Origin of the sequence: Thioalkalivibrio sp. ALgr1 (assembly GCF_000378285.1) — a bacterium.
In the GTDB taxonomy this organism is placed as follows: Bacteria; Pseudomonadota; Gammaproteobacteria; order Ectothiorhodospirales; family Ectothiorhodospiraceae; genus Thioalkalivibrio.
This window is the reverse complement of sequence record NZ_KB905133.1, coordinates 1-115343: the sequence shown is the minus strand read 5'-3', so window position 1 is coordinate 115343 and position 115343 is coordinate 1. Positions and strand designations below refer to the sequence as shown.

Below are 115343 nucleotides of genomic sequence, written 5' to 3'. Positions count from 1 at the left end.
CGAGGATGCCCCGGGAATCCGGCATCTGGCGCGCTGGCTGGGCCGAGCACGCCCGCTGGTAGCTGCGCCGGCGGATGCCCGGGAGGGCTGGGAGGTCCAGCTCGCGCGGCGGCTGGGCTTCGAGCAGCCGGTCTCGGGATCGCGCCTGTGGCTGGCCTGGCCCGTGCGGCTGACGCCCGGGATGAAGGACCTGGTCGCGGATCCGGTCTTCGAGGTCCACCGGGAAGAGCGCGAGGCGCTGTGGGAGGCCGCGCGTCCGGATCTGGAAGCGGCGGGGGCCACGCTGCGGCTGTCGTCGGCTGGGCTGTGGCTCCTGGAAATGGAGGGCGAGGGGGATGGAGCGGGCGAGCCGCCCTCAGCGGGCTGGGGTCGCTCGATGAGCCGGGGTGCGATGGACAGTGACGTCGCGCGCCGTCTGCAGGTCCTAAACAACGCCCTGCAGATGACCTGGTTCCAGCATCCGGTGAACCAGGCGCGCGAGCAATCCGGGCGCGAGCCCGTTCACGGGCTGTGGTTCTGGTCACCGGGGCGTCCAGAGGGCGCCACGGCCGTGCGCGCGGTCTGTGGCGGTGGGCCTGTCGCGCACTTTCTGGCGGACTGGACGGCGCTTGACTGGAATCCGGATCCGGCCGCCGCGGCGGAGGCGGTGCGCGATACCGTCGTGGTACTGGATGCCCTGGCAGGCGCGCGCGATCTCGAACGCCATGCGGAGGTGATGCAGTCCCTGGCCGATGACGTCGTACGGCCTCTGCTGCCTCTGCTTCGGAAGGGACACCTGGAGGCGCTGGAGTTTCACGATCCGCTTGCGCGCTCGGAGCCGCCCAGGGTGCTGGAACGCCGGGACAGCCTGGCCTTCTGGCGGCGCGCGCGAGTCCTCTGACGCACCCCGTCCGGTTGGACCCGAGTGCGCCAGACGCCGGGTCAGGGGTGTTATACTGCGCGGCTTTTCTGCCCACCCGCACACCGGAAATCGACGCATCATGGAACTGAATCCGCTGTATACCCAGATTGATGACCTGAAAGGCCGCCTGGAAGGCCTTAGGGGGTATCTTTGACTACCCGGTCAAGGAAGAACGCCTAGAAGAGGTCCAGCGCGAACTGGAAAACCCGGACATCTGGAACGACCCGGATCGTGCGCAGGCGCTGGGCAAGGAACGCGCCCAGCTCGAGAACATCGTCGTCAACATCCGCGAGATCGGCACGCAGCTGGCCGACAGCCGCGACTTGCTGGAGATGGCCGAGGCCGATGACGATGCCGAGACGGCAGCGGCGGTGGAGGCCGACGTCGCGGCCCTGACCGCGCGGGTCGAGGCACTGGAGTTCCGGCGCATGTTCTCCGGCGAGATGGACGAGGCCAACGCCTATCTCGACATCCAGGCCGGCTCCGGCGGCACCGAGGCCCAGGACTGGGCCAACATCCTGTTGCGCATGTACCTGCGCTGGGCCGAGAACCACGGCTTCAAGACCGAGATCATCGAGCTCTCCGAGGGCGATGTCGCCGGTATCAAGAGTGCGACTGTGCGTATCGAGGGCGAATACGCCTTTGGCTGGCTGCGCACCGAGACCGGCGTGCACCGCCTGGTGCGCAAGTCGCCGTTCGACTCGGGCAATCGCCGGCACACCTCGTTCGCGTCGGTGTTCGCCTCGCCGGAGGTGGACGACAGCTTCGAGATCGAGATCAACCCGGCCGATCTGCGCGTGGATACCTACCGCGCCTCCGGGGCCGGTGGGCAGCACGTCAACCGGACTGAGTCGGCCATCCGCATTACCCACGAGCCCTCCGGCATCGTGGTGGCCTGCCAGAACGACCGCTCGCAGCACAAGAACCGCGACACGGCGATGAAGCAGCTGAAGGCCAAGCTCTACGAGATGGAGATCCAGAAGCGCAACGCCGAGAAGCAGGCGGCCGAGGACGCCAAGTCCGATATCGGCTGGGGCAGCCAGATCCGTTCGTATGTGCTCGACCAGTCGCGGATCAAGGACCTGCGCACCAGCGTGGAGGTCGGCAACACCCAGGCCGTGCTCGACGGCGACCTGGACCAGTTCATCGAAGCCAGCCTTAAGAGTGGGCTGTAACGCTTTCTTTTACCGGGATTCCCGATGACCGAGATTACCGACGAGAACAAGCTGATCGCCCAGCGTCGCGCCAAGCTGAACGAGCTGCGCGAGGCCGGCCCGGCCTTCCCCAACGACTTCCGCCGCGATGCCCTGGCGGCCGATCTGCACGCCGCGCATGACGACACCGAAGGCGAGGCGCTGGAGGGGCAGGGGATCCGCGTGACCGTGGCCGGGCGCATGATCGGCAAGCGCGTGATGGGCAAGGCGAGTTTTGTCCGCCTGCGCGACCAGTCCGGGGATATCCAGCTGTTCGCCCAGCGTGACAGCCTGCCGGAGGGTGCCTACGCGGCCTTCAAGCACTGGGACCTGGGCGATATCGTCGGCGGGCAGGGCACGCTGTTCAAGACCAAGACCGGCGAGCTGACGGTCCAGCTGGACGAGCTGCGCCTGCTGACCAAGAGCCTGCGCCCGCTACCGGAGAAGTTCCACGGCCTGACCGACCAGGAACAGCGCTACCGCCAGCGCTACGTGGACCTGATCACCAGCCCGGACAGCCGCGAGCTGTTCCGCACCCGCACCCGGATCGTGCGCTACATCCGCGAGTACTTCGAACGCGAGGACTTCATCGAGGTGGAGACCCCGATGATGCAGGTGATCCCGGGCGGCGCGACCGCGCGGCCGTTCGCCACGCACCACAATGCGCTGGACATGCCGCTGTATCTGCGTATCGCGCCGGAGCTGTATCTGAAGCGCCTGGTCGTCGGCGGCTTCGAGAAGGTCTTCGAGATCAACCGCAATTTCCGCAACGAGGGGCTGTCCACCCGGCACAACCCCGAGTTCACCATGCTCGAGTTCTACGAGGCCTTCGTCGACTACCACGCGCTGATGGACCGCACCGAGACGCTGCTGCGCGGGCTGTGCGAGAACGTGCTGGGCACGACCACCATCGAGTACCAGGGCGAGACCTACGATTTCGGTCAGCCGTTCACGCGCATGACGGTGCGCGAGGCGATCCTCGAGCACAACTCGGAGATCACCAGCGAGGACCTGGCCGATATCGACAAGGTACGCGCCCACTGCGAGCGCCTGGAGATCCCGATCAAGGCGAGCTTCGGCCTCGGCAAGCTGTGGACCGAGATCTTCGAGTACACCGCCGAGAACAAACTGCGTCACCCGACCTTCATCACCGCCTATCCGACCGAGGTCTCGCCGCTGGCGCGGCGTAACGACGAAGACCCGTTCGTGACCGACCGCTTCGAGCTGTTTGTCGGCGGGCGCGAGATCGCCAACGGCTTCTCCGAGCTCAACGACCCCGAGGACCAGGCCGAGCGCTTCCAGGCCCAGGTCGCGGAGAAGGACGCCGGCGACGACGAGGCGATGCACTATGACGCCGACTACATCCGCGCCCTGGAATACGGCCTGCCACCCACGGCCGGCGAGGGCATCGGCATCGACCGCCTGGTGATGCTGCTGACCAACAGCGCCTCCATCCGCGATGTGCTGCTGTTCCCGCACCTGCGCCCGGAGGCCTGAAGCCGCCCTTTCTCCGCTGAGACCGTGCCGACGGGCAAGCCGATTGCGGGAACACCGGGAAACCCTGTCGGTCGCATGGTTGTGGTTTCACGGAAAGAACGGGAGGTTGTCATGGCGAATTACGGCCCTGTCTGGCGCAGTCTGGTTGGTACTGCGGCCGCCACGGCGCTGCTGGCCGGTGGTGCCCAGGCCGGCGAGACGGTCGAGTCCGGCATCAGCACCGAATACGAGCAGTTCGACCTGGTGCGGGTTGCGGGCGATCTGGAACACCCGTGGTCGGTGGCGTTCCTGCCCGGTGGAGGCTATCTGGTCACCGAGCGTACCGGCGCGCTGAAGCACATCCGCAGGAACGGCGAGGTCCGCGAGGTGGCGGGTGTGCCGGATGTGGTGGCCCGCGACCAGGGCGGGCTGCTGGATGTGTCCCTTCACCCGGACTTCCGTGACAACGGCTGGGTATACCTGACCTATTCCTCTGGTGACGAAGATCAGTCCTACACTGCGATGGGCCGTGGCCTGTTGGAGGATGGCGAGCTGCACGACTTCGAGAAGCTCTTCGAGCAGGATCGCGGGGGCAGCAATCATGGCCACTTCGGTTCTCGCCTCGCCTGGCTCGCCGACGGCACCCTGCTGATGACTATCGGCGACCGCCGCCAGGAGGAGCCGGCCCAGGAGCTGTCCAGCCACACCGGCAAGCTGCTGCGCCTGACCGAGGATGGCGAGGCCCCGGCCGACAACCCGTTTGCCGACCGTGACGACGCCCAGCCGCACATCTATTCTTACGGCCTGCGCAACTCGCAGGGGCTGGTGGTCGATCCCGCCGATGACACGATCTGGCTGACCGATCATGGTCCGCGCGGCGGGGACGAGCTCAATCGGATGGAGGCTGGCGGTAACTACGGCTGGCCGGGTGTCACACGTGGACGTGAATATCCGACGGAGCGCCCGTTTGGAGATGCCCGTGAATCGGACGATGTGATTCCCCCGATTTACGAGTTCCTGCCTACGCTGGCGCCCTCCGGGCTGGCGCTGATCACCTCGGATCGCTTCGAGGCCTGGGAGGGTAATCTGCTGGCCGGCGGCCTGCGCGCCGAGCGTATCCTGCGCATCGTGATCGAGGACGACGAAGTTGTGCACATGGAGGAGCTGCTGCATGGCAAGATCGGGCGCATCCGTGATGTGCGCGAGGGCCCGAACGGGCATATCTACGTGCTGACAGACGAGTCCGACGGCGGGCTGTACCGGATGGAGGCCCGCTAGCACCACCGGTCCTGGCTGCTACCAAGGTCCGGACAGTAGAAGGCCCTTCCCGAGCGGGAAGGGCCTTGTTCGTTGCAGGGCTAGAACAGGTCGTCGGCAATGGCCTCGATGCCCGCCTCGGCACACTCGTGGTCGACTTCACCACTGGGGGCGCCGGAGACGCCGATGCCGCCGATGATGCTCCCGTTATCGGTGATCTGCACACCGCCGCCCAGGATGGTGACATTGGGGAGGTGCTGAATGCCGTAACCGGCTTCGCCCGGCATCGTCATTTCGCGCAGTTCCAGGGTATCGGTACGGAAGCTGACCGCCGTCCAGGCCTTGGATACGGCGGTATCGACGGTATGAGCCCCGGCGAAGCGGTCGCGTTTGACGGCCTGGGTTACGCCGTGACGATCCACGACGGCCACCGCGACCTGGGTATCGCGATCACGACAGGCCTCCATGGCCGCCTCGACCGCCTTGACGGCGAGTTCGGGGAGGAGCGTCGGAGTGTTGAAGGTGCCCTCGCTGCTTTGCGCCGGGCTTGCGGCGAATACGAGGGCGCCGGCGAGGAACAGGGGGGTGAGCTTGGTCATGCGCATGGGAGCGACTCCTTTGTTTGGATCCCATCTGTTATCTAGTCATTGCTCGGGCGTTTCGCAATCCGGTGGAATACGAACGTGATCGGCGAAACGCTCGTCTGACGGGTGACCTCTCGGCGCGTATCGGGCACGGTCGGGTGGTGAGAACGAGGAGCCACAAGTGTTTGGGAGATTGGGTGGGCTTGAGTAACGCCACGGAAGCCCGGCGACGGATGGAAGGGGTCGATGCGGCCCGTGCGCTGGCCATGATCGGCATGCTGATGGTGCATGTGGGGCCCACTCGTCTCGATTCGGTTGCAGGCCAGTGGTACGCGCTACCGCATGGGCGGGCCTCGGTGTTGTTCATGCTGGTGGCCGGGGTCGGAATCTCGTTCCTGGCGGCCTCGCGGCGTGTCGCGGCCGAGGGCCTGGCCGGGCAACTCCTCTGGCGTGCCTTGCTGCTGTTTCCATTGGGTCTGGCCCTGCAGGCGATGCAGAGCGAATTGAACGTGATCCTGCAGACCTATGCCCTGTTTTTCGTACTCTCCATCGGGCTGGTGCGGTTACGCACCACGGTGCTCTTCCTGGTGGGCCTGTTCGCCCTGGTGCTGGGGCCACCGCTGTACCTATATGGCCAGATGCTGGACCCCGATACCTTCCAGCGGGTCGGTATCGGGCCGGACAACCCGCCCGGTGTAATGCTGCACGCCCTCCTGTTCTCGGGCCCGTACCCGCTGATCACCTGGATCGTGCCGTTTGTGGTGGGGCTGTGGCTGGGCCGCTGCGATCTGCGCAGCGATGCGCTGCGTTTGCGGATGCTGCTGGTGGGTGCCGCCGTTGCAGGGGTGGCCTGGGCGCTGCATGTCGCCCTCTTTGCGTGGTTGGGCGAGCCAGGCGGAGGTCTGCGCTGGGCCGATCTCGCCGACATGAAGGCCCACAGCCAACGTCCGCTATGGCTGTTGAATGCGACCGGGGTGGCGGTAGCCGTGCTTGCCGTGTGCCTGGTGGCGGCGGATCGCCTCGGGCGTGCGCTGTGGCCGCTGGTCGCGACCGGCCAGTTGGCGTTGACCTTCTACGTGCTGCACCTGGTTGTGATCGCCCTGTGGCGCGACGACGTGGTCTTCAAGCAGGACGTTGGCCCCGCATTGGTGGTGGTCGCGGTATTCACCGGGCTGTTCATGCTGTTTGCGGTGGGCTGGCGCCGACTGTTCCGCAAGGGGCCCCTGGAAAGCCTGCTGGTCGTGCCGTGGGCATGGAGGCGCCCGACGAAGAGCTGATCAGGCCGATTGGCGAGCTTGCTGCGCGAGGCTGCGTGTGGCCTGGCGGAACACCGGGCGCAACGGCTTGTTGAGGAAGGTTCGCGCCCGGCTCGGGGCAATGCCCTGATGGTGACAGAACAGGGCCAGCGCGTAGACGAGATCGTCGCGCCCAAGCGATGCCTGGCGTTCCGCACTCGGGGCACTGCAGGAGCCACAACCACCGACCCGCACGTGAAAGGCCGTATTGGCGAGCATCACACCGAATCCCATCTGTGTGGCCAGCAGTTCGGCTACATGCCCCTCGTTGCCCTCCTGCGAGGGGGCGGGTTCTTCCGAGGTGGGGAGGAGCCTCAGCGCGATCTCGCGGGCAAAGTGCCCGATCAGGGCCTCGTTCTCGCCGACCAGCCGGGGATCGTAGGGAATCGGTATGGATTCGGGGCGGGGCGCATGGCCCCAGGAGCCCATCGGCACCGGGTTATCCAGGAGGTCATCCGGTTGCGCGAGCCGAAACGGGCCGTCGGCAAAGCCGGCATGGCTGCATACGGCGTCGAACACGATCTGCGCCATCCCGTGGCGGGTATCGGCCTGCCCGGGGAAATGCTCGCGAATCGGCAGAACGAGGTGGGCCTGACCGAGCGGCTGCGCCCAGACGGCCTGGCGCCGTGCCCAGAGCGTAACGGCGCGGACCCACTGGCGGGCCTCGGTGTCGGGTTCGGGGGCGCGCTGGAACAGACGCGGGATCAGCGAGAGCATCGTGGGAGGCTGGTTTGGGTGCCCCTCCATTGTGCGCCAGGGCGGGGCGTTTTGCAGGCCCTTAAGGAAACACTGTTCAGTGTTCCCTTAAAGCAAAAAGGCCCGGACCGAGCGGCCCGGGCCTTGCCATATTGCGGACCTAGTTGAAGGCCTCGCCGGGCTTGACGCCCATGGCCTTCAGGATCATGGCCAGCGGGCAGAAGCCGGTGAATGCCGACTGCAGCAGGTTGAAGCCGACGAACAGGGTCAGCAGCAGCCACCAGGGGCTGAACACCCAGGCCAGGATGGCACTGATGATGACGACGGTGCCGGCAAAGGCGAGGACAATGCGATCGATGCTCATGGGGGATTCTCCCGGGTTATCTATTAGACAACTCTAATATGTGCCCGCAGACACAGAAATACAAGGGCCCACTGGTCGGTGGGTCCGCACACGTGCCGGAACAGGTCGGTTCAGTGGAAGATCTCGCCGGGCTTCATGCCCAGGCTCTTCAGCACCATGGCCAGCGGGCAGAATCCGGTAAAGGCGGACTGGATCAGGTGGACGCCGATAAAGATCGTCAGCAGCAGCCACCATCCACTGGCGGCCCAGGTCAGCAGGGCACTGATCAGTACAACGATCCCGGCAAACACCAGGAAAAAGCGATCAAGCGTCATGGACGGTCCCTCCCTTGCGTCCGTTGTTTACCCAGTGATAGCACTGGCGCAGTCGCACGGCAAGGGAGGGGGAGCGCCAAGGGAAACACTGATCAATGTACACGCTCGCGTTGGTACCCCAGGTTTTCCGAGACAAGGCGCGTCGTGCAACGGGTAGTGGTTCTACCCGCAAGCGGCGCAACGCGGGATCGGGGAACCTGGGGTACCAACCCCACAATCCATTTAAAGCAGGGGCTCGGCCGCCCGTTGTTGATCAAAAACGGGCGCGCGCACGGCGTTGCGGCTCCCTTGTGCAGAATGACTGCACGGCAGTCACCGCGCCTTGTTCACACGTAAAAGCGACTCGAGCGCGAGCGTGTACATTGATCAGTGTTTCCGAAGAACGTTCCTAGCGTTCCTCGATCGCGATGTACTCGCGTGAGGGGTGCCCGGTGTAGAGCTGGCGCGGACGGCCAATGCGTGATTCCGGATCCTGCATCATCTCGTTCCAGTGCGAGATCCAGCCCACCGTGCGGGCCAGCGCAAAGATCACGGTGAACATGTTCAGCGGGATGCCCATCGCGCGCAGGATGATGCCGGAGTAGAAGTCCACGTTCGGATAGAGCTTGCGCTCGATGAAGTAGTCGTCCTCCATCGCGATGCGCTCGAGCTCCATGGCGACGTCGAACAGCGGTTGATTCTCGGCGCCCATGTCGCCCATCTCGGCCAGCAGTTCGTGGCACATCTTGCGGATGATCTTCGCCCGCGGATCGTAGTTCTTGTACACGCGGTGGCCGAATCCCATCAGGCGGAACGGGTCGTTCTTGTCCTTCGCGCGGGCGACGAAGTCCTGCACGCTCTTGTCGGAGTTCACGATCTCCTCGAGCATGCGCACGACCTTCTCATTCGCGCCCCCGTGCAGCGGACCCCACAGCGAGGCGATGCCGGCCGAGATCGCGGCAAACGGGTTCGCCTCGGAAGAGCCGGACAGGCGCACGGTGGAGGTTGAGGCGTTTTGTTCGTGATCCGCATGCAGGATGAGGATCAGGTCCAGTGCGCGTACGAAGACCGGGTTCGGCTGGTAGGGCTCGCTGGGCACCCCGAACATCATCGACAGGAAGTTGGCCGTGTAGGACAGGTTGTTGTCCGGATACATGAACGGCTGGCCGTGGGCGTACTTGTACGACCAGGCGGCGATCGTTGGCATCTTGGAGATCAGCCGGTGCGCGGCGATGCGGCGGTGTTCCGGGTTATGCACGTCGACGTTGTCGTGATAGAAGGCCGACAAGGCCCCCACCACGCCGACCATAATCGCCATCGGATGCGCATCGTGACGGAAGCCGTCGAAGAAGCGGCGGACCGCCTCGTGCAGCATCGAGTGGTCCTTGATGATGCGCGAGAAGTCGTGCAGGTCGTCGGAGGAGGGCAACTCGCCGTTCAGCAGCAGGTAGCAGACCTCGAGATAGGTGCTCCCTTCCGCCAGCTGTTCGATCGGATAACCACGGTAGAGCAGGGTGCCCTCGTCCCCGTCGATGAAGGTCACATCCGAGCGGCAACTGGCCGTGGACATGAACCCCGGGTCGTAGGTGAAGTAACCGAGTTCCTTGTACAGCGCACGGATGTCGATGCAATTGGGGCCGTGGGCACCCTCCTGGATCGGCAGCTCGATGCTCTTGCCGGTAGTGTTGTCGGTCAGCGTGACGGTCTTGCTCATGAAACGGCCTCGAAGATTCGCTGGGGCGCCCGAACGCGCGGGGTCGAAAAGGGGCATGGTAAACCATCGACACCCGGTGGGCAGCGTTGTTCTAGGGCCGGTTCGGGATTCCGCGATCCGATTCCTCGGTAGCGGGGGCCCGGGAGACGCTGATCGAATCGTGCGCCTCCCTATGAGGCATTGCGTTGTGCGCGCTTCTCGGCGTACATCGCCTGGTCAGCGCGGGCCTGCGCGTCGGGCAGGTCGCCCTGGACCTCGCGCGCCGATGCGCCCAGGGCGGCCGACACGCCTGCCTGTTCCAGTGCCGTGCGCAGGCGCTCGGTCAGGTCGGGCAGATAGTCGATCGGTGTTTCGGGGAACAGGACTGCGAATTCGTCGCCGCCCAGGCGGGCCACGGTGTCGATGTCACGCACGGTCTCGAGCAGGGCGCGTCCCGCCGCGGCGATCAGGCGGTCACCGGCCTCGTGGCCTTGCGTGTCGTTGACGGCCTTCAGACCGTTCAGGTCGATCATGACGACGCCGGCCGGGAGGCCATGGCGGGCGCAGCGGTCTTCCTCGGCCGCGAGTGCGAGACCCCAGCCGCGGCGGTTGTACGTGCCGGTCAGGGTATCGGTGTGGGCCTCGAGAAGAAGGGCCTCGCGTTCGCGCTCGAGCGAGTCAACCTGGTGGCGCATCCGTATCAGGGCCTCGAGCGTACTCACCGCCGCGCGAATCGGTTCGTCGTGTTCGACCAGCGAGTCCGCCAGCGTCTCCGGGTGAATGGCGCAGAGCACGCCATACAGCTGGTGGTCGACATCCTGCACCGGGTAGCCAATGTAGCTGCCGATCGGGCTCTGGTCGCCCGCCGCTGCAAGGGCGCTCAGCGCCTCGGCGTAGGCAGGCTCGCGTGCAGCATCCGGTGCGATCTGGGGCGCACGGCCTTCCAGCATGCGGATACAGAACGAGTTGCTCCAGTCGAAGGCCGTGCCGGCCTCGATTCCGTAGCCATGATCGTCGGCGCGCACCACGATCTGCTCGTCCCCCTCCACCCGGGTCAGCATCCAGGTGTCGAGCGGGGCGAGTTGGTGCAGAAGGCGCAGGGTATTGTCCACGCCCTGGTTGAACGGGTCCTCGGTGTCCTCGCGCTGGTCCTGGGATCGCTTCATGGATATAGCACGGGCGTTGGGGACCCGTGGCCTTTGTGCTCGCGTTCACCTTACAAGAGTGTTGCGGGGACTTCACTCGGCGACGCCCCGTGTCCCGGGTTCTGGCGCTAAAGGCGCGGCAGGTCGGGGTGCGGGAGCTGGCCGCCATGCACGTGCTGGCGCCCGAACTCGGCGCAGCGTGCCAGTGTAGGCACGGCCTTGCCGGGGTTCAGCAGGCCGAGCGGATCGAAGGCCTGCCGCAGCCGGTGGAACTGCTCGAGTTCGAGGGGTGCGAACTGCACGCACATGCCGTCGAGCTTCTCGACGCCCACGCCGTGTTCGCCGGTCACGGTCCCGCCAACTTCCACGCACAGCTCCAGGATCTGCTGCCCGAAGGCCTCGGCCGTTTCCAGCTGGCCGGGCTGGTTGGCGTCGTAGAGGATCAGGGGGTGCAGGTTGCCGTCGCCGGCATGGAAGACGTTGCACACGCCCAGGCCATGTTCGCGCGACAGTGCATTGATGCGCTCGAGCACGGTACCGAGCTGGTGACGGGGGATAGTTCCGTCCATGCAGTAGTAGTCCGGCGAGATTCGGCCCGCGGCCGGAAAGGCGGCCTTGCGCCCGGCCCAGAACAGGGCCTGCTCCTGGGCGTCGCGTGCGGTGCGAACCTCGGTGGCGCCAAGCTCGAGCAGCTTGCGGCGCACCACCATGATGTCCTCGGAGACCTCGGCGTTGGTGCCGTCGAGCTCGCACAGCAGGATCGCGGCGGCGTCCACCGGATAGCCTGCGTGCACGAAGTCCTCGGCCGCGCGGATCGCGGCGTTGTCCATCATCTCCAGGCCGGCCGGGATCAACCCGGCCGCGATGATCCCGGCCACCGCGCGCCCGGCGGCCTCTACCTCGTCGAAGCTCGCCAGCAGGACCTGGGTGCGTTCCGCCCGGGGCAGCAGGCGCACCGTGACCTCGGTGACGATGCCGAGCATCCCCTCGGAGCCGATCATCAGCGCCAGCAGGTCGGGGCCCGCGGTGTCCAGGGTCTTGCCGCCCAGGCGGATGATCTCGCCATCCAGCGTGACCATCTCCAGCCCCAGCACGTTGTGCACGGTGAGGCCGTATTTCAGACAGTGCACGCCGCCGGCATTCTCGGCGACATTGCCGCCAATCGAGCAGGCGATCTGGGAGGAGGGGTCCGGGGCATAGTAGAGGCCTTGGGGGGCAGCCGCCTCGGAAATGGCGAGGTTGCGTACGCCGGGTTGCACGACCGCACAGCGATTGTCGGCGTCGATCTCCAGTATGCGGTTGAGGCGGGCCAGGGACAGTAGCAACCCGGTGGCACTGGGCAGGGCCCCGCCCGAGAGTCCGGTGCCCGCCCCGCGGGGTACGATCGGGACCTGGTGCTCGCGGCATACCCGCAGGCAGGTGAGCAGTTCCTCCCGCGTGTGGGGCAGCGCGACGGCGCCGGGGGTCTGGCGATAGGCGGACAGCCCGTCACATTCGTAGGTGCGGCGCTCGTGGGCCTCCAGGATCAGCCGATCCGCGGGCAGCTCTTGCTGCAGGACCATGATCGCAGCCGCCAGCGCATCCAGCGCAGTGGAATCCGGGGGCAGGGGCTGTGCGGCAGTCATGGTGTGGTCAGGGGCGTCCGGGAGGGCGAAAGGCCCCTCAGGTTACAGGCCGTGGGCGGCGCAGGAAATGTCCGTGTCACTTCGTGGTGTCTCTAGGAAACGCTGATTTGGCAAGACGCAGCAACGGCGGATGCAATAAACAGAGTAAGGTTCGGGAATTTTTATTGTTTCGTGACAGTCTAGTCATTCGCGGGATTACTAGAATGATTCCAACCCCGACCCAAGGAGATTGAGATGCGGCATTCATGGATCACGACGGCCTGTGCGGCCGCTTGCCTGGCTTCAGCCCCGGCGTTTGCGGCCGACAAGGTCACGCTGGAGCATGACGACCTGACCCTGATCGGTCATTTCCAGGAAGGGGCCGGTGCCTCGCCTGAAGACGGTGTGGTGCTGATGCTGCATGGCACGCTCGCCCACGGCCGCATGGAGGTCATGCAGGCGGTCCAGGATCAGCTGGCCGACCGAGGCCACAATACGCTGTCGATCAACCTGAGCTACGGGATCGACGAACGTGAGGGGATGTTCGAGTGCGACGCGCCGATTCATCATGGCGTGGACGAGCACATGAAAGAGGTCGCGCTCTGGCAGGAGTGGCTGCAGGGCGAAGGCTATGGCCCGGTCACGCTGTTCGGGCATTCGCGTGGAGGCAACCAGGTGGCCCGCTATCTGACCGAGCACGATCCGGACGACATCCGCGCGATGGTTCTGGTCGCTCCGTCCACCTTTGATGCGGACAAGGTCGCGGCGGATTACGAAGATCAGGCCGGGGAACCACTGGGTGAAGTACTGGCCCGCGCCCAGGAGAAACACGACCGTGGCGACGGCTCCATGCTGGAAGGCGTGCGTTTTCTGCAATGTGGCGAACTGGATGTCGCACCCCATGCGTTCCTGAGCTACTACGATCCGGCCCCGGTCCACAACACGCCAAGCGTGATCGACGGCATCCAGACCCCGACGCTGGTGGTGATCGGGTCCGAGGATGACGTGGTGGCGGATCTGCCGGAGCGGATGGATGCGGTCGAGGACAAGGAGCACATCACGGTGAACACCGTCGATGGTGCGGATCATTTCTTCCGCGACTTCTTCGCCGACGACGTGGTGGACTTCACCGTCGACTTTCTCGGTGAGCACTGATCGGCTGATCTGAGCCCATCAGGCCGGCCCTTTCGGGTCGGCCTTTTTTGTGTGTGTCTCAACCGGCCCAGAGGGTCAGGTACAGACCCAGCATCGCGGCGGCGAACAGCAGGCCGATGGTCTCCCAGCGGGTGAGTACACGCTCGGCCAGTTCCAGCCGTTCACGAAGCCGGTAGCGTACCCAGCGCAGGCGCGCCGGGTGGCGCCCGACGCCGATCAATGCAGGGCGGCGGTGCCACAGGCGCTGGCTGGTGTGCGCGAGCCACTCCAGGGGCACGACGAGATCGCCCTCCTGGAGCCACGGCCGATCGCGATCCCGAGCCCATCGCCAGGCCAGCAGCCCCAGGACCAGGCCGACACCAATTGGCCAGACAAGGCTCAGACTCGTCAGCACGACCCAGGCGGAAACCTGCTCCGGTGGGGCGACTGCCACCCCCAGCAGGGGGAAGACCAGCGACATCGCCGCCAGGCCACCCCAGGCCCACCAGCGGCGCGAGTCCGCGCGCGGGGGCGTCTGGGTGTCTTGCTGTGTCTGATACCAGCGCCAGAGAAAGCGCAGCATCAGGAGCGTTGTGCCGGCGGCCGCCAGGGTCAGGGCGAACTCCGTATGAGCCATCCAGCCGGCCAGATCGGCGTCGTACAGCGGTTCCTTCAGGGTGTTCTTGGCCAGCGCGCCGCTGGTCATCGGCATCCCGGCCAGGGCGAGTGCTGGCAGCACCGCGAACAGGAAAAAGGCCAGGCGGCCTGTGCCACCCGCGGGGCGCTGCGCGGTCATCCCGGCGGCCAGGAACAGCGCACCCTTGGCAAAGCCGTGGTGCACGGCGTAGAGCGTAACGGCCATCAGCAGCCAGGCCCGCAGGTCAGGCAGGGCGAGTGCCAGCCCGACCCCGGCCGTCATCAGCCCCATCTGGCTGATGCTGGAGTACGCGAGGATGGTCTTGGGACGCGACTGCAGAACCCCGGCGAGTGCGGCGAGGAAGGCTGCCGACAGACCCAGGAGCACGAGGGTCTCGCCGAGCAGCACATGGCCGGTCTCATCCAGTGGCAATACCCGCAGCCAGCCCAGCAGGCCGGCCTTGATCATCGCCCCCGACAGCACGGCGCTGGCCGCGACTGGTGCGGCCGGGTGGGCCAGCGGCAGCCAGAAATGCAGGGGAAGCATCCCGGCCTTGATGCCAAACCCGAGCACCAGCAACGCAAGGCCCCAGCCTTCGGGGCGCGCCTCGGCGATCGCGGTCAGCCGCGTATCGCCACCCGCCTGGTGAATCGCCATGACGAAGCCGGAAAACAGCAGGATTTCGCCGACGACCGCCAGGATCAGATAGATGCGTCCGGCGCGCCAGGCCTCCGCTGTATTGGAGTGCACCACCAGGCCATAGGCCGCCAGGCTCATCAGGGAGAAGAACAGATAAAAGCTCAGGGCGTCCTGGGCGAGGATCAGGCCCAGGTTCCCGGAGAGCGCCAGCAGCCAGAACGCGTAGAAGCGGTGACGCAGCGGGTCATCCTGGCGATCGCTCAGCGCAAACAGGCCGGCCGCCAGCCACAGCCCAGAGGTCAACGCCAGAAAGGCCTGTCCCAGAGGGTCGAGCCCCAGCAGTGTGTTGAGCATCAGCCAGTCCAGGGCGGCGGGCTCGATATCGCCCCCGAAGGCCGCACCTCCAAGGCCCGGCAATGCCGCCCACGGGACCCAACGGTTGAAGCGGGTCCTGTGCGGCCGCAGGCCGATCAGTACCGCGAGCAGCAGCGGGACCAGGGGGATCGCGATCCAGATCAGGGCGTTCATGGCGCGAACCCCGGGATCGAATAGTCGCGTTCCACGATCAGGGTCACCCAGTCGAGCGGGCTCAGGCTCATTCCCGCCAGCAGCCCGCCGAGCAGGCTCAGGGCCGCGACGAACATCGTGGGGACGAGCAGCATCCAGTGGGTCTCGAAGCGTGTGGGGCCGCTATGTTCGACCATACGCTCGTGCCAGGACGTGCGACGCTCGCCCAGCCAGCCGCGGATCACCGGCGGCAGGAAATACGCTGCATTGAGCAGGCTGCTGACGATCAGCACGGCCAGTACCCAGTGGAACTGGGCCTCCAGCGCCCCCAGGCCCAGATGCCACTTGGTGACGAAGCCCGCGAGCGGCGGCAGCCCGATCATGCCCAGGGCGCCCAGGGTAAAGGCCAGCATGGTCAACGGCATGCGCCGGCCCACGCCGTCCAGCTCGCTGATCTTGTGGATGCCGAGTGTCTCGGCAAAGTTGCCGGCACAAAAGAACAGCGTGATCTTGGTGATCCCCTGATGCACCAGATGCACAAGCCCGCCGATGACCCCCAGCGGCCCGGCCAGCGCGACACCCAGCACGATGTACGAGACCTGGCTGACGGTAGAAAAGGCCAGCCGCTGCTTCAGGTCGTCCGTGCGCAGGGCCTGGATCGAGCCGTACAGGATGGTGATCGCGGCGACCACTACCAGCCCTGCGGCGAGCCCGAGTTCCATCGTGACCTCGGCGCCATAGACGTCGTTCACCACCCGCACAATCCCGAAGGCCCCGGCCTTGACCACGGCGACCGCGTGCAGCAGGGCACTAACAGGGGCGGGCGCGACCATCGCGATCGGCAGCCAGGAGTGCAGCGGCACCAAAGCCGCCTTGACCCCGAACCCGATCATCAACATCACGAACAGGACCTTGAGCGTGGTCTCGTGCGTGGTCGCGAGTTCGCCGAGGTAGCCGCCCGGCACGAAGGATTCGGCACCGGCCAGAAGCGTCAGCCAGACGATCGCGGTGAACAGCACCAGCCCGCTGGTCAGGGTGTAGGCCAGATACAGGCGTCCGGCGCGCAGGGCGGCGGGTGTGCCGCGGTGCACCACCAGCGGCCAGGTGGCCAGCGTCAGCAGCTCGTAGAAGATCAGCAGCGTGATCAGGTTGCCCGACAGCGCGATCCCGACCGTGGCGCTGACACAAAGGGAAAAGAAGCCAAAAAAACGGCTCCGACGTGGCGAACCTTCCAGATAGCCGATGGCGTACACGGTGGTGACGAACCACAGCACTGCTGAGAGGGTGGCGAACAGCAGGGACAGGGCGTCCGCCGCGAGTACGAAGTCGATCCCCGGCAGCAGCGGGATGCTGAGCTGATATTCATCGCCGCGCAGGACGCCCAGCAGCAGCCAGCCGACCAGTACCAGCTTGGTCCCGGCCCCGCCGAGATTCAGCAGGGTCCGCAGGCCATAGCGCCGTTCGGGCAGGAAGAAGATCGCCAGGCCCGGGCCCAGCGAACTCATCAGGATGGCGAGGAGCAGCCAGCCGCCGTCGGTCATGGTGCCCCCGGGGTCAGTGTCAGGGTGTGCAGCGTCAGGGTGCCGGCGAATCCGGCGGCGGCCGCAACCACGGCCAGCCCCAGCGGCACCCAGTCCATCCACGGCGAGACGGCCTCACCGGCGTCCCGGGGCCCGCGGTGAAAGGCCGGGGCCACCATGCGCAGTACGTAGCCGGCGGCGAGCAGCCCGCCACCGGCAATCGCGATTACCCACAGCACGCCGATCAGGCTGCCCGCCAGGATCGTGGACAGCCCTGCCTCCAGCAGCAGGTATTTGGCGATGAAGCCGCCGGTGAAGGGCAGGCCCATGAGGCTGACCCCGGCCAGCCCGAGCGCAAACACGGTGCGTCCACGGGCGCGCAGGATCGCGCCCATGTCGGCCAGACGGTCATGTCCGGCCGCGTGTTGCAGCGTACCGGCGGCGAGAAAGACGGAGGCCTTGGCCAGCGCGTGGACGACGGCAAAGAACACCACGACCCTCCATGCCCCGGAGTCCACCAGCATCAGCGGGAAGGCGATCAGCAGATAGCCGAACTGGGCCACCGTGGAATAGGCAACGATGGATTTCAGACGCCCGGACCGCAGGGCCTGGGCCGAGCCCCAGACCAGCGCGGCCACGCCGAGCAGCCCCACCAGGATGCCGAACGCCGGTGTGGCCAGCGGGGCAAAGGGCCCCATCCACAGGCGCAGGATCAGGTAGAACGAGCCGGTGACTACCAGGCCCGAGAGTACGGCACTGACCGGGGCCGGGGCGGAGCCGTGTGCCGGGGCGAGCCAGACATGCAGTGGGAACAGCGCCGCCTTCAGCATCAGCCCGGCGGTCATCAGTACCGCGGCCATGCGCTCGGTGGGGCCGATCTCGGTGCGCGCCTCCAGCAGCACCAGGTCCAGTACTCCGTGCTCCCCGAACAGGAGTACAACCCCCATCAGGAAACTGAGCGAGCCGAGGATGTTGATCAGCATATAGCGCATTGCCCCGGAGACCGCGGCGGCGGTGCCGGTGAACGCCACCAGCGCCACCGCCGACAGCGACACCACCTCCAGCGAGATGTACAGGTTGAAGGCATCGCCGGACAGCAACAGCATGTTCAACCCGGCCCACAGCCATAGCCACAGGGGCCAGAACTGGCGACGTTCGATCGGGTCGTGCACGTAGCCGAGGCTGTACAGGCTGGTTGCCAGCCCCACCACGCCGGTCAGTACCAGCAAGGTCATCGACAGGCCATCCAGGTGCAGCATCACGCCCAGTGGTGCCTCCCAGCCGCCCAGCGCCACGCGCGTGGCCGCGGACTCCGGGTCGGGTCCCGCGGCCAGGAACAGGGCGCTCAGCACCACGACGGCTGCGGTCATCAGCACCGCGCCATAACCCCCAATCCGGTGCGCCTGACGGGGCCAGATCGTGGCCAGGATCGCGAGCGCCAGCGACAGGGCCACCAGGCCGCTGATCGCCAGCGGGAGCATTGCGGCGGGTGTCTCGCTCATTCGCGACGCTCCCGCTCGTACTCCGCGGAGGGGGCATGTTCCTCGCGCGAGATGTCGTCCACCGGCGCGTCATCGTCCGGCGGGCCGGGCAGCATCATCGCCTGGCCCGTGATGCGCGCCAGGCGCACGACCAGCGCGAGCGCGAATGCCGTGGCGCTAACCGCGACTACGATGCCGGTCAGTGTCAGCGCCTGCGCGACCGGGTCCGGTGGGCCCTCGCCACGGGCCGCAATGCCCAGCAGCACCATGAAGACCCCGGAACCCATGATGTTGAGCGCAAGAATCCGCAGGACCAGGTGATGGCGGCGGATCAGCCCGTACAGGCCGAGTGCGAACAGGACCGCGCCAGCCGTCGGATAGATCAGGCCCGGGGCCAGTTGCTGGGCGAGCCATTCCATCAGCGTGCGTCTCCGGCCATCAGTGATCGTCTCCGGCAGGCCGTCCGGCAATGAACAGCGCCACCAGGGTGAGCGCGATCGACAACGTGGCCGCGACCTCGATCACGATGATCAGCGGGTAGGCCCATTCGGGCGGATAGCCGAGCAGGCCCGGGCCGATGAAGAGCCCGACGACCCCGATCGCCAGGAACAGGCCCACCCCCGCGGCCAGGCCCAGACGCAGCGGCGTACTCGGCGCCATCGGCAGGTCGCGGGGCCGCGCCAGCACCAGCAGGATGCCGGCGGCGCCCAGGATGGCCCCGGCCTGGAATGCACCGCCCGGGGCATGGCTGCCCGCCCAGAGGATATACACGCCCGTGACGATCGCGACCGGCACCAGGAGCCGGAGGGTACCGGGGAGGATCGGGCCCGGCGCCGGGCGTGCCGGAAGGTGGTCGTAGCGTCCCAGCGACCAGGCCCCGAGCAGGGCGATCAGTACGATCGCCAGCTCCAGGAAGGTGTCGTAGGCGCGGAAGTTGAGCAGGACGGCGGTGATCGGGTGATCCACGCCCGAGATATCCATATGTTCGTCGACCACCGGTTCCAGACCCACGGCGTCCGGCTGGTGCCACAGGGCGGTGACCATGAGCCCGCCGACCACCAGGGCAAAGGTCAGCGCGGGGACAAAGGTCCGTCGCGGCGGCGGGGGGTCATGCAGGGCGTGCAGCAGGGCATCGGCACCGGCGGGGTCGGGTGGCTGGTCGGGACGCCCGCGCCGGCGTTCGACCGCGATGCTGCGCAACCGCTCCAGCGTGACCAGCAAGAGGGCACCGGTAATACCGGCACCAATCGCGGCCTCGGCCAGGGCGATGTCCGGGGCCTCCAGACGCACCCAGGCCAGCGCGAGTAGCAGCCCGAAGGTGATGAACAGCACCACCGCTCGGAACAGGTCGGTGCTCGCGAGGCAGCGCCAGGCGACCCCGAGGAGTCCGACCAGCAGGACCAGATCGAAGACGACGAGGAGCAGGTCGCTCATCGATCGGACTCGAATTCCCCGTGAGTCCAGGTGCGCTGCGCCACCATGTGCGCGGCCGTGGTGCCGGCCGCCAGGACCAGCACCCAGATCAGGAACAGCTTGAGGATGTCCGCCGGCCCGCCGGCCTGCAGCATCAGGCCGAGGATCACCAGCCCCAGCCCGACGTTGTCCGCCTTGGTCAGGGCGTGCAGGCGGGAGTACACATCCGGGAAGCGCAGCAGCCCGGCCGTCCCGGCCGCGAAGAACACGAGCCCGGAAAGGATCAGGATCACGGTCAGGGTGTTAGCGATCATCGTCCGGCTCCTTTTTCTGGCCGTGGCGCTGACGGATGGGGGTGCCCGACGGTTCCGGTAGGCCGTGCTGGCGGACGAACGCGACCGCGGCCACCACCGCCAGCAACGCGAAGACCAGCGCGACGTCGACCAGTGCCGGGGTCTCCAGCGTCAGTGACAGCAGCAGCAGGATGGTGACCCCGGTAGTTCCGAACAGCTGGGCGGCCAGCATGCGGTCGCCGGAGCCGGGGCCGCGCAACACGCGGATCAGGCCGAGCAGGATCGTCGCGAGCAGAAAGAGTGCGGCACCCAGATAGAAGACAGTCATTGTGTCTCCTCTGATTGCCGGCGGGGGTCTTCGAAGGCATCGTGGATACGCCGTTCGAGCTCGCGCAGCGCGACTTCGGGTTGGCTGTGGCGATCCAGCACATGCACGGTCAGCAGGCGCCCCTCGAGGCGAACGCTGAGGGTCCCCGGGAGCAGGCTGAGCACGGCCATGAAGAGGGTCAGCGGTGGTCCATGCGGGAGGTCGGCCCGGTACTCGATGAAGTCCGGCGCGATGGGCAGCTTGGGGTCCAGTGCGCGTCGGGCGATGTCGATACCGCCGAGGAAGGAAGCTCGCAGGAAATAGCCGATCAGGCCCGGTATGGCCCGGAATCGGACGGCGAGGGGGCGACCGGTGGGCAGTACGAGGCTGGCGGCCCCGGCCAGCAGAACCGCGAGCAGTGCCAGGGGTTCCAGCAGGGCATCCAGCCCGGCCAGGATCCACCACAGTACGGCGGCGGCCAGGACAGTCCAGGCTGCCCGCCGCCAGCGTGCCCGGGCGCGGTTGAGACCGGCCCGGCTCGTTGCGTCCCTGTGCTTCGCCACACGGGTCATTGTACCGGCCCGTGTGGCGCAGCCAAGCGAAGGCCTAGAGCCGCTCGCTGGCGTCGGTGAAGCCCATCAGCGAGACGTCGAAGGCCAGCGGCTGGTCGCCGTGCAGCGGCCAGAAGCCGACCGTCAGCGCACTACCGCCACGCATCGCGTTGAATTGGCTCTCGCTGAGCTCATGGCCCGCGACGCAGCCCTGCTCCACGCAGGCGATGTAGGGGGCCTCGATTTCCTCGCCATCGTCATCCACCTGCATCAGGATGCCGGGGCGCAGGTCCACGCCCAGTGGCAGCAGGATCTCGATGATGTAGCTGTCACCATCGCGGAACAGCGAGGCCTGCAGGTAGGCGCCCTGTGCCTGCTCGTCCTGGATCTGCAGCGTCTGCTGCATGCGGCAGCGCTCGCCGCCCTGGGTCTCGATGCAGGCGACCTCCCAGTCCTGGTAGGTCGTGGTCTCCGGCTCCTGCTGCTGCATCTGCTCTTCCATCTGCGGGTCGGTCTGGGCCTGGGCCAGGGTCAGGCCCGGGATGGCCAGCAGCAGCGCACCAGCGAATGCCAGGTAAGGCTTCATGTAGGGATCTCCGTCATTGCATTGGCAAACGCGTCAGCTTGAACGCGCGTTGCGGCAGGTTCAAGCGTATCGGCATGCCTGTGTGACCGTAATACCGCACCGATGTTCGCGGCGTTACTGGCTGTAGCGATCGGTGAAGTCGCAGCGGCCTTCGGGGAGCCAGGCGGGGATAGCGTAGTAGTCGGCCAGGACCTCGCTCAGCACCTGCTCGTGGTAGGCGTCATAGCGAAAGCCGTGCCCCTCGGCGATCTCCCAGTCGATCCCGCGGATCGCCTGGCGGCGGACCACGACCTCGTCGAAGAAGGGTTCCAGGTCGTCGGGGTCGACCTCGCCGCGGGTCGCAACGTAGAGCAGGTTGGCGCCGTCAAGGGCGCGGAAGTCGGTCAGCAGATCGTCCTGGCGGCCGTAGTGCGAGCCGGAGCCGAACACCCCGACGTCGCGTCCGGCGTAGTAGGCAAGGACCGCGGAGCGTGAATAGCTGCGCGTGAACACGTGCCAGTCCGGCTCGTATTCGTTCACGGCCGCGGCCACGGATTCCGGGGCGAGGTAGTAGACCGCATCGGCGTAACGGTCGTGGTTCTCGAGCCATTCCACGGGCATCAGCGCGATCATCAGGAGCACCACCGCATGTACGCCGGCCAGGAGGGCCGAGAGCCAGGCGCTGACGTTGAGCGCGCGGGTGCTCAGGAACAGGGCGGGCAGCAGCAGGAAGGGCACGAACACCGCCAGCCAGTGCAGGCCGATGCTCTTGAACGGCGCCAGCAGGGCGAACACCGCGAGCGGGATCAGCCCGGCGCTCAGGAAGACCCCGAAGCGATGTTCACGGATGCCGGGCCCCAGTACGCGGAACTCGCGGGCGATGAACCACAGCAGCCAGGGGGTGAACACATAGACCAGCATCGCCGCGTAGGCGAGCAGGTTGGTCAGGTCGATCCCGTCGCCGCCATGCCGGTTCACGATGTTGAACATCACGTTGTACCAGCAGTTGTCCCAGTTCCAGTACAGGTTCAGGGCCACCGCCGGCACCACGCCGAGGATGATCAACAGCAGTCCGCGCCAGTGGCGCGGCGCGAACAGCAGGATGTGCAGCCCCAGCGCGATCCCGAGCAGCACCGCGAAGTACTTCGACAGGAAGGCCAGCCCCAGCGCGATCCCGGCCAGCAGGAACCAGCCCGGACGCCCGGTGCGCAGCGCGTGCCAGGTCAGGCCGGTGGCCAGCAGGCCGAACAGGAGCAGCGGGGTGTCCGTGGCGGTCAGTACCGCGATGAACAGCAGCGGCATGAACAGGGCGATCAGCGAGACCAGCCGTACCCGAACCGGGTCCTGCCGATGCCACAGCGCAAGGATCAGCAGGGCGGGGGCCATGGATACGGCGATCCCCAGTGACCGGATCGCGAGCGGGTGGTCCGAGATCGCGAGCACCAGGCTCAGCCACCAGCCGACCATCGGGGGGTGGTCGTAGTAGCCGAGATCGGGATTCTGCCCCCAGATCAGGAAGTACGCCTCGTCGCCCGTGATCGGCAGGGTCCAGGCGATCAGGATCTTGGCGGCCAGGGCGGTCAGCAGCGCCGCACCGTAGTGGCGCGCGAGCCAGGGCGCGCCGGGAGGCAGCCGATCTGCACTCATGCCGACGACGTGCCCGTCTGGACCGGCTCGAACCGGCCGCCCCGCAGCCGATAACCCGTGGTCACCATCTGCAGCATGGGCTCGTCCCCCGCGGTGTCGCCATAGGCGGCGTAGAGATCCACAGGGGTATCCGGGTCGAAGCGGCCCAGCCAGCTGGCGATTGCGGCGGGTTTGGCCGCGCCCTGGCAGTTGGTTCCGTCCAGATGCCCGCTGACGCGGCCGTGCTCGTCGACCGCCAGTCGCGAGCAGATTACGTCGGCCAGGCCATGGCGCTCGGCCCAGGGGCGCAGCCAAAGATCCAGCGAGGCCGAGACCAGCACGCAGGTGTCGCCGGCCGCCTGGTGATGGTGGAGGCGTTCCATGCCAACGGGTCGCAGCAGGCGGTCCAGCACGCGATCGGCGAAGGCACGGCCCCGGGCCTGCAGATCGTCCAGGGATGCGCCGCCGATCATCCGCTGGAGCACGGCCTCCTTGGCGACCTGGTTGGCGATGCGCCCGCGCGCGAAGCCTGCCAGTGTCGGCAGGCACCCGGGCAGGGACGCGAGAAAGCGCGGCGTACCCACCGTGAAGCGCAGGAACGGGAACAGGGTGTCGCGTCGGGTCAGGGTCCCGTCGAAGTCGAACAGCACGATGCGTTGCGGAGCCGTCATTACAGCTTCAGGCGTTTGAACAGGTACTCGGGGATCAGGCGGATCACGGTCATGATGCCCCACCAGATCCAGGGCAGGTAGGCGACATCGCGGCCGCGGCGCAGGGCCTTGGTGATCCCGCGCGCGACCGTCTCGGGCTCTGCCCACAGCGCGCCGGCGCGATTGAAGCCCTCGGTCATCGGGGTGCGCACGAAACCCGGCTTGATCGTGACCACATCCACGCCGCTGAAGAACAGCCGGTTGCGCAGCCCCTGGAGATAGGTGGCCAGCATGCCCTTGGCGGTGCCGTAGACGTAGTTGCTCTGGCGCCCGCGGTCGCCGGCGACCGACCCGATGGCGGCGATCACGCCACGGCCGCGCTGTTCGAAGTCGGGCGCTATATGGGCCAGGAAGGCGATGGCGCTGGTGCCGTTCACGTGGATTGCCTCCAGTGTGGTCGCGACCGACGCGTTGCAGGCGCCCTGATCCGGCAGCGTGCCCCAGGCCAGCAGCACCGCATCGATGTTGTCGCCCAGCGCCTCCTGGGCCTGTGTCCACACGTCCGCGTGGGCGTCGACGTCCGCCAGGTCGGCCGTTGCGCCGAGGATGCGCGTGCCGGAGGCATCGTCGCCGCGTACGCGCAGATCCTGCAGCAGGGGCTCCAGCCGCTCGCCGTCGCGCGCGACCAGAAACAGTCGGGCGCCGTGCTCGGCGAGTTCGCGCGCGACGGCGGTGGCGATCGCCGAGGTGGCGCCGAGGATCACGACAGACTGCAAACGGTTCATTTGGTCACCCTGCGCCAGAAGCCGGAAGAGAATTCGGGGTCGACAAAGCTAGCGAACTCCTCCCAGCGAGGAAAGCCGCTGCGGAATAGCTCGGGTGACATGCGGGCATCCTTGGCCGGGTACAGCGCGCCGCCAGCCTCCTGCACGATGCGGTCCAGGCGCCGGAACAGGTGCTCGGTCTCGTTGCCGCGATCGGGAAAATCCAGCGCCAGGGTCGCGCCGGGGCGGGGGAACGACAGCATGCCCGGCCCCGGCTGATCGCCGAAGCGCTTGAGCACGGCGAGGAACGAGCCCTGGCCGCTGGCGGCCACGGCGTCGAGCAACGCCTGCATGCCGTCCTTTTGCGCATGCGGGGGCAGCACGCACTGGTACTGGTAAAAGCCCTTGTACCCGTAGATGCGGTTCCAGTGGCGGATCGCGTCCAGCGGAAAAAGCCAGGGCAGGTGATGGACGGCGCGGGCGGTCGGGTGTACGGATTGGCGGTAATAGAGCTGGTTGAACAGCCGCAGGGTCACCCGGTTCACCAGTGAAACCGGCGGGTCCAGCGGTATGGCACGGCGGGGCTCCCGGTATTGGCTGCGCGCCGGTGCGGTGGTGGCGTGGCGCGCCCCGCTGTAGATGCCGCGCCCGACCTCGCCGCGCGGGCCCGGGTTCAGGCAGTCGATCCAGGCGACGGTGTAGGGCCATTCGCGCTCGGCCCGGGCGTCCAGCTCCCAGAACTCGTCCAGGCTGTCGAAGCGCTGCGACCACGCGCGCATCCAGGGCGTGCGTACGGGCACGAGCTGCAGCGTGACCGTCTCGATCAGGCCCGTCAGCCCGAGCCCGCCGACGGTCGCGGCGAACCAGTCCGGGGTGTCGTCGGGGGTCACCTCGAGGCATTCGCCGTTCGAGCGGCGCAGGGTCATGGCGCGGACGTGCTCGCCGAAGCTGCCGGCATGGTGGTGGTTCTTGCCGTGCACGTCGTTGGCCACCGCGCCCCCGAGCGTTACAAAGCGCGTGCCGGGTACCACCGGCACGAACCAGCCGCGCGGGACCGCGAAGCGCAGCAAGTCGTCCAGGGTCAGGCCGGCCTCGGCGGTAATGCGGCCCGTGTCCGGGTCGAAGGCGATGAAGCGGTCGAGGTCGCGGGTATGCAGCAGGCTCCCGCCGGGATTCAGGCAGACGTCGCCGTAGCTGCGGCCGAGGCCGTAGGCGAGCAGTGGGTGTGAAGCCCCGGGCAGGGGCTGGCCGCGCCGGTTCAGCGTGACCTCGGCGGCGTGCGCGACACGCGGGATGCGGTTCCAGCTCGTGGTCATGCCGTGGCCTCCGGTTGTTCGCGGCCGCGAGCCTCGGGGTTGGTGCCCAGGGCCATCAGGCCCAGGATGACCGCGAACCACAGGGTGGTGAAGCGGATCAGCATGGTGGCGGCGACCGCATCGGCCGCGGGCATGTCGTGCAGCAGCAACAGGCCGACCATCACGGCCTCGGTCCCGCCGAGCCCGCCGGGCAGGAAGCTCAGCGCGCCGGCCAGCATCGCCAGCGCAAACACGAATGCGGCGAAGGCAAAGCTGGCCTCGAAGCCCATTGCGTTGAGGATCCACCAGAAGGCGAGCGCCTCCGCGCTCCAGGCGACCACGCTCAGAATGGTCGCCCCGGCCAGCAGGGTGGGGCGGTGGCAGCGCCGGGCCTGCAGCAGGATAGTCGCCAGGTGATGAACGGTCCGCCACAGGCGCTGGCCGGGCCGGTCCGTCCACGTCTGCAGTCGTGCGAGTGGTCGGCGCCACGACAGGATGACCAGCGCGAGCGCCACCGCACTGGCCCCGGCGAGGATCAGCCAGCCACCCTGGGCCACCAGGGTGAAGCCCAGCATCGACAGCAGCACGACCGCGATCAGATCGGACAGACGCTCGCTGACGAAGGCCGCGAAGCTGTCGGGATAGGGAACATGGCGTCGCTTCAGCAATACGCCGCGCAGGGCCTCGCCGGCCTTTCCGGGTGTGGTGGTCAGGGCAAAGCCCGCCAGGTAGATGTGGGCGCTCCTGCGCAGGGGCACGTGGTGACCCAGCCGGCGCAGATAGAGCTGCCAGCGTGTGAAACGCAGCGAGTAGTTCACCAATGAGAGCGACAGGGCCAGCAGCAGGCCCCCGATCCCCACCAGCGCGAGGGCATGCCAGACCTCGGCGGCCCCCGCCCACAGCGCAACCCCGAGATACAGCACAACGGCCGCGATGACGGATAGCATCACGGCCCGCATGCGCCAGCCGGACAGCAGGACCGCACTCATGCGAGTACGGCGATGGTGACGCCCAGCCAGACGGCAACCGTCGCGAGCAGGTGCGGGTCGGTGACCAGGTCGCGCGAGGTGTCGTTGCCGCCACCACGGGCGTGCAGCAGGAACAAGTAGCGGAAGATGCCGTAGATCACGAACGGCAGCGTGTAGATCAGTCCATCCGTGCCGTGCAGGTCGATCGTCTGTGCACTGACCGTGTAGAGCCCGTACGACAGGACTGTGCAGGCCGCGCTGATCGCGATGAACTGGTCCACCAGGCCCACGCTGTAGTCATTGAGTACGCGGCGCGGGCCTTCCCGTTCGGGAGAGCGCTCGATTGCGGTATCCGCCAGTTCGGCGCGGCGCTTGGCGAAGCCGAGAAACAGCGTGAGCATCAGGCCGCACAGCAGCAGCCACTGCGAGGGCTCGATCCCGAGCCCGAGCGTGCCGGCCAGGATGCGCAGCATGAAGCCCGCCGAGATGCTGAACACATCCAGGATGACGACATGCTTCAGCCACCAGGAGTAGGCGACGTTCAGCACCAGGTAGGCAAGCACTAGGGCGGTCACGCCGGTGCTGACCATGGCCGCCAGTACGAGGGCGACCACCACCAGTGTGGCGAAGATCGCCCAGGCCGTCCCGACCGGGATTGCCCCGCTGGCGATGGGCCGGTTGCACTTGACCGGGTGCTGGCGGTCGGCCTCGACATCGACGATGTCGTTCAGCACATACACCGCACTCGCAATCGCACAGAAGGCGATAAAGGCGACCCCCGCGGCCAGCAGCATCGCCGGTTCCCACTCGTGGGCGAATACGACGCCCAGCAGGACAAACCCGTTCTTGATGTACTGGTGCGGCCGCAGCAGTTTGATCAGTGGCTGAAGCATCGAGGGGTTCCGGGGCATTTGCTCTGGGAAACACGGACCAACGCGAGTGGGTACATGGGTCGGCGAGTCCGTGAAGTCTACTGGGGCCAGGGATGCGTTACCATCGGCGGCGTTTGCCGCGAACGACCGACCGTTCACGGCGCGCATTGTTTCACAGCCCTGGAGGAACCCCCATGAACCGACTGTCCGCACTCCTGCTCGCCGCGCTAGTGGCGACTTCCACCCTGTTCCTCGCGGCTTGCGATGGCGGTGCCAACGCCTCGGCCGACGAAGTGGCCGAAGGCGAGGCCTTCCCCGAGCGCACGCTGAATGACCAGCACGGCAACCCGCTGCAGATCCCGGGTGATGCGCGCGTGATCCTCAAGACGGTGGAGATGGCCCCGGCCGATATCGCCAACGCCGTGCTCGGCGAGATGACCGAGGAAGAGCGCAACGAGATCGGTGTGATCTACATCGCGGATATCCACCAGATGCCGCCGCACGTGATGGAGAACGTCGTGCTGCCGCGCATGCAGGCACGTGAATACCCGACGGTGGTGACCCAGTCCGAACAGGACGCGGGCTTCATGCCGCACACACCGGAAGAGGTCACCGTGATCCTGCTGGACGGTGATGGCACCGTTACCGGTATTCATAGCGCCGCGAACGAGGACCGGCTGAAGGAGTTGCTCGAACAGGCGGGTGAATAAGCCCCTGAAGCGGCGAGCGCCGGTTTCGCGGCGGCGTCGCTGATGGCCTTTTTCCTCGGACTCCTGACGGCGCTCGGGTTTGGCGCTGGGGATTTCTTTGGTGGCCTGGCCTCGCGCCGAATCCCCGCGCTCGTGGTGGCCTGCTATTCGCAGTTCCTGGCCACCGGCGCGCTGCTGCTGATCGCCGTTCCGCTTGCGGGGCTGCCGGGCCCGCAGGCGTTGATCTGGGGGGGTGCCTCCGGGCTGGCGCTGGCGCTGGGCCTTCTCGCCTATTATCGCGGGCTGGCCGAGGGCTCGATGGGCCTGGTGGCGGCGATTACTGGTGTGATCTCCGCTCTGGTGCCGCTGGGGGTGGGCCTGGCCCTCGGTGAGCGGCCGGGCGTGCTGGCGCTGGTCGGCATTGCCGCCATCGTGGTGGCCATCGGCATGATCTCGGGCGGGGCGCGCAAGGCCAGCCCGCGGCGTCTGGATCAACCCGTTCGTGGCCTGATTGCGCTGGCGCGGGGTGAGCATCCGGTCAAGGGGCTGCTGGACGCCGTGATCGCCGGGGTCTGCTTCGGCCTGGTCTTCGTGTTTCTCGATCAGGCCCAGGCCGGATCACCGTTGTGGCCCGTGGTGGCCACCTCGGCGGTCGGGGCCCTGACGCTTGCCCTTGTCATGCTGGTCTTGCGGCCCGAACGCGGGATGAGCCGCTCCACCTTCGTGCTGCTGGCGCTGGCGGGGCTGTTCCAGGCGGCAGCGACCCTGGCCTTTGTCGTGGCCGTACGCATGGGACTGCTGTCGATCATTGCGGTGGCCGGGGCGCTGTCGCCCGCGCCGACCGCGCTGATGGCCCGCCTGTTTCAGGCCGAGCGTATGTCGCGTGTGCAACTGGCAGGCTTCGTGTTCGCCCTGCTCGGGATCGTGCTGATCGTCTGGGCGGGTCCAGCGTAGGGGGGCTTGCGCCTGTCACTGGGTCAGTAGCAGAAGTGCTAGTCTCGGCGAACAGGCTCGCAATGAGCATGACCATGCCGACAGGAGGTGCAAGGTGAGCGAAGGAACACGACCGGAAGTCGAACCGAGCGATGTGAGCCGCCCCGTGCCGGGTCCGCGCAAGGAGCGCACGATGGTGACTGTGGTGTACGTACTGTATCTGGTCAGCTTTCTGACCGCGCTCACCGCGATCGCCGGTTTGATTATTGCTTACATCAAGCGCAACGACGGGGACGCGGTCAGCGACACGCATTTTACCTACCAGATTCGTACATTCTGGATTGGCTTGCTCGGCGTGATCGTAGGGGCTGTTTTGACCCCGATCGGTATTGGATTCCTGGTCTTGCTGTTCATGATCGTCTGGCTTTTGGTGCGTTGCATCAAGGGTCTGCTGGCGAATAACGAAGACCGGTCGATCGAGCAGCCGGAGACCTGGCTGTGGTGACATTGGTTAGTGATACTCAGGAATTGTCTCGTGTTTGAGACGTAGTGTCCCCGTATCATACGGTCGGGGATTTTGAATGCATCACAAAAAGGGCCGCTCTCGAGCGGCCCTTTTTATTTTCGTGCGAATCTGGCTTCGGGAATATTAATGCCCTTCATTAAAATAAATTGTAAGTCTTTTTGGTGGTTAATTTCGCGCTCCTTGTTTAATGTTGCGATCGTTCTTTTCCCCTATATTCCGGCAGAGACAACGCTGAACTTCCAGCGATGGGTCGGTTGCGTCGAACCGGCAAGTAAATCTGGATCTGAACAATAGGGACGGGCATGGCCGGATCGCGAAGGTTGAATGGTTCCTTTTTGCGGTCGGTGGATGGCGGGACTTTCCTGCCCCAGGGGGATTCCGACGAATCGCGTTATGCACTGCAGCGCGCCTGTGCGACTGCGATGGTGCGCGAGGTGGCATGGGTAGACGGTGGCGGCGGCGCGGGGGAATCGATGCCGAGCTTCTCCGATGCCTGGACGCTGTGGCGCGTCCCGGGGCCGGGTGGGGTAACGGAGGGGACACTCAGCAAGGTGCGTGTTGGGCTTGTCGACCTGGGCAGCCCCATCCCGAACTGGGTGACCGAGTTTGTACACACTCATCAGCATGTGAAGTGGATCGCGCTCGTTCACCCGGATCTATTACTGCGCGACGACGTTCGCGAGCTGATCCGCGAGTCCTGTTACGACTTTCATACCCTGCCATTCGACCAGGCGCGCCTTGAAATCACGCTGGGACGGGCATGCGGCATGGCGGCGCTGGAAGCGCGGCCCACTCGTCCCAATCAGGATGCCGAGTCGGACCATATTCCCATCGTTGGGCATAGCCCGGCGATGCAGGGACTGGCCCGCCAGATCGAGCGCGTCGCGGGCTCCGAGGCACCGGTGCTCTTTCAGGGCGAGAGCGGCACCGGCAAGGAACTGGCTGCGCTGGCGGTGCACCGACATTCACGAAGGGCGAACGGGCCTTTTGTGGCAGTGAACTGCGGGGCATTGCCGGCGCAGCTGATCCAGTCGGAACTGTTTGGCCACGAGGCAGGCGCCTTTACCGGGGCGGGTCGACGCAAGATCGGGCAGTTCGAGCTGGCGCATGGCGGCACGCTGCTGCTGGACGAGATTGGCGATCTCAGCCTGGAGCTACAGGTCAATCTGCTGCGTTTCCTGCAAGAGGGAACGCTGGTGCGGCTCGGCGGGTTGCAGCCCATCAAGGTGGATGTGCGCGTGCTCGCGGCGACCCATGTCGCGCTGGACGAGGCCGTCGAGCGCGGTCGTTTCCGCGAGGACCTCTACTACCGCCTGAATGTCATCCAGCTGGATGTGCCCCCGTTGCGAGAGCGGGGCACGGATCTGAAAGAACTCGCGCGCTTCTATTTCGAGCAGTTCCGCAGCCAGAACCCTCGGCTGCGCGGCTTTACCCAGGCCGCGTGGCAGGCGATGTATGCCCATGCCTGGCCCGGAAACGTACGCGAGCTGGTGAACCGGGTGCGGCGGGCGGTGACGATGGCGGAGGGACGCCTGATTCGGCCGGAGGATCTGGGACTGGCCGCTTCGGGCAATGCCGAGAAGCCGCAAACGCTGGCCCAGGCGCGCTCGACCGCCGAACGGGAATTGCTGATCAAGGTGCTGGGCCAGTGCGACAACAATGTCTCGCGGGCCGCGCGCCAGTTGGGGGTGGGCCGGATGACGCTCTACCGCCTGCTCGACAAGTACGGGCTGCGTTCCAATGCGCCCTGAATCTTGTGACGGGGAAGAGAGTGGCCCTTGCGTAACAGTTCGGCCCCTGGGGCCATGGAGAACGACGGTGGACAAGCGATGGGTCAGGAGAAGTGGGTTGGGGATCGTACCGTTTTGTATCGGGCTGGCCGGGCCGGCCGTGGGCCAGGAGGCTCGCGAGGCGGTCGGGGACGCCCCGGTGGATTCGGGCCCCGAGGTGACGGTCTTCGAGGAACGTGGTGTGCTCACACCGAAGGGGCAGTGGGTAGTGGAGCCGTCGTTGTCGTACGTGCACAGCAGTTCGCTGGATGTGTCGATCGAGGGGTTCACCATCATCCCGGCCCTGGCGATCGGGCTGATTGATGTCAGCGAGACGGAGCGCGACACGCTGACCGCGGCGGTGAGCTTTCGGTATGGCCTGACCGAGCGGCTGGAGGTCGGGATGAAGATCCCGTATGTCTACCGCGAGCAGCAGGTGCGCCGACGCGACATCCTCGAGGCGACCGCGCTGGAGCGTGTGACGGGCTCCACCGGGCAGGGACTGGGCGATATCGAGTTCGGCGTGTCTTACCAGTTCAACATGGCGGATCGAGGTCGGCCGTTCTTTATCGGCAACCTCAAGGCGAAGAGCACGACTGGTAAGGGGCCCTTCGATGTCGCCCGCCGCGAGATCCTGGACGATGAGAACAATCGCCTGGGCGAGATCTTCCTCGAGCAGCCCACCGGTTCCGGGTTCTGGAGTATCCAGCCCAGCGTGACGATGATCTATCCGACCGACCCGGCCGTGATCTTTGCGAACGTCAGCTATCTCTGGAACATCGAGCGCGATGTGGGCGATGGCTATGGCAAGGTCAATCCCGGCGACGCGGTCGGGATGAGTCTGGGGATGGCGATCAGCCTGAACGACCGCACCTCGATGAGTTTTGGCTACGACCACAGCACGGTATTCCGGACGCGGGTGGAGAACGAAAGCGGGCTGGAGCCCGTGTTCGGGCGGCGCCAGGTGGGGACCGTGCTGTGGGGGATCTCGCACCGGCTGACGGACCGCACCAGTGTGAATTTCTCGCTTGGTGTCGGGGCGACCGAGGCCGCACCGGATGTGCAGGCCACGCTGCGGGTGCCGATCCGTTTTTGAGGGGCGTTGCCGTGGCGGAGGGTTCAGAAGCCTCCGCCACGCTCGAGCATGTGCTGTTCCAGTGCCCGACCCAGGTCCCCGCGCGGCATCTGCAGATTGCCAAGCTCCAGTTGCAGGATGGTCTGGTGGCGGATGTCCTGTCCGTCGAGTTCGTTCTGGATCGCAGTGACCCAGCCCATGCCCGAGGTCCAGCTTTCCGCCGGCATCGCGCCCCCGGTCTGGATGACGACCGAACGCAGGTCGGTGCCGGGCCAGTGGGAGCCGCTGGTGATATCGCTCAGGGGGCGCAGGGTGGAGTGGTTGATCACTTCGCCATTGAGTGACGTGATCTGTTCCAGCCCGATCGAGATCTCCAGACCATCGCGCCCGAAGAAGCCGCCGCGCTGGGCCTCCAGTACCGAATCCGGTACTACGCGCTCGTCGCCGAGGGGGGGCAGGACATCCAGGGCATGAGCCGTTGTAGCCCATGTCGCGCTGGCCAGGATGACGCCCAGGATGCAGCAGGGCAGGCGTTTCATCATGGCGCTCACCAGTCGCTCGCGCGGGGCAGATGCAGGGTGAAGCTCGCCAGGTCGCTGCGCACGACACCCGACTCGATCGGCGCGCGGGTCACGGCGGCCCAGGTTTCGGAGGCATTGAAGCGATGCCGGGCGAGGTCCACGTCCTCGCGAATGATGAACAGGATGTCGTTGACCCAGATCTGCTGGAACTCGTTACGGGTGTAGCTGTTGACCCCGAGAGCCGGATCTCCCACCAGTACCCGTCCGCCTTCGAGCCCCTTGATTACCACGAAGTGGCGATAGCCCCGAGTCTCGATCATCGCGATCGCCGGCACCCCGAGATTGTCGAGGTCATCCAGCCCGATGCGAAAGCCGTCGGCGGGCATGCCCTGTTCGGCCTCCAGGTAGTGCTTCATGTCGAGCATGGAGAAGCCCTGTTCGCGGATCAGGTCTTGGTCGCCGCGTCGGAACATGCTGTCGAAGGTCTCGACCTCTGTGGTGGGGCGGTCGTAGTGGTACGTGAGCAGCGTAGCCAGGGCGGCGGAGCCGCAGCTGAAGTCGTATCGCTGCGGGACGATGGAGCGAAAGCGCAGGTCTTTCAGGCTCTCCACCGGCACGTTCATGCTGCCGATCATGCCCGGGAACTGGGCCCCGCCGGCCCATGCGGACAGGGCAGGCGAAAGCATCAGCGCGGTGGTGATGACTACGCAGAGGAACCAACGGCGGATGGGCATTGGTGATTCCTCAGGGGTTGATCGTGATGTTCACGATCATCGATTCCTGTATGGCGACGTTGTTGCCGCTGTTCTGAATGACCGTGGAGATCCCGCGGGCATTGTCGAAGGCCCCGGCCGCCACGAAGTTCTTGCCGGTGGTGGAGTTCACGGCGTGGTTGTTCGCGAGGTCAATGCGCGAGTGGATCTGACCGAGCTGAATATTGGTCACGCCCTGGCGTGCCCGTTGCGCGTCCAGTGTGGCCAGGTCGACCACCTCATAGGCGTCGGGAGCCGAGCCGAACAGCAGTTCATCGCCGGCCGGCGGGACTTCGGCATGGGCGATGGCTGTCACCAGCAGCATGCCGGCGGACAGAAAGGCAGCAGAACCGATGCCGCCCCGGTGGGCTGACGGATTACACATGACCGGACCCTCTTGCATGGCAGGGAGAATGCGGCGGGGATGGCCCCCGCCGCACACCGTTCCGACAGCGCGTGTCGGTTAGTTGCCCAGGTTCAGGTGCGCCTGCACCGAGACCTGCTGCTGGGTCAGGCTGTTTGCGCCGCTGTTCTGCGACACCTGGGTAATCCCCGCCGGGGCTACGAAGGAATCCGAGCCGATGTAGTTGTGGCTCTCCTGGTTGGCACGACCGGCGATGTCGACGTAGTTCCCGGTCACAGTACCCGACAGTTCGTTCTGGCTGACCACGGCGTTCACCTGCAGCGACGTGTTGAAGCTGTCAGTTGCGGTGTAGTTGCCGGAATCCATGATGGCCGAGCTGTTGTCGGAGTTGTCGCTCTGATCACGGGTCACCGAGGCAGTGGAACCGTTGTTGGCGGCTGCACTGTTGTCGTCCGCGTGGGCCATGCTGTTGTCGGAGTTGTCGTTGCCCGAGTCGGAGATGTTCAGGCTGTTGTCGGAGCTGTCATTCCCGGAGTCGGAGACATTCGTGCTGTTATCGGAGCTGTCATTGCCCGAATCCGAGACATTCAGGCTGTTGTCCGAATTGTCGTTCCCCGAATCCGAGACTGTGGTGTTGCCGGAGTCGGAGATCGCGGTGCTGTTGTCGGAGCTGTCGTTGCCCGAGTCGGAGATGCTCGTGCTGTTGTCGGAGTTGTCATTGCCCGAATCCGAAATGCTCGTGCTGTTGTCGGAGCTGTCATTGCCCGAGTCCGAGATCGCGGTGCTGTTGTCCGAGCTGTTCGACAGGTCGGAGTCATTGATTGCGAACGCCTGGGAATACTCGTTCGCCGAGGCGCCGCCGCCATCGGCCGAGGAGGTGGCGGTGGCGGTCTGATCACCGACTTCGCCTTCGGCGGTATTGGTCGGGTTGGCCAGGGCCAGGCCCGAGCTCAGGCCGAAGGCCAGGGCGATAGCGGAAGCAATCAGGGTCTTTTTGAAGTTCATGGCTTTGTCTCCATTGGCTAGCCAGCAATAGACGGTTGTCGTAGCCCCGGTGCACGTGGCCCGTGCTACGCAACAACCCAACTAGCAGGACTTGGGCCAGCGGACGGTTTGTCCGGGAGAACAATGACTTATAGAGTCAAGGGGTATCGCGATCGGACCCAATCTGCGCCATCCGCGATACAGTGCGTGCGCTCGGGCGCGGCCATTCGAGGTTGAACCTATTGAAATCACGAGGGAATCGGGTTTCGCGTGAGTGACTCAACGAGGAGACACCGGGTACCCCAGCTACGGTTGCCGCGGGCTGACTTGCAGGGACGAGGAGGGTGGGTGGCGGTCGGGAAGAAGGCCGTTGCAGCGCATCGGGAGATGCAGAGGGGGGTGCCTGGCCAGGCGGATGCAGCGAGATTGTGGGGCTGCCTGGCAGCCCCATTGATGCGGACTTAGCGTTCCAGATGCTTCAGCTTGCCCTCGACGCCGTCCCACTCCTCGGCGTCTTCCGGCGGATCCTTGCGCGCGGTGATCACCGGCCAGGTGCGCGAGAGCTCGGCGTTCAGCTCGATAAACTGGAGCTGGTCTTCCGGGACATCATCCTCCGGCACAATCGCCTCGGCCGGGCACTCCGGCTCGCAGAGCGTGCAGTCGATGCACTCGTCAGGGTCGATCGCGAGGAAGTTGGGGCCTTCGTGGAAGCAGTCGACCGGGCAGACCTCGACGCAATCGGTGTACTTGCACTTGATGCAGTTCTCGAGAACGATGAACGCCATTGGTTTCTCCCTGAAATTAGTTAATTGCGGTCCCGCCTTCCGGTGGTCTGGCGAGCGCCGCCGCGCGTGCCCCCGGGGCCTGCGCATGGGCTGCAGCGCGCATTGTAACGTCAGGCGAGGGGCGAGACACGTGAATCCCCGCACCCTGCGGGATTACCCTTTGCGGCTGCCATGGGTCACGACGGACTCGATGCGCTGGGCGCGTTCCAGGTCCATGCCATCGACCTCGGCCAGTTGCTCGGCATCCGTGTTCAGCACGTCGCGCACGCTGCCGAACTGGCGCAGCAGGTCGCGGGCCAGATCGGGTTCCACACCGGGCAGGCCGCTGACAATGAACTCCGCCGCTGCACGGCGCTTTTCGGGCTTGGCGGGGCGTGCGATTGGGTCGGGGTCCACCTGGGCGTTCATGCCTAGCAGGTAGATCAGCATGCCGCTGGTGTCTTCGTCATTGGAGGGCAGCACACTGATCCCGAGCGCGATCGTCAGATGCGTCAGGGCGCGGTGGATGTCCAGCGCCTGCTGGTGGAAGCGTGGTTCGTAGAGGTCCCCCTCGACTACGTAGATCACCTTGTCGTGCGTCGCCTTAAGCTTGGCGGCGTTCTCCCACAGGGTCTGGTCCACGACGCTCAGCACCATGTCGGTGGCGGACTTGCGCTCCACGACGACCCCACCGGGGAGTTCATAGTCGCCGACATCGAGATCGACGAACTCCAATTCCACGCCCTCCAGGCGCTCGAGGCGCTGGATGATCTTGCCCTGCTCGCGGCGATCCACGCGGATCGGGAGATGCAACTGACTCATGCGGTGTACTCCATTGCAGTGAATGCGCCGAGTGTAGGGGGCTCGGGGCCGGCGCCCAAAAGGCCCGATCTTCCCCATGTCTCCGCAAACATCGTTCAGGCGTGCGAAAGCGAGCATGTCCCCTATACTCGGATGGGCATGCCGAACGATGCATGCCGGATATAACGAAAACCAAGGAGGGAGTGATGGCGATTCAGATCGCGATTGTTGGGCTGGGCCGTGTGGGGGGCCGTTTTCTGGAACTGCTGCTGGACAGCGATACGCCGGGAATGGAGATTTGCGCGGTATCGGAGCAGGGCGAAACCGAGGGCTGCAAACTGGCGCAGGCGCGCGGGATTCCGCTGGAATCGGTCGAGGACATCCTGGCCCGTGGCGATCAGGTGGATGTGATCTACGACCTCACGGGGCAGGCCGAGGTTCGCCAGCGCCTGCGCGAGGGGATGCAGCACGGGGGCAATCGCCACACCGTGGTGGCGCCCGAGGTCATGGCGCATCTGACCTGGTCGCTGCTAACGCACGAGGCCCCGCCGGATGTCCACGCGAACATGGGCTACTGACCGGGGGTTAACCAGGCGGTCGGGATTCGTTCCCGGCCGCACCGGTCTTTCCCGGTATTCAGCCGGCGACCGACCCGGAACGTCGCTTTTCCGCTACCGGAACAGGGCATGGTTCCAGGGGCTTCGGCACATGGAGTCCATCAGGCTCTCGTGCGAGACGCGCTCCGCGACCGTCTTGACCCCGATCACGCGGCCAATGTGGTGGATGCTCTCGACCATCGCGCGGCTGACCCGATCCTCCGCCATGTCGCGCACAAAGCTGCCATCGATCTTCAGTGTCTTTTGAGGTAGCCGGTGGGACACGCTTGCGAGGGGCTGGTTGTAGGCGGACGCCTGGTTCCATCCCGTCAGGTGCTCGGCGACCGGGTTGAGGTAATTGAGCCGCCCCTCGAGGTCCGTGGTGATCACGCCATCGCCAATGGCATGCGCAGCCAGCAGGGCGAGCCTCAGGCATCCAGTTGAGAGTGGACGGTGGCACGGAATTCTTCCACCGACAGCGCGGGCGAGTAGAACCATCCCTGGTACAGGTCGCAGCCTTCTCGGCGCAGAAAGGCGAGTTGCTCGGCGGTCTCCACGCCTTCGGCCACCAGCTTCAGGTGCAGGCTGTGGCCGAGGCCCATCACCGAGCGCAGGATCATCTCGGCGTCGCGGTCGTGGCCGATCCCCGCGATGAACGAGCGGTCAATCTTGATCTTGTCGATCGGCAGCGACTTCAGATAGGCGAGCGAGGAATACCCAGTACCGAAATCATCCAGCGATACGCGCACACCGAGCGCCTTGAGCCCGGAGAGGTGCTCGCGCGTCAGGGCGACATCGGCCATGGCCACGGTCTCGGTCACCTCGATCTCGAGGCGTTCGGGCGAAGCACCGGCCTCCTTCAGTGCCGCTTCGAGTCGGGAGACGAGATCCGGCTGGCGGAACTGAAGCGCCGAGACGTTGATGCAAATGGACGTGTCGACACCCTGTTGTGCCCAGTCGGCCAGTTGCTGGCAGGCGCGACGGATCACCCAGTCACCGAGTGGCAGGATCAACCCGTTGGCCTCGGCGCTGGGGATAAAGCGCGATGGTGGTACGGCACCCAGTTCCCGATCGTTCCAGCGAAGCAGGGCCTCGGCGGCGGTCACGGCCCCGGTGCGGGCATCGATCAACGGCTGGAAATGAAGTGCCAGCTGGTCATGTTCCAGCGCGTGTTTCAGGCGCTCCTGGAGCTGCTGTTCCGCCCGTACCTGGGCATCCAGGTGTTCGGAATAGAACGCGTAGGTATTGCGCCCGGAGCGCTTGGCCTCGTACATCGCCATGTCGGCATAGCGCACCAGCGTGTTCGCGTCCCGCGCATCCTGCGGGAACAGCGCGATCCCGAGACTGGCACTGGAGCTGAACTGGCGCGTGGGGCCGGTCTGAAACGGCCGGTCAAACTGCGCCAGAATCTCCTGGGCCAGCTCCCCGATCTGCAGCTCATCCGTAATCTCGGGGACCAGGATCATGAACTCGTCGCCGCCAAAACGCCCGATCGTGGCGTCGTTGCCCGCTGCGTCCTTCAGGCGTTGAGCGACTTCGCGCAGCAGTTCGTCACCCTCGTGGTGGCCGAAGGTGTCGTTGATCATCTTGAAGTGGTCGAGATCGAGCAGCATCACCGCGATGCGATGGTCGTGACGGCTGGCGTGGGCAATGCTCTGGGCAAGCCGGTCGTGCAGGAGCCAGCGGTTGGGAAGGCCGGTCAGGCTGTCGTGGGTCGCCTGGTGCTGAATGCGGGCCTCGCGGCGCTGGCGGTCGGAAATGTCCCGGATGAAGGCGGTGATGCGCCGCCCGCCCTGGTCCTCGAAGGCATTCAGGCTGATGTCGACCGGAAACTCGGTGCCGTCGAGCCGGCGTCCCCGCAGGTCGGGGGCCTGGCCCATGGTCCGTTCCGAGATGTCGTCGCTCTGCTGCTCGCGGACCGATTGGTGGTGTTCGCGCAGGCGCTCGGGGATCAGGGTCTCCACGGGCTGGCCAATCAGATGCCGTCGCGGGTAACCAAACAGGCGTTCGAGGTTGCGATTGGCCATCAGAATGGTGCCGTCGCCGTCGGTCACCAGTACCCCGTCCGGCGCCGTGTCGATCAGTTGCTCGTAGCGCTGCTGGCGGAGCTCGACATCCCGGTGGGCGGCCCGGAGTTGTGCCATGGGCGCGCGTACGCTTTCGATGAAAACCGCCCAGTAAATCAGCGCATAGGCCGCCACCTTGTAGATGTGGCCGAGCACAAAGAAGCCGTCGGACAGGTTGTCGTACAGGGTGAAAAATACCTCGCTGGCCATCAGGACCATCAGCGCGGCGGCCACCAGCGGCATACCGGGGCGCTGCATGAGCTGAGGGCGCAGCAGCAGGACCAGGAGGGTGGCGGCGTGCAGCACCACCACCACGCCCTCCAGCGCGATCTTGAACGGCGTCAGTCCCTCGCCCGGGACGAACAGTGCCGGAATGCGCTGTTCGTGCCATAGCCCCACCCAGGCAAGCACTGCGACTAGCGCCAAAGCACCCACCAGCATGCCCCTGGGAACGGGTTCCTGGCTTCTTGGCATCAAGGGGAGTGCCACATACAGGAGGAGCGCCGTTGCGGCGACGAGCCGCGCGGCCAGCCAGAAGAAGATGGTCTGTTGCGAGGAATTGGGCGTGATGAAATCCGGCATCTGCGGATAGGTCATCAGGTGCAGGAAATCCAGCAGGCCTACGGCGAGAAACCCAGTGGCGAGGACCAGTGTGGCCATTACCCGACGGCGGTCGCGCACATGATAGGCGACTGCGAACACCCCGATCGCCACGACCACCGCGAACAGTTCGGTCGCGGTGTGGAATGCGGTCATATGCTCCAGCGGCACCAGCGGCGGGACCGGGATGCCGACCATCCAGACCAGTACAGGCAGCATGAACAGTGCCAGCAGTACCAGCCACATCAGGGGCACATAGCGTGAAGCCGGGGAGCGGGGAAGGGCGTTCATCGGGGCCCCTGAGCGAAATCAGTCATGTGCACGCTCGGGATCGGAAATGGCGACCCATTGCTCGGGCGGCTGCCCCGGACGTACTCATCATCGTGCTCCTCCACAGTCGGCAACGGACGATCGAACTACCAGATGTATGCCGTAACCGTGAGGCACGCGCGTCTGACCCTGGGTGCCACACGGATCCGCATCGCTGGACCTGCGTCACCCGGCCATCCCTGGCGCGTTTATTCTTATAATCCGTGCATTATACGAGCGTTTGTGGAATCGGCCCAGAGTCTTTACCGCGTGAATCAGGTATTAAGCGAAAAAACCGCGGAGAATCACTTGCTTTCACCTTCCGACCCGGTATAGTGGCCTCACCGAACGCCCCGCCCGTCAGCGTCCGTTCACTGATCCGGAACCTTCTCGGTTCCCGTCCCCCCGATTTCGTCATACCCCGATGGGTGCCCCTCGATTGCGAGCGGCGGGTAGCCGTTGGAGTATTGCATGTCTTCTGTTTCTTCCTTTGCCGACCTTGGGTTGGCCGAATCCCTTTTGCGTGCGCTGGACCAGGCCGGCTACAAAACGCCGACCCCGATCCAGACCCAGGCGATCCCCGAAGTCCTGAAAGGCGGTGACCTGCTGGCCGCCGCCCAGACTGGGACGGGCAAGACCGCCGGTTTTACCCTGCCGATCCTGCAGCGACTGACCGATGGCCCGGCGCCCGAGCGCAAGCCGGGGCGTCCGCGGGCGCTGATCCTGACGCCGACCCGCGAGCTGGCCGCTCAGGTCCATGATTCCGTCCGTACCTACGGCCGCCACCTGTCGCTGAAGTCGATGACCATCTTTGGCGGCGTGAACATGAACCCACAGATCAAGGCGCTGCGGGGCCCGATGGATATCGTCGTGGCTACGCCGGGTCGCCTGCTGGACCATGCCAACCAGAAGACGATTGACCTCTCCGGTATCGAGATCCTGGTGCTGGACGAGGCCGATCGCATGCTGGACATGGGCTTCATCCGCGATATTCGCCGCCTGATTGGCCTGATGCCGAAAAAGCGCCAGAACCTGATGTTCTCGGCGACCTTCTCCGGCGAGATCCGCACGCTGGCGTCGAGCCTGCTGAACAAGCCGGCCGAGGTCGACGTGGCCCCGCGCAATACGGCTGCCGAGACCGTGCAGCAGACGGTACACCTGGTGGAAACCAGCCGGAAGCGTGAGCTGCTCAGTCATCTGATTCGTACCAACGACTGGGGGCAGGTGCTGGTATTTACCCGCACCAAGCACGGCGCCAACCGTCTCGCGCAGAAGTTGACGCAGGACGGCGTGCCCTCCGAGGCGATTCACGGCAACAAGAGCCAGGCGGCGCGTACCAAGGCGCTCAAGCAGTTCAAGACCGGGTCCGTGCCGGTGCTCGTTGCGACCGATATTGCGGCTCGAGGCCTGGACATCGACCAGCTGCCACAGGTCGTCAACTTCGAGCTGCCGAACGTGCCGGAAGACTACGTGCACCGCATTGGTCGTACCGGTCGCGCTGGAGCTGCGGGTGCCGCGCTGTCGCTGGTCGATGGCGAAGAGTTGAAGCTCCTGAAGGGTATCGAGCGCCTGATCCAGCGCCCGATCGAGCGGATCGAGACCGAAGGGTTCGACGCGCCGAAGCCGGCGGCGAACGATGGCAACGGCCATCGCCGTGGCGCCAAGCCGGGCGGTGGTGCGCGTAATGGCAAGCCGCGCCAGGGTCGTGGCGGCAAGCCTGGCGGTAACCGCGGGGCTGGACAGGGTCGTGCGGCCCAGGGCAATCGGGCTGCGCGCAGCCGCTAGATTCCCGGCCGTCCTGACCGCATCCGCCCGCGTCCTCCATTGGGACGCGGGCTTTTTTGTGTCCGCGAACCCGCGTTCGACTTGATCCGGATCACCTGCTCTTGGTGACCCCTGCGCGAAGATGGGCCCGCTATCAAGAAGCGGCCACCCTGGCCGTTATAGCGGGGAAAGGAGGGACCCCATGAACCGGCTTCTGAAGATCGGCGGACTGCGCCTCAAGCTTGTGATCCTTGTGATTCTCGTCAGTACCATCCCCCTCTCGATCATGGGTGGGGTGACCTTCCACACGATGAAGGGTGACCTGGCGGCGAATGTCGACGCGGCGCTGGTCGATCAGTTGTGGTGGCTCCTTTGGGGGCTTTGGGTGGTGGCCTTTCTGGTCGCGCTGGCCATCGGCTGGTTTGCGGCCAACATGCTGGTGCGCCCGCTGGAGCGGCTGGCCTCGGGGCTGGAAGCGATCGCCTCCGGTCAGGCGGACCTTGGCCATCGGGTCGAGGTCACCACTGACGATGAGATTGGCCGCACCAGTAACGCATTCAACGCGGTCATGGACCGTCTCTCGGGCCTGATTGCACAGGTCGCGGACGCGGCCGACGGGATCGCCGCTTCCGCGCGCCAGCTGGAGGGCCGCAGCAACGAGTTGAGTCGCGAGACCGATGACCAGCGCTCGGATGTCGAGCAGGTGGTCACCGCCATGAACCAGATGTCCGCGACCGTGCAGGAGGTCGCCAACAACACCCAGAGCACGGCGGAGAGCGCCGGGCAGGCCACCCGCGCGGCCGAAGGTGGGCGTAATGTGGTCCAGGCGACCCAGGGGTCGATCAACGCCCTGGCCAGCGAGATTCGCAAGGCCAGCACGGTGATCGACGAGCTCAAGGGTGACTCCGACAATATCGGGTCCATCCTCGAGGTGATCGAGGAGATCGCCGAGAAGACCAACCTGCTGGCGCTTAATGCCGCGATCGAGGCCGCCCGGGCGGGCGAGGCGGGGCGCGGCTTTGCCGTGGTCGCCGACGAGGTGCGCCACCTGGCGCAGCGTACCAATGACTCGACCGGCGAGATCCGCGAGATCATCCAGCGCCTGCAGGGTGCGGCCGGCAAGGCCGTGCAGGCAATGGAGGTCAGTCAGCAGCAGGCCGAGTCCTCGGTCAGCAAGGCCGGCGAGGCCGAAGAGACGCTGGAGTACATCCACGACTCCGTGACCACCATCGACGACATGACGCGCCAGGTCGCCTCGGCGACCGAGCAGCAGAGCCAGGTCGCCGAGGAGATCAACCGCAACGTACACCACATCAACGACATCGCGGTACGCAGCGCCGACGGCGCCCGCGAGATGCAGGAGGCCGTCGAGGCCCTGGAAGGCCTGGCCAAACGCCTGCAGGCCGAGGTAGCCGGCTTCCGCCAGCAACCCGCCTGACACCCGGGGCCTGCCCTCTACTAGCGTCCTTGAGGCTGGCCCTGGTTCGGCATCCGGTGTTTACGGTGGCTTCGGCCGGCCGCCTGCCTGCGCTCACTCGCGAGCGCGCCGCGAGGTACTTTCTTGCTTGCCCAAGAAAGTACCCAAAGAAGGGCACCCGGATTCCGCCCGGGGACCTTGCTCCAGGGCCCTCGGGCCGGCGGCGCTGAAACTCGCTACGCCTTTGGCTTCGCTCAGACAGTCAGCGCCTCTCTTCCGTCCCGAGAACCCTTCCGCAAGGGGCTTCATACGGGGGGATGGAGGTTAAAACAGAAGGTATCCCCGCGCCTGTTTCCAACTCCAGCGCCGTAGGGTGCGGTTGAGCGAAGCGAAACGCACCGTTCCGACGTCGGGGCAACCCCTGATGCGATTCGCTGCGCTCATCACATCCTACGATGGGGTCTGGCGCCCGCTGGCGGGCGCGGCACGCCAGGGCCGAAGGCCGCGCGTGCCCAGGATGTCGGAATACCTAGCCTCCATCCATAAGCACAATCGCCGGGACAGCCGTTGTCTTGACCTTCCCCCCGTTGTCGTCGCGCCGAGTGGAGAGGGTTTTCGCGGGACGATTCAAAATAGAAACGGGGGCGCTGACTGTTTGAGCGAAGCCGAAGGCGCAGCGAGTTTCAGCGCCGCCCGCGAAAACCCTCGGAGCGAGGGAAACCCCGGCCCGCCCAGCGGGCCGGGGTCGCGGCAGTCGGGCGTGTTTCTTGGGTACTTCTTTGCACGAGCAAAGAAGCCAGTTGTTGATCAAAAACGGGCGCGGTGCGCTGGCGAGACAGCGCAGGCAGGCGGCCGGACGAAGCCACCGTAGACTCCAGATGCCGAACCCGGCCCAGCCAATACGAAGTGCCGGCTAGAGCCACGAGCGCCGGAGCCCGCTAGAAACGGTTAGCCAGCCCCAAGCTCACGCGCGGTCGCCGCATTCCAGCCAACGTAGACGTCGTCGCCACGCTCGACGACCGGGCGCTTGATCAGCGTCGGATGTTCGAGCATCAGTGCGATTGCACGCTCCTGGTCGATGGCCTCACGCGTATCCTCGGGGAGCTGGCGCCAGGTAGTACCGCGCCGGTTCACCAGGGTCTCCCAGCCAACGGCATCCACCCAGCGGCGCAACTGCGCCTCCTCGAGCCCGTCCTTGCGAAAGTCCACAAAGCGGAAGTCCACGCCGGTCGCATTCAGCGCCCGGCGTGCCTTGCGCACGGTGTCGCAGTTGGCGATCCCGTAGAGGACGAGATCAGACATCGCGCAGCAGGGCGTTCAGCCCGACCTTGGCCTTGGTCTTCTCGTCTACGCGCTTCACGATCACCGCGCAGTACAGCGAGTACTTGCCATCCTTCGAGGGCAGGTTGCCCGGCACCACCACCGCGCCTGCCGGCACGCGGCCGTACAGGATCTCGTCGTTTTCGCGGTCGTAGATGCGGGTCGACTGGCCGAGGTACACGCCCATCGAGATCACGGCGCCTTCCTCGACGATCACGCCCTCGACCACCTCGGAGCGCGCACCGATAAAGCAGTTGTCTTCGATGATGGTCGGGGCGGCCTGCAGTGGCTCCAGCACGCCACCGATGCCGACGCCGCCGGACAGGTGCACGTTCTTGCCGATCTGCGCGCAGGAGCCGACGGTGGCCCAGGTATCGACCATCGTGCCTTCGTCGACGTAGGCGCCGATGTTCACGTAGGAGGGCATCAGCACCACGTTGGGAGCGATGTAGCTGCCGCGACGGGCGGTGGCCGGCGGCACGACGCGCACGCCGCCCTCGCGGAAGTCGCGGCTGGAGGTGTCGGCGTACTTGGACGGTACCTTGTCGTAGTAGTTGGTGAAGCCGCCCTTGATGAACTCGTTCTCGGCAATGCGGAACGACAGCAGCACGGCCTTCTTCAGCCACTCGTTGACGACCCAGTCGCCACCCTTTTTCTCGGCAACGCGGGCCTGGCCGCTGTCCAGCATCTCCATGGCCTCGTTCACGGCGTCACGCACGTTGGTTTCCACGTTGCGCGGATTGATCTCGGCGCGGCTTTCGAAGGCGGTCTCGATGATGCTCTTGATGTCCGACATGAAACAGTCCTTTTAAGTGTTGAAAAATTCGTTATTTGTATAGTTCGGCGATGCGTTCGGCCGCCTCGATGCAGGCCGCCGGTTCGGCGACCAGCGCCATGCGCACGTGTCCGGCCCCGGGATTGTGCCCGGTCTCGGGGTCGCTGCGGGAGAGGTAACGTCCGGCCAGCACCGTGACGCCGGCTTCGGCATACAGGCGACGGGCGAAGGCCTCGTCGTCGCCATCCGGCACGCGTGGCCAGAGATAGAAGCCCGCGGCGGGCGGTTCCACGTCCAGGACCTCCTGCAGGATCGGCACGACCGCGGCGAATTTTTCGGCGTACAGCGCGCGATTATCGGCGACATGGGCCTCGTCCGCCCAGGCCGCCCGGCTGACCGCCTGCGTGGGCGGCGGCAGGGTGCAGCCGTGATAGGTGCGGTACAGCGCGAAGCGGTCGAGCAGCTCGGCATCGCCGGCGACGAACCCCGAGCGCAGGCCCGGCAGGTTGGAGCGCTTGGACAGGCTGTGGAACACGATACAGCGCTCGAAGCCGGTACGGCCCATGCGGGCCGCCGCGCCGAGCAGTCCGCCCGGGGGTTCGGCATCCGGGTGGTAGATCTCGGAGTAGCACTCGTCCGCCGCAATCACGAAGTCGTGCCGGTCGGCGAGGCCGATCAGCTCCTGCATTGCCGACTCGGACATGCAGGCCCCGGCCGGATTGCCCGGGTTGCAGATATAGACCAGTTGCACCGCATCCCAGGTCGCGGCATCGACCGCGGAGAAATCGGGCAGATAGCCGTTCTCCGGCGCCAGGTCGTAGAAGGCCGGCTCCGCCCCGGCCAGCAGGGCCGCACCTTCGTAGATCTGATAGAAGGGGTTCGGCATCAGCACGCGCGCCCTGGGCTTCTCTGCGACGACGGCCTGGGCGATCGCGAACAGGGCCTCGCGGGTACCGCTGACGGGTAGTACCTGCCGATTGGCGTCCACTCCGTCCAGCTGGAACCGCCGTTGCAGCCACGCGGCGATGGTCTCGCGCAGCGCGGGCTCGCCGCGGGTGGTGGGGTAGTGGTTGTAGCCCTGGAGGGTGTCGCGCAGCACCGGTTCGACAAACCCCGGCAGCGCATGACGCGGCTCGCCGATCGACAGGGCGATCGGCTCCCGGTCGGCGGGTTGTTGCAGATCCGCGAACAGCCGGCGCAGGCGTTCAAACGGATAGGGCTGTAGCCGGTCCAGGCGCGGGTTCATGGCGGCTCGGGCGTCGTGTTCGAGGGAAACGAAAGACCGCGCAGTATACCGGAGCCAAACACCAATGGGAGATCCACTCGCTTCCTGTGCGGCCAGTGTGGATGCACTGGTTTTGCTCTCGCGCTGGCCATGCGGCAGGCTTGGCCGTTTCCGATCGGGAGCGATGCATGGCGTGCAGCCACGACCACACGACGCAGGGGAAGCGGGGCCCAAGTGCCTACCGTAAGGGATTGCATGACTTGGGGAACGGCGCCTGGGCCTATCTGCAACCCGATGGCGGCTGGGGCTGGAGCAATGCCGGGTTGGTCCGCGATGGCGAAGAGGCGCTGCTGGTCGACACCTTGTTCGACGAGCGCCTCACGGCCGAGATGCTCGCGCAAATGGATGCCGCGACCGGGATCGCCGCGGGGGATATCAATCTCCTGGTCAATACGCATGCCAATGGTGACCACACCTTTGGCAACCGCCTGGTGCACCAGGCCGAGATCATTGCTTCACAGGCCAGTGCCGACGAGATGCCGGAGCTGCCGCCGGCGATGCTGGCCGGCCTGATGGCGCAAAGCGGCGCGATGGGCGAGGTCGGGCAGTACCTGCAGCGCTCGTTCGGTGCGTTCGATTTCGGTGGAGTGGAGTTGACACTCCCGACCCGCACCTTTTCCGGGCGGCTCGATCTGACGGTAGGCGACAAGGCCGTGGAGCTGATCGAGGTGGGTCCCGCTCACACCCAGGGGGATGTGCTGGTGCATGTGCCGGCTGACCGGGTCGTCTACACCGGCGATATCCTGTTCATCGAAGGGACACCCATCATGTGGGCTGGCCCGGTGGGCAACTGGATCGCCGCGATCGACCGGATCCTGGCGATGGATGTCGAGCTGATTGTGCCCGGCCACGGGCCCATCACCGACAAGGCCGGTGCCCGGCGCGTGCGTGACTATCTGGTGTACATCGATGCGCAGGCGCGGGCGCGTTTCGAAGCCGGAATGCCGGCGGAGGAGGCCGCGTTCGACATCGCGCTGGGCGACTACGCCAACTGGGGGGATGCCGAGCGGATCGCGGTCAACGTGGACACGCTGTACCGCGAGTATCGCGGCGATACCGCACCGCCGGACATCATGCGCCTGCTCACGTTAATGGCGCGTCTCGACGCCGCCCGTCGCCAGTAGCGCTCAACGGGCGCTCATCATCCCTTCGGGCGCGTGTACCAGAACCAGGCCAGCCGGCGCGAGCGCAGGCTCCAGGGCAGTAGCAGGGCCTGCAGCACCACCAGGATGTGCTGGGCGGGGCTGAACCAGTCCGCCTTGCGTCCCGAGGTCAACACGGGTGTCTCCAGCATCCGGAACCGCTGCCCGTGGTGGCGGCCCCAGCGCGCCATCGCGCGCGACAGGAACACCTCCTCGCCCGCATAAACCCGCTCGCTGAACCCCCCGACTGCCTCGAAGGCCTCGCGGGTGCAGAAGACGTAGCAGCCGGCGGCGAGTCCCAGCCGCGCCGACAGGGTGTTCCAGGCCGCCGCACCCCAGCGGTAGATGCGATGGGTCAGGTGATCGAACGCGACGCGTGCGCCGCCGCCGCAGACCTTGCCGCTGTCCAGGGCGTCGAGTGTCGTGCGGATCAGATCGGCGTCCGGCCAGGTATCGGCATCAACGAACAGCAGGTAATCGCCGCAGGCGGCCCGGGCACCCGCGTTGCGGGCGCGGCTTATGCGCCGCTCCGGCTCGAACACGACGCGGCAGCCGGCTTGCTGTGCGATCTGCGGGGTGGAATCCGTGGAGGCGTTGTCGACTACGATGATCTCGGTTCGTCGATCCACGTCCGCGAGGGCTTGCTGCAGGGCTGCCAGGGTGTGCGGAAGCCACTGTGCCTCGTTCCAGGCCGGGACGATGACCGACAGCGCCGGGAGCCCGCGCACGGGGTATCAGTAGGTCGCCATATGCGGGTCGACGTCACGCGCCCAGGCGTCGATGCCGCCGGACAGATTGATCACCTTGCTGAAGCCGGCCCGCTGAAGAAACCAGCACACCTGCTGGCTGCGAACTCCGTGGTGACAGATCACCACGATCTCGTCGTCCGGGTTCAGCTCCTGGTACGCCGCCGGAATCTCGCCCATCGGGAGCAGCTTCGAGCCGTCGATGCGACAGCGCTGGTATTCCCAGGGCTCGCGTACATCCAGCAGGACCGGCGGCTGGTCCGTCTCGGCAAGGTGATCCTGCAATTCCCGGGGGGACATCTGGCGCATACGATTGACCGTCTAGTGTGTTGCGTGTGACATGAAAAGCCCCGCCCCGGACGATCGGGGCGGTCGGTTCGGGACCCAGACCAGGTCCGGCGGCTCGATCAGATTGTGGCTAGGTCATATTGTAACGATGCATCTTGCGCCAGAGTGTGGTGCGGTCGATCCCCAGGGCGCGAGCGGCCCGGGTGCGGTTTCCGGAATTCGCAACCAGGGCTTCGCGCAGCCGTCGCGCTTCGGGGTGTTCCATCCGGGACGAGGGGGCAGGGGCATAGTCCTGTGCCGCTGCGTTCAGGTTGGAGGTGGCCTCCCGCATTCCGGCCAGGCCGGGGGCCAGAGGGTCGGAGAGCGGGAAGTCATGTATGACCCCATCTTTGGCGCGCAAGCACATGCACTGGAAGACATTTTCCATCTCGCGGAAGTTGCCGGGCCAGGAATAGTTCAGCAGCTTGTTGCGCAACGCGTCGGCCACAACCACCTGGTGCCTCTGCTCGAACTGGGAAATGGCTTCGGCGAGATCGAGCGGGCGTTCCCGTAGTGGCGGCAGGTACACACTGGCCACCGCCAGGCGATAGAACAGGTCGGTGCGGAACTGGTTGTTCGCGGCCATGGCCGTCAGGTCGCGATTGGATGCGGATATGACCCTGACGTTTACCGAACGCGGCTGATTCTCCCCCACACGTTCGAACGTACCGTCCTGCACCGCGCGCAGAAGCTTGGCTTGCAGCTTCGGGCTCATCTCGCCGATTTCGTCGAGAAAAAGCGTGCCCCCGTCTGCGGCTTCGAAACGCCCCACCCGGTCGCTGATGGCGCCGGAGAATGCCCCCCGAATGTGACCGAAGAGCTCGGACTCCAGGAGTTCCTCGGGGATGGCCGCACAGTTCACCTCGATGAACGGTTCGGATGCCCTCGGGCTGTGGGCATGCATCGCCCGTGCGACGTGCGTCTTGCCCGTACCCGATTCGCCCAGCAACACGACCCGCACGTCACTCGACGCCACCTTGCGGGCGAAGTGCAGGGCTTTGCGGCATTCGGGGTCCCGGGAAACCAGCGGATGCACTGGATCCACAACCGCCGACGCAGCCTCCGGGGCCTCCTCTCTGGAGGTCAGGGGTTCGCAGTTCTCGTCGGGGCGCCTGCGCAGCGGCTGAAGGGTCAACAGGCGGAGACGTTCGTCCCGTTGCATGCGGATCGACTGCGTGATCACGCGCACCGGCAGGGTTTCGCCGTGCAGTTCGAGTCGGGTGCTGAAGTCGAGGTGAGGCGGGACTTCGGTGGCGGTCATGGGCGAAGCCGCATGCAATTCGGCAAGCAGGTTGACGGGGCCCAAATGCTCCAAGGAAAGGGGTATGTCTTCGGATAGTCGGAATAGCTGGAAGAAGGCGGGATTTCCGTAAAGGACCTGATTCTGATGGTCGACGATCAGGTGGGGATCGCGGCTGTGCCGTATGCAGATCTTCGCCAACTCCGTACCGGTCATGTCTCCTCCCGCCCCGCTTTGTTTGTGCGAGGTCTTGTCTCGAGCATACGGCCAGTGAAGTAAAGGTGGCAATGGTCCCGGCAGCAAATGCAAGGCCTTTTCTGATTGCAGCAGAACGTTGCGCGTACGTTGCAGGATCGTTGCATTGCTGTTGCAACACCATGTTTAAAAAATAAGAAAATATCGATGAACTTATTGATAAATAAGTAGTTTCGTATATTGGCATAGACTCTGCTTCCTCCGCCCGGCATGAAGCGGGCCTGCTGTCGAACTGGTGCGGTGTCATCTCTCCCTGTCTCTCCAGGCGTCCAGGCCGCCAAAAGGCCCGTTTCTTCGAAATTGGGCTATTTATAAAGAACGTCGAGCTCGCCGGAGCCCCGGGGTCCGGCGTAGGAGGGAGAACGTGACAAGGTCATCGAGGGCTGCTCTTGTGGTCCTGTCCCTGCTCGCCACGATATTGGCGAGTGCCTATGGTACGGCTGCCGCCAGCAGTCAAATGGTCGAGGTCCGGGCGGCGGCTCCTGAATACCGCACGGTCAGTGGCACCGTTATTCCGTTTCGCGAGGTCACCCTGAGCGCCCAGACCGCGGGGCGGGTCGTGGAACTCACCGGTGCCGAAGGCGATCGCTTCGAGCAGGACGAGCTCCTGGCACGTATTTCCGACGACCGTCTGCTGGCCCAGCGGCGCGCGGCCATGTCCGAGATGCGGGTGGCCGAGGCCGCGATCAACGAAGCGCGCATGCAGTACGGGCGCGAGATGATCTCGCCTCAGTCGCGCAGCCTGGGGCAGATGCCCGGCATGGGTATGCCCTCGATGTTCGACCAGATGTTCACCCGGCCCATGGGGCAGTTCATGGGGTTCGGTGATCCTTCGCTGGATCGGCATACCGACCTGTACTCCCGTTACGTCGGCGTCGATCAGGCCCAGGCCCGCTGGGAGCAGGCGCGGGCGCGAGTGGAGGAACTGGATGCGGCCATTCGCGAGACGCGTTCGGAGGCCCCGTTCGACGGATTGCTGATGCGCAAGCATGTGGAACCGGGCGACACCGTTCAGCCCGGGCAGCCGCTGGTCACGTTTGGCTATGTCGATTACCTGCGGATTGAAGCGCAGGTACCGGTGCGCCTGGTTGCCGCCTTTTCCGAGGGCGATGTGGTGCCCGCCCGCCTGGATGCCGGGGGCACGGTCCAGGCACGGGTGTCCCGGATCTTCCCCATGGCTGACCCGCGTCGGCATACCGTGACCGTGCAGTTCGATCTGCCACGAGGCGTCTCCGGAGGCCCGGGTATGCACGTTTCGGTCGGTCTGCCGTCAGCCGACAGCGCACCCGGCCATGCGCTGATCCCTCAGAGCGCGCTGATTCCGGGCGGGGCGCTGCCGCGCGTCGCGGTGGTCGACGGCGAAGGCCAGTCCCGGATCCGGGCCGTCCGGCTCGGTGCGGTGCGGGATGGCGAGGTGGTCGTGACCTCGGGTCTGGAGCCTGGCGAGTACGTCCTGCTGCAGGGCGAGCGTCAGCGGCCTTCTCATGCCCCTGCGACGCCTGGCGCCTCCGGCTACCACCACCCTCCCGCTACTCCGGGCCTCGCGCCCGGGGCGCAGATGTAGGTGAGGAAGGAACCGACACCGACGCATGTCTGAACACACCAACAATCCCTCCGGATCGTCGCCGGAAGACGGTGGTGACAACCACCACCATCAGCCCGGCATCGCCGGTCGCATGGCGGCCGCGTTTATCCATTCGCCGCTGTCGCCATTGCTGCTGCTGGCCAGTATCGCGATCGGGATCCTCGGGCTCATCGTCACGCCGCGACAGGAAGACCCGCAGATCTCGGTGCCGATGGTCGACATCATGGTGACCTATCCCGGCGTGCCGTCGGAGCAGGTAGCCAGCCTGGTCGCCCGGCCGCTGGAGCGCCTGATGAGCGAGCTTTCGGGCGTGGACAACGTGTACTCCGTCTCTCACCGGGGCGAGGCGATGGTCACCGTGCAGTTCGACGTCGGCGAGGATATGGAATCGTCGATCGTCAAGGTGCATGACAAGCTGCTGGCCCATCGCGATCTGACCCCTCCCGGGGCCAGCGAGCCACTGGTTCGGGCCAAGGGTGCGGATGACGTGCCGATCGTGAACCTGACCTTCTGGTCGCACGAGGTGGACGATGCATTGCTGCGGCAGATTGCGCTGGAGGCCAAACAGCAGCTGAATGAGGTCCCCGATACCAGCCAGAGCTTTGTCGTCAGCGGTCGCAAAGAGACGCTTCGGGTAGAGGTGCAGCCCGATCGCCTGACCGGGTTCGGGGTGAGCCTGGATCAGGTCGAGCAAGCGATCCAGACGGCCAATCTGGAAGACACCGCTGGACGCATCGAGAGCGGCGGCCTCAGCACGCCGGTGTATACGGGGCGCTTTTTCACCGGGGCACAGGACCTGGAAAGACTGCTGGTGGCGGTGGACGACGGGCAGCCGGTCTACCTGCGCGACGTGGCCGAGGTGATCTACGGCCCGGGCGAGGTTGATCAGTTCGTGCGCCACTACTCCGGCGCCGCCGCCGCGGACCCGGATGCAGCGGCGAATGGTGCTGCCGCTGTGACGCTCGCGATTGCGAAGAAGCCAGGCAGTAACGGGGTAACGGTGGCGAACGGCGTACTGGAGCGCCTCGAGCAGCTCAAGGGCGACACCATCCCCGACAACGTCGAGGTCGCCGTCTCGCGCGATTACGGCAAGACCGCCAACGACAAGGTCAACGAGCTGATCTTCAAGCTCTTCATCGCGACGTTTGCGGTGACCATCCTGGTGGGGCTGTTCCTCGGGGTGCGTGCGGCCATCGTGGTGCTGGTGGTCATCCCCGTGGTCATCCTGTTCACGGTCTTCAGTGCATGGGTGCTGGGATACACCATCGACCGCGTAAGCCTGTTTGCCCTGATCTTTGCCATCGGGATCCTGGTCGACGATGCCATCGTGGTGGTGGAAAACATCTATCGCCGCTGGCTGATGAAACGCGGGATCGATGCCGAGACCTCGGTTGATGCGGTCCGCGAGGTGGGCAATCCCACGATTCTGGCCACGTTTACCGTAATCGCAGCGCTTCTGCCCATGGGCTTCGTGTCCGGAATGATGGGCCCGTACATGCAGCCGATCCCGGTGCTGGGGTCGGTGGCGATGCTGTTCTCTCTGGTGGCCGCGTTTGTCTTTACCCCCTGGCTGACTCAACGGCTGCGACCCAGCATGGGCTATCTCGCCAAGGCGACGGAGAAGGAGCACCGCCAGGCCGAACGACTGGGTGGGTTCTTTCGCTGGGCGATACCCGGGCTGGCCGATCACCGCTGGCGCGGCTACGCGTTTCTGATCGGGATTGTGTTGGTGTTTTTCCTGGTCGTCAGCCTGTTCTTCACCACTGACGTGCGCGTGAAGATGCTGCCGCTGGACAACAAGCCCGAGTTCCAGGTGATGGTCAACTTCCCGGAGGGGACGGCGCTGACCGAGACCGCCACGCTGAGCGAGGAAATGGCCGGTGTGCTGCGCGGCTTCGACGAAGTCACCGGCGTGCAAAGCTACGTCGGGACTGCTTCGCCGTTCAACTTTAACGGTCTTGTGCGGCACTACTACCTGAGGGACAAGCCCTGGCAGGGCGATCTGCAGGTGCAGCTGGTGGACAAAGGAGATCGCCGCCGCTCCAGCCACGAGATCGCCACGGAGGCGCGCGAGCGGCTCGCACCGCTCGCGGCAGCCGCGGGTGCTCGCATCCAGGTGGTCGAGATGCCGCCGGGCCCCCCGGTGCTCCAGTCGGTGGTCGCCGAGGTCTACGGGCCGGATGCCAGTACGCGGCGGACGGTTGCCCGAGATCTGGAGCAGATGTTCGCCGGTGCCGAGCACATCGACGACGTGGACACCTTCCTGCAGGCGCCGCACAACGTTTGGCACTTCGAAGTCGACCGAGACAAGGCGCTGCGTCGCGGTGTCACGGTGGAGGCGGTCAACCGCACCCTGCAGACCGCGCTCGACGGTCGGATCGTGGGCGACGTGAAAGCCCAGTCCCTGGTCGAGCCACACCTGATCCAGCTGCGGCTGCCACACGAACAGCGGGTAGACGTGCGGCAGATGGAGCTGCTCCCGGTAGCGTCGCGCAATGGTGATCTGATCCCGCTGGTCGAGCTGGGTGGCTTCGTCCAGCGCCCGCAGGACGAGCCGATCTACCACAAGAACCTGCGCCCGGTGGAGTATGTGACGGGCGAGGTCGTGGGGCGCCTGGCTGCGCCGGTGTACGGCATGCTCGAGGTCCAGCAGCAGCTCGCGGACTACACGGCACCGGACGGCAGCGAAGTGCAGCCGCACTGGATCGGGCCCCCAGCCAACGACGGATCGGTGGCATTCGAGTGGGGCGGCGAGTGGACGGTCACCTACGAGACTTTCCGCGATATGGGCATCGCCTTCGCGATCGCGCTGATCCTGATCTACATGCTGGTCGTCTGGGAGTTCGGCAACTTTGTTTTGCCGGGCATCATCATGGCGCCGATCCCGTTGACGCTGATCGGGATCATCCCCGGCCATTGGCTGCTCAACGCTGAGTTCACGGCGACCTCGATGATCGGGTTTATCGCCCTCGCGGGGATCATCGTGCGCAACTCCATACTGCTGGTGGACTTCGGCCGTCAGGCCGTCGATCAGGGCCATGACGTGCGCGAGGCCATGATCATGGCCTGCCAGGCCCGTACGCGCCCGATCATCATCACCGCCTTCGCGCTTCTGGCCGGGTCCAGCGTGATCTTGTTCGATCCCATCTTCCAGGGCATGGCGATCTCGCTGATGTTCGGCACCGTGGTGGCCACGCTGCTGACCCTGCTAGTGATCCCGCTGGGCTGTATATCCGGTCGGCGGGCTTTCTGTCCCTCAACGGTCGATGCCGACGGTGGTAACGCCGCGTATTCCGCCGGCCCTGGGCAGGCGCCCCTGGGTTCGGGTCAGCAGAAGGACCTGTTTGGTCCGCGCGATGGTGGTCCGGTTACTCAGGCGGTCCAGTTGGCCGGCCTGTATCTGAAGAGCCTCGTGCTGGCATTCCTCGAAGGGATGCGGGACCTGGCGCTGGCGATCTTCCGCCTGCTGCGTAACTGGTGGCGCGGGGGCGGTGGGCCGGGGGGCCCGAGTGGCGGCGCGGGTCCGCAACCGGGTGGTTCCGGTTCTGGCCCGCAGGGCTCGGGCCCGGCCCACACATCGGGTGGGTCGACCGTCGAAGCCCCCAATGGGGCCGATTCCTCCGTCGGTCCGGAACACCCCGAGGCCCCCGCGGAACCACCGCCGAAATCCAGTCGCACGAAGTCGAAGAACGAGGACACCTCCCCCGCTGCGAAAGCGCAGTCAGGTTCCGGGCAGGGTTCTTCCCGGCGTACGAGCGCCGCGCCGGCCACAAAGCAGAAAACAGTGCGCAAGACCAGTACGAAACCGACGCAAGCGGGGAAGAGCGGTGGCCGGTCTGCAAAGACCTCTTCCAGGTCCTCGTCCAGCCGGTCCGGTACTACGGCCTCCGGCCAGCCGGCGGGCAAGACCCCATCCAGTTCCGAGTCCAGCAAGAAGAAGGCGACCAGCCAGTCGTCCGCATCAGAAGGAGGCAAGACCTCCAGTACGGCGGGCCGTTCGAGCGGTGCGCGCAAGGGTACAGGGGGCAGCAGTGGCGGATCCGCCAAAGGCCGCGGGCGACGCGGGATCCGTCTGAAATGAACGATCTCGATTCTCTATTCAATCTGGAGGTACGCAATGAAGAAAACATTTGAAAAACCGTTGATCACGGGGCTGACCGGACTCGCCATGGCCACGGCCCTGGCGTTGGGTGCGGCCCAGGCCGACGACTATGCCAATGACCAGGACGGCGCCAGTGGCCAGATGGCCCAGCAGGGCGCACCCATGGGTCCCTATGGCCACGGGCCTCAGGGCGGACACGGCTGGGGTGGTCATCCCGGCGGCGGGATGATGCAGCAGCGGCAGTTCTCCGGCGACATGGGCTTCGGCATGTCCGGTCGCAGTCATGGTCACGGCTATGGCCGCGGCTACGGCCAGGGTCATGGACAGGGTTATGGCCACGGCTACGGCCAGGGCTATCCGGGCTACGGGCCGGGATACGGACACGGCTACGGACACGGCTACGGCCCGCAGCCGCAATACGGCATGCCGGGCCCGATGCACGGGCCGGGATATGGCTCCATGCCCGAGTTCGATCCGGATGACCTGCCCGAGGACATGCCGGAAGAAATGCGCGAGCGCATCAAGAAGCAGCACGCCGAGCGCCAGGAGTACATGGAAGAGATGCAGGCCATGCACGAAGCCCGAATGAAAGCCATGGAAAAGGGCCGCGAGGCGTACATGGAAGAGATGGAACGCCAGCGCGAAAAACGCATGGAGGCCATGCGCGAGCGCCGCGAGGCTATGGAAGAGCAGGGCGGCTACTGAGCGACCGATGGTGAACGCCGTGCACATCGGTTCATGCGCTCGCGGGCTGGCAGCCGGAAGGGGCAAGCCTGTCCTCGGGCTGCTCGTGGCCGTCGTTCTGGCCTGGGGGGTCTCCGGTGCCAGTGTCGAGGCGCGCGAGCGTGTGAACCCCTGGGCCGGCGTGGCGCCGGCGCCGGAGTTCCCAGCCGCGGAGGCGGCGCAGCCCAGGTTGCAGTTCCCGGACCCGGACTACGACCCCACCAGAACTCGGGAGCGTGCCGACGTGCTGGCACCACGGACTCACCCCGGTCAACCCCAATGGGGTTACCACGGACATGGAGGTCCGTATTCCGGGTATCCGGGCCCTTACGGGGCGTACCCCGGACCTTTCGGGCCCGGTGGATGGGGAGGCCCAGCTGGTGGGCCATTCCCCTGGATGATGCCGTGGGGTATGGGCGGGTTTCCGTTCACACCCTGAGGGCATAAGTAAAGCGCCGGTGCGGGACCGCCCTCTTCGTCCCGGCGTCACGAATATCGAGGGCAACACACTCCAAATGGAGGAAACACCATGAAGACTTTCATTAAAGCAGCCGTTCTTGCGGTTTCCATGGGCGGCCTGGCCGTTCCGATGATGGCATCTGCCCAGTGGGGCGGGCCCGGTTATGGCCCGGGTTACGGCTATGGTCCTGGTCCTGGGCATTTCGGCCCGGGGCACTACGGCCCGGGGCACTACGGCCCGGGTTACGGCACGCCGTTCTTCGGCGGCCCGGGCTACGGCCGTGGCTGGGGCATGGGCGACATGATGAGCGACATGATGGGCGACTTTGACTTCTCCGCCCGCGGTCGCGGTCACGGCCATGGCTATGGTCACGGTCACGGCCGCGGTCATGGCTATGGTCACGGGCATGGTTATGGCCCGGGTTACTACGGCCATCCTGGCTACGGCTGGGGCCCGGGCTATGGCGGCCCGATGCAGCAGCAGATGCCGCAGCAAATGCCGCAGCAGCAGATGCCGCAGGGCGAGGGTGACCGCAACTGAGGTTGCCGGTCATCCGTGGGGCCCGTCCACCAGGGGCGGGCCCATTTTTCCCAGGCAACACGCTGAACCGCGGGAGTATGCATGCGCACCGTCGTAGCCAATCTGAAAGGCGGTACGGGCAAGAGCACCGTTACCTTCAATCTCGCACTCTGGCTGCTCGAGCAGGGGCGCTCGGTATGCACGGTTGATCTGGATCCCCAGGGGACCCTTACCGATGTCCTGGAGGTTCGCGAGGAAGAGGGCTACATACCTGCGCTGGAGCATGCAACTTCGCTCAAGGCGGTTGCGGAACAGGGTCAGCAGGCTTGGCAGGAGATCCTCGTCGATGTGGGTGCATCCGACATGGGGTCCTTGTTCGAGGCTTTGGAGAGTGCGGATCGCTTGTTGATCCCCGTCCCCCCGAGTCAGGCCGATGTCTGGTCCACCCAGCGTTTCGTGCGCCGGGTACAGGAGTCACACCAGACGGACGGACGTCCGCAAATCCTGGTGTTCATTAACCGAGCGGATACGCACCAGGCGGTCCGTGAAACCGACGAGACCTTTGACGCACTGGGGCAGATCCCGGGCGTGAAACGACTCGCTCCCCGATTGAAACAACGCATGGCGTTTCGTCGTTCGTTCAGCGAAGGACTGTCCGTGCGCGAATTGGAACCCCGTGGCAAGGCTTCACGGGAACTGGAGGCCCTGGCGATCGCGTTATTCGGCAAGCCCGGGCGGCGGCGCCGGAAGTAGAGCCGGACGACCAACAGTGCAAGCGAGACCGCGAATACGAACAACAAGACGCGCCGCTCTCACAACAAGCCTGACAAGGCACCAAAGGAGGATAGAGGCATGCGAGTGATCTGGAATGTACTGGCCATTATCGGCCTGCTGGCCGTGATCGCTGTCGGCTATGCGATCTACGTTCTTCAACCCTACGCCGGGGGCGCTCGGGCCCTCGATTCACAGGCCACGACGGTCTACGCGCGCATGGCGCGCACGGTGCTGGAAACCGGCGATATGGCCGAGGCCACGGTATACAAGAGAAAGGTCGAAGAAGGCCTGGACGTTGGCGAGGTGGAAGACACGCTGAGGATGGTCGCCAACGAACTGAATATTGCCAACGTTGGCGAAATGCCGATGAGCGAGGAGGTGCGTAACGTTACTGGTGAAGACTTCCCGTTCCTGAAGATCTACATGTTCTGCGACGCGAGAATCGCCGCGCAGATGGTGCGGCACAGCCAGGCCATGGCGGCCTATCTCCCCTGCCGCATCGTGCTCCAGGAAGACGAAGAGGGCCAGCTCTGGCTGATGACGCTGAACCTCGATCCGATGATCCACGGTGGCCGGCCGTTGCCGGAAGAACTCTACGAACAGGCGCTGTTTGTCCAAGAGTCGCTCGAGACCATCATCGATCGCGCCGCACGGGGTGAGTTCTGATGGCGACTGAGGACCCCTATGCGAGAACGTCCCATGGGCCCGGCGTTGATCCGCCGGAGTACGAACGTATTGCGGAGGAGGCGGATGAGGCCTATCTGAGGGCCCGACGACTGGAGCTTGTCGTGTACTCGGCCCTGACGGCCTTCATCATCCTGGCGATTTACGGGTTCTGGCTGATCACCAGTCTCACCAACGACGTCAGCCGGCTGACCGAGGAGATTAGCAAGATGACGCGTGTGGTCGATCGCGATCTCTCCGTGATCGCGGGGCACATGTCGGATGTAGACGAACGAATGCAGCAGATCGCCGCCAGCATGGAACGGGTGGACAGCCATGTCGGGACCATCAGCGAGGACACCGCGGCGATGCAGCTCAGCATTGCCTCGATGACGCGCGATACCGAGCTGATGGCCGCCTCCACGTCCGGCATGCAGCGGGACATGTGGAACCTGAACCGAAACGTGGGCGGACCGATGGGCACGATGAACATGTTCAACCCGTTTCAGGGTGGCGGGCCCCCGGGGCCCTGGATGCCCCACTGACCGACCGGCTTCCAGGGAGCCGAGGAGAAAACAATGACCGTGATGGCCTGGGTTCTTTTTGTACTGGCGATGGTGATGGTCCCCATATCCATCTGGGGCACGCTGGCGGCCCTCGGGTTGTGCGTGGGCTGCACCATGATCCGCGACTGGAATCGAACGCGCCGCGCGAAAGCGGACGGGGGCAACCGAGGATCCATGTAGGCGAGGGTCTGCTTTTTACGAAATCAAAGGAAGTCTCTTATGAGCGAGCAGAAGAAGCTGGCGATTATCGCCACCAAGGGCAGTCTGGACTGGGGTTATCCCCCGTTCATCCTGGCCTCGACGGCGGCCGCGCTCGGCTACGAAGTGGAAGTGTTCTTCACCTTTTACGGGCTGCAGCTGCTGCGCAAGAAGATGGACCTGCAGGTCACGTCGCTGGGCAACCCGGGGATGCCGATGCCCATGCCCATGCCGGTGATGCTCCAGGGGCTGCCGGGCATGCAGCGCATGATGACGACCATGATGAAAAAGAAGATGGCCGCGAAGGGGGTCTCCGATCTCGAGGACCTGCGCGAGATGTGTCTGGAGGCCGACGTGCGCATGATCGCGTGCCAGATGACCGTGGACCTGTTCGACATGGACACAGACGAGTTCATCGATGGGCTGGATTATGCGGGTGCGGCGGCGTTTTTCGAGTTCGCCGGGGACTCCGATATCTGCCTGTTCATCTGAAGGGCCAACGGGAAAGAGTCACGTCCCGTTTTGAACAAGTAATAAATTCACAGATTCGAACGTAGGGAAGTGCTGTTGCAAAACGGTTGCAACAACGATGCAACGCGCAACACTTTTCAGCCTCGCCAAGACCTGCAACTCGCTGAATGAAAAATATTTAATTTTGATGGCGTGAAGTTTGCTAATCGGCCCTGAGCAAAGGCCGAGACCCCTTGGCCCGCGAATTCATCACCGCGAATGGACCCCTGCCATTGAAGCGTTGGTGGCACCTGCCCTCCGGGCGAGGATGGGTGCAGCGTTCGTGCGGAATCAAGGGTCAGTGGCCGGCTTGGGTTTTCCGGACAAGCCGGCCGTCGGAAGGAAACATGTTGTCCGGCCAGGATGCCAGCGGTTCCGCTGTGAACCGGCAACATGATTGTTCTCCGTCGCTTGGGTCGGGTATGTAAGCCCGACCCTTTTTTGGCGGGTTGCCAGGGGTCTTCCGGCACACAGGTGGGCATGACACGAGGCCGGATACGGAATACCAAACCATTCAACCCGGGACCAACACCGGGATCGAGGAGGAAGGCAGCTACAGAGGGCTGTCGAGATGAATGTATTCACGCAAAGTGGAGGAGTTTGTTCAATGAAGGCACATATCTATCTGGCGGGGCTTGCAGCCTCGTTGCTGATGACCGCCGCGGTGTCTGGCACCGCGCTGGCGGATAACGACGAAGTGACTCGAGGGCAGCTAATGGCGGCGTCGTGCAAGGCATGTCACAACGCCGCGGGTGCCGAAGAAGGCGTACCGGATCTCGCTCGTCTGTCACCGGAGTTGATTGCCAATCAGATGCGGGCATTCCGTGATGGCGATCGTGACGCGACGATCATGGATCGTCACGCCAAGGGTTACACCGACGAAGAAATCGACGCCATGGCGTCGTACTTCGCCCGATTCTGAACAGGGGGTCCATCATGCAACAGTTCAATCGACGCCGCTTCTTGCAGGCGTTCGGCATTACGAGTCTGGCTTCCGTCACAGGGGTCAGTGGCGCAATCGCCGGTGGTTATTCCAATGGCGCACGTATCGTCGTGGTCGGCGGCGGTTCGGGTGGGGCTACGGCCGCCAAGTACCTGAAGACGTTTTCTCCGGGGCTGGACGTGACACTGATCGAGCCCAACTCGACCTACCACACCTGTTACGGCAGCAACTGGGTGATCGGCGGCTTCGAGGACATGGATAACATTGCCCAGACCTACGACGCCATGCGTGATCGGCACGGTGTGAAGGTCGTCGCGGACTCGGTGACGGCTGTGGATGCGGACAAGCGTCGCGTCCATCTGGCCGGAGGCGACGAGGTCAAGTACGACAAGCTGGTGATGTCGCCGGGTATCGACTTTCGCTATGACGCGGTCGAAGGGATTTCCGAAGACGACGCCGAGGCGATCCCGCACGCCTGGAAGGCCGGGGAGCAGACCCGCATCTTGCGTTCGCAACTGACCGACATGCCGGATGGCGGCGTGTTCGTGATGGTCGCCCCACCAAACCCGTTCCGCTGCCCGCCGGGGCCGTACGAACGTGTCTCGCTGATCGCACATTACTTCAAACAGGAAAAGCCCAAATCCAAGATCATCGTGCTCGACGCCAAGGACAACTTCTCCAAGCAGGGCCTGTTCGAGGAAGGCTGGGAAGAGCACTACGGCGACATGATCGAGTGGCGTGGTGCGTCCGACGGTGGCAACGTCCAGGAGATCGACGTTGGCGAGAAGATGGCGATCACCGAAGAGGGCTTCGAGCGGGTGAAGGCCGACGTGATGAACTTCATACCGCATCAGCATGCGGCGAAGATTGCCCACGATGTCGGCCTGACCAATGACGAGGGCTGGGTCCCGGTGGATCAGCGCACCTTCAAGTCGGAGATGGACGGCAACATCTACGTACTGGGGGATTCGAGCGTGGCCGGTGCCATGCCGAAGTCCGGTCATTCGGCCAACAACCAGGGCAAGATCGTCGCCGCGGCGATCGTGCGCGAACTGATGGATCAGGAGCCCTTCGATCCCTCGTCCGCCAACACCTGCTACAGCCTGATCACGCCCGATCATGGGGTCAGTGTTGCGGCTGTGTATCAATACAAGGATGGAGCTCAGGCGGGTGTGGACGGTTCAGGGGGCGTGAGTCCCTCCGGCGAGAGCGCGGATTTCAGGAAGCGGGAAGCCGAATACACCCGAGGTTGGTACAAGGGCATCACCTACGACATCTGGGGCTAGCCCGCCTCGGCTGTTCGATTGCGCCGGGCATCCCCTTGACGGGGTGTCCGGCTTTTTTGTGCTTGCGGTTTCGGCTACGCGTTCGCCAGGGGATCTTCAGCTCCAGCTCCAGCTCCAGGGGCGTCCGGAGATCGACCCGCCAATTTCGGTGCTTTGAACCGTGCCAGATGGTTCCAGGGGAGCTCGTCACGTGACTGGCTGCTGGCTGGCCTGGCCTGGCGGGGCGGGGCGGGAAAGGTGCCCGTGCTGATCAGGTGCGGCGCAGGCGGTCCTCTTCGCGGCTGCGGCGCTCCAGCCAGCGGCTGCCTTCCTCGGGGCCTAACAGTGTGGCCGCCAGGGCGATCAGGGCGAACACGGTCGCCGGTGCGACGGCCCCGGCCAGACCCAGGATGTAGGCGGCATAGGCGGTGGGTACGGCGACGGCCACCGCCAGTACGACCACGCCCGGATAGGCCATGCGGTAGAGCCAGCGCGGATCGACCGAGAGGGCCAGCACCGCGACCGAGCCCAGCAGGCCGAGCAGGATCCAGCCCGCCGCCGCGGCTTCAAGCTCCGCGGCCAGCAGGGCGATCGCCAGCACCAGGCCCAGGGCGACGTGCCGCAGGCGGGTAGAGGCCTTTGGTGTGATCAGCGCATCCATCCAGCAGGGACGGAGGCCGGAGATGGAGTCGGGAGCGGGGGCAGTGGTCTGGTACATGAGGGGCTGTTTGCTTGGTCGGCCGGGCCGCCGCGTTCATCCGGCGGTTCGGTTTCTTGGGGCTTCCTGCAAATGAGAAAGGGCACCCGGATCTGGATGCCCTCTCTCTGAAGTATGGCGCGCCCGGAAGGATAGCGGCGGCGCTGCGCGCCTGGCCCTTCCGGGTGTCGGCCCGTGTCCGACACGTTCCTCGCTGCGCTCGGGATCGAACCAACGAATTTATCGGAGGTTCGAGTCCTTTGAGATCGGACAAATGAAAAAGGGCCACCCGATGTGGGGGCCCTTTCTCGGGAATATGGCGCGCCCGGAAGGATTCGAACCTCCGACCACCTGGTTCGTAGACAGAATTAGCCTACACGTCACTGGTAGGCCAAAGCCTGCATAGATCGGCATTAATGAACACGGAAAAAACATAACGCTCTGAAAACTAAACGCGAAAAGCCCGTGCGTATCTGACGGATTAACCCTATTGCGCCCGGTTAGAGATGTCACAAAAGGCCTCTAAAGCCTGCCGCCTGTCACGGCGTGTGGCACAGGCCTTACGGGCCCTTTCGACCTCCTGGCGCTTTCAATGGCTGGGTGCTGTGCCGGGCTCGCAGAAGTCATATTCCTGCTATATCGATGCCTCCCAGGTCTCCATGGCTGTAACGCAGAAGAGGAGGCCTAGCTTGCAAGAGGAAGCGCCACCCTTTCTGGGGCTATCGAAATGGCGCATGGAAGCAAGGCGGGCGTCGCACACGTTTCGAGCACGTTGCAAAGAACTTGTGGTGTTGCCGAAGTTGTGGATGACTTCGGAGCGGGAGCGGAAGTCGTTGTTGGTGTGGCATGGGCTCCTATGGTCGGATGCATTTTTGGTCGGATGCATTTTGCGTCGGGGTTTCTGCGTTAAGGTGCGAAGGATGTTCGGCACAACGCGTAGCTTTGCCCGTGAATCTTTAAAAGCCGCTGGGCGAGTCGCTGTGGGCCGGTGGACCGGCACTGGGCACGAAGTTCCTCTGAGCTGGTTGCATCCGTGCCCTTGGGGTTTTGTCGGAGCTGGGGCGCCGCAGCCCCGATCCTGGAGAGACGCAGTCCCGCAATATATGCTTATCGGCGGCCCCGTGGAGTTGACTCGGGTCCTGTTTGTTGCCATCGTACGGACTGACGCGTCCGTCAGCATCGCTTGGGATCGGTCCTCCACGGCTCGACCCCAAGCGAAGTCACAGTGATCGTATTCCGCTTACGTACAGTGGAGAAACAGGGTAGGCCGTTAGTTAATGACACAGCATGACCAGCAGGTTACGACGAAGCGCACGCGGCTCTCGGCGGAGGAGCGGCGGGAGCAGATCCTAGGCGCTGCCGGGCCGCACTTTGCCGAGCACGGGTATCGATGCTCGGATATTCAGCATATCGCGGATGCCATCGGCGTTGGCAAAGGGACCATCTACCGCTACTTCCCGACGAAGGAAGATCTTTTCGTCGCTTGCGTGGAACGCGCGGTTGAAACGATCAACACCCGTGCGTCGGTTGCGGCACAGAGGGGTCGGGATCCGGTAGAGAAGATGCGGCTTGCAGTGCGGTCTTACCTGGAGTTTTTCGATGAACACCCGGAAGTCATCGAGTTATTCATCCAGGAGCGTGCCGAGTTCAGGGATCGAGGAAAGCCGGTGTACTTCGTCCACTGGGAGCGTAACCGGCCTGACTGGAGTGTGTTGATGGATCAGCTCAGGGAGCACGGCCGCTTCCGACAAATAGACTCCGCCGAAGCTGGCCGATTCTTCTCGTACGCCATGTACGGAACGGTTATCGCCCACAGGCTCACGGGCGAAACGTCTTCCTTAGTTGGGCGGACGGACTTAATCGTCGACATCATGCTCCACGGCATGCTTATACCCGATTCTGAGCCGGACACTCTCTGACCCTGACAGGTCGGCGGTCACATCACATCTAAGACTGAACACAACTGGAGAAGCCAGCGATGGCCACCTTCCGAATAAAGAACCACGGCCGGCGTATCGTGGCCGTTGGCGTACCAATGTTTGCTGCTTTGTTGCTGGGCGGTTGTTCTGGGGACGAACTGGGTCCCGGCGAATCGGATCAGCCACGTCAGCCTGTGACCGTCGTCGCCGTGTCTCCAGTGACGGTGGATGTGCATCAGGACTACGCCGGTCGCGTCCACGGGGCACGAGAGGTGGAGGTTCGCGCCCGGGTCGAGGGCATTCTCGAACAGCGGCTGTACCAGGAGGGACAGTTGGTTGAACGGGGCGACGCTCTATTCCGCATAGACCCGGAGCCGTTCGAAGCGCGGCTAGAGGAGGCAGCAGCTCAGCGGGAATCTGCCCGGGCCGACCTGGAAGAAGCCGAGCGTGAGTGGCGCCGGATTGAGCGGCTGTATGAACGTGATGCCATCAGCGAGCGGGAGCGCGACTCAGCTCGATCCGCCGTGACACTCGCACGAGCTGGCGTATCGTTGGCGGAGGCGCATGTCACCCAAGCGCGCCTGCAACTGGATTACGCAACGGTGGAGGCACCGGTCTCCGGTGTCACAAGCCTGGAAGCGGTGCCGGAAGGCAGCTTGCTGGATCCAGGCACGCAGCTTACTACAATTGTGCAACACGACCCGGTGCATGTGCGCTTTGCCCTCCCAGAGGACGATGCCGCTATCCAGCGCACCGCGCGGCGCGCCCGCGCCGCCGACGGTGACGACCAGGACTACCGCCGTGAGGTGGCGCTGCTGCTGCCCGAGGGGGGTGAGTACGATCAGAACGGAGTAGTGGACTTCACCGCCAGCACCATCGACCACGGGACCGGTTCGGTGACCGCCCGAGCGGTGTTCGACAACCCGGACGGCGCCATAATCCCCGGCCAGTTCGTGCGGATCCGCGTGGTTCTGGAGACCCTGGACGACGTGTTCCGCGTACCGGAGACGGTCATCAGCGAAGGTTCCGACGGACCCCTGCTCTATGTGGTGGACGACGACGGCAACGCCAGTGCCCGCGCCGTGGAGCTCGGGCGAGTAGTCGACGGTGACCAGGTCGTGCTGAGCGGTCTCGACGACGGTGACCGGGTCATCATCAACGGCCACGCCTCTGTCGGCGACGGCGCACCGGTGGATATAACCGATGAGGAGGGCACCTGATGTTCCGCTTCTTCATCGACCGGCCGCTGTTCGCCTCGGTGGTCTCCATCATCATACTCATCATGGGCGGCGCGGCATTGGCCACGCTGCCCGTGGAACAGTACCCGGACGTGGTGCCGCCGGAAATCGTGGTCGAGGCCAGTTACCCGGGCGCTAGTGCCGAAGTGATCGCCGAGTCCGTGGCTGCGCCTCTGGAGCAGGAGATCAACGGCGTCGACGACATGATCTACATGGAATCGAGTAGCACCGACGCCGGCACGATCCAGCTGGTAGTGACCTTTGACATGGGTACCGACCCAGACCAGGCGGCGATCAACGTCAACAACCGGGTCCAGCGCGCGCTGGCACGTCTGCCAGAAGAAGTGCAGCAACAGGGCGTGCGAGTTGAAGCCCGCTCCACGGATATCCTGCAGGTCCTAGCACTATTCTCCAAGGACGGCAGCATGGATGACGTGGACATCAGCAACTATGCGCTGCTCAACGTTATCGACGAACTGGTCCGTCTCCCGGGTGTGGGGAACGCGTCGCTGTTCGGTGCCCAAGACTATTCCATGCGCGTGTGGCTTGATCCGGAGCGCATGGCGCAGTACCAGCTTACCTCGTCGGACATTGCCTCGGCCCTGCGGGAGCAAAACGCGCAGTTCGCTGCGGGTCGCATTGGCGCTCAGCCCGCTGAGGGCGATCAAGCCTTTACCTTCAGCGTCAGCACGCCAGGCAGGCTGACCGACCCTGAAGATTTCGAGGACGTCATCATTCGCAGCGACGCCGACGGGCAGTCTCTGCGCTTGGGGCAGGTGGCCAATGTTCAGCTTGGCGCTCAGAGCTACGATTTCTCCGCCACCTACAACAGCCAGCCCACTGTTCCCATTGGCGTGTATCTGCAACCGGGAGCCAACGCGGTGGATACGGCGGCGCGGGTCCGTGACGTGCTGGAGGAGATGGAACCGCGGTTCCCCGAGGGCCTTGAGTACGAGGTCCCTTACGACACCACCGATTTCATTGAGGCCTCCATCCAGGAGGTGTTGATAACCCTGGTCATCGCGCTGCTGCTAGTGATGGCGGTGACGTTTCTATTCCTGCAGCACCTGCGTAGCACGCTTATCCCGCTGGCGGCGATACCCGTCTCCCTAATCGGCACGTTCGCAGGCATGCAGGCACTTGGGTTTTCGGTCAACCTGCTGACGCTGTTTGGGCTCATCCTGGCCATTGGCGTGGTGGTGGATAACGCCATAATCGTCATGGAGAACGTCGAGCGGCTCATCAAGGAGAAGGCCTTGTCGGCCTACCACGCGTCCGTGGAGACCATGAAGCAGGTCTCCGGGGCAGTGGTGGCTTCCACCCTGGTGCTGGTGGCGGTGTTCGCGCCCGTGGCTTTTCTCGGTGGCTTGACCGGTGAGCTGTACCAGCAGTTCGCTATCACCATTGCGGTCTCGGTGGTGATCTCTGCCGTCGTTGCCCTTACCCTAACCCCCGCCATGTGCGCCATTTTGCTGGACAAACCGCTCAAGGAGCCGGTGGCGCCGCTGCGTTGGTTCAATACCGGGTTCGACCGTTTAACCAATGGGTTCGTCCGTGTCGTGCACTTCTTCCTGCGTCATGCCGTTGTGGGCGTACTGGCTTTCGTTGCCGTGATCGGGGTGGCTCTTTTCACCCTCTCGCGCATGGCTGATGGCCTCGTGCCACAGGAGGATCAGGGTTTCGTGCTGGTGGCTCCCATGCTGCCCGCCGGCGCGTCACTGGGGCGTACCGAGGCCTTCCGGGACGCCGTGACCGACCGGCTGGTCGGCATGGATGAGGTGGACGAGGTGGTGAGTTTTGCCGGCTTCGACATGATCGCCGGCGCTTTGCGCCCCAATGCGGGTGTCGGATTTCTCACGCTAGCGGATTGGAGCGAGCGCACCGGCGAGGGACAAGATGCTCAGGGCCTCGCAAACCGGTTCATGGGCATGGGGGCGCAGATGCAGGAGGGCAATATCCTCGCCTTTGTACCGCCTCCCATCCAGGGCCTGTCACTGACGGGTGGCGTAGAAGGATTTCTGCAAGTGCGTGGTGACGAGTCACCGGAAGAAATCCAAGCAATTGGCGAGCGCTTCGTCGCCGCCGCCAACGAACGCCCGGAGTTGGCCAACGTGAACGTTACCTTGGATACGAGTATTCCGCGGTACCACGCCGAGGTTGACCGGGAGAAGGCGCGCGCCGCGGGCGTGCCCATCGACCAGGTGTTCGGCGCCCTGCAGAGCACGTTTGGGGCCGACTACGTCAACGATTTCACCTTTGAGGGGCGTAACTGGCAGGTGAACATGCAGGCCCAGAGCGCCTACCGCAGTCACCCGGACGACCTCCGGCGGGTCTTCGTACGTAATGACGATGGTGACATGCTGCCGCTGAGCTCGCTGGTGACGCTGGAGCGCACTACCGGGCCCGACATTATTGATCGCTTCAACGTCTATCCGGCGGCGAAGATCATGGCGGATCCGGCGCCGGGTTATACGACCGGCGATGCCCTGGCCGCCATGCAGGCGGTGGAAGCGGAGGTGCTGTCGGACAATGAGTTGCTCGGTTGGACCGGAGAGGCTTACCAGCTCCAGGCGGCGGAGGCTGCCGGCGGCATTGCCTTCGCCTTGGGGCTGATCATGGTCTTCCTCATTTTGGTGGCCCAGTATGAGCGTCTGACTCTGCCAATTGCCGTCGCATCCGCAGTTCCGTTCGCTGTGTTCGGGGCGGCGCTTGCCTCGGCGCTGCGGGGTTTTCCCAACGACATCTACTTCCAGATCGGGCTGCTGGTGCTAATCGGTCTGGCGGCAAAGAACGCCATTCTCATCGTGGAGTTCGCGGCCCAGAACCGAAGCCAGGGCATGTCGTCTCTGGACGCCGCACTCGCGGCCGCCCGCCAGCGCTTCCGCGCCATCATGATGACCGCGCTGACGTTCATCATCGGCACCCTGCCGCTGGTGTTTGCCACCGGTGCCGGGGCAGTCAGCCGCCAAGAGATTGGCACCGTGGTGGTGGGCGGCATGATCGCCGCCAGCACCCTGGCGCTGCTGTTCGTGCCGCTGTTCTACAAACTGCTGGAGGACCTGGCCACATGGCAGAAGGGGCGGCGCGGGCGACGCAAGGAGGCAGCCCATGCGTAAGCTACTGAGTCTGGCTGCCACCACGATCCTGATCACGGGCTGCGCCGTGGGACCCGAGTACGAGCGGCCGGAAACCGACCTGCCCGATGAGTGGCCGGAGCACGAATTGTTCGACACCGCCGAAGATGCCGACTGGCAGGAGTGGTGGACGCACTTTGACGATCCGGAACTGGACGACCTGGTGGAGCGTGCCCTGGGAGAGAACCTGGATGTGCGGTTGCAGGCCGAGCGGGTGATGGAGGCCCACGCCCGCCTTGGCTTGGCGGATGCCGAACGCATGCCGACGGTGGATGCCCAGGCAGAAGCCGCGCGGGAACGCCAGCCCGAGGCGACCTCACCGCTCCCGGGCACTGCAGGCACCGGCAACCTGTTTTCGGTCTCGGGCATGCTCGGTTACGAGTTGGACCTCTGGGGCCGGCTCGCCAGCCAGCGGGAGGCCGCCGAGGCCATGCTGCTGGAGTCCGCTTTCAGCCGCGATGCCGTGCGTCTGAACGTCGCTACCGACGTAGTGACCACCTACATCAGCCTGCGTGCCGCGGAGGAACAGCTCGTCCTGACCGAGGAGACGGTCCGCTCACGGCAGCGGTCTCTGTACATTGAGGAGGCGCGCTACGAGGAGGGCAGTGCCGATGCGCTGGCTGTGCGCCAGGCCCGATCGGATCTGGAGGCCACCCGCGCCAGCCTGCCGCCGATGCGTGAACAGGTCATGACCCTGGAGAGCGCGCTCGCCGTGCTGGTGGGTGCGCAGCCGGGCGAGCTGCTCGGCGAGCTGGACTTCGGCGAAGGCCGTCTGCGCGAGTTGGGCCTACCGGATGCCATGCCCGAAGACACGCCCGCCGACATCCTCCGCCGTCGACCGGACATCCGCGCCGCCGAAGCGGGGTTGATGGCATCCACCGCCGAAATCGGCATCGCCGAGGCGAACCGGCTTCCGCAGGTCAGGCTCTCGGCCGTTCTCGGCACCGCCGCCACGGCCACCGGCGACCTATTCACCGGACCCTCCGAGACTTGGGGGCTGGGCGCCTCGGTCGGTGGGCCGTTGTTCGACTTTGGGCGCAGTCGAGCGCAGGTGGAGACGGCGGAATCTCTACGGGCGCAGGCGGAGACCCAGTACAACATTACCGTAACCACCGCGTTTCGCGAGGTCCGCGACGCCCTGATCGCCTACGACATGAGCAGTGACCGCATAGAAGCCGTGGGGCGCCAGCTCGAGGCCATCGAGGATACCCGTGACATGTCCCAGCTACAGTATGACGAGGGGCTGACCGGGCGGTTCGAGCTGCTCGACGCCGAACGGGCTCTGCTTGAGGCGGAGCTGACGGCAGTTGAGGCCGCTCGGGACCGCCTGACCGCAACGGCCACTCTGTTCAAGGCCATGGGAGGGGCTGGCTGGGAAGGACACACAGCGCACGTCTTTGATGCTGAGGGTGCCGATGCCCGCTGACCGCTGACCGCTGACCGCTGACCGCTGACCGCGAGATTTTGGCCTTAACTTGCGCGTGGACACGCGAATGGTGAGTTCAATCTGTCGACACAATAGACATTCGACTATTCGTCCGGGAGCTTAAGAGGCCTTCTTGCGGGTATGGGAGCCTAGGAATAGGTGAAGATTAGGTGCATCGGACGGAGGATGAGGTTTCTCATGCTTCGAGATGTCGGGTCGGCGCGAGGGCGCCGCTTCGCCAAATCGGACACCCGAGCCCCAGATTGGGGAGCTGTACGGATTATTCAGGAGTGTATGCCGCGCTTCTGCGGAGGCGCACCGTCATCGCGAGGGTTTTTTAGTTGTTCACGCTGAGACGAAAAGGAAAGCATGGGCTGCAGCTCGAGAGAGTCCTGCAGAAGGGGGGCGAACACGAGGTTACCCTTTACCTGTTTACGCCTCATGATCGCGGGACTCTCGAACGCGCTCTTGGCGGGACGAAGGCGGTACCGGACCGCTGGCGTCATGGATTTCGGATGCTAGGCCTGCCTGCTGAAGATAAGGCAAGCCTAGCGGATACATCAATTTCTCTGCTGTCGCCGCACTACGAAGTTTTATGTGGCACTTGGCTGTCCCGTTACCAAGCTTCCATAGATCACCTTCGTCAGCGATTCGAAGACAGCGATAATTCCGAGGAGATTGTGAAACGCGCACTTAAGCTGAGCGAGAACTTAGCGCGCAGATTGCGACAGTTTCCCCCTGAGAGTAAAGCGCAGCTGTCATACTTCAGACGAATGGACATATATTTCTCATGGTACTCGGAACAGTTTTTCTTGGAATGCGCGAGCAAGCCCCAGTTTTCCAATTTGGGAGAACCATACAGCGGACGCGTCCGAGCCTATCTGGCTGCGGAGCGTCAATACAGAGAGCGGCAGGGATATTTGGCGGATTTCCGGGGCTCACCGACGCAAGTGTGGCACCGGATGGCGCTGTACCACAAATTGCTGGAGCACTCTGTCGTCACGAAGACCCGAACCACCGATTTGTGGCGCGCCACATACAGGGCAGTGAAGGCGCTCTACACGATGGTGATAATGACTTTATTTACTGTGCTTATATTCCACACGATAAGGGCAGTGCACAGGCTGACAATTACGCTGCTGATCATGATTGCGCTGATTCACGCGCTTCGAGATTATCTTCATGACGAAATGGTCAACAGGATCACGGGGTGGCTTCTCAAAGGAAGACCTCTGGCGAGGACGCAAATTCTGAAGCCGCTGACCGACGAGAGGATGGGTGCACAGTTGACTTGGTTTGATTACTTGCCTCAGGCGGGCCTACCAAGCAAGGTCAGGCGCAATGCGGGCAGGGGGCAGATTGGTGAGGAGATGCAAACGGTCCTCTACAGGGCACGTCTGATGTTGGAACCGAAGGCATTGAACCAGGGCCACGTCCAGGAGGTGGTGGGGCTGGACCTAGGACCCCTGTGCGAGCTAGTCGAAGGTGGACAGAAGCGGTTGTACTCCGGAAAGATTGGTGAAGCGATGCAGGACGGAGTTCAGGCCCATGACATCGAGCGGCAGCATATCTACACCTTGCTCGTGGTGTGCGCGGGTCCGGGTGATCCTGAGACAAGGGCGCAACGGTGGCGCGTTACCCTGTCAGGGTCTGGAATCACACAGTGCGAATCTAGGGAAGCGGACTGGCCTGCGGCAGGGGGGTGAGGCCGGTATGGCCCCTTGCAGGCGGGTGATATGGCGCGTCCTTGCGCCTCACCGGTGGAGTTCATAGTGCAAGCGCGACCCGGCGCGGTTCCCATTGTCCGGGTCAGTCAGGATTTGGATGGCTCATCTTTCCGTTCCCGTTTTTCCTGCCGTCGTTCCTTGAGACTCTTTTGGGCCTTCTTCTTCGGTTTTTCTTTGCTCATGATTCTTTCCTGTAGAGTGATGTTGTCAGTGTTCGGGTGCGCCTCGGGGGCATTGCTAGGACGGCACGACGAGAGTGTTTCGGTCGCTTGATCGTGCCGGTGTGTGCCCGGAGCTAGGACCGAAAACGCGGTTAGTAAAGTAGCCTTGTACGAGGCGGACTGGATCGAGATCCGCCTCCTCGGGCGTTTGGGGCGTGCCCCAAAGACGCCGGAACTTAGAGATTTGGCTACTCGTTCGGGCGATACGCGCAGGATGCAAAGGCCCAGGGTGCGCCGTCCTTATGTCTGTGAGATTGAGCATCCTTACGCTGGCGCGATTCGCACGTTGTCCGTGCGAAGCCGTGACGAGATTGGCGTGGGATTCTCCGAGATTTCTGAGTTCCGCCCGCAGTGAACGCTGTTCCTGTGTTGCGCGACCGGATCCGAGCGGGTTGTGCGGATACCATTGGGAAGATGCTTGATACACTTCGTGCTCCATTTCCGCAGATTGTGCAGACATAACGAGCCCGGCCCGACTTTTATATGAAAAGTCAGACGACAGCTTCGGTTGGGAGATCGGATAGCCGGACGCGATGCCGCGTCCGGCTTAGACCGGAAAGGTCAGGGAAGGACGGAACTGGACGATAAGGTACGTTTCCATCGGTGCTACCAAGCCTGAATGATCGGTTAGTAGAGCGACATATTTCGCGGTAGGTGGAACCTTAAGGCCAACCATAGGCCCGGGGTTCCGAAAAAGCAAATGGCGCTTTTCTGCAGGGCCCTCTCGAGGTCGATGCTATAAGCGAGGTCCTTGCGAGAACGGCCCGAACTAAATACGTGCGGCGGATTTGGTAAGTGTCACGTTCCCCGGGTGGGTCACTTAGAATCCTTGCCGTTTATTGGCCACTCGCGGGTCGATGGTTCGCGCAGGGCCAAGGGCAGGCCTTCCCGAGTCGTATGACGAGTCCCCGGCCAATAGTGTGACTCTGAACGTTAGGGGCGCGCGCCACGGCTTTTATTCTGGGAGGGGCACTGCGCATGCTTACGCTGATGCCATCGCCCATGTGGAACCTTGTTCCTCTGTGTGGTCTCATAGAGCTCGTGAATGGTAATGGACTGGTTGCGGTGAAACAGAACTGGAGTCTCGTAGGTCTTTTGGCTGGCATCTTGCTCTTGGGTGGGTGTGCTGGGCTTGATGCACCGACAGATGGGAGCGGCGACACGGAGCGCCTGGAGAATACTTACTGGAAGCTGGTGACCCTGGGAGAGGATGAGGCGGTGGCTACAGAAGAGGCACGCGAGGCACACTTGGTGCTGCACGCTGAAGATGCTCGCCTGGCAGGCGCCACCGGTTGCAACCGCATGATGGGTGGGTATGAACTTGACCGTGACCAGCTAAGCTTTGGCCAGGTGGCCACCACCATGATGGCCTGCCCCGCCGCCATCATGGAGTTCGAGAGAAAATTTCTCGATGCTCTTGGCGACGTCGCCAGCTGGCAAATCGACGGCGAAATGTTGACGCTCATCGACGGTGATGGTGAGGCACGTGCTCGCTTCGAGGCGGTGCACCTCCAGTGAGTGGAAGGGACTTCTGACGCTTCCGGGTGTGTTGATCAACTGTCGTGGGCACCTCGAGCGGTGGAATGACGTGGAACTGATCGGGGAGACGTCAGGGGGCCCGGGGTCGGCGAAACGACGGCTCGTCGCTGGGTCGAGCAACCCAAGGTAGATCCATCCGGGGCGCCGTCGATGGTCGGCCCCTGACGCCGGATCAGCGGTGGCCCCGGGGCTGGAGTCAGAGAACCGCCGGCTAGGGGGGCAGGTAGACCCTAGAAGACGCGCAATCCCCTTCCACTCCAGGGAACTGAAGTAATGCAGCGCTGCATCAGTGCTCTGAGGGAGAAGACTTAACTGAAGTGCGTCTGCGATCTACCGGAGGTGAGCCGGTCGGGCTGCGACGTGGCACCGACGTGCGGTTGGCGGCCGCGCCGGCCTTGTGTGCTAGCACAGCGGGTCATGGTGGCGCTCGATCAGTCGGGGGTAGTCGTACGGCAGCCGCCGCGTCCAGGCGGCGCTGTTGTGGGATGGGGCTGCACAGTCAGGAACACGAGCCGGGGCTCTGGTTCAAGCCGACCGACCCGGTTAGTGTACCAGCGACGTCTGGCGGCATCTTCTGTCGCAGTATGGCGTCCGCTGCATTTCGAGCCGGCGAATTTAGTGCTGGGGCTATGCGGTGGCCGACCGCCTCTTCTTCAACGTGAGAACGGAGTTGATCGAACAGGTACCGGAGCCACAGGGGCGCAGGAGAAGATCAGGGCAATACGACACCGTTGAATTCGTGCTCTCAGTTGATTCGGGTCAGGTAGGTTTCCAGCTCATTGGCCAGCCAGGTCACCACGGGACCTCCGTGGGCCTGTTCGGATTCCAGTACGCAGAAGGTCTTCCACCACTTAGCGGCCGGATGAGGGATTGTGCGAAGTTGTTCCTGGCGCAGGGCGCTGCTGATGAGCGGAAAGGGTAAATCGGCCCAGCCGGAACCCTCGATCACTGCGTCGCGGATCAGTTCGTACTGCGTGAAGGCGAGGTAGTTGTCAGTGTCGGGAGACTCTGGGATCAGGCCGTCCCTGTCCAAATAGGCCATGACAATCTCCGTATGTCCGACGAGGTCGTCCTGCGTGACCCGGGGGAGGGCTGCCAGTGGATGGTCGGTGGCGGTGACCGTAAGCATGCGCACGTCTGCGAGCTCTCGAAACCACTGGTAGCCCACGGTGAGCAACTGGGGCATCAAGCCGTAGGCCACATCCACGGCCTGGCGTTCCACAAGCTCCGGCAGCTCCCGGGGTGGAGCCAGATAAACGGATACGCTGGTATGCGGAAATGCGTTCTTCAGGCGACGCAGCAGGTCCCGCCACGTAGCCTCAGGGATGGCGTCGTCGCGGGCGATGCGCAGCGCCGATTCGGCACCGCTCATGTGGTGCCGGCAACGGGCGTGGATCTGCCCGGCCACTTGCTGCAGGCGCTGGCAGTCGGTCACGATGCTGCCGCCCACCGGGGTGAGGTGGAGTTGATTGCCGCTGCGCTCGAACAGCACCACCCCCAGTTCGTCTTCTAACGCGCTTAAGGCGGTGCTCACCGTGGTGCGGCTGCGGCCGAGGGTGCGTGCGGCGGCCGCGACGCTGCCCTGTTCCACCACGGCGAGAAACGTTTCGATCTGGCTGTCTTTCATAGCCTCATGGTGACGGAAAACCCGTCGCTCAGCGACTCACATTATTGAATTGGGCTCCCTAGAATAGCCAGCAATTCAATGGGAGGTCATCATGAGTTCGTTCTGGGCGCGGGAAAAAACGGCGCTGTATCTGTCTGCCACCATGGCCGGCATGTTTGCCCTTGGGGGTATCGTTTGGGGCTTGTGGGTTAACTCCCTGGTGATCCTGTTCGACGGGGCGTACTCCCTTGTAAGTCTGGTGCTGTCGCTGCTCTCGGTGTACGCCGCACGGGTTGTGCGGCGGCCAGCAAACCAGCGTTTCCCCTTCGGTCGTGCCGCGATTGAACCACTGGTTATTACCGTGAAGGGGCTGACTATTGCGCTGGTTTCCCTGTTGTCGATTGCATTGGCCTTGCACGCGCTGTTGACCGGCGGTCGCGTAGTGGAGACGGGCATGGCCATGTTATTCGCGGCCATTAGCGCAGTGGCCTGTGTGGTCGTGTGGGGTTATCTGCGCTGGGTGCAGGTTCGTACCCCCGGCGGGTTGGTCTCTGCCGAGCGCCGCCAGTGGCTTATGGATACGCTTTTGAGTGCGGCCGTCCTTGCGGGCTTCGGCCTGGCGGTGTTGCTGGAGCGCACCGCATTTTCGGAGTATGCCGTCTATGCGGATCCGGTCATGGTGCTCCTGGTGGCTGGATACTTCATTGGTGTACCGCTGAAGATGACCTTGGAAGCTGTACGCGAGCTGGTTCTGGCTGCCCCGCCGGCTGAGCTGAGAGCCCGGGTGATCACGGCTCTGAATGAGGCGGCAGTGCCGGCCCGGCAGGCACGCTATACGAAGGTTGGGCCGTACCTCCTTCTGGAGATTCGGTTGCCCGCAAGGGACATGCGGAGAGCCGAGCGGTTGCGTATCCGGCTTTACCGTTTATTAGCCGACTTGCCTGTCCGTCCGGTGGTCGTCATCCACACGGAGGGTCGTAAGGCGGAACGGGTCGTTGAGGCTGGGCCCTAGGGCAGTTGAGTCCTACCATCGGACTTGGAAGGCCCGCGGAGGCCGGCGATGGCCGGCCCCTGACGCCGGTGCAGCGCCGGATCTGGGAGTTGGAGGAAGAGAACCGCCGGCTGTGAGGGCAAGGTCATTCCAAAAAAGGCCTCGGAGCAGCGGTTCTGCGGTTTGCTGGAGATGAACCGGTCGGGCTACTGGGCATTGCAGACGTGCGGCCGGCGACCGCGCCGGCCTTGCACTGGGGCAAAAAGACGTGCGAACAGTGTGGGTGGCCCGTTGGCAGAAGCCGTGTGCAGTCGGAGCTGCGGATGGACGATGTTGAGGTCGGCTGCTATCGGGTCCGCCATCTGATGGGGGAGGATGGGCTGTGCCGGGTCTGAAAGCGGGGGTTCGGGGTCACGGCGCAGCGGGACGAGCCGGAGGATGTGGTGGCGAAATACCTGGACAAGCAGTTCCAGCCGCGTGCCCGAACGCGGCCTGTGTGGCGGACATCACCTACATACGGACCCGCGCGGGCTTGAAGGAAGTATCAGGCTAACCAGGGAGAGCCTCACCGAAGCATCACGGTTTACATCGTTGGCTACTACAACGAGCGCCGAAGGCGCGCGAACCTGAGCTAACTGTCGCTCAACGCATGCGAGCGTAAGTGGGCAGCCCCAACAATTCTTGAGAGCAGGAAATCACCCGACCACTACAAGAAGTTAATCTGCTCTCAGATTCGACTCGTAGAGAGGGGTAGATGATGAGCCAGAGCCAAGCAAGCTTGACTTGGTAACTTCCCCCTCATCGCTATATCGGAGGTTTTTATGTACGATCCCCAGCTTTTCGCGTTGAGCGGTCAAGCCGCCCTTGTTACAGGGGCCGGCGCCGGAATCGGCCGAGCCATAGCCGAAAGTTTCGCCCGGGCCGGAGCTGCAGTAGTCGTCAGCGATCTGGATGCCGCTGCGGCCGCTGCGGTAGCCGAAGGTATCGAGGCCGAAGGTGGTCGTGCGACCAGCATGGCATGTGACGTTACCAGAGAAGAGGATCTTGCCGCAGCGGTGGCCAAACCGGTAGAGGCCTTCGGCAAGCTAACGCTCTTGGTCAGCAACGCCGGCGGCGGTGGACCCAAGCCCTTCGACATGCCTATGGAGGACTTTCGTCGCGCCTATGACCTGAACGTGTTTCCGCTGTTTCGCCTTGCCCAGCTGGCCGCGCCTGAGATGGAGAGGGTCGGCGGTGGCGCGATTCTCGCCATTACCTCGATGTCGGCCGAGAATAGGAACCAACACATGGCAGCGTATGGCTCCTCGAAGGCCGCCGCCAGCCACTTGGTGCGTAACATCGCCTTTGATCTTGGCCCAAAAAACATCCGCATCAACGGCATCGCGCCGGGAGCCACTCGCACCAGGGCGCTGATGTCGGTGCTCAACGACGAGATTGAGCAGCGCATGCTTGCCCGTACTCCCCTAAAACGACTCGGCGAGCCTGAGGATATTGCCAATGCGGCACTATTCCTGTGCTCTCGGGCTTCCAGCTGGATCAGCGGTCAGATCCTTACCGTTTCGGGTGGAGGGGTACAGGAACTGGATTAACCCGATGAAATTGGCGTGGTATCCGTCACAATCTGCGTTGCGAAGCCATCATACTGCACGGTGTCCCTTCCGCGCGCCTACCTGGCAACTGATCGGACGGGCGATTGCCGGTGCGCCGTGGCCATCCAACGCCAATCGGAGCACATCATGATCAGAACCACGAACGCAGCACTTATCCCGACCCTGCTCGTGATCGGGGCAGCCTTGGCGCCACCGACTTCAGCCGCCGGTGTCGAAACGGTAGCACCAATGGATTGGATGCAGGGCTTCCCGCCACCGGAGGATCGCACTATCCGTTTCACCGATGACGATTACTTCGTCGGCGATAAGCTCAAGTGGACGGTCTGCCACTTCCGTGAGTTGATGCCCACCGTCGGTGTGCGGTCTGGGCCCGAGGGTGCTCGGGCCTTGCCCTATGCATCCGACCCCGCGATTGATGACCTGACATTCCAGCCCTCCGACGGTTCAGAGTTGATGACGTGGAGTGAAGCCTTCGACGTGAATCACGCCGACGGTCTGCTAGTGCTTCACCAAGGTCGGGTGGTGTACGAGCGCTACGCCGGCTGTCTGGATGAACACACCCTGCATGGGGTGATGTCGGTTACCAAGTCGCTCACAGGGTTGATTGGCGAGACGCTAGTGGCTGAGGGCACACTGGATGAACAGGCTCGCGTTGGTGAACTGGTGCCGGAGCTCGCTGACAGCGCCTTTGGCGACGCCACTCTGCGCCAGGTGCTTGATATGACCACCGCGCTCGACTTTTCAGAGGATTACTCTGACCCCGAGGCCGACGTATGGGCTTATGCTCAAGCTGGCAGCCCGCTGCCGCCGCCAGCAGATTACGATGGGCCTCGCGGTTACTTCGCGTTCCTTGAGACTGTAGAGAAGGCTGGTGAGCACGGAGAGGCCTTCGGCTATCGCACCATCAACTCCGATGCTTTGGGATGGATCATCTCTCGGGCCACCGGAAAGAGTGTCGCCGATTGGCTGGCTGAGCGGGTTTGGTCGCGGATAGGGGCGGAGCGAGAGGCCTTTTTCACCGTAGATTCGATCGGTACGCCGTTCGCAGGCGGTGGCTTCAACGCCACCCTGCGAGACTTGGGCCGTTTGGGCCAGCTGATTCTCGATGGGGGGCGCCTCGGAGACGAGCAGGTGCTGCCCGAGGAGGCCATAAAACGCATCCGCGAGGGCGGTGACAAGGCAGCCTTCTCTAAGGCCGGCTTCGGAGGCCTTGATGGTTGGAGTTATCGTAGCATGTGGTGGATAAGTCACGACGACCATGGCGTCTTTGCCGCTCGCGGCGTACACGGCCAGACGATCTGGATCGACCCGTCCGCAGAGATGGTAATTGTGCGCTTGGCCTCCCACCCGTTGGCGACCAACGCGGCTAACGATGCAACCTCGCTGCCGGCCTACCGGGTCTTGGCCGAGTATCTGATGGGGCAGGACACGGCCCGCTGATTGTCGCCCTCCCGTAAATTTGGCCCATTGAAAACTGGGGGTCTCCGGGCACACTAGAGCCCAAGGAGGCCGAGATGCGCGAGAGTCGGTTTACGGAAAGCCATATTGTCCAGACGCTGAAGCAGGTCGAAGGCGGCCGGAAGGTGAAGGACGTCTGTCGGGAGATCGGGGTCTCGGAAGCGAGCTACTACCAGTGGAAGTCGAAATACGGGGGCATGGAAGCGGCCGACGTTCGACGGCTGAAGGAGCTGGAGGACGAGAACAACCGGCTCAAGCGGATGTACGCCGAGCTGGCCCTGGAGAACACGGCCCTGAAGGACGTGATTGCCCAAAAAAGCTCCGAGCCCGGACGAGAAGCGCTGTGTGGTCACTGCGTTGACGCGGGAGCATGGGCAGAGTCAGCGCCGGGCCTGTCAGGTGGCCGGGGTTGCGCGGTCGGTGGTGTGGTATCGCAAGCAACCGGACCGGGACGATGCGGTGGTCGCGCTACTGCAGGAGCGGGTGGAACGCGATCCGGAGCGGGGCTTTGGCAAGCTGTTCAAGCTGATCCGACGTCGGGGCATGCCCTGGAACCACAAGCGGGTCTGGCGCGTGTACTGCGCCCTGAAGCTGAACCTGCGGCGTAAGGGCAAGCGCCGCTTGCCACCACGGGAGCCACGACCTCTGGCATCGACCGAAGCTCCGAACGCGTGCTGGTCAGCGGACTTTATGTCGGATGCGCTGTGGGACGGACAGCGCTTTCGCACCTTCAACGCCGTAGATGACTTCAACCGGGAAGCGCTGGCGGTGGAGACCGATCTGAATCTGCCCGCACCCCGTGTGATCCGGGTGCTGGAGCGTATTGCGGCCTGGTGGGGCTATCCGCAGTAACTCCGGCTCGACAATGGTCCCGAGTTCGTTTCGGCCGCGATCGCCGACTGGGCCGAGCAGCGGGGCGTGGAACTGAGCTTCATCCAGCCGGGCAAGCCCATGCAGAACGGCTTCATCGAACGGTTCAACGGCGGCTACCGCCGCGGCGTGCTGGACCTCTACGTCTTCCGAACGCCGACCGGAGACCGGTACAACGAGCGCCGAAGGTACTCGACTTTGGGATACCTGTCGCCCAACGCCTACGAGCGAAAAAAGGGACAGCCGAAACACCCATCGAGGTGTCAGAAATCACTTGACCACTACACTTGGCGCGCGCGGCCTCGGCCCTGGCGTGCCGCGCCCGCCAGCGAGCGCCAGCTCCCATCGTAGGATGCGGGTGAGCGCAGCGAATCGCATCAGGGTTGCCCCGGCGTTGGCATGGGGTCTTTCGCTGCGCTCGGAAGGCGTGACCGTGGGCCGCTACCGGGTCTGGCGCCTGATGCGGGAGCAGGGGTGCGGCCACAAAGCCTACGCTTATCGAATGATGTCGGTACTCATAAGCCGGAATAAACATCCTCCAGTTCCAGTCTATTCTTCTAACGGTCCTCCAGCTAGTGAGGAGTGGCCCTTTAGTGGCGACAATGGGAACCTCCAGTTCCGTTTACACCTAAATAAGTTAGGAGACAGGCATGAGAACAATATTCTTTATTCCATTGCTGTTGATTACTACGGCGTTGATATTTTCGGGGAATGCGTCTGCCGTTACTTACGACTATGGAGAAGATAAGGCGGTCTACGACGTGAACTATGATGACAGTGATCGGCATACGATGGTCCTGCGGAACATACAGAACCACGTCAATGCATTAGGTGTCGACAATATTCAGGTAAAAGTCGTTTTGAGTGGAGACGGACTAAGCCTCCTTAACAAGGCGAAAGATGACGATGATCTTCGAGCGAACATCGACAATCTAAAGATGCAGAATGTCCGGTTCTTGGTTTGCAATAATACCTTGGAAGGTAGACAAATTAGCCTGCATGACGACCTGTACGACGCGTCGGAAGAGGACGTCGTAGTCAGCGGTAATGCTCATATTTCGTATCTGCAACGACAAGGATACACTTTCTTGAAACCATAGGCGTGTATCGGAAGAAATCATGGAAGAAGAGGCGACCTTGGGAAACAATCGGGGGGACGTAGGTAGGATCTCGATGAGCGTTGCCAGTCGCATCAGGGGCAGCCCCGGTGTTGGATTTGGTGGTTAAGTCATTCCGGATACCGCGTTAGGTGGATTGGCTGCCGTTGGATGCTCATAGTCGCTGGAAGGCAGGTAGCCAAGCGTCGAGTGGATGCGAACGGTGTTGTAGAACCGCGCGATGTAGTCCGCGAAATCCCGCCGCGCCTCGCCGTGGTTCGCGTATCGGCGCTGCCAGACGCGTTCCGTCTTGAGGCTCAGGAAGAAGCACTCGACGACGGCATTGTCCCAGCAGTTACCCCGGCGGCTCATGCTCGCCTGGATCCGGTGCCTGGCCAGTAGCCGCCGCCAGGCGGCGCTGGTGTATTGGCAGCCCTGGTCGGAGTGCAGCAGCAGTCCCGGCTCCGGTTGGCGCTGCTCCAGCGCCATGCGCAGGGCCTCGCAGGTCTGGCTCGCCGGCATCTGCCGATCGAGGGCCCAACCGATGACCTTGCGCGAGTACAGGTCGAGGATGACCGCCAGGTAGCTCCAGCCGGTGGCGGTCGGGATATAGGTAATGTCGGACGCCCACGCCTGGTTCGGTCCGGCCGGGGTGAACTTGCGGTTGAGATGGTTCTCGGCGACCGGGACCCGGTCGTCGCGTTGCGTAGTGGCCACGAAGCGCCGCCGCCAGACGGGCCGCAGGCCGCGCTCGCGCATCAGCGTCCGCACCCGGTAACGGCCCACGGCTGTGCCATCCGCCTGTAAGGCTTTTGCCAGACGCCGGCTGCCGTAGGTTCGCCCGGAAGCCGCGAACACCCGCTCGAGGTGAGCGCCAGCGGCGCAGGGCACGCTTGGGCGTTCGGCCCGCGCCCGCGCCGCGTAATAGCCGGCCCGGTTTTCCTCCAGCAGATCGCAGACCCGCTGCACCGAAGCCTTCTCCATCAAGGCCCTGATGGAGGGATGCATCACTTCAGTTCCCGGGCCAACAAGGCGGAGGTGCGCTCAGCCGGCCGACGCAACAGTGACCGTGAGTTTATCCGCCGGGGAGACCAAGGTTTTCCGCGGTCGCCGATTCAGACGGAGGGCGAGTTCATCCAGGCCGGTCTGTGAGAAGCCGGCCAGTTCCGTCTCCTTGGGGAAGTACTCGCGCTGCAGGCGGTTGGAATTCTCGTTGGTACCGCGTTGCCAAGGACTCTGCGGGTCATAGAAGTACACCTTCACATCCGTTTCGGCGATGAAGACTTTATGGCTGGCCATCTCGCTGCTGCGATCCCAGGTCAGGGTGCGTCACATGTCGCGAGGGGGGACGCCATATGTTCGACCGGATCGCACAGGTGGATGATGGCTATCTGTGTGGTGAACGCAGCGCTGGCAGGGCGGCACGCGGGTTCTGAGAAGAAGGTGCACTCGTAGCGGCGGTATTGCTAAAGGTCGCTGGGCATCCACTACGGGTCAAGCTGTTACCCCGGTAGTCACCTTCAGCGCGGAGGTCATGGGCAAGTGGGACCGCACCTAGCGGACGCCAGGCAGCACTGTGCAATTCGACGGCTTGGGTTGCTTCGGTGCCACCACGTAGCCACGGTCGTCGGTGGCCGAAAGCCCCGGCAAATGCCCGAGTTCCAGTGGACCAACACCGTGCGCGACAACCTGTTAAGAAAACACCACTAGGGAATGCACCCCGTGCGGCGCATAGTCGGGATGATCGTCGAGCGAATTTGGGATGCATTCGTGCCAGAGTGGCATAAAAAAACCGCCGGATGACCCATCCGGCGGTAATGCTTAACGGAGGTTGGAGACACCAAAGGCTGAAAGCCCACCTTTCGTCTTGGCGACACACAGCTGTCCGGGCTGTGTAGCTAAATGCGAACCATACGCAAGGGCATTTGCATGTCAAGCTTTGGCCTGTGACTTCTTCTCGGTTGCGGGGTGCTGGTCACGCATGGCGCGCGCGGCCTCAACCATTGCCTCCAGCGCTGGACGGACCTCGTCCCAGCTGCGGGTCTTGAGTCCGCAGTCGGGATTGACCCACAGCCGCTCGACCGGGATCCCGCGTGCCGCCTTTTCCAGAAGGGTCACCATCTCCTGTACCCTGGGGAGGCGTGGAGAGTGGATGTCATAGACACCCGGCCCGATCTCGTTGGGGTAGGTGGATCGCTCGAAGGCATCCAGCAGTTCCATGTCCGAGCGGGCAGTCTCGATGGTGATGACATCGGCATCCAGGGATGCGATGGCCTCGATGATGTCGTTGAACTCCGAGTAGCACATGTGGGTATGGATCTGGGTCACGTCGGCCACACCGGAGGTGGCAATGCGAAAGGCGCGCGCAGCCCAATCCAGGTAGCGATTCCATTCGCCTCGTCGAAGGGGAAGCCCTTCCCGAAGCGCCGGCTCGTCGACCTGGATCACGCCAATGCCAGCGGCCTCGAGGTCGGCGATCTCGTCGCGCAGCGCCAGGGCGATCTGCAGGGCAGTGGCCTCGCGTGACTGGTCATCGCGCTCGAAGGCCCATTGCAGCATGGTCACCGGACCCGTGAGCATGGCCTTGACCGGTTTGCTTGTGAGGGACTGGGCGTAACGTGTCCAGTCGACGGTCATCGGACTGGGACGCTGCACATCGCCGTAGATGATGGGGGGTTTCACGCAGCGCGATCCGTAGCTCTGAACCCAGCCGTGCCGGGTAAAGGCATACCCGTCGAGTTGCTCGCCGAAATACTCCACCATGTCGTTGCGTTCGGGCTCACCGTGCACCAGCACGTCCATGCCGATGTCTTCCTGGAAGCGGATTACGCGAGCGATCTCCTGGCGCATGGTGCGCAGGTAATCATCCCGGGTTAGCTCACCCCGGCGGTAGTCACGGCGCACCCGGCGAATGGTCTGCGTTTGTGGGAACGAACCGATGCTGGTGGTCGGGAATAATGGGAGGTCGAGTGAGCGTTGTTGCAACGGTGCACGCTGCTCATAGGCCAGGGCACGGCGGGCGTCATCCGGGGACAGTCCCGCCACCCGTTCCCGAACCTGCGGAATGCAAGTACGAACGGCGTTCTGGCGGCTGCTGTGCACGCGCCGACTGTGTTCCAGCTCTTTGGCGACGGCCGCGCGTCCCTCGGTCAAGCCGCGCTGGAGGATCGCCAGCTCCACCAGTTTCTGGCGCGCGAAGGCCAGCCAGCCGCGTACCTCCGTGTCCATGCCGGTTTCCTGTTCCACGTCAACGGGCACGTGCAGCAACGAGCAGGAGGGCGCGAGCCACAGGCGAGAACTACCGAGGCTGCTGACGGCGGGCTCCAGAGTGTCCAGACCTGCCTCCAGATTGGTGGCCCATATGTTGCGCCCGTCGATGATTCCCAACGACAGAATCTTGTCCTGCGGCAGCCGGGCCACGAGGGTCGAAGCCTCCATCGCGCCGCGCACGGCATCCACGTGGAGCCCCGCTACCGGTAGTTCCAGTGCCAGGTCGCGCTGGCTGCCAAGGCCACCGAAATAGGTCGTGAGCAAGAGGCGTGGCCCGCCACGGTGGAGACGTTCGTAAGCCGCCCTTAGCGCCGACTGCCACTCGACGGGCAGATCCAGTGTGAGGATGGGCTCGTCGATCTGAACCCAAGAAACCCCCTCTGCGCTGATCCACTCCAGGAGTTCCTGATAGGCCGGGAGGAGCCGGTCAAGCAGTTCCAGTGGCTCCCTGTCATCCTTCATTTTCGCCAGGTACAGAAAGCTGACCGGCCCCAGCAGGACAGGCTTGGGCTGCAGACCCATCTCGCGCGCCTCCCGGATCTCCGTTCGTAGTCTGTCCGGAATGGCCGCAAAGGTTTGTTCGAGGGTCAGCTCCGGGACCAGGTAGTGGTAGTTGGTGTCGAACCACTTGGTCATCTCCAGCGCCGGCACATCGGGCAACGCATCGTTGTGGGAACGACCGCGAGCCATGTAGAAAGCAAGGTCCAGCGGGTGCTCGGTCGCTGCGGCATGGAAGCGCTCCGGCAGAACGCCCAGCGTCAGCATCATGTCCAGCACGTGGTCGTAGAAACTGAAGTCGCCGACCGGGACCTGTTGGATGCCAGCTTCGCGTTGCCAGGCCCAATGACGCTGCCGTAACTCGCGGCCCGAGGTTTCCAGTTGATCGCGGCTGATGTTGCCGCTCCAGTAACGCTCAAGAGCCGTCTTCAGCTCGCGACGGGCGCCAATGCGGGGAAAGCCAAGATTATGGGTGGTGATCATGGATCTATAGACTCCGGGTTGAACACGGCGTCCAGTCTCGTCATGCTTGATACATGAGTAAAACGATATTTCTTCACAGACACCATGAATTCCGCTCATGATCTGTCGGGAGTACTCGAGCTCCGGCATCTGCGGGCGGTTTGCGAGATCGTGCGGTTGGGGAGTGTGACTGCCGCGGCTGATAGCCTTTGCGTAACTCAGTCGGCACTGTCGCATCAGTTGCGCCAGCTTGAAGACCGACTGGGTGTGACCCTCTTCGAACGCCGAACGCGTCCGGTGCGGTTATCGGCTGCCGGAGAACGGCTACTGCAGGCGGCTGACCGGGTGTTGCCCGAGATCACCGCCGCGCAGCGTGATGTCGTGCAGATCCGCGACGGCGGACGTGGCCGACTGTTTCTGGTGCTGGAGTGCCACAGCTGCTTTCAGTGGCTGATGCCGGCGGTAGGTGCCTTTCGACGGCACTGGCCGGAGGTGGAGCTGGATCTTACCCTTAGCCATGGATTCACGGCACTGGACGCCCTGCGCAACGGTGACGTGGATGTCGCCGTTGCGGTCGACCCTGTGGATGATCCCGAACTCGAGTCGGTACACCTGATGGAGTACGAGAACCTGCTCGTGGTGCCGGCCGGCCACCGGTTGGCCGAGCGGCCCTGCGTGTTGCCTGAGGATCTGCGCGGGGAGACGCTGATCACCTACCCGGTCAGCGAGGAGCGTCTGGATATCTATCGGCGCTTTCTGCACCCGGCCGGGGTGACGGTCCCGCGCCGGACGACCGAGGTTAGTGCGATGCTGCTGCAACTGGTAGCGAGCCGCCGTGGTGTGGCGGTTTTGCCGGATTGGGCCCTGCCCGAGCTGGAGGCGGGGCTCAACGGGGGAGAGAGTGAGCGTGTCGCGACCCGTCGTGTCCGGCTTGGTCACGACGGTCTGTGGAGCAACCTTGCCATCACGATGCGCCGTGCAGACCGGGAGCGTCCTCACAATCTCGACTTCATCGCGACTGCGCGCGACATTTTGCGTGAGGCTCGGGCGTAGAACTGTCAACTCGATTTTCGGATGTGGCGGACGTTCGTGGTGGATAAGCGGGTCTGGGAGGCCGCGAGGCACCAAAAATAAGTCCCCTGCTGGGGAGCCGACAGGGGGGGTACGAGTGCCCGCTAGCGGCTGGAACTAGATGTGATCTCCCAATAGGTGGTCTACGGGACGACTCCGAAGGATGCTGAGTTTGCCGACTGAGCGATTCCAAGGAGGACGCCCCGTGAACCTTCATCAAAATGCCTTAATGGGCCCCCGTGGTCGAGAGCGGAGGATCCGTTTGGTGGTCGACCATGGCCAGACTGTTCGGGCCACGGCGCGGGTCTGTGGCGTGGATCTAATCCGGGGATGTGTACAGTAGCCCCGCTGCCGGCGGGGGCCGCGCAGCGTGATCAGACAGGCAGCTGTTCGTTGAAATGATCGAAGGCCGCTGCAGGACGGAATACATCGACAGGGTGGGGGAGTCGGTCATTGCGTGTTCTCGGATCGAGCGCTGAGTTCCGGGATTGTATCGCCCCGCTTTTGTCGCGAATGGGAGTGTCACAGACGAGGGGGCAAGGGCTTTTACTGTCACGGAAGCTGGCACAGGCTTGGCGCGTCTGAGTGGCCTTCTAGCGCATGCCTGATGCGTGTCACGTGCGCTAGTCTTGGAGTTGTCCCCGAGGTGGTCATGAGCGCAAAAGATCCCTTCCCCGTTGCCAGTAGCACCGCTGACCTCTTCAGCGACTTCCCGGATCAGTCGCGAGAGGTGGATGTGGAGGTCCTTTGGCCACCGCCGGATCGTTTCCCGCTCAATGTCGACGGGCGGACGGTGCGCGAGCGGGTGATTGCGGACCTGGTGTCTGCGGATTCGCCATTGGTGGTGGCGGGCTACGGGGCACTGGAAGAGCTCATCCGTCTGGAGGCGGATCTGGGGGAGGTTCGGCCGCTTCGCGTTCTTTTTGGTAACGAGCCGAGTGCAGGGGAGGGTGGTCACCGCAGTCTTAAGGCGTCGAGTTTTCCCGAAGAGGTCGAGCAGTACTGGCTGGATCGAGGGATCTCCCTGCGCCTGTCAGCCCGGCTGATTCATTTTCGGGAGCGGCTCCGGGAGGGCGCCGTCGAGGCGCGGTACTGGCCCGACACGCAGCGGCCGCTGCACGCCAAGATCTATCTCGGGGCGGGGGCTGTAACGCTCGGTTCGAGCAATTTCAGCAAGAATGGGCTGGAGCGTCAGCACGAGGCGAATGCGCGGTTCACTGCAACGGGTGAACCGAGGCGTTACCGCGAGGCGGCGGCGCTTGCCGAGCAGTTCTGGTCGCTTGGGCATGACTACACCGATGCGCTTCTGGCGCTGCTCGAGCGTCTGCTGCATGTCGTCGGGTGGCGTGATGCGCTAGCCCGCGCCTGCGGGGAGCTGCTGGAGGGTGACTGGGCGAAGGGTTTTCTGCAGCAGGTCGACCGCGAGGCCTTCCGTGCGCTGTGGCCGGCCCAGCGTCAGGGGATCGCACAGGCGCTGTATCTGCTGGATCGTCAGGGTGCGGTGCTGATTGCGGATGCGACGGGTTCCGGCAAGACGCGCATGGGTGCGCATCTCCTGCGGGCGCAGCAGGCGCGGATCCAGGGGGCGGGCGGGATGCCCCGCTCGGTCATGATTGCACCATCGACGGTCGTGGAGGAGTGGGAGCGGGAGGCCTCCCGGGCCGACACCGCGCTGGATGTCTTTTCGGTTGGCCTGCTCAGTCACGGCAGCCGCAAGGCATGGCAGCTGGATGATGCCCTGAGGCGGGCGCGCCTGCTGGCCGTGGACGAGTGCCACAACTTCCACAATCGCCGCTCGCGCCGGACACGGCGGTTGTTTACCAACCATCTTGCCGATGACGTTCTGCTGTTCACCGCCACGCCGATCAACCGGAATGTCGATGACCTGGTCCGGATCGCGGATCTGCTGGGTGCCGACAACCTGCAGCCGAGCACGCTGGAGGCCCTGGAAAGGGTCAATCGCCCCGGTCGCTGGCACGGACTGGGCGAGGATGAGGCTGCCCGGCTGCGGGATGAGATCCGCACATTTACGATTCGCCGTACCAAGCGCATGTTCAATGCCCTGATTGATCGCGAGCCCGAAGCCTATCGGGACCACTCGGGACACCCCTGCCGGTATCCGGAGCACCGCTCGTACAGCTATTCCCTGGACGAGCCGTCCGCCGATCGTGAGCGCGCCAGCCGAATCCGGGAGCTCCTGGACCAACTCTACGGTGTGGTCCAGATTCCGGCGATCCTGGGGCTGAGTGCCATACAAAGGCAGCAGGGGCTCACCGAGGACCAGTATCGCGACAACCTGCTGCTCGGGGCTCACAAGCTGGTCCGCTACCGGGTCATGGCGGCCCTGCGGTCTTCGCGTGCGGCATTGGTCGAGCACCTGTGCGGAACTGCAGTGGCGCGGGCCGAGTTTGGGTTGGAGCATTACGCCAAATCCGCCGATACAGGAGATGTCCTGGGCAAGCTCAAGCAGCCCGGCCGTGTGCCCGAGAATCGGCTGGGCGTGCCCTTGCCTGCGTGGCTTACCGATGCGGACGCCTGGGCATCGGCCCACGCGCACGATCACCGGATCCTCTCGCAGGTGCTGGAGGAAGTGCGGGCCATGAGCCCGGCGCGGGAGCACGCGAAGGTGGCTCATCTGGCCAGACTGGCGGCACGTCACGAACGGGTGCTGGCCTTCGACAGCCGTCTGATCACCATCGCGGCCCTGAGCGCCCAGCTCGAAGAGCGGCTGCCGGGCGTCGAGATCTGGCAGGCCACGGGTAGCGACGAGCGAAGCCGCCAGGCGGTACTCCGTGCCTTTCGGCCGGGTGGCGACGAGCAGGCCGGCGTGGCGCTGTGTTCGGACAGCCTGTCCGAGGGGGTGAACCTGCAGGCGGCCTCGGCGCTGGTCCATCTCGACATGCCCTCGGTGATACGCGTGGCCGAACAGAGAACCGGACGCGTCGATCGCCTCGACAGTCCCCATGCCGAGGTCGAGGTCTGGTGGCCTCGGGATGCCGAGGAGTTCGCTCTCAGTGCCGATGCCCGCTTCCTGGACCGGGCCGATGCGGTGACGGAGCTTCTCGGGACCAATCTCCCGTTGCCGGAAGACCTGCAGCAACGGTCACGGGATAGCGTTGACGCGGACACCCTGATCCGCGAATACGAGCGTACCGCTCGCTCCATCGAGGAGGCTGAACCGCATGATGCCTTCGCCGCAGTGCGCGGACTGGTGGAAGGCGAGAGTGCGCTGGTCGAGTCCGAAATCTATGAGTATTACCGTCAGCGTTCCGTGCGGGTGCTTTCGAGGGTCAGCGTGGTGGCCAGCGACGCCGTCTGGGCCTTCTTCTGTCTGGCCGGCAGCGCGGACCGCGCACCGCGCTGGTTCTTCTTCTCCGGCCCGGATGCCGAAGCCACGACCTCACTGGACAAGGTGGCCGCCGCGCTTCGCGAGCGACTGGCGCCCGATCCACCCAATGGTGAAATCGACGAGCCGGCCGCGAGATGGCTTGCGCACTTTTCCGAGCGCCTCCCGGAGGCCGAGCGGGCGCAGTTGCCGCTGCGCAAGCAACGTGCCCTGCAGGAGATGGCCGAGGTGCTCAAGGGCTTTTGCGAGGAGGCCGCGCGCCATAGGGAGCAGACACGACTCGACGCCTACCTCGATCTGCGCAATCTGCTGGCGCGAAAGCCGGAGGCGTTGACGGGCGGCGAGCCGGATTGGGAGGCACTCGCCAATCGCTGGCTGGAGCTTATCCGTCCCTACTGGTATCGCCGCCTGACCCAGCAGCGCAGGGGTTTTCTGCGCCTGCGGGACCTGCGCAAGGAGCTCATTGAGGCGGAGGCCGAACTGGGACCCGAGGTGCTGGAAGCGTTTGCCACCCTCCCGCTTCACAGCTCGGCGGAGGAGCGAGTAGTCGCGGCCATTCTCGGCATGCCCGTTCGTTGATCCGGCGCCGGCCAGGTCAGCCTGCTTCGTCGGAGAGATGGCTCATCGGCTCCATGCACGATCCACAGATAACCTCGGTTTCCGGTCGGGCCCAGACCCGCGCCTCGCAGGTCGGGCAGTTCATGCGCACACGGGGATCCGGGCGTGGCGCGGGCGGCGCGAACACCGCCGGTTTTTCGGTATCGTCGGGTATCGCGATCGTCTCGGCCGGTGCGGGGGCGCTGGCGACGGCCAGACCCTGTTCGGCCAGGGCCTCCTGCACCTGGGCAACCGATTCGGGATCGGTGGGGGCATGCCGGTCGAACCAGGGCAGTTCGAACCCGGTGGCCAGCAGGTCCGAGCAGGCCCGGGCGAACGGACCGTCGGGCTGGATGTAGTGCGTGACCCGGCGTCCGGTCTGTTTGCCATCCGGCAGGCCGGTATCGCTCGGCACCAGACCGATCGCTTCCATCTTGCCGACCCACTCCCGATTGTGGTGGTTCGAGCGGCTCGGTCGGCCGAAGCACTCCTGCCAGTGATGCACCATCTCGTGTACCAGCGTGGAGAGTGCGACCTCCAGCGGATTCAGGGTGAAGTAACCCGGATGAACACCCAGCTCGTGGATGATCGTGCCGTCGCCGGAGATGAAGCGCTCGGCGTGGTGGTAGCCCCGCTGCCGACGGGAGCTGCGCAGCGTGATCAGGCAGGGCGGCAGTTCGTTGTCGAATAGCTGTTCGTTGAAATGATCGAAGGCCCGCTGCAGGGCGGAATACATCGACAGGGTGGGGGAGTCGGTCATGGTGCGTTTCCGGGATCGAGTCTCGAGTCCCGGGATTGTATCGCCCCGCCTTGGTCACAAATCCTGTCACAAATGGAGCGACCCGACGCCAGTCCCTGCTCCACGTCGTTTGGCTAGAGAAATCGTTTCAATCGACCCTTCCAAAACCTGTTCAGGTAGAAATCCATAGCGGTTTTGATGGGATGAAATCTTCTCAATAATCTTTTCAGTCCTGCGGGGTTCGATGGAAAACAAGCGAAACGCAGCGAACCAGTGCCTGGCTTGGCGACCGAGGAACCGGCCGACGTACTCGCTCGAGAAGCCTTATTGCGTCAGAAACGCTCGGCACCCATCTCACCGCGTCGATGCTTGGAAATGCGGAGAAAGATCCGGCCGTTCTCCGCATATGGTGCGGAGATTTGCATGCCATCCATTCTCAGGAGCCTGGTTGTTACCTTCAACGCATCCGAACCGCTTGCGCCGCGACCTCGCAGCCTGCGAACTGCGCCAGGGTGGAATTAGTGTGATGACGGGGTCGAGCCCTTCCCGGGTTGTATGACCAGTTCCCATTCGCCGGGGCGCAGCCCCGCTTGCAGCAGATTGTGTACATCGTCCGCATGCGCCCGGAAGTTCTCGATCAACGCGGACACGTCGAGGGTCTCGCCCGTGGTGGAGACGAGCCAAAGTCGCCAGGGATACTTCTGATCCCGGTAGGCAAGGGCGCGGCGGCGCTCGTTTTCGGAAAGGAAGAAAGCCACGTCCGCATTGAGCGTTGGCACTCGCTTCGCCTCGACCAGCAAAGCGGCCTTGGCGTCCTCATCGGGTACCAGTACGTCAAAGCCGACATCGCCGAGGTACTCACTGACGTGCAGAAAGGCGCGAAGACCCCCTTCCTCGTCGAGCCGCGCATACCGTTCGGCTCCGGGTTCACCCAGTAATGGAAGAGAGGCTTCGATCGCCCGATGGAAGCCCCCGGATCCCGCTCCTTCCACCCGTTGGCTTGTTGCAACGCCAGGTTCAGGATCGCATCTTCGGCCCGGCGCCCACCCGACATCTGGCGGTGGGCCTTTTCCATCCAGGCTTGATCTGAGATCGCGGCGCGAGGGGCGCCCATTCCGGGGGTTCCCCCGAATGGACGCAGCAGCGGCGGTGCGCCATCGGCCTTGGGCAACGAGGTGATCGGGATCTGTCCATGGGCAAAGTCCATGGCCGCTCGGGAGGGAGCGAGATCACCCTCAAGCGGCAGCCCGAACCGTAGGCGGAGTGTCTGATCGGCATCGAAACCCAGGCGCTGGAAGGCCGGTTCTTCCAGATCCGTGATGCCTTGTCCGAGGTGGTTCAACTCCTCCAGTAGTGCTTCCGTCCACGAGTTCCGGCCCCGCCGCTCGGCGGCTGCGGCGATGTACGGCGTGCGGTTAGTCGTCAGAAAGCGATCGCGATGGGTCGTATGGAAATCGACCAGTGGCACTAGGCGTTGAAACTCGGAGTCATCGTTGAGTGCATTTTCAAGGCGGCGCCGCAGCGTGTCCTCGTCGACATCACTGACACCCGGCTGGCCATCTGGTGAAGATCTCTCCCACAGGGCGGGCGTTACGGTCATGCCCGGTTGAACGACACCGTTCTTCACTTCTCCGTAGTCCCGGAGAACACCCAGAACCCGTTCCTCCCACAACGCCCTGCGTGGGCCGTCGAGGCGCGCCTCCTGCAACCGTCCTCGCCATTGCTGAATTTCCGCTTCACTGAGGTTGTAGTCGCGGCGAAAGCGTGCGAGCGAACTGCCGGGGTGCTGCTTCAGGCGGGTCTGGCTCCAGGCGTACAGGCCGTCCCGAAAGAAGGTGATGAAGGCCCGGCTCCCACACAGCAGCTCGCTGAGCGGGCCGGCGCATTCCATCAAGGGTGGTTCGTGACCGTCGAAGCAGATCGCCCTGCGTCCGTCGGGCAGGGGGAGGAGAAACACGTCGCCAAGATCATCCCGGCCACGCTCGGCCGACTTTCCTGCAAACGTCCAGCGGACCCAAACACGTTCGTAGTGCTGGACTTCAAGGGCTGCCTGGTTGCGGATCGCATCTTGTTCATCGAATTCTTCGCGGGCCGTCGAGGCGGCGGCGAGTGCATCGGGAAGCGCTTCCCAGATGTGTTCCCGAAGGCGTTCTGCCAGCGTGCTGTTGGTCTCCCCTTCCCATTTGACCTCCGGGGGTCCCGGAGCGAAGTGCACCAGACCCAGGGCCTCGGCCTTTGCCCTGGTGGCACCGCGGAACGTCCAGATCCGTACATCGCGAAACGCCGACAGCGCGGAGGAATCAGCGCCACCGGGGTCGTGCCAGATATTGTCTCCGGGTTGGCCCCATTCTAGGCTGCGGGTGGCTCCATCGCGGTCGACATAGCGGTACAGCAAGGGAATCTCTGGCGACGGCTCGACCCGGAAGGCGCCCTCCACAAGCCGTCGGTACAGGTCGCCCAGGCCGCGTTCGTCTTCCTTTGCACGTGAGGATGCCCGCAGGCGTCCCAGCGCACGGAGGATCCGTTCCTCGGATTGAGTTTGCGTCGGGTTTTCGATCCCCAGGTCGCTCAGCCAGTCCGGGATTCCATGGTCGCGCGCGACGGTCAGGCGCGGGAGGAGCTGGGTGCGAAAGCCAGACTGTGTCTGCACCCAGAGATCGAGGGGTGCATACGGCGCTCCTTCACCGACTCCGGCCTCCAGCTGGATCCGCGCCCCCTCTGTCGTACCGTCGTGGATCCAGCGTGTACCCCGGAGCTGGTCGCGTGCCGTGGACCCAAGGCCGGCCGCGAACACGGGATGCAGGTCTCGTGACCAATGCTGAATGATGGAACGCCCGAGCATTTCGGATGGCGCATCGGGCCAGTTCGGTATCCCTCCATTTCCGTCAATGGGCAGCACGCCGACACCGAATAATCGACAGGCGCGGTCCACGTCGAGAGAGGGTGGATTGTCTCCATGCGTGTCACTGGTGAGGTCGGCAATTACCGACTCCAGTTCGGCTTCGTCGAGGCGAGGCCAGGGGCCTCCATCACTGCGGGTTACATGTGCAGCCGGTTCCCATCCGCCTCGCGTCGGGAGGCACAGTGATCGAAGGTTCTGGGCGGCTCGGCGCAGCGTGGTTCCCGGCTCGAGCGAGAGCCGCCAGGCGGGACCGCCGGGCGTTGTAAGCGCCCTGGTGAGTACCGACTCGACACCACCCTGCGAGGGTTCTTCGGATGCCAGCTTCAATGCCGCGCGCAGAAGTTGCCGGTGTTCCCGTGCGTTCTCGCCAGGCTGCAGCTGCGCCAGTAGCTCGGGGCGACTGAATTCCATCAGCCCGAACTTGGTGTCATCACGTTGCATGCCGGGCGGAACGAATACGGTGACGTATGTCCCCTGGTTCTGCACCACGGGCGGCAAGGATTCCAGCGCTTGAGGGTCACCCCGTTCCCGACGCAAATAGATTCGGTCCGCCGTGCCGCGCCTCTGACCTGGCTTGCTGCGCACCATCGGTCGCGCCACCGGCACGGGAGCATCGACCGCCGACTCGCCTGTCTCCTGCACGATGGGCAGCACGGGTGCAGCTGATCGCTCGACGATCTCCAGCAAGGCCTCGTGCCAACGATAAAGCGCCTGCTGACCCGCGCATGAAGGGTTCCGGTAGGCGTAGGAAGCCCAGCCCTCAAGGGCCGAGAAGAGGTCGGTGTATCGCTGCAGGCTCCAGTACTGATTCTCGGGGAAGCTTCGACGGATCAAATCCCGAAGCGCTTCGTCGCCATTCAGCAGCAGGCGTCCGACCTCGAACGTCAGGTGCTCGCAGCGACAGCTTTCCGGATGAAAAAACGCCCAGAAGTCCTCGCGCAGTACAAGCTCCGGGCGGTTCCATAAATCATGGACGATCAAGTTGGCGGCGCGCCGTACCAGGTGACGGTTCCAGCCAGCCGGGTCCGATGCGGATTCCTCTTCGTCGGCGGTGAGCGGGCGCAGGGCGAGCGCGCGGCGGGAATTGCTCAGGTAAAAGTCCGCCTGGACGTCCACACCGAATCCGGCTTCCTGTTCGGTCGGTAGATAGGACCAGTACAGGCCCGAGTGGCGCTGGGCGTATCCATCCGGGCCGTCTACGGTGCAGGCCATCACCCGGACACGGGCTTCATCGAGCTCCAGACCGGTGTCGCGCTGAACGGCTTCGTTCACCGCAATCTTCTCCGATTCGGATATCGCGATCTCTCGCTGGCGGTCCGTCAGCCGGTATTCCGTCATCTGGTCGCCCGACTCCAGCCGGATCGACAGGTCAGCCGGATGCGGTGCGCGGGCCTCCAGGAAGCGGAGCGGAACGCGCATTAGTTCGTGAACGGTCTCTTCCAGGACGGAGGCGCGTTCGGGACGGACATCAACCAGTCGGATGACCGTTTGATAGTCGGAGAAGCGTCCGTTCGTGTCCGTCTCCAGCAGTTCCGGCGTGTAGAAGCTGGCGACCTCGGGGCTCGCCCATGTGACCTTGGGTGCGGGTTGCAGCCGGCTGGGATGGCGCATGCGCAGGCCCCACCAGCTACCGTCATCTAGCCGACTCCAAACCTCTGCTTCGGGCGCTGCCGCGAACACCGAGCGGAACCCTACCCCCTTATTACCGACGCTTTCCTTGGCGTTCTTGGTCGAAGAGTGCAGGCTCAGCAGTGCATGAAAGTCGCTACGGCGCGGGGTTTGTCCGGCATAGGCGCTTACCGGATCGCCATCGTTGGCCACCTCCAGGCATCGGGTCTCTGGGTCCCAGAGAACGAGGATGCGCTCCCTCGAACGGTCGAGGGCGTTTTGCAGCAATTCGAAGACCACGCGCCCGGAATAGTCCTGGACGAGGGAACGCTCCGCGCCCAGGTCACGCGAACGCGCTGATTCAGGAAGGCGGCGGTGCTCCTCAAGATGCTGCTGGAGCAGCTTGTGGATTAGTGCACCGTTGGGGGGTTGTGAAGCCATGGCAGTCCTATGTGGGTTAAAGAAGATGTCCAAGCAGAAGATTGCTGCGGGCTCTGCCCGCGATAACTAGGTAACAGGAGTGGCTCTGCGTGGTGCTTGCACGAATCCGCGATCTGGCAGCTCTGTTGCCGTAGGCGACCGCTGTGAAAATCAAACGTAAAGTAACCCAGTTAACCGGAAACGAAGGACGATGGTGCCCACTCGAGGCTGCCCAAGAGCTTCGACTCGAACCAACAAGTCTCCGAAAAAACCGGGTCGGCTCAACGTCACTACTAGTGGTCCGGTGGCTGGGTCTGCTCCTTACGCAGGTCAATCAGTACATCGTTTAGAGCATCCCTGACGGATTCAAGTACCTGTATCTCTTCCGCCGGCATGAGCCATTCCAGCGTCCTACGGCCATTTGGCGCGATGCCGAAGGGCAGTTCCGCCTGCAGGCCTGTCACAGTCGTACGAATATTGCGCGCACTGGCAAGTGGCAGCTTACGGCTGGGTATCAGATTTACCATGATGCTGAAGCGAATCTTGGGGTCTTCGACTATTAGGCTTTTTCGTGCGCCTTGGTGCTTTGGGGAAAAGGGTTGGTCCATTATGTAATCCTTGCCGGGCGAAAGACCATCAATGGTCATGTTTTCCAGAGATCTTCTGATCTGTTTCTTTTTTGACGAACTTGCAGACGCCAGTTGGTTTCGCAGCAATGCGCTTTGCAGGGAGAGCTGCTTTTTAAAATTATCAACATGGGAGCGATCGCGGAAATGAAAGATGATCGCGATATGATCGCCATCGCGCTTGATCCTTATTTCAGCGGGCTCCTCGCCAACAGGTACCTGTATCGGCTGGACGTCGTGTAGGAACTGTGCGGCAAGCGAATCGGTGGTCCGTTTGTCGGCTGCCTCGAGTAGGACTTCGATCGTGTGTCTGGAAGATACATCCATGTATGCGCTCCTTTAAGTCTTGGAATGGCAGTACCAATATACACCCTCGTGCTTGGGTCGTTTTTGCGTGCGAATAGGGCGCGAGGTTTCGGTGCATCCTTTCTGGGAAAGCAGTCGAAGCGCCAGGGAGAAACGACAATAGACGGCTCTCCGATGTCGATTGGTTGTGAGACGGATGATCGACAATCCCCTGTCCTGAATCACCCACTTGCGGGTCAATCCACTACTCGCTGAATATCTTGCCTTGTCTGGTATCACCGGGAGTTCGAATACGAGATCTCGCTTTCGCCAGACTCTTAGTTAGCCATCATCAAATAAGCCTGTATGGCAAGAATTAGGAGATGGTGTCTGGTGCGTCCAATAGGCGGTATTGTCTGAACGGTGGGAAGGTATTTTCGGACGATATCGGCGGCCTGCGCATGGGATGAAATGGCGATCAGCTCGAGTCCCAGCGCATGTAAGTCTTTGCGTGGTAGTTGTGCGATGGGACGGGCGATGTTGATGAGTGGTTCGGTTCGACTCCTCCGTTTCTGTGGGGCGCCGCTAAGAAATTGGAGTGCCAACAGCTGTTCGAGCCATTGAAGGTAGCTGCGGTCATGCGATATCTGGCCGATGGTACGATCTTGCGCGCGCGCGATCTCTTCGATCGACCAGCCTTCTCGGATGCTTATCGCTGTAGTGAGAAACTGGACGAGGCGTTCGTCGGCCTGGTTTGGCTCTGGCGATGGGGTAGTAGATAGGCCTATGTGTGAAGGGTCTCCATCGGTTGGGGCCGGGTAGTCACTCACGCGGTGATCAGCATCTAAGGGTGCCAAGGCAAGGGTATCGATGATCGCGGCATCCTCAGGCTGATGGGCACGGCGCTTTCGCGAGGCAGCTTGTGAGAGCGCACCCGGGCTTCGCTTGACCAAGGCGGCGAGACAGCGGCGGGTTGGCCCGGTCCACCCATGGGACACGTCGGTCATCAGGGGGATGGAATGGTCGTAGTGCATGAGGGTGGTGGAGGGGTGCCCATGCCCCAATTGACGGGAAATGTATCGGTAGCGTGCGCGAAGTGACAGACGGGTCACTGTAGCGGTCGGTGATGTTTTGTAAGGTAGATCCAGCGTTAAGCTAGGAAAATGGTCGCAATGGACGTCGTACCCTGCCTGCGTCGCGTAGGCATGCCGATAACTGTGCAGTCGAAATGGGGCTAAACAGTCGGATTGGAATAATTGTTGGACGGCTTCAGCGAAATGCGCGTGATAGTTCCGTTGCCAGTCCAAGGCGTTCCCATGAGGGGGAACCGGTAAGAGGTCCTGTGCAGCAAGCGATTGTGTTTTCTTGGTGACGTGGATGCACTCGTGCGTCCGGGTTATTTCCCGGCGCGCTTCGCGCTCTTGGATTGTGGTAACGAGTCGTTTAGAGGCCAAGGACTTTAGCCATGCTTGACGTCGAGGATGTATCCAGAGAGCGGAGCGATGGTGGCCGATGAGATGGGCGTCGGCGGTTAGGGTCGGCAGTTCCCCGGTTCGCAGTTTGTACAAAAATTGGAGGAGGAGGGCGTAATGGATAACCCGATCAGGCGGGCTAGGTCGAGCGGGTAGCTGTGGGGATGGATCGGGGGCGAGGAATCGCAGGAGCCATTCTGATTCGCCGCCTGTGATGGGGTCGCCCGCACGAGGAAACGCAACCCCTAACTCGTCTGCTTCGGTCAACTGAGCGTGAACTTCCCGCGGTATGTCTTCCGGGTGGTCGCGGTTGTGCCTCAAAACCCATGCGACGGGCTTTTGCTTCTTTGGGTCGGCACAGATTTCGCTGAGGATCAGCTCGGCGGCCTCCCGCGGGTCTTCGCCCGCGTGGCCGGAGAGAGCGAGTTCCACCGCGTGGGTCAGCTGTGTCACGTATTGGTACGTTGTGGATGGGCGAATCTTTTTCCTGTGCTTGGGGGCCGCCATGTGATGACGGATTGCGCGGGCGAGAAGTAAAGGCACCGACCCTGCAAGGGATTCGGAAGCGAGTCGGTCTGCTGCGTTGATGACGGCTGTTGCGCGGTGGGTCACGCAATCCGAGCGCCAGCGACCGATGGCTTTGCGCATCGCCTCATAGTGGCTCAACGCAACAGACTGGGTCTGCATCCTTGTCTCGGTAGTGGATGCGGCTTCTGCCGGCCCAGATGCGGCCTGAGGAGCCACGCGACGCCCCGTCACCAAGGCGAGGAGTCGGTCGCAGCGTGGGCCGGTCGCTTCGAGGTCTCCGCGCTCCCACGCGGCCCGTGTGGCTGGTGTCGTGAGTCTGCGTGCCATGCTCACGGTGCGGCATACACTTTTCAGTGTGATTCCTCGCCCAAGGACTTTCCGGGCTGGGGGGTGAGTAAGGAGAGCCTTTAACGCGACTTCGCCGGATGGATGTAGGACGCCCCCTTCGTGAGCAACGCGGAACGCAGTGGCTTGGGCCGCAGACAAGAGTTGGATGCCATGGATATGGTCCGACCGGGGTAGGAAAAGAGCCGCCACATGGGTGGCATTCGGTACACGGCGCAATTCACCCTCCGAGAGGAGTTTCTTGATCCGTACGGGGTCTGTGCTCACACCCCATATCACACTGAGCACGAGCGCGGCCTGGTGCATCTGGCTTGCTGCCGCATCATCCAGACCCGAAAGCGGCCCGAGATCCTCGACCAGTCGCAGGAGCACCGTTTCGAGCGATCGTGTGAGGCGATATGCCTCCAGGTGCGTGGGCTGGATGACCGATACCGGGACGTTGTTGGCGGGATCCTCGTCATTCGTGTCGGAGGTGCGAGGGTCCGGGGCGTGCTCCTTGGAGGCGCACTCGCGAGCGAGCTGCGCGACCGTGGAAGATGGGGTATTGCGGTCCGACGGGCGTTTTTCATCGTAGCCGGCTACTGGGCAGAGGTTCAGGTCCTCTAAATAACTCTCGATAAAAGGCGCGAGCCGCTGGGCCAGCGAGTAAGGAGAATCGGGATCAGTCACGTCATAGGGCTCGCCGAGATGACGGTGCCCCATGTGCTGCTGGATGTCACAGCCCGGTGCACCGAGTTCCTCGATTCGAGTGGCGAACCAGTGGCGTAGGCGGTGAATATCGACAGGGATTTGCGTGTGTGCGACCAAGTCCTCCGGGCGTAGCGTCCGGGGACTGAAATCGATTGGATCGAGCGAGAAAAATAGCGGCGCATCGCCGGAAAGGGCCCGTTCAAGATGCTGGATAGCTGAACGAGCCTGTTCAGATAGATGTACCCGTAGCTCATCCCTGATGCGTCTCATTAACGCTGCCATGGACTGGATCTGAGCGAGGACCGATTGTGGAAGAACGACTATCCGGTCGTCGCCCCGACGGCGTTTATCCGACAGGTACGCGATGCCCGGGCCGGAATCCGAAAACTCGACGAGATGAGCGAGGGAGAACTGGGAAAGGCTGAATCCCATGCGATGGGCGGTTGCGGCCGCGAACATTAGCGCGGTGTGACGCATGAGGTCGCCGTGCCATTTAAGCGCACCCTGCAGGGACCAGCGCTTTGGGCGGCCATTCACGACCCGGCGCTGGGCCTGCGACATGAGGTCTCGGAGTGATTCGATGTTCAGCGCGCCCCGTGGGGCGCCCACACGGGTCCCGTCATACTGATGATCGACGTGGACCGTGATATCCGCAAGGTCCAGCGCGTCCTTGTATTGCGATGCCACTGTGCTGAGTCGAGGTGCGTAATAGCTCAGGGGCGCGGCGGACGCAAAACCATTCGTACCGACAACGATTTGGGCCGTCCTGGGGTGCCCGGTGACCTGGTAGAGCAGTACCGGAAGTACGCGTTGTAGGCGAACCTGACTTAGTCGCGGAACGACTTGAGCGTGGTGCCTGAGCCGCTTCTCGAAGTCCGTTTTCTTGATGGCCGAGGGAATGGCGGGCGAGTGTAGGAAGGCCGGTATGCTCGTCTGTAGGGCTGCAGGGTAAGGCAAAAATAGTTGATCCTGATGAGCCGCTTGCCAGTCCCCCTCGCAGTCTGCTTGTGAGTACTCGATCTCACGGTCCCTTAAGGATATCCAATAGTAGCCGGTGAGTTGGAGGTGGATGCTGTCATCATACTGTTGGCCGTCTTGATCCACCCGGAAGTTCTGCAGTGCGCGTATCACCGTCGACGCACTTCGCGCCGTGGTCAACATTAGCGCGAGGACGAGGTCGATGAGGCCATCCTGATCTATGACTCTGCGACTGAGGTTGTTGGTGAGCTCCGCAAACAGCAGCCGCGCCTCGTCTGCGGAGAGACTAGCCTCGGTATCAGGTACCAGATAAGCACCGAACCGTAAGCGGCTGTCGGGTGCGGCCAATTCTCTCGTAACGAGAGCGTCGGGCTGGTGATCCGCTGGCTGAAAGTCGTCTTGCTGCAGTGTTTTCGTGGGGCGATCCGGCGCTCGGTTGGCTTGCGAGGGCTTTTGATCGGGGCGCGTCGCCCGGTTTCGAGGCGAGATCGCCTCAAGTGATCGGATGGCGAGCGAGCGGGCAGGGTTTCTCGTAAAACCTGCCGTATCCGCCAGGAGGTTGGCAGTTTCGCGGGTAATCTTGCTGTCGCCCGCTAGCGCTTCTTCAAATTGGTCAACCGCCGGAATCGGTTCATTGATCGAACTGATGTAGTTTGATAAGCGCTCAATATACCGCTGGACACCGCGTACTTCGGGAGATGCGCCATAGGTGTAGAGTGCAGCGAAGAGCCAGAGCCTAAGCGCATCCACGCCCGGCGGTTGATCGACGCGATCGTGTAGGGCCGCGAATACGTTGCCTGACGGCCCAAAGCCGTGATAGGGGCAGCGTGGGTCATGGGACACATACCGTTCGTGGAGCTCCCGGATGTCGTCGCACAAGCTGCGCAGAAGGTCGTGGTACGTCAGTGTGAGGCGATGCCCGAAGCGATGAAGTATGCGCTCGATGGCTTGCGCCACGACCGCCCCGTGAGCGACTTGCCCGGTGGCGGTGGCTGGGATTGGGAAGAGTACATACCCGGCCAACTGGGCCCTGCCGTCGATGTGCTCGGGGGGCGATTCGATGGCTCGGTACTGAGCCCACGGGTCTGTAGACGAAATCAACGGGACCCTCCCGGGATGGTGTGATCGCCTCCTGTGCCGGGTAGGTACGCCCCAAGATAGGCTTGATGAGTTGGTGGCCTAAAGTCGCTGCTAGGAAAAGGCGCGTCCATGCGTCCTCTCTGTTACGGGATGGCTTGGGGCACGATGATATCGAGCCTTCGGGATTCCATGCATTGCTCACTGACGGACGTTAGCGGATCGGGACTTGGATGTCACAGGTCGTTTTAGGCGCGGGAGTGGAACGAGATTTCGAAGGCTGGAGCGCTTCGTGCGCAAGCGGAACGACCATCGGTTCATGCCTCGGTGCTTCGATCATCCCCTCGGCATTTTCGGAGTGCAATTTGCTGTTGGGGAGGAGTAAGTGTCAGGTCTCGCGTGGTCATATACACGTTATTGGAAATAAACCGGGACGTTCATGCTGCCAGGCCTTGAGGGTTTCCACCGGTGTCCGATGCCCAAGCGCCTTCTACCCGATGTGATGGTTGTACAGCCTCTGGTAGTGCCGCAGGGCGTCGTCCAGGTGCAGACCGGAGTCGAAGTGGCGGGTGCGCAGCAGGTCGGCGATGCGCCCGTTGGAGCGTTCGGCCATACCGTTGGTCTGGGGCCGTTTGGGCCGGATCATCAGAGTGGTATGCAGTCGCTTCGGGCAATGGGACCGGCTTCCACGTCCCGGCGGTAGCGCCGCTTACGCTCGGTTATGCGGGTAATCCCGTAGCGCCGGGCCAGTTCGGGATCGTTCACGCTCGGCCGCGCTTCTGCAGCGCTCGCTGGATCTGGGGTGTGGTGCACGCGTTTAAATGGATCGTACTCGCCATGCTATTCGTCCTGCGTGGGGCCACCGTACACGGTATTCAGCTACTCCCGGGCACGAAACAGGGGAACCTGCTCGTGCGATATAGAATCATCCGTTACCTAACACCTAGGGGCTGGGGCCACATGAAAGAGATTGACGTCCGCGACGCGCGAGAACAGCTGTCTAGCATCCTGAAAGAAGTGGAGCGGGGCGAGGAGGTATGCATCCTGCGCCGAGGTCGGCCCGTCGCGCGCGTGGTTCAACCTGCCGGGGATCCCCCGAGATTTCGTTCACGTGCCGATTTGCGACAGAGCTTGCCGGCCATGCGGGAAACCGCCGTTGATACGGGTCGTACAGTGCGGGATACCGAACGTTACTGACGTGCTTCGCGGGCACCAGTGCTGTCCTGCCGTTTTGCCGCAGTGCCCCCCAAACGATGTCGTCGAGCCGCTCTTCCTCGGGCAGCGTTAGCCGCACTCGTAGTTGAGGCGGGCATCAAACATCCTGATGTAGTAATGACAATGGGGCTGCCTCCACGCGGTCATGCTTGAGGCGAGCGAGGTGGGGACACGGCTTGCCGTCAAGGGCGAGTCTAGTCAAGGAAACGCTTGGGATGCCCAAAGCCGCGAAGTCCCTCGGCCGGTGAGGGTTACGCTTGCGTACGAGATCAAATGCCTTAGGTGAATGTTCTCCGCTTCACGGAAACTGTTCCTAGTGCCGGTCAGTTTGAACGAATGGCGGCATTAAGGAAGACGGTCGGATGCAAAGAGGCAATGCCAAAGGGCATGCCCTTTCGATAGGAAGCGACGTGATGTGCGGACGTATGACGCGCTACAGCGCGACGAGTGAACTCGGCATGCGGTACTTCCAGGTGCCGGTCGACGAGACCTTTGACACGCCTCGGTACAACGTTGCACCCGGCACGGACCTCGAAGCATTCCGCGCCGGCGACGAAACACCCGCTGCCTTCCAGCCGATGTTCTGGGGCTTTCGCCCGAAGCGGGTGGAGGACGGTCCTCGCCCGATCATCGCCCGCGCCGAAAAGATCGCCACGAGTCCTTACTTTCGGTCCGCATTCGCCCGCCGGCGCTGCATCGTGCTGGCCGATGGTTGGTACGAGTGGCGCAAGACCGATGATGGCAAGCAGCCGTACTACATCACCCTGGCCGCGGACGCGCCGCAGGACATCCTGATGATGGCGGGCATTTGGGAGACAACAAGCGACGGCGGCGCCTGCTGCGCGATCATCACCGAACCCGCATCCGAGCGTCTGGTGCACATTCACGACCGCAAGCCGCTGGTACTGGATGCGGAGTGTCGCTGGGACTGGCTCGATCTCGAACGGACGGAGCGTGAGGCGATCCGAGCCGGGACCGTCCGTCTGAACCCTGATGCCTTGGTCTATCACCCTGTTTCAACGCGCGTGAACCGCCCAACCGAAGACGACCCCGGATTGATCGAAGCGATCGCCTGAAGGGCTTCAGGCCGTGGGGTAGTGCTACCTTGGTGAATAAGCCCGGAACGGGCACTCAGGCAGGTGGTAGCGATGGCCAAGCAGAGCGAAGTTGAAGCGCGCATCACCCGGATCCGCGAGAAAGCCGCATCGGTTTTCGATACCCAGGAAATCGTCGATGACTGGATGTGCACGGAGAACCTTGTGCTCGGCGATGCACCGATCAATCTTCTGGAGACGGAGGAGGGCGCCGACAGGGTCGAGGCCATACTGGGCCGGATCGAGCATGGCGTGTATTCGTAAAGGAGAAGGTGCACGTGGAGGCATCGGAGCCACGCCGCGGCGGAGGCGCCAGGTGGCTCCGATGGGCAGATCGTTGGGAGCGTATGCCTACTGGTTGGTGCTACCTTCAAGGAAACCCGAGTCAGCACGAGCATAGGAACGGAGCCGTGGCAGAGAAAAGCGAGTTTGAGGCACGCGTCGCCCGCATCCGGGAGAAGGCAGCGGTGATCTTTGAGGATCCGGAAAAAGCGGAACGCTGGATGCGGGCGAGTAACCGGGTTCTTGAGTCGGCGCCAATCGATCTGCTGGAGTCGGATGAGGGTGCGGAGATGGTCGAAACGGTTCTCCACCGGATCGAGCACGGGGTGTTTTCGTAACAGGCGAGATGGGCTGCAGAAGGAGTCGGAGGCTGCATGACGGATTCAGCATACTCAGAGGTATCGGCCCATGACCGAAGCGCGCTGGCGCGAATGGTGATGCAGGCGTTTGATCACTGGAGTCTCGAAACGGACGAAGCCCTCGCGATGCTGGGCCATGCGCCGGGCGACTTGGACGCGCTTTCGCACTATCGCGGAGGAGAGCCACTGCCGGATGAGCGCGATGCTCTGGATCGTGCAGGTCACATTCTGGGGATCCACAAGGACTTGCGCCTGTTGTTTCCGCATGAGCGGGACAGGGCTTATCGCTGGATGAAGGCGAACAACCGTGCGTTCGATAGCTGCACCCCGGTCGAAGTCATCAGCTGTGAGGGAATGCAGGGACTAATGCGTGTCAGGGGTTATCTGGACCGGGCAGTCGCGTAGGGACGCCCGCGCATCTTTCGTTTCATCGATCCATGCGAGTGTTCGCTTGGATCTGCTCCAGCAACTCCACCACGCGGGCGATGACGAAGAAGGTGAGCACGAGTAGCGCGACCCCGATGAAGGTGGGCACCAGGTAGGGTACAACTTCGGGCAGGACGAAATAGGCCAGGACGATCGCGGCGTGGGCCAGCCAGAGCACTGGGACCACAGCGCCCAGAATACGCAGCACGCGCGGCCACCCGCGTCCGGCTTCCACCCACATAGCCCCCAGAGGGTCGCTCCCGTTGTCCGATGGGCGCGCTGTGCTCACCGGCGGCGGAATAGACCCCGTGGTCGCAGGCACCTCGTTGTGTGAGTCGACGGTGGACACGGCCGTGGCCTCGGGGATCTGATCAAACAGCTCGGCCAAAGCTTCATCGCGCGTGATCGCGGCAGGGATAGAGTTCGTGTGTCTGCTCGTCGCCGGGTAGCGTGTAGTGGATCAATACGGCCATTGGTCAATGCTTCTCCCTGGTCCAGTAGCAAAGCAAATCACGGGCGCTAAGCGCTGTAGCGATCATTCGTGGATCCGGCCGGCCGGGGCGCGCCCGGCTTATGCACTTCGGGTGAAACTGTCTGGAACGGCCAATCCAAGGCGAGATGACCATGGTAGGTGTTCATCCCGTGCGGCACCCACAACCCAGACTCGATCGGAACGACCGGCACCAGACGGTAGAGCTTCCAGCCTTTGCGGGTGAGTTGGCTATCCCACCACCGTTGATTGGGGCCAGTCCTAGCACTACTCCGACAATTAACAACAATCCCCCGGCTGTTCTCGCATCCGGTGGGCTCAACGCTGCCTCTCCGGTCTAACGCGCGACTATTGTCGCTGATCACCCCGCAGCGTCAATGTCACGCGATGCGCGGTGTCCCGTGTGTGAGTATACCGGCGAATGTACGATTGTGGGATAGACCGACTCCGTTCCTCGACCTGCGGGTTTCTCCGGCGAAGAAGTGGTGAAGTGGGGTCGGAGTGCCACGGACTTCGTATGCGTCCCCCCGCATGCTCCGCGCGCCAAATCTAGCTGTGGAGTTTCACAAGGTTGCTCTCAGGTACGCCGAAGGCGCTGATGGGCGGCGAGGTGTCGTACGCCGCCTACAGCAGTGGATCCTACGGCGACCTGAAAATCGCTCCCGGAGCGACCCGTGTGCACTTCGGTGTCGCTTATCGGTTCTGAGGGGACGCCGGTGAGCCCGCACGCCCCGATTGTTCTTTGAAGACGTGTATGGGACCAGGCGAGACCTGACAGTTGGTCGGTCGCAATGGGCCATGTACCGCTGCGTAAGTAAGGAGGCCTCGTTTAGGCCGCTAGAGCAGCAAAGTGGCTGCGGAAGTTCGGACATAAGGTAGAGATCAAGGCTTGCCACCGATTAAATCGGGTAGGTGGGTCGGGATGTCCTCCATCAAGATTAGAGCGCACTCCACTGTCTCCCCGGTGTTCTCCAAGCGGAGATCGCCAGCAGGGGTTGCGTCTTCCCAACGAAACTCTTCTGTCAAGAATCTGAGTAGTTCGCGCTTGTAGTCCGTGTCCGGATTCTGCAGATGAGTCCCCTTTGTTTCGAGTGCGACGAGGCGCCGGGCAGTCTCGTGTGCGCTGACTGCAAAAATGAAATCTGGGTAGATTCGGCCTCTTTTCCAACCTTGAATTCCATACCCCTTGGCGGCGGTCGCGACGTTCCGGTGCCACCAGTTGATTGCCGCGTCACCGTCGAGCATGACAGCCACGCCGCGCTCTTCCCCGTTCAACTCCCCGGCTGGGAATGGGTGGAATAGGCTTCTCGAGACAATATCGCCGTTCTCGTCCATCAACGGCGGCGTGGTCGGCGGCAGCCGGGTTTCCATCCGGGCCGGCATTCGCCAATTTCGCCCGTCGAGCCGTAGCCGGAAGCGGATGCGGCCAGCGCGCACGTCATCTCGGAAAAGCGCTTCTGCATGTCTGTTTCGGAATTTTTCGAGATCGCGCCGGAGCTCTTCGATAATAACGCTTGTGGCCTGACCGATCCTGTCCCCCGAAAGCCCTCGATGCTCCAAGCCGACTTGGGTGGCGCCCACAATGTCTCGGAGGACGAACGGGTTCGGCGCAAGATCCATGAGCGCTCGGACCGCGTAAATTGGGTCGAAGGCGAGCGTCTCGCGCCTGCCTTCGCCGATCGCGGCCTCTTCGAAACCATCGCCGTCGTCGCGGAGGCTCAATCGTCGCATCTGACCACCCTTTGCAGAGCCAGTCTCGGGAATGCGCGCGATCACGTCAGACGGGTCGAACTCCCCCCACGCCACACGCGAGAGCAGATCCGTCTCGTAGTCTAGTGGCCGAACCTCCTCTCCACCACACCAGAAGACTTCCGGAAGAAAAATCTCTGTAGTCTCAAATTCTGGACGACGCCTGATGGTGCGCGTTCCTTCGTCCGCGCCTCCACCACTAGCCGCCCCTGATACGTTCAGTACGAGGTCCGACAGTCCGTCTCCCTCCAACCCCTTGCGGATCGCGTCGACCACGCGTCCGGTCTCGGCGTGGTGGGTCACGACGTAGCATTCGTCGAGGAGGTCCACCTCGGTCTTGAGGGCGTGAGGCTGACGAAGGATTCGGCCGACAAGCTGGGTCATGGCCGCAAGGTTTCGCGAGGCGGCGAGCGAGCACAGGACGTACGCGAAGGGGCAGTCCCAGCCCTCTTGCAATGCGGACTTCGTAATGATGACGCGAACGTCATTGCGCTCCGATAGCAGATCGAGGTTCTCAGGTTGGCGCAGGTCGTTCTGTTGCGCAGTCTTCACCGCGATCTGGCTTTCCTTGTATCCGATCAAGAGGAGCCATTCGCGGACGTCCTCAGCGTGGACCAGACCCGCTTCGCGCTGCTCGTTACCGGTGCGCTCGACCTGCACCAGCATGATCGGCCGGATATACCTACTTGTCTCGGCTCTGAATGCGTCTGCCGCCGCCGTCATCTCATCGAGGCGCCCCTTCGCGGCGGCCAGCGTTGCACGCCAGTCGGTCCCTTGGCGAGGGTCCAGATTGAGGGGCATCTTGATCATCCCCTCGTCGTGGATTTCGCGACCGGTAATCTCGACAAGTACATTGGGGTCGCGCGCGGGGCGAGGATTACCTCCCTCGCGGGCTGCCACGCGCTTCGGCGTCGCGGTCAGCTCCATGACGAAGAGCGGGTTGAAACCATACAGCGTCTCGAAGGCGAGGTCGGAGGTCGCCTTCTGGCCTTCGTCCATGACCACGATGGGCTGGACCAGGCGGAGGGCGTTGCCCAGCGAGTCCTTCACCATCGGGTAGAGATCGTCATAGGCGTCGAGGTTCGGGACGCGCCTGATTTGCTCAGCGTGGGCCCTCTGGTTGCCCTCCGGTGGGAAGAAGCCGTGGACGTCGCCGCGGTCGCGGAACATGCGCAGCGTGGCCTTGTCCTGCCGGTTCGAGCTTTGCAGCATCAGGACCATCACGCAGAGGTGGCTTTCGACGTCCCGCGCGTGCAGCCGATCGGCTTTTTCCATGACCTTGACCCGGCCAGCCGCGGCGCGATCCAGAGTCTGCCGGTACGGATGGCGACGGTCCTTCAGGTGTTTCAGGGTCTGGCTGTAGATCGCCTCGTTCGGAACAATCCACAGGACGAACCCGGTATTCACACCCAGGTAGCGGGACATGATCCGCGAGACGCCGTTCGCCGCCAGGAACGTCTTTCCTCCCCCGGTAGGCACCTTGAGCGTGATGTTCGGCACGGGGCGGCCGACTCCGTCGCGGCGAGGGGAGAAGGGAACACCCTTCCAGGCGGCGGGAAGCCTATCGGCCTCCTTGAGAGCCTCCCAGGTCTTCGCTGTGAAGTCCGGCGGCTCGAGCCCCAGGTCCGGATCGGCCGCGGCAAGCTCCGCGATCCTGTCAGCACGGTCCTTCTCCGCCTTCAGCTTGTCGAGATAGTGGTTGAGCGAGTCTAGGACTCGTACCTGATAGTCGAGCGTGCGCATGTCAGCCCCCTTCTAGCCCGTAGAGCGCGAAGGGCAGCGGGGCGAACTCCACGTTCAGGTCGCGCTCGTCGAGCATCTTCTGGGCGACGTGCCGCGCCGGTGCGAAGACTAGGTGGCGGGTCTCCGGGTCCGTCTCGTGGATGTCGCGGGCGCGCGACAGCGTCAGCGCCGCTTCGGGAGAGCGCAGCCAGTCCCGGTCGGGCTGATAGAACAGCCAGACATGCCGCTCGTGCCCCTTGCCCAGATAGCCGGCATCGGCATTCGACGTGGCCGGATCGAAGGGTTTCAGCGTCGCGGCATGGAACAGGACAGCGCCGAGAGCCTCCCACTCCGGCAGGGTTTCCCCCGTGAGCATCTTGTCCAGTTCGATCGGCGGGCCAAGGGTGCAGTAGGTGAAGGTGCCGCCGAGGCCCTCACGTGTCGCAGCATCTTGCGCTTTCTCCACACCCGCACTCACACGACGTACCCGTTCAGCGGTCAGTTCGTCCGCATAATCCTCGCATTCCACGAGAATAAACTTTCTTCTTCCATTGTCCCGACTGTTCGCAGCCAACACGGCATGCGCCGTAGTTCCTGATCCGGCAAACGAGTCCAGAATTATGCTCTCTTCATTGGTAGAAAAAGATATCAGCCACTCAATAAGTGAAAATGTCTTTGGGTTCTTAAACGCCTGCCTGCGATCAGGAAAAATTTTCCGAAGCTCATTTGCGCCGCGCCGGCCGTCTATCTCGATTACGCTTGGCATTTTCTCCCGATAGTCACGCAGATAGAGCTTGATCCGTATGAGTTGGTTTGGGTCCTCGCTAAATATGATTCGCCCCTGATCTAACAATTCATCACGCGTTTCTTCTGGGAACCTATAGCCCATCAGGGGTTGAGGGACGAGTTGTCCTGTTTTCGGGTTTCGCAAATTCCAGCGATAACCTTCGCGACCTGGGTTATGAACGCTTCGGCTTGCAGTGAAGATTCCTTGCTCATCAATTTTATTATACTCTTGAAGTGGCCCAAGCTGATCTTTGTGCGCTTTAAACCATTCCTTGTATTTTTCTACAATCTCATCAGGTTTATCCCCTGAGGCAAGGAGCTCCTTCTCCACTGCGAGCAACCGCTCCTTTAAATCAGCCCATGGAGATTTCCATACTGGCTCCACCTTTTCGCGCCCAGCGGCAAAAACGTGTATATATTCATGCTCAATCGCAATATTTGTTGGATTATTATCTGTTGCGTTTTTCCAGATTATTGTTCCAAGATGCGAGTCTGAGCCAAATATCTCAGTCATTAAGAGCTTGAGGGATGCAACTTCGTTATCGTCAATGCTTACAAAAATTGTCGCGCCAGGACGCATTAGTTCGGCTAAGAGGCGGAGGCGCGGCCACATCATAGCGGCCCACTTATCATGCCGCAGTTGATCTTCAATCGTAATGGGATTCGCCGCTAGCCACTCTCTGATCATCGGTGAATTTACGCGGTCATTATAAGACCAATCACTTTTGCCCGTATTATACGGCGGGTCGATGTAAACGCAGTCCACCTTGCCGGCATAGGTGGGCAGAAGGGCCTTGAGGGCGTGCAGGTTGTCGCCGTGGATGACCAGGTTGTCGTCCAGCGCCGGCTCACCAATCCCCTTCTCCGGGTGGAGTTCGAGCGGTCGAAATGGGACGGTCAGATGATGGTTCCAGACAAACTCCTTGCCCTTGAAATTCAACTCGGTCACGATCGGTCTCCCTTTTGTCTGCGATTATCATCGCGCCTCGTTGCGTCGAGAACTGCCCCAGCCGTCTCCAAAACAGAGCGCGCCCCTTCGGCGTCCGACTGGGTGAGCGCTCCTGCCTGTCTCGGGGGGGGGAGCGCTTACGCGGGGTGATGTTGCGTTGGAGCTGCGGAGTCGCGATTGTGCCTGACTGGGGCTGGCTTGGCGACCATTTCCCGACGGCTGGAATCAGCCGAAAGGTCTCCGTCGGGCAGGCTCGTGGCTAGGCGCGGGGCGAGGCTCCCCGGCCGACTATGCTCAGGTCTGAGCCACGGTGCACAGCCCGCGCCGCAGATTCTCGCCAATGCCGCTGCCGTTAGGCACAATCGAATCACGCGCCAGACTCAGGGACTTTCGCTTACCCCGACCACATCCGCACGCGATTTACGGTGCACAGCGACCCGCCCCACGTCGGCTACTGGAGAAAGAGACCGTTGTGGGACGGAGGAGGGCCGCTAGTCACTTCGTTGAGAGGTCTTGTTGATCGACTATGAGCAGAGAGTCTGGTTAAGGAACGAAAGCTATAGTGGGAGTGCACAGTTGAGCAGCGATATGTCGACCGTCGAATCGGAGTCGAATCAATACACCCACGCGCGCTTTTGGCGCTGTGCGTTACAGGTAAACCCCGCTGGCTATAGCGAGGCATACCGAGGGCAAGGTCATGGATTGTCCGGACAGGACTACCTAAGCGCGGTACTCCGGATCTGTCAGGAAGAGGGCATCAAGGTAGTTGGGCTCGCGGACCACGGTAGTGTCACCGATGTTGATGCCATTCGTGAGTACTTGAGCCCGCATGGGATCGTCGTATTCCCTGGGTTTGAGGTTGCGACAACCGAGAAGGTTCATTGGGTGTGCTTGTTTCCGGAAGATACAGGAACGGCCCAGCTGAACCGGTTTTTGGGCGCGCTTGCCATAACTGATCCGGAGGATGGGGTCAAACCGTCTAACCTGGGTGGAGACGCGTTGCTTTCCAAGGTAGAGGAGTTCGGGGGTATTTGCTATGCGGCGCATATAACCGGCAAAAGTGGGCTTTTGAAAGAGAGGAAGCCGCACCTCTGGTCCAGTCCGCGGCTAAAAGCCGCCCAGATACCCGGACCGATTGAGGACCTACCGCCCGAGTACAGGCCCATAGTGCTCAACGCCAACCCCCACTATCGCCGTGACAGGCCGTTGGCTTTGATCAATGCCAAAGACGTGGCTGTGCCAGAAGATCTGAGGGCCCCAAATGCTTCTTGCTACATAAAGATGACCCGGCCGTGCTTCGAATCCTTCCAGATGGCATTCAAGGATCCCGAATCGCGGATACGGCTGCATCATGAGATGCGGGAGCGCTATTACAGCCGCATTGAACGCGTGTCGGTTGATGGTGGGTATCTCCACGGCCTTGAGGTCCATTTATCCGAGCACCTAAATACGGTGATTGGTGGGCGGGGCACCGGTAAATCCACCTTACTGGAGAGCTTGCGGTACGCACTAGGCCGAGATCACAAAGGCAGTGACGCAAAGCGCCAAGGTGAGCAGGTCTTGAAGGAGAACCTCGGCAAGGCCCACTCCCAAGTCCGCGTGGAGCTGGTGTCGGCGAAACAGAATATGAACCGCTATACGGTCGTTCGGCGTTATGGGGAGCCACCGAGAGTTGTCGATGCGGAGGGTGACGAATCCTCGTTGCAGCCCAGTGATTTGTTGCCAGGCATGGAAGTCTATGGTCAGAACGAAATATACGAGCTCGCAAAGGATGAGGGCGCGTTGATTCTGGTGCTGGGTCGTTTCCTCCCCGATCAGCTGGAGCACGAGCGGCAACTAGCCGGTCTTCACAAGCGGCTGCACGAGAATGCTGGTCGGCTTGTGGAGGCTCAGGCTCAGTGGGAGGAACTTCAGGACAAGCTGGCCAAGTTGCCCAAGTTGCAAGAGCAAGTTGAGCAGTTCAAGGCCTTGGGGCTCGAGGAGAAGCTCGAGCAAGTGCCGCTGCTGGAAAAGGAGCGGCACTTGCGTCCACGGCTTCAGGAAGAGCTGGATCGTGTCCAAAGGGCGCTCGGCGGCTTCCGGGATTCGTTACCCGAACTGACTTTTCTGAGTGACAAGGCTCTTGAAGGATTGCCGCATGCAGACCGGCTGCGTGATGGGCGTCAGGTGTTGGAGAAGGCCAAGGCATTGATCGAGCACCATTCCGCCGCGATCGAAAAGGTCATCGTAGCTGCGAGTAAGGATGTCGCCGAGCTGGTTAGCGAGCTTGAACGGCTCCAGAAAGGTATGGTGGATCGCCTGGACAAGGAGTTCGCCAAGCTACCGGAGGTGGCCGGGAAGTCTGGCAAGGAGGTGGGTCGGACCTATCAGTCCTTGCTCCGGCAGATGGAGGCGATACGGCCCCAAGAGAGCCAGGTAGAGGCGGTGGACAAACGCCTAAAGACATTGCGGCAGGAGCGTCGGAACCTTCTCGGTGATCTATCCGACCTCCGTAATGCGTGTAGTGGTCAAGTGATTTCGGACACCTCGATCGGTGTTTCGGCTGTCCATTTTCGCTCGTAGGCGTTGGGCGACAGGTAGCCCAGGGTCGAGTGCCTTCGGCGCTCGTTGTAGAAGCCGACGATGTAGTCGGTGATGTCCCGGGTGGCCTCGCCGTGATTGGCATAGTCCCGTCGCCAGACGCGCTCCATCTTCAGGTTTAGGAAGAAGCGTTCGGCCACCGCATTGTCCCAGCAGTTACCCCGCCGGCTCATGCTGGCCCGGGCGCCGTGCT

At 63.6% G+C, this 115343-nt stretch carries 93 protein-coding genes and 2 pseudogenes (1 of these 95 running past the window's edge); 45 read left to right on the top strand and 50 right to left on the bottom strand.

Annotation, left to right across the window (positions count from 1 at the left end; genetic code table 11):
* From F466_RS0104905 to F466_RS0104890, 4 genes are all read left to right on the top strand, one after another.
* Window positions 1–880: the 3' portion of a hypothetical protein gene (locus tag F466_RS0104905; protein ID WP_018993575.1), read on the top strand. The gene continues 68 nt to the left of window position 1, outside the view; 880 of the gene's 948 nt are visible here — the last part of the coding sequence; its start codon lies off the left edge, out of view; the stop codon is at window positions 878–880.
* Window positions 881–980: 100 nt separating this feature from the next.
* A protein-coding gene (prfB, locus tag F466_RS0104900; protein ID WP_155987368.1) for a peptide chain release factor 2 occupies window positions 981–2076 on the top strand; the annotation gives its coding sequence in 2 pieces (ribosomal slippage) (window positions 981–1052 and window positions 1054–2076; 1095 coding nt in all).
* Window positions 2077–2100: 24 nt separating this feature from the next.
* Entirely contained in the window at window positions 2101–3591 is a 1491-nt protein-coding gene (gene lysS / locus F466_RS0104895) for a lysine--tRNA ligase (RefSeq protein WP_018993573.1), read from the top strand.
* 111 nt (window positions 3592–3702) lie between these two features.
* Window positions 3703–4848: a PQQ-dependent sugar dehydrogenase gene (locus F466_RS0104890; RefSeq protein ID WP_018993572.1), complete on the top strand. Its 1146-nt coding sequence runs from the start codon at window positions 3703–3705 to the stop codon at window positions 4846–4848.
* Window positions 4849–4928: 80 nt separating this feature from the next.
* Here the strand turns inward: F466_RS0104890 and F466_RS0104885 are convergent, their stop codons facing one another.
* Entirely contained in the window at window positions 4929–5432 is a 504-nt protein-coding gene (locus tag F466_RS0104885) for a heme-binding protein (protein WP_018139090.1), read from the bottom strand.
* A 212-nt stretch (window positions 5433–5644) separates the two neighbouring features.
* Between F466_RS0104885 and F466_RS0104880 the strand changes: the two genes are divergently transcribed.
* Complete coding sequence (locus F466_RS0104880; RefSeq protein ID WP_018649381.1) at window positions 5645–6688, top strand: acyltransferase family protein; 1044 nt, start codon at window positions 5645–5647, stop codon at window positions 6686–6688.
* On the opposite strand, the gene F466_RS0104875 is transcribed toward F466_RS0104880, so the two are convergent.
* From F466_RS0104875 to F466_RS0104850, 6 genes are all read right to left on the bottom strand, one after another.
* A complete protein-coding gene (locus F466_RS0104875) occupies window positions 6689–7423 on the bottom strand; it encodes a hypothetical protein (RefSeq protein WP_018139088.1) in 735 nt (244 codons plus the stop codon).
* 139 nt (window positions 7424–7562) lie between these two features.
* Entirely contained in the window at window positions 7563–7766 is a 204-nt protein-coding gene (locus F466_RS0104870; RefSeq protein WP_012982402.1) for a DUF2892 domain-containing protein, read from the bottom strand.
* Between the two features lie 110 nt (window positions 7767–7876).
* The gene (locus tag F466_RS0104865) at window positions 7877–8080 is read right to left on the bottom strand and encodes a DUF2892 domain-containing protein (RefSeq protein ID WP_018139087.1); all 204 of its coding nucleotides are present in this window, start codon (window positions 8078–8080) and stop codon (window positions 7877–7879) included.
* A 388-nt stretch (window positions 8081–8468) separates the two neighbouring features.
* The gene (locus F466_RS0104860) at window positions 8469–9773 is read right to left on the bottom strand and encodes a citrate synthase (RefSeq protein WP_018139086.1); all 1305 of its coding nucleotides are present in this window, start codon (window positions 9771–9773) and stop codon (window positions 8469–8471) included.
* 170 nt (window positions 9774–9943) lie between these two features.
* Window positions 9944–10918 carry a sensor domain-containing diguanylate cyclase gene (locus F466_RS0104855; protein ID WP_018993571.1) on the bottom strand — a complete coding sequence of 325 codons (975 nt, stop codon included), beginning with the start codon at window positions 10916–10918 and terminating at the stop codon, window positions 9944–9946.
* 107 nt (window positions 10919–11025) lie between these two features.
* The gene (locus F466_RS0104850) at window positions 11026–12522 is read right to left on the bottom strand and encodes an FAD-linked oxidase C-terminal domain-containing protein (RefSeq protein ID WP_018993570.1); all 1497 of its coding nucleotides are present in this window, start codon (window positions 12520–12522) and stop codon (window positions 11026–11028) included.
* 234 nt (window positions 12523–12756) lie between these two features.
* Between F466_RS0104850 and F466_RS0104845 the strand changes: the two genes are divergently transcribed.
* On the top strand, window positions 12757–13656 hold the full coding sequence (locus F466_RS0104845; protein ID WP_018174509.1) for an alpha/beta hydrolase: 900 nt from the start codon (window positions 12757–12759) through the stop codon (window positions 13654–13656).
* A 58-nt stretch (window positions 13657–13714) separates the two neighbouring features.
* On the opposite strand, the gene F466_RS0104840 is transcribed toward F466_RS0104845, so the two are convergent.
* From F466_RS0104840 to F466_RS0104770, 15 genes are all read right to left on the bottom strand, one after another.
* Window positions 13715–15439: a complex I subunit 5 family protein gene (locus F466_RS0104840; RefSeq protein WP_018174510.1), complete on the bottom strand. Its 1725-nt coding sequence runs from the start codon at window positions 15437–15439 to the stop codon at window positions 13715–13717.
* Window positions 15436–16959, bottom strand: coding sequence for a complex I subunit 5 family protein (locus F466_RS0104835; RefSeq protein ID WP_018139081.1), 1524 nt, complete (start codon window positions 16957–16959; stop codon window positions 15436–15438). The genes F466_RS0104840 and F466_RS0104835 overlap by 4 nt, the downstream gene beginning before the upstream one ends.
* The gene (locus F466_RS0104830) at window positions 16956–18440 is read right to left on the bottom strand and encodes a complex I subunit 5 family protein (RefSeq protein ID WP_018174512.1); all 1485 of its coding nucleotides are present in this window, start codon (window positions 18438–18440) and stop codon (window positions 16956–16958) included. Before F466_RS0104830 ends, F466_RS0104835 begins: the two co-directional genes overlap by 4 nt.
* Entirely contained in the window at window positions 18437–18838 is a 402-nt protein-coding gene (locus F466_RS0104825; protein ID WP_018139079.1) for a cation:proton antiporter subunit C, read from the bottom strand. The genes F466_RS0104830 and F466_RS0104825 overlap by 4 nt, the downstream gene beginning before the upstream one ends.
* A 19-nt stretch (window positions 18839–18857) precedes the next feature.
* Window positions 18858–19853, bottom strand: a complete 996-nt coding sequence (locus F466_RS0104820) for a hydrogenase subunit MbhD domain-containing protein (protein WP_018993568.1) — start codon at window positions 19851–19853, stop codon at window positions 18858–18860.
* A complete protein-coding gene (locus F466_RS0104815; RefSeq protein WP_018139077.1) occupies window positions 19850–20146 on the bottom strand; it encodes a monovalent cation/H(+) antiporter subunit G in 297 nt (98 codons plus the stop codon). Before F466_RS0104815 ends, F466_RS0104820 begins: the two co-directional genes overlap by 4 nt.
* Window positions 20136–20453 (bottom strand): monovalent cation/H+ antiporter complex subunit F, encoded by a 318-nt coding sequence (locus F466_RS0104810; RefSeq protein ID WP_018993567.1) that lies wholly within the window; start codon window positions 20451–20453, stop codon window positions 20136–20138. The genes F466_RS0104815 and F466_RS0104810 overlap by 11 nt, the downstream gene beginning before the upstream one ends.
* Window positions 20450–21004, bottom strand: a complete 555-nt coding sequence (locus tag F466_RS0104805; protein ID WP_018993566.1) for a Na+/H+ antiporter subunit E — start codon at window positions 21002–21004, stop codon at window positions 20450–20452. The genes F466_RS0104810 and F466_RS0104805 overlap by 4 nt, the downstream gene beginning before the upstream one ends.
* Window positions 21005–21038: 34 nt before the next feature.
* Window positions 21039–21569 (bottom strand): invasion-associated locus B family protein, encoded by a 531-nt coding sequence (locus F466_RS0104800; protein WP_018993565.1) that lies wholly within the window; start codon window positions 21567–21569, stop codon window positions 21039–21041.
* A 114-nt stretch (window positions 21570–21683) separates the two neighbouring features.
* Window positions 21684–23195: a glycosyltransferase family 39 protein gene (locus F466_RS0104795; protein WP_018993564.1), complete on the bottom strand. Its 1512-nt coding sequence runs from the start codon at window positions 23193–23195 to the stop codon at window positions 21684–21686.
* On the bottom strand, window positions 23192–23845 hold the full coding sequence (locus F466_RS0104790; protein WP_018993563.1) for an HAD family hydrolase: 654 nt from the start codon (window positions 23843–23845) through the stop codon (window positions 23192–23194). The genes F466_RS0104795 and F466_RS0104790 overlap by 4 nt, the downstream gene beginning before the upstream one ends.
* A complete protein-coding gene (locus F466_RS0104785) occupies window positions 23845–24609 on the bottom strand; it encodes an SDR family oxidoreductase (protein WP_018993562.1) in 765 nt (254 codons plus the stop codon). Before F466_RS0104785 ends, F466_RS0104790 begins: the two co-directional genes overlap by 1 nt.
* Window positions 24606–25904 (bottom strand): FAD-binding oxidoreductase, encoded by a 1299-nt coding sequence (locus tag F466_RS0104780; RefSeq protein ID WP_018993561.1) that lies wholly within the window; start codon window positions 25902–25904, stop codon window positions 24606–24608. Before F466_RS0104780 ends, F466_RS0104785 begins: the two co-directional genes overlap by 4 nt.
* The gene (locus F466_RS0104775; protein WP_018993560.1) at window positions 25901–26872 is read right to left on the bottom strand and encodes a lysylphosphatidylglycerol synthase transmembrane domain-containing protein; all 972 of its coding nucleotides are present in this window, start codon (window positions 26870–26872) and stop codon (window positions 25901–25903) included. The genes F466_RS0104780 and F466_RS0104775 overlap by 4 nt, the downstream gene beginning before the upstream one ends.
* A complete protein-coding gene (locus F466_RS0104770) occupies window positions 26869–27744 on the bottom strand; it encodes a decaprenyl-phosphate phosphoribosyltransferase (RefSeq protein ID WP_012982422.1) in 876 nt (291 codons plus the stop codon). Before F466_RS0104770 ends, F466_RS0104775 begins: the two co-directional genes overlap by 4 nt.
* 173 nt (window positions 27745–27917) lie before the next feature.
* On the opposite strand from F466_RS0104770, the gene F466_RS0104765 reads away from it, so the two are divergent.
* The 5 genes from F466_RS0104765 to F466_RS0104745 all read left to right on the top strand — a co-directional run bounded on the left by F466_RS0104765 (window position 27918) and on the right by F466_RS0104745 (window position 32736).
* Complete coding sequence (locus F466_RS0104765) at window positions 27918–28433, top strand: hypothetical protein (protein ID WP_018137686.1); 516 nt, start codon at window positions 27918–27920, stop codon at window positions 28431–28433.
* Window positions 28434–28475: 42 nt separating this feature from the next.
* A complete protein-coding gene (locus tag F466_RS0104760; RefSeq protein WP_012982424.1) occupies window positions 28476–29366 on the top strand; it encodes a DMT family transporter in 891 nt (296 codons plus the stop codon).
* 94 nt (window positions 29367–29460) lie between these two features.
* Window positions 29461–29850, top strand: a complete 390-nt coding sequence (locus F466_RS0104755) for a DUF4870 domain-containing protein (RefSeq protein ID WP_018174522.1) — start codon at window positions 29461–29463, stop codon at window positions 29848–29850.
* Window positions 29851–30191: 341 nt separating this feature from the next.
* Window positions 30192–31622: a sigma-54 dependent transcriptional regulator gene (locus tag F466_RS0104750; RefSeq protein WP_018993559.1), complete on the top strand. Its 1431-nt coding sequence runs from the start codon at window positions 30192–30194 to the stop codon at window positions 31620–31622.
* A 97-nt stretch (window positions 31623–31719) separates the two neighbouring features.
* Complete coding sequence (locus tag F466_RS0104745) at window positions 31720–32736, top strand: transporter (protein ID WP_018875331.1); 1017 nt, start codon at window positions 31720–31722, stop codon at window positions 32734–32736.
* Window positions 32737–32759: 23 nt separating this feature from the next.
* Here F466_RS0104745 and F466_RS0104740 read toward each other — a convergent pair whose 3' ends face one another.
* The 6 genes from F466_RS0104740 to F466_RS0104715 all read right to left on the bottom strand — a co-directional run bounded on the left by F466_RS0104740 (window position 32760) and on the right by F466_RS0104715 (window position 36922).
* Window positions 32760–33266 (bottom strand): hypothetical protein, encoded by a 507-nt coding sequence (locus tag F466_RS0104740; protein ID WP_018137690.1) that lies wholly within the window; start codon window positions 33264–33266, stop codon window positions 32760–32762.
* A complete protein-coding gene (locus tag F466_RS0104735; protein ID WP_012982429.1) occupies window positions 33263–33970 on the bottom strand; it encodes a C39 family peptidase in 708 nt (235 codons plus the stop codon). The genes F466_RS0104740 and F466_RS0104735 overlap by 4 nt, the downstream gene beginning before the upstream one ends.
* A gap of 10 nt (window positions 33971–33980) precedes the next feature.
* A complete protein-coding gene (locus tag F466_RS0104730; RefSeq protein WP_018993558.1) occupies window positions 33981–34313 on the bottom strand; it encodes a hypothetical protein in 333 nt (110 codons plus the stop codon).
* A 138-nt stretch (window positions 34314–34451) separates the two neighbouring features.
* The gene (locus tag F466_RS0104725; RefSeq protein WP_018137693.1) at window positions 34452–35357 is read right to left on the bottom strand and encodes a hypothetical protein; all 906 of its coding nucleotides are present in this window, start codon (window positions 35355–35357) and stop codon (window positions 34452–34454) included.
* A gap of 440 nt (window positions 35358–35797) precedes the next feature.
* Complete coding sequence (fdxA, locus tag F466_RS0104720) at window positions 35798–36121, bottom strand: ferredoxin FdxA (protein ID WP_012982432.1); 324 nt, start codon at window positions 36119–36121, stop codon at window positions 35798–35800.
* 153 nt (window positions 36122–36274) lie between these two features.
* Window positions 36275–36922 (bottom strand): ERCC4 domain-containing protein, encoded by a 648-nt coding sequence (locus F466_RS0104715; RefSeq protein WP_018137694.1) that lies wholly within the window; start codon window positions 36920–36922, stop codon window positions 36275–36277.
* Between the two features lie 185 nt (window positions 36923–37107).
* Here F466_RS0104715 and F466_RS0104710 point away from each other — a divergent pair, with 185 nt between their 5' ends.
* Window positions 37108–37479: a hypothetical protein gene (locus F466_RS0104710; RefSeq protein WP_018137695.1), complete on the top strand. Its 372-nt coding sequence runs from the start codon at window positions 37108–37110 to the stop codon at window positions 37477–37479.
* Between the two features lie 93 nt (window positions 37480–37572).
* Here the strand turns inward: F466_RS0104710 and F466_RS0104705 are convergent, their stop codons facing one another.
* Together F466_RS0104705 and F466_RS0104700 are read right to left on the bottom strand one after the other, a co-directional pair.
* Window positions 37573–37995 (bottom strand): EAL domain-containing protein, encoded by a 423-nt coding sequence (locus F466_RS0104705; protein WP_255349443.1) that lies wholly within the window; start codon window positions 37993–37995, stop codon window positions 37573–37575.
* Window positions 37926–40454 carry an EAL domain-containing protein gene (locus F466_RS0104700; RefSeq protein WP_018993556.1) on the bottom strand — a complete coding sequence of 843 codons (2529 nt, stop codon included), beginning with the start codon at window positions 40452–40454 and terminating at the stop codon, window positions 37926–37928. Before F466_RS0104700 ends, F466_RS0104705 begins: the two co-directional genes overlap by 70 nt.
* 489 nt (window positions 40455–40943) lie before the next feature.
* On the opposite strand from F466_RS0104700, the gene F466_RS0104690 reads away from it, so the two are divergent.
* A complete protein-coding gene (locus F466_RS0104690) occupies window positions 40944–42257 on the top strand; it encodes a DEAD/DEAH box helicase (protein ID WP_038049117.1) in 1314 nt (437 codons plus the stop codon).
* A gap of 181 nt (window positions 42258–42438) precedes the next feature.
* Window positions 42439–43674 (top strand): methyl-accepting chemotaxis protein, encoded by a 1236-nt coding sequence (locus tag F466_RS0104685; RefSeq protein ID WP_018993554.1) that lies wholly within the window; start codon window positions 42439–42441, stop codon window positions 43672–43674.
* Window positions 43675–44601: 927 nt separating this feature from the next.
* Here the strand turns inward: F466_RS0104685 and F466_RS0104680 are convergent.
* Genes F466_RS0104680 through dapC form a run of 3 tightly spaced genes read right to left on the bottom strand, consistent with a single transcriptional unit; the run spans window position 44602 to window position 46994 of the window.
* Window positions 44602–44955: an ArsC family reductase gene (locus F466_RS0104680; RefSeq protein WP_018993553.1), complete on the bottom strand. Its 354-nt coding sequence runs from the start codon at window positions 44953–44955 to the stop codon at window positions 44602–44604.
* Window positions 44948–45769 carry a 2,3,4,5-tetrahydropyridine-2,6-dicarboxylate N-succinyltransferase gene (gene dapD / locus F466_RS0104675; RefSeq protein ID WP_017925459.1) on the bottom strand — a complete coding sequence of 274 codons (822 nt, stop codon included), beginning with the start codon at window positions 45767–45769 and terminating at the stop codon, window positions 44948–44950. Before dapD ends, F466_RS0104680 begins: the two co-directional genes overlap by 8 nt.
* A 31-nt stretch (window positions 45770–45800) precedes the next feature.
* Window positions 45801–46994, bottom strand: coding sequence for a succinyldiaminopimelate transaminase (gene dapC, locus F466_RS0104670; protein ID WP_018137702.1), 1194 nt, complete (start codon window positions 46992–46994; stop codon window positions 45801–45803).
* Between the two features lie 239 nt (window positions 46995–47233).
* On the opposite strand from dapC, the gene F466_RS0104665 reads away from it, so the two are divergent.
* Window positions 47234–48157 (top strand): MBL fold metallo-hydrolase, encoded by a 924-nt coding sequence (locus tag F466_RS0104665; protein WP_018993552.1) that lies wholly within the window; start codon window positions 47234–47236, stop codon window positions 48155–48157.
* A 17-nt stretch (window positions 48158–48174) separates the two neighbouring features.
* Here the strand turns inward: F466_RS0104665 and F466_RS0104660 are convergent, their stop codons facing one another.
* The 3 genes from F466_RS0104660 to F466_RS0104650 all read right to left on the bottom strand — a co-directional run bounded on the left by F466_RS0104660 (window position 48175) and on the right by F466_RS0104650 (window position 50704).
* Window positions 48175–48903: a glycosyltransferase gene (locus F466_RS0104660; protein ID WP_018137704.1), complete on the bottom strand. Its 729-nt coding sequence runs from the start codon at window positions 48901–48903 to the stop codon at window positions 48175–48177.
* A 6-nt stretch (window positions 48904–48909) separates the two neighbouring features.
* Window positions 48910–49230, bottom strand: coding sequence for a rhodanese-like domain-containing protein (locus F466_RS0104655; protein WP_018137705.1), 321 nt, complete (start codon window positions 49228–49230; stop codon window positions 48910–48912).
* Window positions 49231–49339: 109 nt separating this feature from the next.
* Window positions 49340–50704: a sigma-54-dependent Fis family transcriptional regulator gene (locus F466_RS0104650; protein WP_018993551.1), complete on the bottom strand. Its 1365-nt coding sequence runs from the start codon at window positions 50702–50704 to the stop codon at window positions 49340–49342.
* Window positions 50705–51200: 496 nt separating this feature from the next.
* Between F466_RS0104650 and F466_RS0104645 the strand changes: the two genes are divergently transcribed.
* The 11 genes from F466_RS0104645 (at window position 51201) to F466_RS0104595 (ending at window position 63072) form a co-directional block, all read left to right on the top strand.
* Window positions 51201–52307: an efflux RND transporter periplasmic adaptor subunit gene (locus F466_RS0104645; RefSeq protein WP_018175521.1), complete on the top strand. Its 1107-nt coding sequence runs from the start codon at window positions 51201–51203 to the stop codon at window positions 52305–52307.
* Window positions 52308–52332: 25 nt separating this feature from the next.
* Entirely contained in the window at window positions 52333–56409 is a 4077-nt protein-coding gene (locus tag F466_RS0104640) for an efflux RND transporter permease subunit (RefSeq protein WP_018993550.1), read from the top strand.
* Between the two features lie 36 nt (window positions 56410–56445).
* Window positions 56446–57135, top strand: a complete 690-nt coding sequence (locus tag F466_RS0104635) for a hypothetical protein (protein ID WP_018137709.1) — start codon at window positions 56446–56448, stop codon at window positions 57133–57135.
* A 586-nt stretch (window positions 57136–57721) separates the two neighbouring features.
* Window positions 57722–58153, top strand: coding sequence for a sulfur globule family protein (locus F466_RS0104630; RefSeq protein ID WP_018137710.1), 432 nt, complete (start codon window positions 57722–57724; stop codon window positions 58151–58153).
* Window positions 58154–58234: 81 nt separating this feature from the next.
* A complete protein-coding gene (locus F466_RS0104625) occupies window positions 58235–58885 on the top strand; it encodes a division plane positioning ATPase MipZ (RefSeq protein ID WP_018137711.1) in 651 nt (216 codons plus the stop codon).
* Window positions 58886–58984: 99 nt separating this feature from the next.
* On the top strand, window positions 58985–59572 hold the full coding sequence (locus F466_RS0104620) for a DUF302 domain-containing protein (protein WP_018137712.1): 588 nt from the start codon (window positions 58985–58987) through the stop codon (window positions 59570–59572).
* Window positions 59572–60114, top strand: coding sequence for a methyl-accepting chemotaxis protein (locus tag F466_RS0104615; RefSeq protein ID WP_018137713.1), 543 nt, complete (start codon window positions 59572–59574; stop codon window positions 60112–60114). The genes F466_RS0104620 and F466_RS0104615 overlap by 1 nt, the downstream gene beginning before the upstream one ends.
* 33 nt (window positions 60115–60147) lie before the next feature.
* Window positions 60148–60315: a hypothetical protein gene (locus F466_RS13705; RefSeq protein WP_018137714.1), complete on the top strand. Its 168-nt coding sequence runs from the start codon at window positions 60148–60150 to the stop codon at window positions 60313–60315.
* A gap of 39 nt (window positions 60316–60354) precedes the next feature.
* On the top strand, window positions 60355–60825 hold the full coding sequence (locus F466_RS0104605; RefSeq protein ID WP_018175525.1) for a DsrE/DsrF/DrsH-like family protein: 471 nt from the start codon (window positions 60355–60357) through the stop codon (window positions 60823–60825).
* Window positions 60826–61450: 625 nt separating this feature from the next.
* Window positions 61451–61765, top strand: a complete 315-nt coding sequence (locus tag F466_RS0104600) for a c-type cytochrome (RefSeq protein ID WP_018175526.1) — start codon at window positions 61451–61453, stop codon at window positions 61763–61765.
* Between the two features lie 14 nt (window positions 61766–61779).
* Window positions 61780–63072 carry an NAD(P)/FAD-dependent oxidoreductase gene (locus F466_RS0104595; RefSeq protein ID WP_018649389.1) on the top strand — a complete coding sequence of 431 codons (1293 nt, stop codon included), beginning with the start codon at window positions 61780–61782 and terminating at the stop codon, window positions 63070–63072.
* A gap of 250 nt (window positions 63073–63322) precedes the next feature.
* On the opposite strand, the gene F466_RS0104590 is transcribed toward F466_RS0104595, so the two are convergent.
* On the bottom strand, window positions 63323–63712 hold the full coding sequence (locus tag F466_RS0104590; RefSeq protein ID WP_018174391.1) for a hypothetical protein: 390 nt from the start codon (window positions 63710–63712) through the stop codon (window positions 63323–63325).
* A 1313-nt stretch (window positions 63713–65025) separates the two neighbouring features.
* Between F466_RS0104590 and F466_RS0104585 the strand changes: the two genes are divergently transcribed.
* The 6 genes from F466_RS0104585 to F466_RS0104560 all read left to right on the top strand — a co-directional run bounded on the left by F466_RS0104585 (window position 65026) and on the right by F466_RS0104560 (window position 74931).
* Entirely contained in the window at window positions 65026–65667 is a 642-nt protein-coding gene (locus F466_RS0104585) for a TetR/AcrR family transcriptional regulator (RefSeq protein ID WP_018174392.1), read from the top strand.
* Window positions 65668–65861: 194 nt separating this feature from the next.
* The gene (locus F466_RS0104580) at window positions 65862–66887 is read left to right on the top strand and encodes an efflux RND transporter periplasmic adaptor subunit (RefSeq protein ID WP_231364676.1); all 1026 of its coding nucleotides are present in this window, start codon (window positions 65862–65864) and stop codon (window positions 66885–66887) included.
* Entirely contained in the window at window positions 66887–70021 is a 3135-nt protein-coding gene (locus tag F466_RS0104575; RefSeq protein ID WP_018993549.1) for an efflux RND transporter permease subunit, read from the top strand. The genes F466_RS0104580 and F466_RS0104575 overlap by 1 nt, the downstream gene beginning before the upstream one ends.
* Entirely contained in the window at window positions 70014–71465 is a 1452-nt protein-coding gene (locus F466_RS0104570; RefSeq protein WP_018174395.1) for an efflux transporter outer membrane subunit, read from the top strand. The genes F466_RS0104575 and F466_RS0104570 overlap by 8 nt, the downstream gene beginning before the upstream one ends.
* A gap of 341 nt (window positions 71466–71806) precedes the next feature.
* The gene (locus F466_RS0104565) at window positions 71807–73171 is read left to right on the top strand and encodes a hypothetical protein (RefSeq protein ID WP_231362975.1); all 1365 of its coding nucleotides are present in this window, start codon (window positions 71807–71809) and stop codon (window positions 73169–73171) included.
* Between the two features lie 1220 nt (window positions 73172–74391).
* Complete coding sequence (locus F466_RS0104560; protein WP_018174397.1) at window positions 74392–74931, top strand: META domain-containing protein; 540 nt, start codon at window positions 74392–74394, stop codon at window positions 74929–74931.
* A gap of 766 nt (window positions 74932–75697) precedes the next feature.
* Here F466_RS0104560 and F466_RS0104555 read toward each other — a convergent pair.
* A complete protein-coding gene (locus F466_RS0104555) occupies window positions 75698–76579 on the bottom strand; it encodes a LysR family transcriptional regulator (protein ID WP_018873755.1) in 882 nt (293 codons plus the stop codon).
* A 91-nt stretch (window positions 76580–76670) separates the two neighbouring features.
* Here F466_RS0104555 and F466_RS0104550 point away from each other — a divergent pair, with 91 nt between their 5' ends.
* From F466_RS0104550 to F466_RS0104525, 5 genes and pseudogenes are all read left to right on the top strand, one after another.
* On the top strand, window positions 76671–77570 hold the full coding sequence (locus F466_RS0104550; protein WP_018174399.1) for a cation diffusion facilitator family transporter: 900 nt from the start codon (window positions 76671–76673) through the stop codon (window positions 77568–77570).
* Between the two features lie 800 nt (window positions 77571–78370).
* Window positions 78371–79138 carry a 7-alpha-hydroxysteroid dehydrogenase gene (gene hdhA / locus F466_RS0104545; protein ID WP_018174400.1) on the top strand — a complete coding sequence of 256 codons (768 nt, stop codon included), beginning with the start codon at window positions 78371–78373 and terminating at the stop codon, window positions 79136–79138.
* Window positions 79139–79285: 147 nt separating this feature from the next.
* Entirely contained in the window at window positions 79286–80599 is a 1314-nt protein-coding gene (locus F466_RS0104540) for a serine hydrolase (protein WP_018875090.1), read from the top strand.
* 74 nt (window positions 80600–80673) lie between these two features.
* Window positions 80674–81730: pseudogene (locus F466_RS13135) on the top strand (IS3 family transposase); the annotation flags it as partial.
* A 407-nt stretch (window positions 81731–82137) separates the two neighbouring features.
* On the top strand, window positions 82138–82587 hold the full coding sequence (locus F466_RS0104525) for a DsrE family protein (RefSeq protein ID WP_018873758.1): 450 nt from the start codon (window positions 82138–82140) through the stop codon (window positions 82585–82587).
* A gap of 123 nt (window positions 82588–82710) precedes the next feature.
* On the opposite strand, the gene F466_RS13130 is transcribed toward F466_RS0104525, so the two are convergent.
* The 3 genes and pseudogenes from F466_RS13130 to metE all read right to left on the bottom strand — a co-directional run bounded on the left by F466_RS13130 (window position 82711) and on the right by metE (window position 86835).
* Window positions 82711–83592 (bottom strand): IS3 family transposase, encoded by an 882-nt coding sequence (locus tag F466_RS13130; protein WP_018875089.1) that lies wholly within the window; start codon window positions 83590–83592, stop codon window positions 82711–82713.
* A 36-nt stretch (window positions 83593–83628) separates the two neighbouring features.
* Window positions 83629–83913 (bottom strand): annotated as a pseudogene (locus F466_RS0104515) (IS30 family transposase); the annotation flags it as partial.
* A 603-nt stretch (window positions 83914–84516) separates the two neighbouring features.
* Window positions 84517–86835 (bottom strand): 5-methyltetrahydropteroyltriglutamate--homocysteine S-methyltransferase, encoded by a 2319-nt coding sequence (gene metE / locus F466_RS0104510; protein ID WP_018993545.1) that lies wholly within the window; start codon window positions 86833–86835, stop codon window positions 84517–84519.
* An 84-nt stretch (window positions 86836–86919) separates the two neighbouring features.
* Between metE and F466_RS0104505 the strand changes: the two genes are divergently transcribed.
* Both F466_RS0104505 and F466_RS0104500 read left to right on the top strand, forming a co-directional pair.
* Window positions 86920–87867, top strand: a complete 948-nt coding sequence (locus F466_RS0104505) for a LysR family transcriptional regulator (protein ID WP_018875087.1) — start codon at window positions 86920–86922, stop codon at window positions 87865–87867.
* Window positions 87868–88537: 670 nt separating this feature from the next.
* Window positions 88538–91810: a helicase-related protein gene (locus F466_RS0104500; RefSeq protein ID WP_018993544.1), complete on the top strand. Its 3273-nt coding sequence runs from the start codon at window positions 88538–88540 to the stop codon at window positions 91808–91810.
* A 16-nt stretch (window positions 91811–91826) separates the two neighbouring features.
* Here F466_RS0104500 and F466_RS0104495 read toward each other — a convergent pair whose 3' ends face one another.
* From F466_RS0104495 to F466_RS13780, 5 genes are all read right to left on the bottom strand, one after another.
* Entirely contained in the window at window positions 91827–92588 is a 762-nt protein-coding gene (locus tag F466_RS0104495) for a SprT-like domain-containing protein (protein WP_018875085.1), read from the bottom strand.
* 616 nt (window positions 92589–93204) lie between these two features.
* A complete protein-coding gene (locus tag F466_RS13125; RefSeq protein WP_018993543.1) occupies window positions 93205–97518 on the bottom strand; it encodes a sacsin N-terminal ATP-binding-like domain-containing protein in 4314 nt (1437 codons plus the stop codon).
* 272 nt (window positions 97519–97790) lie between these two features.
* A complete protein-coding gene (locus F466_RS0104480; protein ID WP_018875082.1) occupies window positions 97791–98450 on the bottom strand; it encodes a hypothetical protein in 660 nt (219 codons plus the stop codon).
* Between the two features lie 296 nt (window positions 98451–98746).
* The gene (locus tag F466_RS0104475; protein WP_232199154.1) at window positions 98747–103378 is read right to left on the bottom strand and encodes a site-specific integrase; all 4632 of its coding nucleotides are present in this window, start codon (window positions 103376–103378) and stop codon (window positions 98747–98749) included.
* A 610-nt stretch (window positions 103379–103988) separates the two neighbouring features.
* On the bottom strand, window positions 103989–104144 hold the full coding sequence (locus tag F466_RS13780; RefSeq protein ID WP_018875080.1) for an integrase core domain-containing protein: 156 nt from the start codon (window positions 104142–104144) through the stop codon (window positions 103989–103991).
* Between the two features lie 191 nt (window positions 104145–104335).
* Between F466_RS13780 and F466_RS13340 the strand changes: the two genes are divergently transcribed.
* From F466_RS13340 to F466_RS0104450, 5 genes are all read left to right on the top strand, one after another.
* Entirely contained in the window at window positions 104336–104695 is a 360-nt protein-coding gene (locus tag F466_RS13340; protein ID WP_369773118.1) for a type II toxin-antitoxin system Phd/YefM family antitoxin, read from the top strand.
* A gap of 443 nt (window positions 104696–105138) precedes the next feature.
* Window positions 105139–105789, top strand: a complete 651-nt coding sequence (locus F466_RS0104465) for an SOS response-associated peptidase (protein ID WP_018875079.1) — start codon at window positions 105139–105141, stop codon at window positions 105787–105789.
* Window positions 105790–105861: 72 nt separating this feature from the next.
* Entirely contained in the window at window positions 105862–106071 is a 210-nt protein-coding gene (locus F466_RS0104460) for an MbcA/ParS/Xre antitoxin family protein (RefSeq protein ID WP_018174084.1), read from the top strand.
* 146 nt (window positions 106072–106217) lie between these two features.
* On the top strand, window positions 106218–106427 hold the full coding sequence (locus tag F466_RS0104455) for an MbcA/ParS/Xre antitoxin family protein (RefSeq protein ID WP_018875078.1): 210 nt from the start codon (window positions 106218–106220) through the stop codon (window positions 106425–106427).
* A 93-nt stretch (window positions 106428–106520) separates the two neighbouring features.
* The gene (locus tag F466_RS0104450) at window positions 106521–106853 is read left to right on the top strand and encodes an MbcA/ParS/Xre antitoxin family protein (RefSeq protein WP_026280176.1); all 333 of its coding nucleotides are present in this window, start codon (window positions 106521–106523) and stop codon (window positions 106851–106853) included.
* 22 nt (window positions 106854–106875) lie between these two features.
* Here the strand turns inward: F466_RS0104450 and F466_RS13775 are convergent, their stop codons facing one another.
* The 3 genes from F466_RS13775 to F466_RS0104435 form a co-directional block, all read right to left on the bottom strand.
* Complete coding sequence (locus F466_RS13775; protein ID WP_232199153.1) at window positions 106876–107082, bottom strand: hypothetical protein; 207 nt, start codon at window positions 107080–107082, stop codon at window positions 106876–106878.
* A gap of 1164 nt (window positions 107083–108246) precedes the next feature.
* Window positions 108247–110856, bottom strand: coding sequence for a DEAD/DEAH box helicase (locus F466_RS0104440; protein ID WP_018993541.1), 2610 nt, complete (start codon window positions 110854–110856; stop codon window positions 108247–108249).
* 1 nt (window position 110857) lies between these two features.
* Entirely contained in the window at window positions 110858–112570 is a 1713-nt protein-coding gene (locus F466_RS0104435; RefSeq protein WP_026296413.1) for a site-specific DNA-methyltransferase, read from the bottom strand.
* A 576-nt stretch (window positions 112571–113146) separates the two neighbouring features.
* On the opposite strand from F466_RS0104435, the gene F466_RS0104430 reads away from it, so the two are divergent.
* A complete protein-coding gene (locus F466_RS0104430) occupies window positions 113147–115132 on the top strand; it encodes an AAA family ATPase (protein WP_198004210.1) in 1986 nt (661 codons plus the stop codon).
* Here the strand turns inward: F466_RS0104430 and F466_RS0104425 are convergent.
* Window positions 115078–115343 (bottom strand): integrase core domain-containing protein (locus F466_RS0104425; protein ID WP_018993538.1); only part of this gene is annotated, 266 nt, incomplete at its 5' end. The two genes, F466_RS0104430 and F466_RS0104425, sit on opposite strands and share 55 nt — an antisense overlap.

Coding starts and splice junctions, on each gene's coding strand:
- lysS (WP_018993573.1), top strand. CDS start 2,101: ATGACCGAGATTACCGACGAGAACAAGCTGATCGCCCAGCGTCGCGCC.
- F466_RS0104890 (WP_018993572.1), top strand. CDS start 3,703: ATGGCGAATTACGGCCCTGTCTGGCGCAGTCTGGTTGGTACTGCGGCC.
- F466_RS0104885 (WP_018139090.1), bottom strand. CDS start 5,432: ATGCGCATGACCAAGCTCACCCCCCTGTTCCTCGCCGGCGCCCTCGTA.
- F466_RS0104880 (WP_018649381.1), top strand. CDS start 5,645: ATGGAAGGGGTCGATGCGGCCCGTGCGCTGGCCATGATCGGCATGCTG.
- F466_RS0104875 (WP_018139088.1), bottom strand. CDS start 7,423: ATGCTCTCGCTGATCCCGCGTCTGTTCCAGCGCGCCCCCGAACCCGAC.
- F466_RS0104870 (WP_012982402.1), bottom strand. CDS start 7,766: ATGAGCATCGATCGCATTGTCCTCGCCTTTGCCGGCACCGTCGTCATC.
- F466_RS0104865 (WP_018139087.1), bottom strand. CDS start 8,080: ATGACGCTTGATCGCTTTTTCCTGGTGTTTGCCGGGATCGTTGTACTG.
- F466_RS0104860 (WP_018139086.1), bottom strand. CDS start 9,773: ATGAGCAAGACCGTCACGCTGACCGACAACACTACCGGCAAGAGCATC.
- F466_RS0104855 (WP_018993571.1), bottom strand. CDS start 10,918: ATGAAGCGATCCCAGGACCAGCGCGAGGACACCGAGGACCCGTTCAAC.
- F466_RS0104850 (WP_018993570.1), bottom strand. CDS start 12,522: ATGACTGCCGCACAGCCCCTGCCCCCGGATTCCACTGCGCTGGATGCG.
- F466_RS0104845 (WP_018174509.1), top strand. CDS start 12,757: ATGCGGCATTCATGGATCACGACGGCCTGTGCGGCCGCTTGCCTGGCT.
- F466_RS0104840 (WP_018174510.1), bottom strand. CDS start 15,439: ATGAACGCCCTGATCTGGATCGCGATCCCCCTGGTCCCGCTGCTGCTC.
- F466_RS0104835 (WP_018139081.1), bottom strand. CDS start 16,959: ATGACCGACGGCGGCTGGCTGCTCCTCGCCATCCTGATGAGTTCGCTG.
- F466_RS0104830 (WP_018174512.1), bottom strand. CDS start 18,440: ATGAGCGAGACACCCGCCGCAATGCTCCCGCTGGCGATCAGCGGCCTG.
- F466_RS0104825 (WP_018139079.1), bottom strand. CDS start 18,838: ATGGAATGGCTCGCCCAGCAACTGGCCCCGGGCCTGATCTATCCGACG.
- F466_RS0104820 (WP_018993568.1), bottom strand. CDS start 19,853: ATGAGCGACCTGCTCCTCGTCGTCTTCGATCTGGTCCTGCTGGTCGGA.
- F466_RS0104815 (WP_018139077.1), bottom strand. CDS start 20,146: ATGATCGCTAACACCCTGACCGTGATCCTGATCCTTTCCGGGCTCGTG.
- F466_RS0104810 (WP_018993567.1), bottom strand. CDS start 20,453: ATGACTGTCTTCTATCTGGGTGCCGCACTCTTTCTGCTCGCGACGATC.
- F466_RS0104805 (WP_018993566.1), bottom strand. CDS start 21,004: ATGACCCGTGTGGCGAAGCACAGGGACGCAACGAGCCGGGCCGGTCTC.
- F466_RS0104800 (WP_018993565.1), bottom strand. CDS start 21,569: ATGAAGCCTTACCTGGCATTCGCTGGTGCGCTGCTGCTGGCCATCCCG.
- F466_RS0104795 (WP_018993564.1), bottom strand. CDS start 23,195: ATGAGTGCAGATCGGCTGCCTCCCGGCGCGCCCTGGCTCGCGCGCCAC.
- F466_RS0104790 (WP_018993563.1), bottom strand. CDS start 23,845: ATGACGGCTCCGCAACGCATCGTGCTGTTCGACTTCGACGGGACCCTG.
- F466_RS0104785 (WP_018993562.1), bottom strand. CDS start 24,609: ATGAACCGTTTGCAGTCTGTCGTGATCCTCGGCGCCACCTCGGCGATC.
- F466_RS0104780 (WP_018993561.1), bottom strand. CDS start 25,904: ATGACCACGAGCTGGAACCGCATCCCGCGTGTCGCGCACGCCGCCGAG.
- F466_RS0104775 (WP_018993560.1), bottom strand. CDS start 26,872: ATGAGTGCGGTCCTGCTGTCCGGCTGGCGCATGCGGGCCGTGATGCTA.
- F466_RS0104770 (WP_012982422.1), bottom strand. CDS start 27,744: ATGCTTCAGCCACTGATCAAACTGCTGCGGCCGCACCAGTACATCAAG.
- F466_RS0104765 (WP_018137686.1), top strand. CDS start 27,918: ATGAACCGACTGTCCGCACTCCTGCTCGCCGCGCTAGTGGCGACTTCC.
- F466_RS0104760 (WP_012982424.1), top strand. CDS start 28,476: ATGGCCTTTTTCCTCGGACTCCTGACGGCGCTCGGGTTTGGCGCTGGG.
- F466_RS0104735 (WP_012982429.1), bottom strand. CDS start 33,970: ATGCCCATCCGCCGTTGGTTCCTCTGCGTAGTCATCACCACCGCGCTG.
- F466_RS0104730 (WP_018993558.1), bottom strand. CDS start 34,313: ATGCTGCTGGTGACAGCCATCGCCCATGCCGAAGTCCCGCCGGCCGGC.
- F466_RS0104725 (WP_018137693.1), bottom strand. CDS start 35,357: ATGAACTTCAAAAAGACCCTGATTGCTTCCGCTATCGCCCTGGCCTTC.
- fdxA (WP_012982432.1), bottom strand. CDS start 36,121: ATGGCGTTCATCGTTCTCGAGAACTGCATCAAGTGCAAGTACACCGAT.
- F466_RS0104715 (WP_018137694.1), bottom strand. CDS start 36,922: ATGAGTCAGTTGCATCTCCCGATCCGCGTGGATCGCCGCGAGCAGGGC.
- F466_RS0104710 (WP_018137695.1), top strand. CDS start 37,108: ATGGCGATTCAGATCGCGATTGTTGGGCTGGGCCGTGTGGGGGGCCGT.
- F466_RS0104705 (WP_255349443.1), bottom strand. CDS start 37,995: ATGGTTCTACTCGCCCGCGCTGTCGGTGGAAGAATTCCGTGCCACCGT.
- F466_RS0104700 (WP_018993556.1), bottom strand. CDS start 40,454: ATGAACGCCCTTCCCCGCTCCCCGGCTTCACGCTATGTGCCCCTGATG.
- F466_RS0104690 (WP_038049117.1), top strand. CDS start 40,944: ATGTCTTCTGTTTCTTCCTTTGCCGACCTTGGGTTGGCCGAATCCCTT.
- F466_RS0104685 (WP_018993554.1), top strand. CDS start 42,439: ATGAACCGGCTTCTGAAGATCGGCGGACTGCGCCTCAAGCTTGTGATC.
- F466_RS0104680 (WP_018993553.1), bottom strand. CDS start 44,955: ATGTCTGATCTCGTCCTCTACGGGATCGCCAACTGCGACACCGTGCGC.
- dapD (WP_017925459.1), bottom strand. CDS start 45,769: ATGTCGGACATCAAGAGCATCATCGAGACCGCCTTCGAAAGCCGCGCC.
- dapC (WP_018137702.1), bottom strand. CDS start 46,994: ATGAACCCGCGCCTGGACCGGCTACAGCCCTATCCGTTTGAACGCCTG.
- F466_RS0104655 (WP_018137705.1), bottom strand. CDS start 49,230: ATGCGCCAGATGTCCCCCCGGGAATTGCAGGATCACCTTGCCGAGACG.
- F466_RS0104650 (WP_018993551.1), bottom strand. CDS start 50,704: ATGACCGGTACGGAGTTGGCGAAGATCTGCATACGGCACAGCCGCGAT.
- F466_RS0104645 (WP_018175521.1), top strand. CDS start 51,201: ATGGTCGAGGTCCGGGCGGCGGCTCCTGAATACCGCACGGTCAGTGGC.
- F466_RS0104640 (WP_018993550.1), top strand. CDS start 52,333: ATGTCTGAACACACCAACAATCCCTCCGGATCGTCGCCGGAAGACGGT.
- F466_RS0104635 (WP_018137709.1), top strand. CDS start 56,446: ATGAAGAAAACATTTGAAAAACCGTTGATCACGGGGCTGACCGGACTC.
- F466_RS0104630 (WP_018137710.1), top strand. CDS start 57,722: ATGGGCGGCCTGGCCGTTCCGATGATGGCATCTGCCCAGTGGGGCGGG.
- F466_RS0104625 (WP_018137711.1), top strand. CDS start 58,235: ATGCGCACCGTCGTAGCCAATCTGAAAGGCGGTACGGGCAAGAGCACC.
- F466_RS0104620 (WP_018137712.1), top strand. CDS start 58,985: ATGCGAGTGATCTGGAATGTACTGGCCATTATCGGCCTGCTGGCCGTG.
- F466_RS0104615 (WP_018137713.1), top strand. CDS start 59,572: ATGGCGACTGAGGACCCCTATGCGAGAACGTCCCATGGGCCCGGCGTT.
- F466_RS13705 (WP_018137714.1), top strand. CDS start 60,148: ATGACCGTGATGGCCTGGGTTCTTTTTGTACTGGCGATGGTGATGGTC.
- F466_RS0104605 (WP_018175525.1), top strand. CDS start 60,355: ATGAGCGAGCAGAAGAAGCTGGCGATTATCGCCACCAAGGGCAGTCTG.
- F466_RS0104600 (WP_018175526.1), top strand. CDS start 61,451: ATGAAGGCACATATCTATCTGGCGGGGCTTGCAGCCTCGTTGCTGATG.
- F466_RS0104595 (WP_018649389.1), top strand. CDS start 61,780: ATGCAACAGTTCAATCGACGCCGCTTCTTGCAGGCGTTCGGCATTACG.
- F466_RS0104590 (WP_018174391.1), bottom strand. CDS start 63,712: ATGGATGCGCTGATCACACCAAAGGCCTCTACCCGCCTGCGGCACGTC.
- F466_RS0104585 (WP_018174392.1), top strand. CDS start 65,026: ATGACACAGCATGACCAGCAGGTTACGACGAAGCGCACGCGGCTCTCG.
- F466_RS0104575 (WP_018993549.1), top strand. CDS start 66,887: ATGTTCCGCTTCTTCATCGACCGGCCGCTGTTCGCCTCGGTGGTCTCC.
- F466_RS0104570 (WP_018174395.1), top strand. CDS start 70,014: ATGCGTAAGCTACTGAGTCTGGCTGCCACCACGATCCTGATCACGGGC.
- F466_RS0104560 (WP_018174397.1), top strand. CDS start 74,392: ATGCTTACGCTGATGCCATCGCCCATGTGGAACCTTGTTCCTCTGTGT.
- F466_RS0104555 (WP_018873755.1), bottom strand. CDS start 76,579: ATGAAAGACAGCCAGATCGAAACGTTTCTCGCCGTGGTGGAACAGGGC.
- F466_RS0104550 (WP_018174399.1), top strand. CDS start 76,671: ATGAGTTCGTTCTGGGCGCGGGAAAAAACGGCGCTGTATCTGTCTGCC.
- hdhA (WP_018174400.1), top strand. CDS start 78,371: ATGTACGATCCCCAGCTTTTCGCGTTGAGCGGTCAAGCCGCCCTTGTT.
- F466_RS0104540 (WP_018875090.1), top strand. CDS start 79,286: ATGATCAGAACCACGAACGCAGCACTTATCCCGACCCTGCTCGTGATC.
- F466_RS0104525 (WP_018873758.1), top strand. CDS start 82,138: ATGAGAACAATATTCTTTATTCCATTGCTGTTGATTACTACGGCGTTG.
- F466_RS13130 (WP_018875089.1), bottom strand. CDS start 83,592: ATGCATCCCTCCATCAGGGCCTTGATGGAGAAGGCTTCGGTGCAGCGG.
- metE (WP_018993545.1), bottom strand. CDS start 86,835: ATGATCACCACCCATAATCTTGGCTTTCCCCGCATTGGCGCCCGTCGC.
- F466_RS0104505 (WP_018875087.1), top strand. CDS start 86,920: ATGAATTCCGCTCATGATCTGTCGGGAGTACTCGAGCTCCGGCATCTG.
- F466_RS0104500 (WP_018993544.1), top strand. CDS start 88,538: ATGAGCGCAAAAGATCCCTTCCCCGTTGCCAGTAGCACCGCTGACCTC.
- F466_RS0104495 (WP_018875085.1), bottom strand. CDS start 92,588: ATGACCGACTCCCCCACCCTGTCGATGTATTCCGCCCTGCAGCGGGCC.
- F466_RS13125 (WP_018993543.1), bottom strand. CDS start 97,518: ATGGCTTCACAACCCCCCAACGGTGCACTAATCCACAAGCTGCTCCAG.
- F466_RS0104480 (WP_018875082.1), bottom strand. CDS start 98,450: ATGGATGTATCTTCCAGACACACGATCGAAGTCCTACTCGAGGCAGCC.
- F466_RS13780 (WP_018875080.1), bottom strand. CDS start 104,144: ATGATCCGGCCCAAACGGCCCCAGACCAACGGTATGGCCGAACGCTCC.
- F466_RS13340 (WP_369773118.1), top strand. CDS start 104,336: ATGCTATTCGTCCTGCGTGGGGCCACCGTACACGGTATTCAGCTACTC.
- F466_RS0104465 (WP_018875079.1), top strand. CDS start 105,139: ATGACGCGCTACAGCGCGACGAGTGAACTCGGCATGCGGTACTTCCAG.
- F466_RS0104460 (WP_018174084.1), top strand. CDS start 105,862: ATGGCCAAGCAGAGCGAAGTTGAAGCGCGCATCACCCGGATCCGCGAG.
- F466_RS0104450 (WP_026280176.1), top strand. CDS start 106,521: ATGGTGATGCAGGCGTTTGATCACTGGAGTCTCGAAACGGACGAAGCC.
- F466_RS0104440 (WP_018993541.1), bottom strand. CDS start 110,856: ATGCGCACGCTCGACTATCAGGTACGAGTCCTAGACTCGCTCAACCAC.